This is a genomic window from Salmonella sp. SG203 (assembly GCF_013350575.1).
Lineage (GTDB): Bacteria > Pseudomonadota > Gammaproteobacteria > Enterobacterales > Enterobacteriaceae > Salmonella > Salmonella enterica.
In genome coordinates this window covers 115,343-229,256 of record NZ_SNMT01000006.1, presented here as the reverse complement: position 1 = coordinate 229,256, position 113,914 = coordinate 115,343, and the positions used below count along the sequence as shown (strand labels likewise).

The window sequence follows — 113,914 nt, the reverse complement described above, 5'->3', positions numbered from 1 at the left end:
TTGGTGCCCGGGGATCGCTATGCCCAGATGCGTAATGTCTATTTTATTCCTTCCGCGCCGGCATTAAAAAAATGGCTGGAAAAATGCGGCTTTATTGATGTGCGTATCGCTGACGTTTGCGTCACCACCACCGAAGAGCAGCGTCGCACCGAGTGGATGGTTACCGAGTCGCTGGCCGATTTTCTTGACCCGAACGATCGCAGCAAGACGGTGGAAGGCTACCCCGCCCCGCAGCGCGCGGTGCTGATTGCGCGTAAACCGTGATGGATTGCCGAATGACCGTTACGTATAGCACCGTTTCTCCAAAATAGTTCAAGTTGCAGCAAGGCGGCAACGCAGCAAATCCCCGGGAACGTAGGTAGCTACGTGACCGGGGTGCGCGAGGCGGCCAACGCTGCTGCGGCTTGAAATATGAAGGAGAAAAAAAGGCCCCTGTTGAATTGGCAGGGGCCTGGTACGAGCAAGCATCATATTGGGCGACATGATGCAACGGTAAAAATCATTTGGCCTGATGGCGAACAATGATTCCTTTCATTTCAGCGACCGCCGCACCCTCTACCCTATAGCGAGAATACTCGTCCGCCTGTATATCGGCAGACATCGATAACCCCTGATTGCGATAGCGCATCGGCGAAGGCAGTAAAACTCCGGCGGAACTGTGTACTTCCCGTACTCCGGCATCGAGGAAATTCTGCAGGTTATTTGCACGAACCCCCGCACCAGCCATAATGGTTGGAGCATCCCCCTGGGCAATAAGTTCCATAATTATTGATAAACCTTGCGCCGCATCGGCTTTTTGTCCGGAAGTCAGTACTCTTGCTACGCCTGCGTCAGCCAGATTCTTTAGCGCATTGAAGGGATTAGCGCACATATCGAAGGCGCGGTGGAATGTCACCGCCAGCGGTCCGGCCGCCGCCATTATTTTTTCCATTCGCGACATATCGACATCCCCATCAACGGTCAACACGCCAGTAACCAGCCCGGGAAACCCCAACTCTCTGACGAGGCGGATATCTTCCAGCATGGCGGCAAATTCGCCGTCAGTGTAGTAAAAATCCCCGCCGCGAGGACGAATAATCGGATGTACGGGAATCGTAATATGCTCGCGTACGCTGCGTAAGACGCCGAAAGAAGGCGTAAGCCCCCCTTCTTTCGGCGCGGCGCACAGTTCGATACGATCCGCGCCGTTTCGCTGCGCGGTGAGCGCGCATTCCATGCTGTAACAACAGATCTCAAGTAACGCCATATTCACTCCGCTCGGCAGGTTAATGGGCCGCCTGTTCGCTGGCGACAATCGCTTCAATCGACCATGGATGAAATTTTACCGTGACGCGGCCATCGGTCACAGCCAGCGTAGGGTTTGGCAAACGTTCATGCTCGCCCTGTGGCGAACTGGTTTTAACCAGGATCCCCGGCTGACTAAGCCCCTCATCCGACAACAATGCGAGAGCCCTCGCGTTCAAGGTCTCCGGCTCGCCGGGCAGCACGATTTCAATATGCTCCCACCCTTCGTGTGGATAGCGTTTTTCTCCCGGCCACGGTAATTCAATAACAGAAAACCGCCAGTGTTCCACACATACCGGTTCATGCAGTTTAAACAGACAAATCGGCCTGTCGTTGATGATATTTTCCGACAGTAGCTCACCGCATTGTTCAAAACCGCGACGCCAACGCTCCGCCGTCGTATTCTGGTGACAGCGCAATGAAATGTGATCGGCCTCAAGGGCGCTAATCTGCAGACCAAGGCGAGTGGAAAGTTCTCTGAACGCCAGAGTGAATCGCGGTAAATCTGCGGAAATATCATGCAGTTCATCAATGTGTTGCCAGTTCGCCATATCAGGACGCTCTTCTTGCTGTGAAAACCGCTAATTTACGCTGTTGCGCCCCGGCAACCAACCTTTGATTTGATTGGGCGTTTATTGAATGCTTATGCAGATTATTGTTGCGTATATTTCAGGCGACGCGCCGCGCGCGCAATGCTGACGCCAACGGGCATTTGCAGTATACTCCCGCCCTAATTCTTAAACTGGCGCGGGCAATACAGCCCGCTTCATAAACGTAAGGTATTCCGGTGAATATTCAGGCTCTTCTCTCAGAAAAAGTTAGTCAGGCCATGATTGCTGCAGGCGCGCCTGCAGATTGCGAGCCCCAGGTTCGTCAGTCAGCCAAAGTTCAGTTCGGCGACTATCAGGCCAACGGCATGATGGCAGTTGCGAAAAAACTGGGTATGGCCCCCCGACAACTTGCAGAGCAGGTGCTGACTCATCTGGATCTCAGCGGCATCGCCAGCAAGGTTGAAATCGCCGGCCCTGGCTTTATCAATATTTTCCTCGAACCGGCTTTTCTCGCTGAACAGGTGCAACAGGCGCTGACCTCCGATCGTCTGGGCGTTTCTCAGCCGACTCGTCAGACGATTGTCGTCGACTACTCCGCGCCCAACGTCGCGAAAGAGATGCACGTCGGTCATCTACGCTCCACGATTATCGGCGATGCGGCAGTGCGCACGCTGGAGTTTCTGGGCCATCATGTTATTCGCGCTAACCACGTCGGCGACTGGGGTACCCAGTTCGGTATGCTTATCGCCTGGCTGGAAAAACAGCAGCAGGAAAACGCGGGCGACATGGCGCTGGCGGATCTCGAAGGATTCTACCGCGATGCGAAAAAACATTATGACGAAGATGAAGCGTTTGCCGAGCGCGCGCGTAACTACGTCGTCAAATTGCAGAGCGGTGATACCTATTTCCGTGAGATGTGGCGTAAGCTGGTTGATATCACGATGACGCAAAACCAGATCACCTATGATCGCCTGAACGTCACTTTGACGCGTGACGATGTGATGGGCGAAAGTCTGTATAATCCGATGCTGCCGGGCATCGTCGCCGATCTGAAAGCCAAAGGCCTGGCGGTTGAAAGCGAAGGCGCAACGGTGGTTTTCCTTGATGAGTTTAAAAACAAGGAAGGCGATCCGATGGGCGTCATTATTCAGAAGAAAGATGGCGGTTATCTGTATACCACTACCGATATCGCCTGCGCCAAATACCGTTACGAAACGCTGCACGCCGACCGCGTGCTCTACTACATTGACTCCCGTCAGCACCAGCACCTGATGCAGGCCTGGACCATTGTGCGTAAAGCCGGTTATGTACCGGATTCCGTTCCGCTGGAACACCACATGTTCGGCATGATGTTGGGTAAAGACGGTAAACCGTTTAAAACTCGCGCGGGCGGTACGGTGAAACTGGCGGACCTGCTGGATGAGGCGCTGGAGCGCGCGCGTCGTCTGGTGGCGGAGAAGAACCCGGATATGCCGGCTGACGAGCTGGAAAAACTGGCTAACGCCGTCGGTATTGGCGCGGTGAAATACGCCGATCTGTCAAAAAACCGCACCACTGACTATATCTTCGACTGGGATAATATGTTGGCTTTCGAAGGCAATACCGCTCCTTATATGCAGTATGCCTATACGCGTGTGCTGTCTGTTTTCCGTAAAGCGGACATCGACGAGCAGGCGCTGGCGAGCGCGCCGGTTATCATTAGCGAAGATCGCGAAGCGCAGCTCGCTGCCCGTTTGCTGCAGTTTGAAGAAACCCTGACGGTGGTCGCGCGTGAAGGTACGCCGCACGTCATGTGCGCGTATCTGTATGACGTCGCCGGGCTGTTCTCCGGCTTCTACGAGCACTGCCCTATTCTCAGCGCCGAGAATGACGCGGTTCGCAATAGCCGCCTAAAACTGGCGCAACTGACGGCGAAGACGCTGAAACTGGGTCTGGATACGTTGGGTATCGAAACCGTAGAACGCATGTAAACGCGCCGTCGTTAACATCATCAGGCCTGACTCCGGGTAACGGACTCAGGCCTTTTTATTGCCACAGCGGTATATCTGTAACAAATCACAAGGAATGACACATTTCTATAGAGAGATGGAACATCTTTTACCTGTGCTGGCGCTGACCGCCCCGTATCATTAGGCGGCGGATTGTTCAGGTACAGGTAATGACTTTTAAAGACTTTGATGCGGAAGAGAAACTCTTCCTGAGACGTGTGATTGTGGCGTTTGGTGTAGTGGTTGTCTGCTTTGGTATCCTGATCTTCAACCTCTATAACTTGCAAATCCGCCAGCACCACTACTACACCACCCGTTCGAATGAGAACGATATCAAGATGCTACCCGTCGCGCCCACGCGCGGCATCATTTACGATCGCAACGGCATTCCGCTGGTGCGTAACGTAACCTGGTATGATATCGCGGTTACGCCCTATAAAATTGCCGATATGGATGCGCTGCTAAAACAGCTCACCCCTATTGTTGATCTCTCCCCCGATGATATCGCCGACTTTCGCCATGCGCTAAAATCCAGTAGCCGCTATCGTCCGGTGGTGCTCAAAAACGCGCTAACGGATGTTGAAATCGCACGCTTTGCGGTCAATCAGTTTCATTTCAACGGCGTCACGATCAATAGCTATCAGGATCGGCAGTATCCTTACGGCTCGGAGCTGGCGCATGTGCTCGGTTACGTGTCAAAGATAAACGATAACGACCTTAAAGCGCTGGATAAAAAAGGGCTGGCAGAGAATTACGCGGCGGACCATAACATCGGTAAACAGGGGATTGAGCGTTACTACGAAAACGATCTTCATGGTAAAACCGGTTATCAGGAGGTCGAGGTGGATAATCACGGGCGTATTGTCCGCCTGCTGAAAGACGTTCCTCCCATCGCGGGTAAGAACATTCACCTGACGCTGGATCTCCATTTACAAGAGTACATTGAAAGTTTGCTGGCCGGGCAGCGTGCTGCCGTACTGGTTGAAGATCCGCACGATGGTTCAGTGCTGGCGATGGTATCTATGCCCAGCTACGACCCGAACCCCTTTGTAAAAGGCATTAGCTATCAGGATTACGGCAAACTGCTGCACGATAAAAATCTGCCGCTGATCAACCGCGTGACGCAAGGGCTTTATCCTCCGGCGTCAACGGTTAAACCCTATATGGCAATGTCCGCGCTGTTATGCGGGATTATTACGCCGCAAACCACCTTCTTTGGCGCGCCAACCTGGACGCTTCCCGGCACGCAGCGGCATTACCGGGACTGGAAAAAAACCGGACACGGTATGCTGGATGTCACTAAAGCGATTGAGGAATCTGCGGATACCTTTTTCTATCAGGTCGCTTATATGATGGGTATTGACCGTATCGACACGATGTTGTCTCAGTTCGGCTATGGCAAACCGACGGGCATCGACCTTAATGAAGAGTATGACGGGCTGCTTCCCAGCCGCGCATGGAAACAGCGGGTCCATAAAAAAGCCTGGTATCAGGGCGATACCATTTCTGTCGGCATCGGCCAGGGTTACTGGATTGCCACCCCCATCCAGATGGTAAAAGCGATGGTGGCGCTCATCAACAACGGTAAGGTGATTGCCCCTCACCTGTTACTCAATGAAGAGAGCGGCAAAACGGTGGTTCCGTATCGCCCTTCAGGAACACCGGCACAGATAGCCGATCCGGCGTCGCCATACTGGGGACTGGTGCGTCAGGCGATGTATGGCATGGCGAATGCACCCAACGGAACGGGCTATAAGTTCTTTCACACAGCGCCCTACGGCATTGCGGCCAAAAGCGGCACGTCGCAGGTGTTTAGCCTGAAAGAAAATCAGACCTACAACGCGAAAATGATCCCCATTCGCCTGCGCGATCATGTGTTTTATACCGCTTTTGCACCGTATAAAAACCCTAAGGTCGCTATTGCCTTGATTCTGGAAAACGGCGGAAGCGACGGCGTTACCGCCGCGCCCATCATGCGAAAAATCCTTGACCACCTGTTTGATCCACAGGCTGATACCACACAGTCGGGTCAGGCGCCATAGTCAAATAAGCAAAGCGCCATCAGACAAGGATACGGCCGGAATATCTGCATACATCAGAAATAGTTACGCAGATATTCCGTCAAACACAGCATTGCCATCGCCTGCCCGTAAGGCATAGAGGTCAACGGAATATGACGGTAAAAATCGAGATCGTGGCCCATGCCAGTGCCAAATGACGTTTGCAGCAGTTCGCCTTCCGGCGAGATATGTTTCACTATCCCCCGAATGGCTTTTTCCGCCACCTGCGCATAGTGCCGCCCGACATAGCGTTTGCGCACCGCTTTAAGAATACCGTAGGCAAAACCCGCCGTCGCCGACGCCTCAAGATAAGAGTGCGGATCGTCAAGCAGCGTATGCCACAAACCACTTTCATCCTGACATTTCGCCAGCGCGGCGATCTGCGCATTCAGTACCTGGACCAGGTAACGGCGCACGGCATTATTTTCCGGCAAGTCCAGCAGTTCAAGAAAATCCGGGATCACAATGGTCAGCCAACTGTTGCCGCGCGCCCAGCGAGCGTTAGCGAAGTTATGATGACCGTCATAGCTCCAGCCGTGGAACCACAGCCCCGTCTCTTTATCCATCAAATTCTGCACGTGCAGCAGGAACTGATAGGTTGCCTCTTCCACATATTCCGGCCGGTTCAACAGTTTACCGATTTTCGCCAGCGGCAGCACCGTCATCATTAGCGTGTCGTCCCACATCTGCTGATGATTTTCCTCCGCCAGCGTGATGTGCTGCATTCCGCCGTGATCGGTACGGGGCATTTCATTCATCGCCCATTCGGCCCACGTTTCCAGCCACGGTAAATACGCTGGATTACGCGTCTCTTCATAGCGATACGCCAGCGTTAAAAATGGCGCCATCGTATTAACGTTTTTCGTCGTCGCGCCTTCCGCAAAACGATCGGCAAACCAGTCATCAATGATCTTACGCATCGTCTGGTCGCCGGTCTGTTGGTAATAGTGATACATTCCGTACAGGCCCACGCCGTGCGTCCACTCCCATCCGGCCCAGCCTTTAGTATCGATCACGCGTCCGTCGTCCAGTCGCAATAAAAATTCGCCTGTCTCATCTTTAATATTGACCAGGTTATGCGTCACCTTTTGCACCAGGGCTTTTAGTTCATCTCTGGCGATAAAATGCTCAGGCTGACGCAATAGCGGACTGTGTTTGACTGGATAAACCATCATTTGCTTAACCTCTGTGTAATGTCGAATTCAGTGCTGCGTGCAGTTTTACCGCCGACGCAGTCGATTCGCTACAGTAAAAGCTAAGCTGGGCGGAAACCTTTTTGTTTCTGCCATTGCCAGAGCGTAAATGGCAAAAACGCAAAGAGTCCGGCAACCTACCTCACCATTTTATAAAACAGCGTTTCTATTTATTCAAAAAGAGAGTCAGGTCTGCTACCTGGCAAAGAAAGGGGCGGTTAGCGGTAGTTCACAATCACCTGATTGCTCCGCACTTTTAACGCCGGGATAAGTCGGCCGCCGCCGGGGACTTCCCAGACAAAGCGGAGCGGCTCGACTGCGGGAACATGAGCAAAACCGTGGGTCGTGCCACTCTGACCATCAAGTTCTACGCAACGGGACTGGGAACATAAACGTACCCGTAAGCCCGCGGGAGTCGGGCCATTCAGTTCATAACGCCAGGCGACCAGCGTCATCACACCGGAAACCGGCTGGCGCGCCGACAATGGCGAAGACGATGCGGAAACACCACGGTAATTTAAGGTTACACCCATACCGCTATCCTGCCACGCGCCTTCGCCTGCGGCCTGAACCGTCAGGGGAAAGAGCAACAACGCCAGCCATTTACGCATTATTTTCCTCCAATGGTCGCCGTCATGCGGATATGACGGTTATCGGAAAGCTCAAGGTTCGACAACACCACCAGCTGCGGTAAACTGCGCCGCAAAAAGCGGGACAATAATGGACGTAGCGCATGGTTAACCAGTAATACCGGCGGCGCACCAAGCATTTCCTGGCGAGAAAGCGCTTCTTGCGTCTGCGCCAGCAGGCGATCCGCCAACCCCGGCTCAAGTCCACCGCCGCCCTGCAATGCCTGAAGCAGCAAACGCTCCAGCGCAGTATCCAGGCCAATCACCTGCACTTCTTCATTACCGGGGAACCACTGTTGCGTAATCGCTCGTCCTAATGCCACGCGTACCACGGCGGTTAATTCATGCGGATCGCTTTGTAACGGCGCATGTTCCGCCAGCGTTTCCAGAATGGTGCGCATATCGCGAATCGGGACTTTTTCCGCCAGTAAGTTTTGCAGGACTTTGTGTAAAGTCGTGAGGGTCACGACGCCGGGGACCAGATCTTCCGTGAGTTTAGGCATCTCCTGAGAGACACGATCCAACAGTTGCTGCGCTTCCTGGCGGCCAAACAGTTCGGCGGAGAATTGGCCAATCAAGTGGTTAAGGTGCGTCGCCACAACGGTACTGGCTTCCACGACGGTAAAGCCCTGAATTTGCGCCTGCTCTTTCAGGGCGCTTTCAATCCAGATGGCATCAAGGCCAAAAGCTGGATCGACGGTTTTCTCGCCCGGTAGCGTTCCCGCCGCCGTGCCGGGGTTAATAGCCAGCCAGCGTCCCGGATAGGCGTCCCCGCTGCCGATCTCTACCCCTTTCATCAAAATACGGTAACGCGCAGGCTGTAAATCCATATTGTCGCGAATATGGACCACCGGCGGCAGGAACCCCATATCCTGCGCGAATTTTTTACGAATGCTGCGAATACGTCCGAGCAATTCGCCATCCTGTTGAAAATCCACCATCGGGATCAGGCGGTAACCCACTTCCATTCCCAGTGAATCCTCAAGCTGTACGTCATTCCAGGTAGCTTCGACCACCGAGTTATTTTCCGGCATTTTTACCGGCTGCGGCTCCTCCGGCGTTTTTTCTTCGCGCCCACGCAGCCACCATGCCAGGCCGAGCAAAGCGGCGGTAAAGAGTAAAAATACCAGGTTAGGCATTCCTGGCACCATGCCAAGCAGCCCCAGCACCGCCGCCGCCAGCAGCATTACCCTTGGATTACTGAACAGTTGGCCAACCATCTGCTCGCCTACATCCTGATCGGTACTAACGCGGGTCACAATGACGCCCGCCGCCGTGGAGATAACCAGCGCCGGGATCTGGGCGACCAGGCCGTCGCCAATGGTCAGCAGGGTGTAGCTTTCCGCCGCGCTGCCCATGCTCATTCCGTGCTGTAATACGCCGACCAGCAGCCCGCCTACCACGTTAATGACCATGATGAGAATACCGGCGATGGCGTCGCCGCGCACAAATTTACTTGCCCCATCCATCGAGCCGTAGAAGTCGGCTTCCTGCGTGACTTCCGAACGCCGTTTTTTGGCCTCGTCTTCACCAATCAGACCGGCATTAAGATCGGCGTCAATCGCCATTTGCTTACCGGGCATACCGTCCAGCACAAAGCGCGCGCCGACTTCGGCAATACGTCCGGCGCCTTTGGTGATGACCATGAAGTTGATAATGACGAGGATAATAAAAACCACAATCCCGATCGCGAAGTTACCGCCGACCAGGAAATGACCGAACGCCTCTACCACCTTTCCCGCCGCCGCCGCGCCGGTATGCCCTTCCATCAAAATAATGCGCGTTGAGGCTACGTTAAGCGCCAGACGCAGTAGCGTGGTAAACAGCAGAATGGTCGGAAACGCGGCAAAATCCAGAGTGCGCTGGGTAAACATCGCCACCAGCAGCACCATGATCGATAGCGCAATATTAAAGGTAAACAATAAGTCGAGGATAAAAGCAGGCAGCGGCAGCACCATCATCGACAAAATCAGCAGAATGAGGATCGGCCCGGCAAGAATTTGCCATTGCGTCGATTTCAGGTTGCTGGGCAGGCGCAGCATCGCGACCAGATTAGCCATCAGTATTCTTCTCGTTCATAAAATCCAGCGCTTCTGGCACCGGAAGGTTCTCAGGTTGTGGAGGACGTTGCCCGCCCGCAAGCCGCCAGCGTTTAAGCTGCCAGACCCAGGCCAACACTTCCGCAACGGCAGCATATAACTGCCCGGGAATTTGCTGACCGATTTCGGCGTGGCGATATAATGCCCGCGCCAGCGGCGGCGCTTCTAAAGTGGGAACCCGATGTTCAGCGCCGATCTCGCGAATGCGCAGCGCTATTAATCCAGCCCCCTTCGCGACCACTTTCGGCGCGCTCATTTTGTTTTCGTCATACTGCAGCGCCACGGAATAGTGCGTCGGGTTAGTGACAATGACGTCCGCTTTCGGCACATCTTCCATCATGCGGCGCTGCGCGGCGGCGCGTTGCATCTGGCGAATTTTGCCCTTAACATGCGGATCGCCTTCGCTCTCTTTAAATTCGTCGCGAATGTCCTGCCGCGACATGCGTAATTTTTTCAGGTGGCTAAAGATCTGGAAAAACACGTCAAATCCCACCATCGGAATCACGCCCAGTACCACCAGTAACGCGCAGAGTCCAACCAGATCCAACGCATTCCCCATTGCGACGATCGGCGACTCCGCCATCAGGCGCATCATTTGTGGCCAGTGATACCAGAGATAAAAGCCGGTAACGCAGCCGACCAGCGTGGATTTCAACACCGCTTTTAGCAGTTCCGCGCCGGTCTGCGCCGAAAACATGCGCTTAATTCCCGGCAGCGGGTTTAATTTAGAAAATTTTGGCTGTAGCGACTTACCGCTAAAAATCAGGCCGCCAAGCATAACCGGCGAGATAAGCGCCACCAGCACCACGCCCGCGATGAGCGGTAGCAACGCCATCATCGCCGCTTTAATCAGCAAAATTATCTGCCCCAGGATCAGGTTAGGATCGTTCACCATACGGTGATCGAAGTGCAGGCCTGCTGAGAGCATTCCCGCCAGTTGCCGCGCTAACGACTCGCCGCCGAACCAAATAATACAAACGCCCACCAGCAATATCAGCAGTGAGGTCAGTTCTCTGGAACGGGGGATCTGCCCTTCTTCCCGCGCTTTTTCAAGTCGGTGGGGTGTGGGGGCTTCTGTTTTGTCGTCGTCGCTCTCTTCTGCCACGCAGCAAACCCTGGATAGATTGATAAGCGAGAATGATGCCAGAACCGCTTTACGCCAATGGGCAGAGTAAGCGGTAAAAAAGGCGGGGTTTATGGCGTTAATAGAGATAGCCGGATACGATAAGAAAGTCTCGTATCCGGCCGGGTTGACGGATTCGAACCCGATAAGCGCAGCGCCATCAGGTCAAAAAAGCTTAAAACCCAAGACTGTCCAGCAGGTCGTCCACCTGATCCTGACTGGCGACGACGCCAGCTTTCGAGGTATCCACCTGCGGGCCGTTGAGTAAGCTTTCGTTCTCGCGTTTTGGTCGTGCGCTCTGTTCCGGGATGTTTTCCAGCAGTACCATTAATAACTGGCGCTCAATCTCCTGAATCACGTCCATCATGCGTTTGATCACCTGACCCGTCAGATCCTGGAAATCCTGCGCCATCATGATGTCCAGCAGTTGCGCGTTAGTAAAGCTGGTATGGCCCGGGACATCCCTGAGAAACTGGCGCGTATCCGTCACCAGTTCACGGGCGTCGGCAAGCTCGATCGGATTGTCAAACCACTCGTCCCAACGTTGGGTTAGCGCTTTCGCCTCTTTCTCCATCGCATCCTGATGCGGCTGCGAGGCTTCGACACTGTTTAGCGCGCGTTCCGCCGCCTGCGCCGTCATCTGGACGACGTAATCCAGACGGTCGCGCGCATCAGGGATCGCCTCCGCCGCTTCGGCAATCGCCTGGTCCAGCCCCAGCTCACGCAGGCTGTCGCGCAGCATTCGGGTCAGACTACCGATGCGCGCAATGATGTCTCCTGCTGAACCTTCATCAGCAGGCTTGATAGATGGTTGCATCATCATCGCATCCTCACATGCCCAGTTTCTCAAAGATTTTGTTGAGCTTCTCTTCCAGAGTCGCTGCGGTGAACGGTTTTACGACATAACCGCTGGCGCCAGCCTGTGCGGCGGCGATAATATTCTCTTTTTTGGCTTCCGCCGTGACCATCAACACGGGTAACGCCGACATGGCGCTATCGGCGCGAATGGTTTTCAGCAGCTCCAGGCCATCCATGTTCGGCATGTTCCAGTCGGAGATAATAAAACCAAAGCCGCCCGCCTGGAGCTTGTTCAGCGCATCGACGCCGTCTTCGGCCTCTTCCACATTGTTAAATCCAAGCTCTTTTAAGAGGTTGCGCACGATACGACGCATGGTCGAAAAGTCATCCACAACCAAAAATTTAAGCTCTTTATCCGCCATAAAATACTACTCCTGGTTCAAATACGTATCGCCTGTCCGGCACTGATTTTCGCCAGCATCTGCTGGCTTACCTGGCTAAGATCGACCACTTCGCTTACGCCACCCATATTGATGGCCTCGCGCGGCATGCCGAACACCACACAACTTGCTTCGTTTTGCGCAATGGTCCAGGCGCCAGCCTGGTACATCGCTAACATTCCAGCGGCGCCATCGTTGCCCATCCCCGTAAGAATGACGCCTACGGCGTTGCGCCCCGCGTGTTTCGCCACCGAATGAAACAGCACATCCACGGAAGGCCGATGCCGGTTTACCGGCGGGCCATCATGAATTTTGATTTGATAATTCGCCCCGCTACGCGCCAGCTCCATATGCTTGTCGCCGGGCGCAATGTAGGCATGACCTGGCAATACGCGTTCGCCGTCCTCCGCCTCCTTCACGCTGATTTGACAGAGTTTATTCAGACGCTCGGCAAACGAGCGGGTAAAGCCAGGCGGCATATGCTGCGTAATAATCACTGCCGGACTGGAAAGCGGCAGCGGTTGCAGCACATGTCGGATAGCTTCAGTACCGCCCGTTGAAGCGCCGATAGCAATCAGTTTTTCCGAACTGAGCAGCGGACCGGCTTTTAAGGTTGCCGGGGCCGCCATCGGTTTATGTGCGGCGATGCGGGCCCGCGCGGCGGTACGCACTTTTTCGGCGATCATCTCGCTATACGCCAGCATACCTTCACGAATGCCAAGCTGCGGTTTGGTGACAAAATCGATGGCCCCCAACTCCAGCGCCCGTAGCGTCACTTCAGAACCTTTCCCGGTCAGCGAAGAGACCATCACCACCGGCATCGGTCGCAGGCGCATCAGTTTTTCCAGAAAATCGAGGCCGTCCATACGCGGCATCTCAACGTCCAGGGTCAATACGTCCGGATTAAATTTTTTGATGAGATCCCTGGCGACCAACGGGTCCGGCGCAGTCGCCACCATCTCCATATCGCTATGGCTATTAATAATTTCAGTCATGATTTGGCGCATTAGCGCGGAATCATCAACTGACAATACCCTGATTTTACTCATGCTTTATCCTTACTTAGCGCATACACCGTCTGTCCGCGCAGGCTAAACTCGCGCACGAGGTTGCTAAAGTTTTCTGAGTGACCGGCAAACAACAGTCCGTCAGGTTTAAGGAGTGGAACAAAACGGCGCAGAATGTCCTCCTGAGTCGTTTTATCAAAATAGATCATGACGTTACGGCAAAAAATCGCGTCAAAGGGACCGGGTACGTTGTACTGCTTTTCCAATAAATTAACGGAGGAAAATTCAACATAATTGGCCAGTTCCTGACGCACGCGCACCAGTCCTTCATGCGGCCCCGTACCGCGCATGAAGTAACGTTGTAGCTGCTGCGGCGATAACGTTTTCAGTTCGCTGAGGCGATAAATACCGCTTCTCGCTTTTTCCAGCACTTCAGTATCAATATCGCTGGCGAATACTTTCCAGCGACCGGGGGCCATCCCCAACGCATCCGCCAGCGTAATGGCGATACTGTAAGGTTCTTCTCCTGTCGATGCCGCCGCACTCCAGACGCGATACTCGCCGTGGCGGCGACGCGCATGTTCCGCAAGGATGGGAAAATGGTGCGCCTCACGAAAAAAAGCGGTCAGGTTGGTAGTCAGAGCGTTGATAAAAGCCTGCCACTCAGCGCTGTTTTGATTAGCCTCCAGCATACTGAGATAACGGCCAAAATCATCCAGTCCCAGGGTACGCAGCCGACGGACCAGGCGGTTATAAACCATATCCCGCTTATGGTCGGCCAGCACGATCCCTGCGCGCTGGTAGATTAATTGACATATCCGACGAAAATGCGCGTCGGACAGCGCGAGGCGCTGTGTCATCTGTAACAATACTGACGTTTGCCCGGAGGGCAGAGATGATGTCATAGCGCCTTCTTAATCACATTCAAAGTACAACGGGCGCGCCCTGCGGCAGCGCCATGCTTCCCGTATTACACATTTTTTGCTTTTATCTATGCGAACCAGACGAAAGGGATCGGCGGGTTCGCAAATTAATCGATAACCGACAGCACACAGCGCACGTCGATCAGAAGGTTTCCCAGTTCGCATCATCCCCGGCGGCTAATGGCCGCGGCGTATTGCCGGACTGAGCGTCCACTGACAAACGCATCTCAGGTTTATTTACCGCCAGCGGTCGCGATGCCAGGCGGAAAGCCGATACCGCCTGGGTCAGACGGCTGGCCTGCTCTTCCAGCGCGGCGGCGGCCGCTGCGGATTCCTGAACCAGCGAGGCGTTCTGTTGCGTTACGCGATCCATTTCGGAAACGGCCAAAGCGACCTGATCGATACCCCGGCTTTGCTCATCCGAGGCGGAGGCGATTTCGCCCATGATATCCGTGACGCGCGTAACGGCATTGACGATGTCAGTCATGGTTTCCCCGGCGCTTTCCACCAGCACAGAACCGGTATCGACACGCGAGACGGAATCTTCAATCAACGCTTTTATTTCTTTCGCCGCCTGGGCGCTGCGGCTGGCCAGATTACGCACCTCGCCTGCCACGACCGCAAAACCGCGCCCCTGCTCTCCCGCGCGCGCCGCTTCTACCGCCGCGTTCAGCGCCAGAATGTTAGTCTGGAAGGCAATACCGTCGATAACGCTGATAATGTCAGCGATTTTTTTCGAACTGTCGGCAATTTCGTGCATGGTGTTTACCACGCCGTCGACCACTTTGCCGCCATGACGCGCGGTCTCGGAGGCGCTTTGCGCCAGTTGCGAAGCCTGGCGGGCGTTATCGGCGTTTTGCTTCACGGTGGCCGTCAGTTGTTCCATGCTGGCCGCCGTCTCCTCCAGAGCGGAGGCCTGCTGTTCAGTACGGGAAGAGAGGTCGGTATTACCGGCGGCAATTTCACTGGTGCCGGAATAAATCGCATCCGAACCTTCACGAACCTGCGTCACGGTGTCAATCAGCGAGCGTTGCATATGTTCAACCGTTCCCGCCAGTTCGCCAATTTCATTACGTCCTGAGACAGTGAGCGTTTTCGTCAGATCGCCGCTGGCAATTTCACGGATATGAGTAATCACTCGCGCTAATGGGTTAAGCAGGGCATGACGAATGCCGAACCAAACCACCATCAAAATCAGCACCAGCACGACCGCAAGCCCCCCCAGTTGCCATTGCGCAAAACGGTAGTCATGAGCGCTTTGATCAAATGTCTGGCGGTACAGGTTTTCGCTCACCCGGGCGTAATTGCCCAGCGCCTCGCCCAACGCGTTTTGCATTCCCTGGGTTGGCTGGGCGAAGTAGGCATCCATATTGCCATTGTCCAGAAACTGAATAAGTTCGGCTAATGCGGCCTGATAGCGCTGATATTTTTCATCGACGTTCGCGCTGGCCTCCGCCATCGCTGGCAATGGCGTCATGTTTTTGAAATTGGCGTAGTGCGCCGCCGCCTGTGCGAGAGTCGTTTTTGCATTCTGGAGTAAATCCGTTTTGGCGCTGCTCTGCTGGTTAGAAGCGTCCATCATCATGCGTGCGGCGGAGCGGCTCAGGTTAATGCGCGTTTGCAGCATTAAGTCCCATGTCGACGTGAGTTCGCTTTGTTGCTGGCGTAATTCGTTAGAAATAACAAAACCTTGCTGGTTATGCTGTAATGAAGAAAACAGCAAACCACCGGAAACAAGCTGTAGCAGTGCGAAAACCCCCAGCACCATCATCAGCATTGTGACAACGCGGATACGGTTAAACATAAGGCACCTTCCTGATAACGAGTTATCAACGTTATCGGCACCTGCGGTGATAACTTTACTTTTGCAAAAAGGAAATACGTTGTTCCGGAAGACGATATTGACAATAACAGTGTCGCAGCGGCGATGTCGGCGCAAAATGCAGGGGCTGGGCGCGGGCGGTGAAGAGGCACTCTCACCGTTGGTGGAAGCATAACGGTGAATATTGCCGAATGGCGCGACGCCATCCGGCAACGTTATTACGCGACGTGTGATGCTGCGATATCCAGCAGCGCCATCTCTTCGCTGTTAAGCAGTTTTTCGATATTCACCAGAATCAGCATACGCTCGCCGAGCGCGCCCAATCCCGTCAAATATTCTGTTGACAAGGTCACGGCAAATTCTGGCGCCGGACGGATCTGTTCCGCCGTTAACGACAGTACGTCAGACACGCCGTCTACCACTATCCCGACGACACGTTGCCCCAGATTCAGTACGATCACTACCGTATTGTCATCATACTCAACGTCGCCTTCGCAGAATTTCACGCGCAGATCGACAATGGGGACAATCACGCCGCGCAGGTTAGTCACCCCTTTTATAAAGGCCGGTGTATTGGCGATGCGCGTCACCTGGTCATAGCCACGGATCTCCTGCACTTTCAGGATATCGATGCCGTACTCTTCATTTCCCAGTGTAAACACCAGGAATTCCTGACCTGACGGCTCGCCGGCCAGTTTGCTTACATTACTCATACCGGTCATATTATTCCCTTCTCACTCAATCAGGCGGCTGTGATCGCCATACGTTGTTCGCGGTTTAAACCCTGCAATGCGGAAACATCAACAATCAGCGCGACGCTGCCGTCGCCCAGGATCGTCGCGGCGGAAATCCCCGGTACCTTGCGATAATTGCTTTCCAGATTTTTGACCACCACCTGGTGCTGACCGATGAGCTGATCGACCAGCAGCGCGTAACGGCGTCCCGCGCTTTGCAGGATCACAACAATGCCCTGCGTGGCTTCGGTTTTCGCCCCGTCCACGTCAAACACTTTCCACAATTCGACCAGCGGCAAATACTCGCCGCGCACTTCCAGAACCCGTTCGCCGCCCGCCAGCGGATGAAGATCCTCTTCACGCGGTTGCAGCGACTCCATCACCGCATTCAACGGCAGGATAAAAACTTCCCCCGCCACGCGAACCGACATCCCATCGAGGATGGCCAGCGTCAGCGGCAGCAGAATACGAATCGTGGTGCCGGAGCCTTGTTTTGACTGGATCTCAACGTGACCGCCCATCTCCTGAATGTTACGTTTCACCACATCCATGCCAACGCCGCGACCGGAGACATCCGTGACCTGTTCCGCAGTTGAGAATCCCGGCGCGAAGATCAACATGCCTACTTCATCGTCGGTCATGTTTTCATTCACCGCCATCCCCTGCGACATGGCCTTCGCCAGGATACGCTCACGGTTAAGCCCCGCGCCGTCATCGGTCACTTCAATACAAATATTCCCGCCCTGATGTTCTGCGGAAAGAATCAGGTTGCCGACAGCATTTTTCCCCGCCTCAAGGCGTTTTTCCGGCATTTCAATCCCGTGGTCGAGACTGTTGCGCACCAGGTGCGTCAGCGGGTCGATAATGCGTTCGATCAGGCTTTTATCAAGTTCAGTGGAGCTCCCCACCAGCGTCAGCTCTACCTGCTTGCCCAGTTTGCCCGCTAAATCGCGTACCAGACGCGGGAAACGGCTGAAGACGTACTCCATAGGCATCATACGAATCGACATCACCGACTCTTGTAAGTCGCGGGCGTTACGTTGTAACTGCCCCATACTGGTAATGAGATCGCCGTGGTTTACCGGGTCCAGCTCGTTAGAACGCTGGGCCAACATTGACTGGGTAATCACTAACTCGCCGACCAGGTTTATGAGCTGATCCACTTTCTCTACCGCCACGCGAATGCTGGTGGACTCGCGTTCACGCGCAGGTTTTTCACGCCCCGCATGATGTTCATGGGCCGCGCTTTTGGCGGCTGGCGCAACGACTGCCGGAGGCGCTACCGGCGCTACCTCGGTTTTCTCTTGCGCTTTTTCCACGGGCGCGGCGACCACTTTTTCAAAAGCGATCTGATCGGCCTCGATGACAAAACAGAGCACCGCGACAATGTCATCTTCCGCGACGCTGCCATCCAGAGTTGCCGACAGTGAATCCGCTCCCTTAACGACATCCGTCAGAGTAGCCAGATTGCCCAACTCTTCTTCAAGCAGATCGACCTCATTGGCTTTCAACCGTGAAAGTACAATGCGCAGTTTACTCTCGTCACGAGGCGATTCAGTTTCGGCTACGCTCTCTTCCTGGATCGCCGCGCTTAGTGCCGCGGTTTCTACGACCGCCGGCGTGGTTTCGCCTTTCGCCTCCAGCGCCAACTGGCGTAGCGCATTGCAGATATATTCGAAGCTTGCGGCATCCGGCTCTTCGGAGTTTTTATAGGCGTCGAGCTGTTCCTGCATAATATCTTTCGTTTCCAAAAACAGGTTGATAATGTCGGTATTGAGCTGCATTTCACCGCGTCGGGCTTCATCCAGCAGGTTTTCCATTAAATGTGTGGTTTCCTGCAGAATAGTGAAGCCGAATGTGCCCGCGCCGCCTTTAATGGAGTGCGCCGCGCGAAAAATGGCGTTCAGTTGTTCAGCGTCCGGGGATTCCGGCACCAAATCCAGCAGATGCTGCTCCATATCAGCCAACAGCTCGTCAGCTTCATCAAAAAATGTCTGATAAAAATCGCTAATATCCATGCTCACGCTATCACCTCGGTTCCGCTTTTGGCGATGTGGGTACGCTTGCCGGCGGGGCTGCCGCAGGCTGTTGTAATACACTTACCGGCTCATTCTGGCTTTCAGCGTTTTCATGCAAAATGGCCTGTTCCGCCTGTTTGTTTAACACCAGCAGGCTTATACGGCGGTTGATGGCATCATCAGGACCGCGATCGCTCAGCCGCATCGTGGCGGCCATGCCAACCACCCGTAATACTTTTCCGTTATCCAGCCCGCCAGCGACCAGTTCGCGACGCGAGGCATTGGCGCGATCGGCGGATAACTCCCAGTTGCTATAGCCTTTTTCGCCGTTCGCGTAGGGAAAGTCATCGGTATGGCCGGCCAGGCTAATGCGATTAGGTATACCGTTTAACACTGGCGCAATCGCACGCAGGATATCGCGCATATACGGCTCAACTTCGGCGCTGCCGGTTTTAAACATCGGGCGGTTCTGGCTGTCGATAATCTGGATGCGCAACCCCTCCTGAACTAAATCAATTTTCAGATGCGGACGTAACGCGCGCAGTTTGGGATCGGATTCGATCAGTTGATCCAGATCGCCGCGCAGTTTGTTTAAGCGACTCTGCTCCATCCGTTTTTTCAGCTCGTCGATATTCGGCTGCTTTTCCACTTCACCCTGCTGTTGGGTGTAATCATCGCCGCCGCCTGGTATCGGGCTCTCGCTATTGGCAATCCGGTTCCCCCCCGTTACCGCGGTGGCCAACGGCGTACGAAAATATTCGGCAATCTGAATTAATTCTTTAGGGCTGGAGATGGAAATCAGCCACATCACCAGAAAAAAAGCCATCATCGCCGTCATAAAATCGGCGTAGGCAATTTTCCAGGAACCGTGCGCCCCGCCGCCGTGCGGTTTGTGCCTGCGGCGTTTTACGACGACAATGGGATGAGCCTGATTTTTCATGCTTCCTCAGTCGTCTGCTGCTGGTTTGGGTTTCTTACTGCACGAACGTGTTCTTCCAACTCAATAAACGATGGACGCTCACTGGAATAAAGCGTTTTACGACCAAATTCCACGGCAATCGGCGGCGCATAGCCGTTCAGATTAGACAGCAGTGTAATTTTTACGCACTGCATCATCTTGGTGGTTTCGGCGCTCTTCTGGCGCAAAACGGTCGCTAACGGTGAAATGAATCCATAAGCCAGTAAAATACCGAGGAACGTACCTACCATGGCATGGGCAATCAGCGCCCCCAACTCCGCTGCCGGACGATCGGCTGAAGCCAGAGCGTGAACCACCCCCATTACCGCCGCGACAATACCAAAGGCAGGCAGCGAATCCCCCACCATCGCCAGGCTGTTGGCCGGGACTTCCGCCTCGCTTTCATGGGTTTCAATCTCTTCATCCATCAACGCTTCAATTTCGAACGTATTCATGTTGCCGCTGATGATCAGGCGCAGATAATCGACAATAAAATCAAGCATTACCGCATCGGCCAGAATACGCGGATAACTGGCGAAGATTTCACTCTCTTTCGGATTTTCAATATCGCGTTCAAGGGAGAACATCCCCTGCTGGCGTGATTTGGCCATCAGGCGATAGAGCAACGCCAGCAAATCCATGTACATAGATTTCGTGTATTTCGAACGACGAAATAACAACGGGATCGCTTTCATCGTGCCTTTGATGGCCTTCCCGTTGTTGCCGACAATGAACGCCCCTATCCCCGCGCCGCCAATGATGACCAGTTCAGCAGGTTGATAGAGTGCCCCAAGGTGTCCGCCGGTCATGACATAACCGCCGAAAACTGTACCGATAACCACCAGGTAACCTAATAAGATAAGCACGACATCATCCTTCCGCTGTTGACTATGACAGGATGCGCAGTCGGGCGATTAACGCGAAGGCAAGGCAAAAAAAAGCAGCGGTAATGGCTTACCGCTGCTGGAGTGTTTGTCCACACCGTTTCGGTTAAACAGCCTGTTCGATCTGTTCATCCAGCAGTTGTGGAATAATATCGGCAGCATCTCGGGAAAGTTTACGTCTTTTTACTGCGCGGGATGGCGGCTGGCATAAACTACACGCAAAGCTGCCTACGGGCTGATGCGCATGGGTAATAAAGTTCCCACCGCAGCAGTTACAGCTCGACAATTCAAGCAACCCACTTTCAACAAAACGCACCAGCGTCCATGCGCGAGTCAGCGCCAACAACGGCCCTTCAGGCGGTTGCGGACACTGCTCAAGATAAAGCCGATAAGCTTTAATCACCGCATCCACACCGCTGCATAAGCCGGTCTTCAGTAAAAATTGCCAGGCGTTGCAGAACATGGAGGCATGAATATTTTGCTCCCAGGTCATAAACCAGTCTGTCGAAAATGGCAGCATCCCTTTAGGCGGCGGGCTACCGCGTAATTCTTTGTACAGCCTGATGAGGCGACCACGGCTGAGCTGTGTTTCGCTTTCCAGCATTTGTAGACGAGCGCCAAGATTAATCAACTCCATCGCCAACTGGATATCGCGAGCTTCCTGAACAATGCTTTTTTCACTCATTATCATGCCCTTTTCTTACGCGCCGTATCGTCCACTTCATTGAGCAGACGCGTTGAAAGCATGATACCTGTGTGAATCTGCTGTAAATCATCGACGCGCGAATCCTGAGTCAAACGGGTGATCGTCTGATGATCGTCAAACCGGAAATGACAAACTAACTGGTTCGTCTCCGCCAGTTTGACCATCTGCGGCAGGGTCAACGCGCCCAGTGTGTTTGCCATCTCTTCGTTGATACCGAGGCGGAACATCGCAGATGCTTTGTCCTGGACGATCAAACGCTGTGCAAGGAGTAAATATGACAAATTGATGTCATAAATGTGTTTTAGCAACTCGGATGTATGCATTGTTCCCATCCAGAATAACCAACTTTATTTTTGTGCGACGTAGCCGCACCCCGTGATGTCGCCGGGAAGGCCCGGTAAAAGAAGCAAAAAGGTCAAATGCATAGCAGCGCTCAGACATTGTGGACATTGTGACGTATAACGCAGCTTCCCACTGGGATTCGCCTTACACGTTTACATCAATTTTTACAAATGCCTAAGATTTTTCCTAATTCGACGCAACTCTACTCGTCAGCTTCGTGACATACAACGGAGCGGGACGGCGATTTTAGAAAATATGTGATGTAGATCACATAATTTAACAGAATACTTACGATAAAACCATCAGTATGGCTTTTACTTTGTTTAATTAATAACCTAATGTTCACTTTTTCTATTCCACACTGCTGAATAGGGGTACGTCAACACCAAATTCTTTTTTGTTTCTCTCTGTTAAAATAACGCCAGGATAATAGATAACAGGCTATTATTTCTATTTTAGAAACGATTTTATTTTACCTTTAGTAAACAGTGGCTTAAATATTAAACGTTATTAATTAATCTCGTCACAGCATACGCCCTCCTCTGTTAAAAATAAGCTCATTTGATTTAACTTTTAGCTTTCCTTGTTCACCCGTTTAAATAAAGCATCCTGGTGGTGTGTAAAAAGTGTCTTATGCCACGATTCTTTACATAAGAATAATTAATGATTAATTATGATGTCCTTCACATTAATGTGGCATTAGCGCATTGCAGAAATGCGCTAAACAGAGTAAAGCTAAAGCACAATCTCATATTCTTGCAATCAAGGAGCGAGTTATGAGCTACACCCATATTCTTGTCGCCGTTGCCGTCACCCCGGAAAGTCACCAGCTACTGGCTAAAGCGGTCTCTATCGCCCGCCCTGTTCAGGCGAAAGTAAGCCTGATTACTCTCGCTTCCGATCCCGAACTGTATAACCAGTTCGCCGCGCCCATGATGGAGGATTTACGCGCGGTTATGCATGAGGAAACTGAGAATTTTCTTAAGATGCTGGGGGAAAAGGCGGATTATCCGATTGAACAAACTTTCATCGCATCAGGTGAGTTAAGCCAGCATATTTTGGCTGTGTGCCGCAAACACCATGTTGATCTGGTCATTTGCGGCAACCATAACCACAGTTTCTTTTCGCGCGCGTCCTGCTCGGCAAAAAGTGTCGTCAGCGCCAGCCAGGTAGATGTGTTGCTGGTGCCGTTAGCGGGCGACTAGTCGCCGCTCGCGATATCTCAGGCCAGCTTAGGGAACGTCGCCACGTTGTTCTGCTGCTGACGCTCAGGGCTACGCGGCGTGACCTCCTTTAGGTCATGAATAAAACGCTCCTGCCAGCGGTTAATGTCATTTTTAACGATCACGTCCAGCATTTCCGCATGACGCGAAATACGCTCGGCAAGGGGCATCGTTAACGCACGATTGAGCGCCGCCGCCACGTCATCCCGATCGTAAGGATTGACGATTAACGCCGACGTCAGTTCATTCGCCGCGCCGGCAAACTGTGACAGTACCAGTACGCCAGGGTTAGCGGGGTCCTGCGCGGCGACAAACTCTTTCGCCACCAGGTTCATCCCGTCACGCAACGGGGTGACGAGCCCGACGTCTGAATAACGGAATATCTTCATTAACAGTTTACGGTCGAAATGCTGATTCAGATAATAGAGCGGCGTCCAGCCCAATTGTCCATATTTCCCATTAATCCGGCCTGCTTCCGTCTCAAGCTGGTGGCGAATATCCTGATATGCCTGTACTTCGCCGCGTGACGTAGGCGCAATTTGGGTATAACGAATTTTTCCCCGATGCTGCGGGTAGTTTTCCAGTAACGCTTCATACGCCAGAAAACGTTCCGGCAGCCCTTTCGAATAATCCAGCCGCTCAACGGAAAAAATATTCTTCACATTTTTCAGTTCCGCCTTGAGCTGCGCCAGTTTAGGCGGCAACGGCCCGGCAGCCTGCAGAGCAATCTCATCGGGCTCAATACCGATAGGATACACTTCTGTCTGGAAGTCTTTACCCCACGCGATATGCTGCTTGCCGCTGCGAGTCGTGACTCGCGTTTGACTCGAAAGGCTATCCAGAAAAGCCAGGCGATCATTTTCGGTCTGGAACCCTAGCAGATCAAAGTCACACAACTGCTCCAGCAGTTCATCATGCGGCGGTAAAGCGTTAAAAATCTCCGGGGTCGGGAATGGAATATGCAGGAAAAAACCAATTCGGTTGTTCACGCCGCGTTTACGCAGCTCGCTGGCGAACGGTAACAGGTGGTAGTCATGCACCCAAATGATGTCGTTCTCTTTAATGAGGGGCAATAACTTATCCGCTAATAACGCATTCACCCGCATATAGCCTTCCCATGCAGGACGCTGAAACTGTACCAGGTCCAGACGATAGTGGAACGCAGGCCAGAGAACCGCATTGGAAAATTGACAGTAATAATCTTCGTAATCTTGTTCGCTCAGGTTAAACGATGCCCAGGTAATATTACCTTTTATCACCTTTTTTAATGGCTCATCCTCGTTACCTGTCTCGCCACTCCAGCCGAACCACAACCCGCCAGCCGCTTTTAGCGCGCCAAGCACGCCAACGGCGAGGCCGCCGGCGCCGCCTTTATTATCCGGGGGGGCAATTCGATTAGATACTACGACTAAACGACTCATAGCCATCTCTCCTGTTATTCATTACTTGTTGTTCTTGTTGTGGATAATTGATTTGTTCCAGCCAGCGCCAGACATCGGGTACGCTTTCCAGCCGCCATGCCGCCTGGGTTGCCCCGACGCCCACTTTTACGGAAATTCCGCCAGCGTGATTCACCACGCCAAAGCCAGCCTCATCGGTCAAATCGTCGCCCACAAAAACGGGAATCCGTCCCGCAAAGGGCGCCTCCTGCATAAAGGCGGCAATCGCTTCGCCTTTATTGGTTCCCTTAGGTTTGATTTCCACAACACATTTACCAGGCTGCAACGCCAGTTGCGGCCAGTGCTGCGTAACGTGTTGCGCAAGTGCCAACAGCGCCGCTTCATGTTCCGGAGCCTGACGGTAGTGCAGCGCAAACGCCATCCCCTTCGTCTCCAGCTCCGTTCCGGGCAGCGCTACAAGCGTCGAACGTAATAACGCCTCCACCTCACGGACTACCGCTTCAGGAAGGCGCACGATATGGGTTTTACCATTGATGTCACGACGCTCTGCTCCGTGAACGCCAGCGAGCGGAAAGCGAAAAGGCTTCGCCAAAGCATCCAGCTCAGTCATTGAACGCCCTGAAATCAATGCCAGTGCCCCTGCGTTGTGCGCCGCGAGACGGTCTAACAACTGAAGGATTTTATGCGGTACCACTACCTGATCGGGATGAGGCTTTATCTCTGCCAATGTGCCATCAAGGTCAAAAAAATACGCATAGTTCGCAGTGAGTTCGGGGGATACGGTTAACGGTTCTGCCACCCTGGTCTCCTCCTTATCATCATATTGAGACTCACAAACGGTCTCATTAGTCATGTAAGTATAGACAGTGTGACGCTGCTCGCCATTTAGAAAGACCATCGCCAGCCGGGGTAGCGGCTGGCGATGACGTGAAGCTATACTGTTTAGTTGAGTGTTAATTCATCAAATCGTACGCTTCGCTTTTTGCTTATAATGGTCGAAGATAACTGTTGTCAGAAGGATTCAGCCGCGAACCATACACTGTGCAAAAGGTGAAATGTTGAGCAGGTTCATCGCGCTCTCCACCGCTCCTGATATCAGTACGCTCGCCACCACATATGAGACTTTTCCGAGGCCGCCTTTCAGGAATCCCCCCCTAAGACACACGCAGAAATAACGATTAACTCATAACCCAGGGAAGTCATTGACCTGCTTTAGCGTTTTTTATGTAGGGTAAAATCAAACGATTCTTGTTAGAGAAGACGTAAAACGGTGCACTGTCTTTCATTCATTAGATAAATGCTGATGGCAGGAATAGTTTTAGCGGAAAATGACATAACCCAGAGCGAATTCATCAGCCAAAAGGCAGGAAAGCCAGCACATTAATCCATAACATCAGCCAGCTAATCCTTACGGCCCTGGGTGAATAACGATTACCAGGGATAATAGATATGTTCAGCCTGTTCGCGAACCGGCGCATCGTCTCCCAGCAGTCTGGCGGAAAGGGTTAGCGCGAAATCAAAGACATGACCCAACCCTTTGCCGCTAATTAAATTACCATCTTCAACCACGGGCGCATCCACATAGACACCTTCCGGAACCGCTTTCCACAGATCGCCGGAACAGACATAACGACGCCCCTTCAGCAATCCGTGAGCACCCAGCACCCTTGCCGCCGCGGAACAGATAGGACAAATTAATTTGCCTGCCGCATCATGACGCGCAACGAAAGCGATCACCGCCGGATTAGCCGCCAGATTAGCGCTCCCCTGCGGACCGCCCGGTAGCACTACCGCATCGAAAAGCGCCTGCTGGCGTTCACTCAGCGTGCTGTCCGCAACCATAGGAATATCATGGTAACTCACCACCGCCCGTGATTCAGCACACGCCAGCGTTTCGACGTCGATATGCAAACGTCGCAGAATATCAAGAGTAACAATGGCCTCTGCTTCTTCAAATCCTGGTGCCAACAGCACCGCGACCTTTTTCATTGACTGCTCCTTGTTAACGAGTCACCCAGCAAAACTGCGCTCAACCGAATAACGTGCTCGTATGATTAATGATATTAAAAATGATCTACCGCAAAATCGGCTAGTTTATAAAAACAGGCATATTTGCTCTCAACCGTTTATGCGTGTGATATCCAGACTGGCTAATGTTTATTTTATTGAAATTACCATACTTAAAAGGCTCACCTCATGATCTGAAACAATGTTTCATAAAATAGAAAAAATAGAATATCTTTTATCTTTCAAATAGTTACAAGAATGACATACCAAAAATCATTACACCTGAAAAAATCACACCGCTGAAAATGTAAAAAAAGATAAACAATTGCATTTAAGGATTTTCTTATTTTTATTGACGCGCTATTCTCATTACCGATCGATAAACAGGAAATGAGATCGCATAAGGGACTGGCGGAACGGAGTTCTTCTGCTAAGAGTATTTATTGTGCATAGAGGTAAGAATGTGACAACGGCCCGTTGCATTCTCGTCTGTCATGCACATCAACACTTTCTGGAAATAAGGATATTGTTATGGCAGCTGTAGGAATGGTTCAAAAGCTCAACACGCCAATGAACCTTGAGTTTTACGCATCAAATCTTTACCTCCATCTAAGCGAATGGTGTTCTGAACACAGTTTAACAGGCACCGCCACCTTTCTTCGTACCCAGGCGCAAGGCAACGTGACGCAAATGATGCGCATGTTTAATTTTATGAAAAACGCCGGCGCCACCCCTATCGTTAAAGCCATTGACGTTCCGGGTGAAGAGCTCTGCTCTCTGGAAGAATTGTTCCAGAAAACCCTGGAGGATTATCAGCAACGCGCCAGCACGCTGTCGCGTCTGGCAGATGAAGCGAAAGCGCTGAATGATGCCTCAACGCTCGATTTTCTCCATACCCTGGAAAAAGAGCAGCAGCAGGATGGCGTACTTTTACAAACTATTCTCGAAGAAGTTCGCAGCGCTAAACGAGCAGGGTTATGTCTGGCGCAAACCGATCAGCATCTCCTTAACGTCGTGACCTATCAGCATCACTGATAGCGGCTCCCCGAGCGACAATATTGAGACGTTATTAGCCGGATAGCAACGCGAAGCAGCTTATCCGGCCTACACCGTTTCTGGTCTGTTTGCCAGAGGTGGCGCCTGTCGCTACTGGCGTATTATCGGCACATCATGCCAGCCGACAGGCGCGAAACGTCTCTGTCTTGTCCGGGCATTACCCCAGCATCTCACGTACAAACGCTTCTATTTCTTTATTCTGGCCGTTTTCAAACAAACATTGCTGGAAACGCGGCCCTGAAACCGCCGTTTTAACCAGTTCAGGATCGATAGCCCGCAGTGTATCCAGATAATTCTCTTTGACGACCGCGGCCTTAACCTGATTCAAAATGCCCGCATTGCGTACCTGCGGCGCTTTGCGCTCAGGCGGATACCCCTCACCTTTACGCCCGGTAAACGCTTTTTCAAAGATGAAACGCACGTTCAGCTCAGCGCCCCAGCCAAAGCCTTTCGCAAATGGCAGGGACAACGCATTGCCGTTGTTGATCTGCGCAAACAGAAAAGCATCTGCCGGATCGATGCAATAGCCACAAATGACACCTGGATGAATATTTAACGACATCAGCGCGCCCTGACCAGTGCCACAGCCAGTAACCACAAAATCAACCGCGTTTGCATTAAGCAGAATACTCGCCATGATGCCTAAATGAATGTACGTCAGGTGATGGTCATTTTCGTCGCACATGCCGACGTTAAAAACGGGAAATCCCTTTTCATTGGCGACGGCGCTAAGTTCGTTATAAATGATGGCATTTTTGCTGGCCTGGCTATTTTCCATCATCAGTGCAATTTTCATCGTGTTCCTCCTGAATGCAGACGGTCGCGCCTGCGTAAATCATGACGTTTTGCCCACATTACACATTTGCGAACACACATTCAAATTTAATGAAACGAAGTTTCATTAGATGAAAAGACGCTCACACATTTTCTGTTCCCGCTGTAAATCCCCTGCCGTTACCTTTAATCAAGGCGAATCCGTAAGTTATTCCAGCCATTGACGGTGCAAAACACGAGGTAGCATGGTCTGATACCGAACTGTCGGAGCGATTTTATGAAGCCTCTTATTTTTACTCTTTCACTGCTAGCCCTGACGGGATGCACCATTACTCGACAAGCGCAGGTCAGCGAAGCCAGCCCGATAAGCGGCATCGTGCGCCTGACGTATAACCAGCCGCTATTTTTTACTTCACGGACAGATGACTATGTATCTCACGGGACCGCAACACGCGAATGCCAGCAGATGGGCTATGCCGATGCCGTTTCGTTTGGTCAGCCGGTAGGAACCTGTAGCATTTATGCGGGCTCGTTGTGTCTGAACACCCGATTTACCCTCTCCTGGCAGTGCCGGGGCGTTGCCGTCCCGCAAATCATGCCGCTTTATTATTAAGGCGGCTGGCTTAACGCCGACACCATGTACAATGGAGGAGAGTGCAGGGTCGCTATTGCCAGCATGAAGGTGCTGGCTTTTCTTTATTTTTATACGCTATACACTGGCGTTAATGCGTTTTATTCCCATTCGTATTTTTAATAATTAATTTTAATATTTTACCTTTTGCAAATAATAAAATAACAAATTATAGTGGCGCCACATTACCGTATATCTTTTGCTATTTGTGGAGCGGAACCATGCTGAAAACAGAAATGATCGACAAACTGAATGAGCAAATGAATCTGGAGTTGTACTCCTCCCTGCTCTATCAACAAATGAGCGCGTGGTGTAGCTATCACAGTTTTGAAGGCGCGGCCGCATTTCTTCGTCGCCATGCGCAAGAAGAGATGACGCATATGCAGCGCCTGTTTGACTACCTTACCGATACCGGAAGCCTGCCGCGCATTCATACCGTTTCTTCGCCCTTCGCTGAGTACGCCTCGCTGGATGAGCTGTTCCGCGCGACCTATGAGCATGAGCAGCTTATTACGCAAAAAATTAATGAACTGGCTCATGCCGCAATGACCAGCCAGGATTATCCGACATTTAATTTCTTGCAGTGGTATGTGGCAGAACAGCATGAAGAAGAAAAACTGTTCAAATCTATTATTGATAAATTAACGCTGGCGGGAAAAAGCGGCGAAGGGCTTTATTTCATTGATAAAGAACTCTCCACCCTGGATACGCAAAATTAATCCAGCACGTCCTTACACGGTGAGACGCGCTCTCACCGTGGCGTATTAATGGCGGCAGATTTTACTCTCATGCGTTGAAAAACCGTCCTCCACCGCAATAAACTTTCCTTTCGCCGCCAGAAACGCGACCAGTTCCGCCGCCGTCATATCTGACGCTGAACAGGTGTGAAATCGTGCCCGCTCGCCAAAGCGCGCTTTTATTGCCGCCTCCAGCGAGGCATGCGTGTACTGCTCGCCAGACTCAATCATCATGTTGAGTACTTCGTGACCGTGAATGGAATCCATAACCCCTCCTGAATAAAACTCGTAGCCTAATGTGTCCGTGTGCGAGCGACTTTGCGCTAGCGCAGGTTTGCGGCGGTTGCCCGCGTCTCCTCCCATATTCGCTTTTATGCCCGGAACTGTAAATTTTACAGTACACCCATTGTAACGACCATTTGACGAAAATAGCGTAATGCCTTACCCTGCGCCGCGGATATCACCGTTCTTTGTTACCGGGGTAGTAGAAAGCGTGAAAAACAGAACTCTGGGCAGTATTTTTATCGTGGCAGGCACCACTATCGGCGCCGGGATGCTGGCAATGCCGCTGGCAGCGGCTGGCGTTGGTTTCAGCGTCACGCTGGGATTGTTGATTGGCCTGTGGGCGCTGATGTGTTATACCGCGCTACTATTACTGGAGGTATATCAACACGTTCCGGCGGATACCGGACTGGGCTCGTTGGCAAAACGCTATCTTGGACGTTACGGACAGTGGCTTACGGGATTCAGTATGATGTTCTTAATGTATGCGCTCACCGCCGCCTACATTTCCGGAGCCGGAGAATTACTGGCATCCAGTATTAATAACTGGCTTGGCGCCACGCTCTCGCCCGCTGCCGGGGTGCTGCTGTTCACCTTTGTTGCCGGTGGGGTGGTGTGTGTGGGCACCTCGCTGGTCGACCTTTTTAACCGCTTCCTGTTTAGCGCAAAGATCATTTTTCTGGTCATCATGCTTGCGTTGCTCACGCCACATATTCATAAAGTAAATCTTCTTACGCTTCCTTTACAGCAGGGGCTGGCGTTATCCGCCATACCGGTCATTTTCACCTCGTTTGGTTTTCACGGAAGCGTACCGAGTATTGTGAGTTATATGAACGGCAACATTCGCCGGCTGCGTTGGGTCTTTATGACGGGTAGCGCCATTCCGCTAGTGGCCTATATTTTTTGGCAGCTCGCCACGCTGGGAAGTATCGACTCGCCGACATTCAGAGGGCTACTGGCCAGCCATGCCGGGTTAAATGGCCTGCTGCAGGCGCTCAGAGAAGTGGTCGCTTCGCCACATGTCGAACTGGCGGTCCACCTGTTCGCCGATCTGGCGTTGGCGACCTCTTTTCTGGGCGTAGCGCTAGGATTATTTGATTACCTGGCCGATCTATTCCAGCGCCGCAGTACGGTGTCCGGACGTCTGCAAACCGGGCTGATTACCTTTCTGCCGCCGCTGGCGTTTGCACTTTTCTACCCACGTGGATTTGTGATGGCATTAGGCTATGCCGGCGTAGCGCTGGCAGTGCTGGCACTGCTCATCCCTGCTATGCTGGTCTGGCAGTGCCGTAAACAGAGCCCTCAGGCGGGATATCGTGTGGCAGGCGGCACGCCAGCGCTGGCGCTGGTGTTTATCTGCGGCATTGTCGTGATTGGCGTCCAGTTTTCGATCGCACTGGGGTTTCTGCCCGATCCAGGTTAATGCCAGGCAAAGATTACCGGGCCTGGACGCCGTCCAGGCTCGATAATCGTCACGCTATGGCCGTTTACGAGCCATTAATGCAGGCAGCACTGCTTAAATTTTTTGCCGCTCCCGCATGGACAAGGATCGTTACGCCCCACTTTCACCTCTGCTTTTATCGGCATCTGTAGCGGCGTCGTGTGCGGATGCGCCATCCACCAGGCATGAAGCTCAAGCGCCGCGATACGGATAGCGTCAACGCTTTTATCGAACGCTTCCGGGCTCATTTTATCCAACAGCGCAAAGTTTTCTTCAGTGCCGTGTAAGGCAATCGCTTCCAGCGCCGGTTTTAGCGTATCCGGCAAGTCAGACCAGTCGGACAGCGACACTCCGCGCATGTAACCAAAGCACCATTCTTCAACAATCGTTAATTCATGGCCATCAACTTCTCGCAGGCCAAACAGCGGCTCGAACTGTTCTGGATAATCTTCAAGCCGGGCGGCTGTGTCCGCCATGTGCTGGAACACCAGATCCATAAATCGCGTCATTTCTTTTTCAGATGTCCAGCGCGGTACGTACGCGGGTCCCCCCCATATCGCGACCAGCCACTGTTCCGGCTCGATGGGACGCGGAGAACTTAGTACCGCAGTAATCAGACCGTCCAGCTCCGCGACATCCAAAATGGCCTGATCGGTATTGTATTTCGTCAGCACATCATCCAGCCATTCCAGCTCGTTCTCGTTTAATGGTTCCATTTTCATAACGCTTTTCCTCAGTGATGACTTCCGCCTGTAGGCCTCTTACATTGCAGCGGATAAAAATAATTTTTTTGCAGGCAGTTTGGATGGCAACCATCAGGGGCCAGATTAACACGAAATGAGGAGGATTCCGGAAGTTAACGCACAAAAGGAGGATCAGGGCGCAGATTTTCCGCCAGGAAACGCTCGCCCCACACAAAAGCGAGAGATGGGTTTCTCGCTATATTATACTCATGCTAACTTATACCACCGCCGCGGACAGATAAAACCGCCCTCTCAAATAGAGCTTATTTTCAGTAAAAAAGTGTTTAATGAGTTCGTCTACCGCTTCTCTGTCAGCAGAAAAGGTTATTTCCATAAACAGCGTATCGTACCCTATTTTGATATTTTTTTTCTTACAGTAAACACGGATCTCATCCTGCACACTCAGCAACGGCAGGCTAAATGTGTATAGCGGTTGCGGTTCTTTTTTCGCCGCTTTCTCAAAAACTTTAGTGACCAGATCCCCAAGATCGCGCTCTGATCGGGCACCGTTATTAAAATGCAATAAATTACGTCTTTTTACCACCCAGCCTCCAGCCAGATACCACCAGCAATAACTCTCACTTCAATGTGTGAGGCACATAATCACATCCAGAATCAGCTCCAGATAGTATTTCAAATAAACAGCCCGCACTATAGCGCATACTTTTTTCAGACACAGTTTACAGGGATACTCTCTTTATATCCACGCGCACGGTTGCCTTAATCATATCTTCCGCGATAACACAGTTTGTCAACCTATTCTATATAACCAAGCTTAAACAGAACCTTACCAGCCAGCGATATCAGCTCAGGATTTTCAGGATAAAAACGCAGTAACGGCAAAAATACTGCCTCACCGATAATGCTCCGGCTATTAGCATGGTTTGGGCGCAATCCCCAGATATTCTGATAAGTCATCGGCACAACCTGCCCATTCATGGTTGTGTTACCGATATACAGCATAATATGCCCTGGAATATAGACCAGCGTAGTAAACGGCTTTCCGTATCTGGTGAGATAATCGATCCGCATTTGGGGATTTTTATGACTAAGATCGACCACCCGTCCAGCCGCCTCTACCTGCGCGGATGAATGTCTGGGCAGGAATATGCCAAACGGCATTAACAGGCTGCGGACTTCGGCTGAACAATCATTATAAAAGTTAAAATTTCCCCAACCGTAGGGGGCGCCGTGCATTGCTTTCATTAGCACGGCGATATTTTCCGGCGTCATTTTCCACGGCATAGCCGTAAACTCGTTACCGCTTAGCCAGACCCAATGGATAAACGCGCGACCGTTGCTGTCGCGAACTGGCGCCGCAATGAGGAACTGGCCCGCCCGTTGATGCCGGAACGGTAAAATAGTGCCCGGCCGCCCGGTGAAATAATAGACGCCTGCGGTATGGACAGAAACCGGCGCGTTGATAAATGCCCCCAGTTGCTTGTGAGCGAGCAAAACCCACTGTGTTATAAATTTCTGATCCGTACTGGCAATATCTTCACTATGAACCCAGCCAGTTACCGCTGGTGAAACGACATATTGCCAGCGTTGGTCTTTGCTCTTCGTCAGCGTATAGACCGGCGTACCGGGACGCAGCGAAGACATTTGTAAATTATCAAACGGATACCCCTCGCCCGCCTGACGGGGATCGTTAAAGAGCGGGTCGTCCGTTGGCAGCGCTCTGACTAAACTTTCTCTGACCATAATGCCTCGCCGGGAGGCATGATAGATATTGTCAATCTGCGTATCCGTATTCCCTCTAACCTCCTCTTTCCAGCGAGAGGTATAAAGTCTGAAGTTTTCCCCCCAATAAGCACTGCCGTCGCTAAGAAACTGCTTAATACTGGCATCCCGGGCCTGTGCTGCATTTTTTTTCAGCAATGCGGTAATATAAAAACCATTCCACGGCGAGTGCGCTTCACTGTCCATTCCGAAATAATGAGATTTTAGTGCGTTAAAGTAGCGTTGTTGGGTAGCACTATCAATAACCGGAATAGTGTAATCAGCCGAGTCCGGAGATATCCATTTATCAACCGACTGTGAATAATCCGCTAACGGAAAGCGTGTTTTGGTCGGGTCAATATAGCTCCCTGTGAGAATTTCATCTTTGGCTGTTGATCGGTAGGTCGTCTGGTGGCAAGCGGTGAGGCACAATGGTATCAATAAAACGGCCCAGGTTTTCTTTTGCATCATCATCTCCGTAAAGCGGGGAAAGCATAATATAGAGACTGACCAAAACCGCCATTCACGAAAACCCGAAATTATCTGTAGTTGACCTGTTATTAAGACAATATTGCAAAACGTGATTAAAGCATGATGCGGATCACATTACCTTATGATCAATATTAGTTCGCTATCTACCTTTAATTAAATTGTGCAGAAAACACCCCTGAACAGTTATATACTCGTTTAATTTGCATAAATACTCCACTGGCCCGCCCCTGTTTTTTTCAGACAATACATACTGTAGCGCGTCAGTTCTACTTTTTTTATATACTCTGCAAAGTCATTTTCATCGACGTTGCCAATAAAATTACGCGCATCACATGTTGAAGAGGAAGGCTCTCCTGGAAGAGAGTAGGTTACGATTGCACTCTCAGGCTCATACAAAATAAAAAAAAGTAAAAAAGCGCAACCTACAATCCCAATATTAATGAAGCTAATAAATAATTTTGCATTATCGGTATATTTCACTGGCAGACCTACTCTCTTTAATAAAGCAGGCATAAAACATATCAGCATTTTTTATAGAGATTAATGGATTTTATCGGCTGATTTACCCGACGTTTAGTATTTACCAGGCATAAGTTCTTGCGGGTCGGTAGCACATAACTGTTGTACTGGCAGAAATGCCGCTACCGGTGTTTTTTACTGTGTATCGCACTGGAGAGTTCACGCTCGCGGTCGGCATACAAATTGAAGGCACAAAAAAACCACCCGTAGGTGGTTTCACGACACTGCTTATTGCTTTGATTATTCTTGTCTTTCCCATGGTACCCGGAGCGGGACTTGAACCCGCACAGCGCGAACGCCGAGGGATTTTAAATCCCTTGTGTCTACCGATTCCACCATCCGGGCTCGGGAAAAATTGGAGGCGCGTTCCGGAGTCGAACCGGACTAGACGGATTTGCAATCCGCTACATAACCGCTTTGTTAACGCGCCAAATTTTTTTGACTTTTCAGCCAGCATTCGCTTTACGCCAATGCTTTTAAACTGGAGCGGGAAACGAGACTCGAACTCGCGACCCCGACCTTGGCAAGGTCGTGCTCTACCAACTGAGCTATTCCCGCAGTATCAAGCAACTTTGTTAATCACTTGATTTTGTTATCGTCTGGCAATCAGTGCTGCCGTTCGATGCGTTGCATTCTACTTACCTGACGCACTGAGTCAACGATATTTTTCGTCACTCACGATCGTTTGCTGAAATTTGCGGCGAAACGATCACTGATCAAGCAAATCTCCGCGTGCAGCGCTCAAATATTGCAACATGGACCACAACGTTAGCACCGCTGCGACAAAGAAAAGCGCGATCCCGGCATACTCTACCCAGATATTCGGACGCCACAAGAGCCACGCCAGCGCCACCATCTGCGCGGTAGTTTTGACTTTACCGATCCAGGAGACCGCTACACTACTGCGTTTGCCCAGCTCCGCCATCCATTCACGCAGAGCAGAGATAATAATTTCGCGGGCTATCATCGTCGCCGCAGGTAACGTCACCCACCAGCTATGATAATGCTCGGTGACCAGCACCATGGCGATCGCCACCAGCACCTTGTCGGCGACGGGGTCGAGGAAAGCGCCGAAACGCGTACTCTGGTTCCAGCGTCGCGCCAGAAAGCCGTCAAACCAGTCGGTAATCGCGGCAATACAGAAAATCAGCGCGCTGACCATCGGCGCCCAGGCGAACGGCAAATAAAACACCACGACAAAGAATGGAATCAGGATGACGCGAAACAGCGTGAGCAACGTAGGGATATTAAATTGCATAGTGACGGGTAACTATCTGTTGTCAGTGAAATTACCCCTATGTTGCTACAGTGGCCTCAATGTTTCAACGACCAGAAGATCTTTTCTGCCAGACCTTGCGAAATACCCGGCACTTTTGCAATTTCTTCTACGCTGGCGTTACGTAGTCCTTGCAAACCGCCCATATATTTCAGCAGCATCTGGCGACGTTTAGGCCCAACGCCTTCAATAGTTTCCAGCGTACTGGTATTTTTAACCTTCGCGCGTTTTTTACGGTGCCCGCCGATCGCGTGATCGTGCGACTCATCGCGAATATGCTGAATAACATGCAGCGCCGGCGAGTCCGGCGGCAGGCTAAACCCCTCGCCTTCCGGTTCAAAAAAGAGTGTTTCCAGACCGGCCTTTCTGTCCGCGCCTTTGGCGACGCCGAGCAGCAAAGGACGATGCTTATCCCAGGGGACATCCAGCTCAGCGAAAACGGCTTTCGCCTGGGCGAGCTGCCCTTTTCCGCCGTCGATCAGAATAACATCCGGAATCTTACTTTCTTCTATGGCCTTGCCATAACGCCGACGTAGCACCTGATTCATCGCCGCGTAGTCATCACCCGGCGTGATGCCCGCGATATTATAACGACGATACTCGGCGCGTAACGGCCCATTAGCGTCAAATACCACACAGGATGCGACCGTTTGCTCCCCCATGGTATGGCTGATGTCAAAACATTCCATCCGCTTGATCGCAGGAAGTTTTAATACCGTCGCCAGCGCGGTCAAACGCTGCGTGATGGTGGACTGCTGCGAGAGTTTAGTGATTAAGGCCGTTGCCGCGTTGGTCCGCGCCAGCTTGAGATAGCGGGCGCGATCGCCGCGCGGTTTTGTCTGGACATGAATACGCCGTCCGGCAAGTTCCGACAACGAATCGGCCAGCAGCGTTTTATCACTCAGATTAAAATCGAGCAGTATCTCGCCCGGTAGCGTGCGCATCTGGCTACCCTGCAGGTAAAACTGCCCGACAAAGGTTTCCACCACTTCGCCCAGTTCCGTACCGCCAGGTACTTTTGGAAAATAGCTGCGGCTGCCCAGCACCTTACCCTGGCGAATAAACAGCACATGCACACAGGCCATACCCGCATCAAAAGCCACGCCGATAACGTCGAGATCGTCGCCCGCATTGGAGACAAACTGTTTTTCCGTGACCCGGCGTACCGCCTGGATCTGATCGCGAATACGCGCCGCCTCTTCAAATGCCAGATCCTGGCTGGCCTTTTCCATCCGGGCAATCAGCTGTGTTAAGACCTGGTCGTCCTTACCGGACAAAAACAACCGGACATACTCCACCTGTTGCGCATACTCCTCCTCGCTGACCAGTCCTGCAACGCAGGGGCCTAAACAGCGGCCAATCTGATATTGCAGGCAAGGACGCGAGCGGTTGCGATATACGCTGTTTTCGCACTGGCGGATAGGGAAAATTTTCTGTAACAGCGCCAGCGTTTCCCGCACGGCATAGCCATTAGGAAATGGGCCGAAGTACTCGCCTTTCGCATGTTTGGCGCCACGGTGCATCGCCAGACGCGGATGGGTATCGCCGCTCAGAAAAATAAAAGGATAGGATTTATCATCACGCAACAACACGTTGTAACGCGGTTGATACAACTTGATGTAATTATGCTCAAGCAGCAGCGCTTCCGTTTCGGTATGCGTTACCGTGACATCAATGTGTTGAATTTGAGCAACTAGCGCTTCGGTTTTACGCGAAGCCAGGTTGCTGCGAAAGTAGCTGGAAAGACGCTTTTTCAGGTCTTTTGCTTTACCGACATAAATAACCGTACCGCCGGCGTCATACATACGATAGACACCGGGTTGGCTGGTAACGGTTTTCAAAAACGCCTTTGCGTCAAATATTTCACTCACTGGCTTGTTAACGTCTCCGCATTACACAGGCCATGGCGGATTGCCAGGTGAGTCAGCTCAACATCACCATGAATGTTTAATTTACTGAACATACGATAGCGATAGCTGTTCACCGTTTTAGGACTGAGATTCAGCTGTTCTGAAATCTCATTGACCTTCTGACCCTTGGTGATCATCAGCATAATCTGCAACTCGCGTTCAGACAAACTGGCGAACGGCGTTTCCGTTTTTGCAGGCTCAATCTGACTGAGCGCCATCTGCTGAGCGATATCGGAGGCGATATAACGTTGTCCGGAATACACCGAACGAATAGCGCTCACCACCTCCTGAGGCGCAGCGCCTTTGCTGAGATAGCCAGCTGCGCCAGCCTGCATCACTTTGGCGGGCAACGGGTTTTCCGTATGGACGGTCAGCATGATCACTTTGATATCCGCTGTCGATCGGGCAATTTTACGCGTCGCCTCAAGACCGCCAATACCGGGCATGTTCATATCCATCAGCACGACGTCAACGGCGTTAGTACGGCACCATTTTACCGCATCCTCTCCGCAGCACGCTTCACCGACAACTTTAATGCCCTTTATATCTTCAAGAATGCGTCGTATCCCTGCGCGCACCAGTTCGTGGTCATCAACAAGAAGAACGTTGATCAAAGGAATATCTCCAGAATAGGGATAACGCTACTGATAGTTAATCGCCCTTATATTAGCTGGTTTTATCTCAACTTTGAAACGTAAAAAAACACCGGGTATTCGATTTTGCTCTCGTTTTTGGAAATTATGTTGTACGTCATGTGGCAACTGCCAACGTTGTAGCCCCTTCTGACAGCGCTGTCCCGGGCTGCTATTTCATAATGGTGACAAAAATTTCACGTTCCGCTGTCTAAACACTAATTAGGGAATCAACTTTGTAACAATAATTAACGAGTAAAATACGCGTAATAAACAAAGAATGAAGAAAATATATGCATCACGCGGCAACGTTTATTTTGTGGGTAACCCCTCCGCTTTTTGATCAAAAAACAACCACTGCTATTTTTAGCGTAGCTTATGGTATACTCCGCCGCCTTAACATCTGCTATCGCACATTTTCACTGAAACATAACGAGGAAAATAAATGAGTACGCCTGATTTTTCCACCGCTGAGAATAATCAAGAACTGGCTACTGAAGTCAACTGCCTGAAAGCCATGTTAACGCTGATGCTGCAGGCGATGGGCCAGGCCGATGCAGGGCGCGTGATTCTTAAAATGGAAAAACAGATCGCGCAGATGGATGATGAAGCACAAGCGGCGGTATTTTCCAGTACGGTTAAGCAAATTAAACAGGCTTACCGCCAGTAGTAAAAAACCGGCTGTTAGCATCGCTTTCAGCCGGTTTCGCGTCTGGCGCGAAGCATCGTCAGCACGTCATATCAGACCTGTCGCCGCAGCGTAGCAGGCAATCTGTGTTTTATTTGGCGCATTGAATTTCTTCTGCATGTTTTTCTGATGGAAGTTAACGGTATTTTCAGAAATCGACAGAATAATGGCGATCTCCGATGAGGTCTTCCCTTCCGCCGTCCACTTCAGAATCTCTTTCTCACGTTTACTGAAACGCATCTCAGGCGCCATCACCATGTCGTCTTCAAATCTTGTCAGCGCCGAAAGACTCTCCCGCGCCAGCAGTTGCAACCTCAGCTCCACTTCATCGTAGGTAAACGAGGAGCAGCGTAAACTGCTACGGGAGAAAGATAAAAAGCCCAGCGCCCGGTTCGGCAACATCACACACTGGGTTACGCCTCTGCGTAATCCGAAACGCTGGGCGGCATCCCACATCGCCTGCGCTTCATGAAATAGCACGTCATCCCAATGTAAATGACCTTGCCTGAAATTTTCCGGCTTTAATACCGGATCGATCGCAAAATAGTTTTCGGACTGATAATGCGTTACCCACGCCTGAGGATAGGTGGTACGAAGCGATATTTTAGGCCGGGTAAAGGGGACGGGATGACGAACACACAGGGCATAATAATCAAATTCCAGCCGCTGTGTCTGATATTGCAATTCAGTATAAACATCCTCTGCTGCCGCCATCTCCTGAAAGCGTAACAACATTGCGCGTCGCCAGGTGAAGAAATCATTTTCCTGCATATTTTATGGTCACGCCTTTGATATTGATAATCATTATTATGAATGACTTAAATTAACACATAAATAGTGTTTATATATAAGAAATATCGGACGAAACGTAGAATACTTGAGCGGCATTACACTTTTTGGCTTCCGCCTGAGAGCGAGGTTAATAATCTGGCAGAATGACTTCATAATTATTCATTGCGCTCGCCCAAGGCGCGGCTAATTCGGGCGAGCGTTGAAAAGGCATTATTTCACTAAATATTTCTCAAGGAACTGGCGGGTACGCGGATGCTGAGGATCGGCGAACAAGGTTTTCGCCGGCCCCTGCTCAACGATTTGCCCCTGATCCATAAATATTGCCCGGTCAGCCACGTCACGCGCAAAGCCCATTTCGTGAGTAACGATCACCATCGTGCGCTTTTCCTGCGCCAGCTGGCGAATCGTATTAAGCACCTCGCCGACTAATTCAGGATCAAGCGCCGACGTCGGCTCATCAAACAGAATCACTTCCGGGCGCATCGCCAGCGCACGCGCAATCGCCACGCGCTGCTGTTGCCCGCCCGACAGGCGGCGCGGATAACGGGTCTCTTTACCGGCCAACCCGACTTTGGCTAACAGTTCCCGCGCCAGCGCCGTCGCCTCGGCTTTCGGCTCTCCCTTTACAATCACCGGACCTTCAATGATATTTTCCAGCACGGTACGATGCGGGAACAGGTTAAAACTCTGAAAGACAAAGCCGACATGCTGACGTAGCTGGCGAATCAACCCTTTTTGCTGGCTGAATGGGCGGGCGGTATCGATGATAATATCGCCTACTTTAATGGTGCCCGCTTCCGGTTGTTCCAGCAGGTTAATGCAGCGTAATAACGTTGTCTTCCCTGAGCCGCTCGGGCCGATAATGGCGACGACTTCTCCGGGCTTCACCTCAAGGTCGATACCGTGCAGCACCGTTTGACCATGAAATTTTTTGACCAGGTTGGTAACTTCGATCGCACTCATTTTGGCTCTCTCTCCTGGCGGTTAAGCTGGTTTTCAAAATAGTTTTGCAGTGCCGATAAGACGGTCGCCATTACCCAGTAGATTAACGACGCGGCCAGATACATGGTAAACACCTCCAGCGTTCGCGAGGTAATTAACTGCGCCTGGCGGAACAACTCCGGCACCTGAATCGTCGCGGCGAGCGACGTATCTTTCACCAGGCTGATAAAGCTGTTGCTCAACGGCGGAAGCGCGACGCGGGCCGCCTGCGGCAAAATAGCGCGGCGTAGCGTTTGCCACGGCGTCATGCCAATGCTCGCCGCCGCTTCCCATTGCCCCTTGTCGATAGCCGAGATCGCCGCGCGCAGCGTCTCGGACGTGTAAGCCGCAGTATTGAGCGATAAACCAATCATCGCCGCCGGGATAGGGTCCAGCTCAATCCCAAATTGCGGCAGGCCGTAATAGATCATAAATAACTGGGCGATAAGCGGCGTACCGCGAAAAATCGAGATATAAAAGCGCGCCAGCCAGCGAACCAGCCATAGCGGAGACATCCGCATCAGCGCCAGCACAAATCCCAGCAGCAGACCAAAAAACATACCGCCAATACTCAGTTGCAGGGTAAAGACGGCGCCTTTAAGCAAATACGGCAGCGATTCAATAACCAGTTGGATACTTTCTTGCATTCGCGTTGATTACCTGGAGGTTATACATGAGGATGGTAGGCAAACAGCGCAGGCGCCCCACCGGTGTGAATAAAGAGAATCGGCCCGTCATCGTTAAAGCGTTTCTGGCTGATGCCGTCTATCAGACCCGCCATCGCTTTGCCGGTATATACCGGATCCAGCAACACCCCCTCCAGGCTCGCCAGCAGTTTCACCGCCTCCATCCCCGCGTCATTTGGCACGCCGTAACCCGGGGCAAAATAGTCATCCCATAAATGAATATCCGCCGTCGCCGTCAGCGCCAGCTGACCGGCAATAGCCTGCTGCAAGGCAATTACTTTGGGTTTCTGCTCGGCGACAGAACGTGAAACGGTCACGCCAATCAGTTCGACATCCGGCATCAGATGTTCCAGCCCGACAGCTAACCCGGCGTGCGTTCCGGCGCTGCCGGAGGCCACCACCACCGAAGAGAGCCCGACGACCTCTTCACACTGCTGGGCGATTTCCAGGGCGCTCTCTACGTATCCCATTGCGCCCAGCGCGCTGGAGCCGCCGACCGGAATCACATAGGGCCTGAACCCTTGCGCTTCAATACGCGTCGCCAGCGTTTGCAGCTGCGCATCCGGATCGGTTAGCGCATCGCACATCTCAATTTGCGTATTAAATAAATCCAGTAACAGGCGATTACCATTCGTCAGGTAATTTTCCGCGGTGGTACCGATTGGATTTTCCAGCAAAGCGACGCAATGCAGCCCCAATTTGGCCGCGACCGCCGCCGTCTGACGGACATGGTTCGACTGAATCGCCCCTGCGGTTATCAGCGTATCCGCCCCTTCTCGCAGCGCGTCGGCCACCAGAAACTCCAGCTTGCGCAGTTTATTGCCGCCCATTGCAATGGGCGTAACGTCATCGCGCTTAATGTAAATCTCACGGCCAAGATAATCAGACAATCGCGGCAGGTATTCGAGCGGGGTCGGCGCGCCAATAAGCTCCAGGCGAGGGAAGCGCGTTAAGTGATGTAGTGGCATTGAGCCTCCGGTAACGTTGTGGTGTGTTCTTTTTATTATGCACGTTGATCCAACGGAAATAAAAAAGGCGCCGATTCACGCGCCTCCGTTTGCTGACATAGTATGAGGTTGATATTGCCCGGCGGCGATCTGCCTGCCGGGCAACGTAGAGCATTATTGGGTCACGTCAGCGCCAAACCATTTTTCAGAGAGCGCTTTTAAGGTGCCATCTTTTTGCATTTCCGCAATGGCGTTATCTACCGCCTTCAGCAAGTCTTCGTTGCCTTTACGTAACGCAACGCCGGACTCCTGACGCGAAAACGCATCACCGGTGACAGCCAGCGTACCTTTGGTTTTTTTCACCAGATCCAGCGCCGCCAGACGATCGACTAAAATCGCGTCAATACGGCCTACGCGCAGATCCTGGTATTTTGTAGGATCATCGTCATAAGTACGGATATCCACGCCCTGCACATGTTGACGTAGCCACTCTTCATAGTTAGTCCCCAGCCCAACGCCGACTTTTTTGCCCTGCAGATCGGCCGCCGTTTTGATCGTGCCTTCATTGCCTTTTTTCACCAGCGCCTGAACGCCGGAGACAGTATAAGGCGTAGAGAAATCATATTTTTTCTTGCGGACGTCTGAAATCGTGACCTGGTTTATCACTACATCAATGCGTTTAGCGTCCAGCGACGCCAGTATTCCGTCCCATTTGGTCGGCTTCAACGACGCTTTAACGCCCAGATGTTTTGCCAACGCCTCGGCGAAATCGACTTCAAAACCGGTTAATTTGCCGTCTTCGCCCTGAAAGCTAAACGGCGGATAGGTACCTTCCAGCCCTACCAGCAGCGTGCCACGTTCTTTAACTTTGTTCAGCAAACCCTCATCGGCAAAGCTCTTCGCGCTCATTCCCGCCACCAGCGCTACAGCCATTACTCCCATCAGTGCCTGACGTCCCAGCAGTGCTAATTTCATAGTAACCCCGAATATTGCCGTTAATGACCATAGACTGTGTCCCGCCATGGCGCATCGTCACGTCTCGCGAACCTTTGGGGGACTCAGCCTAATGTAGAAGGTTTGCCGCGATTCACCAACACGACTCTGCTACAACTTATGCTTTTTTAATATATATCAGAACTGGCGGTAAAGGGGGATTTCTGTCTGGGCGCAATCTGCTGATGCGCTTTATATTGCTGGTATTTACGCAGTGCGATACGGTAATTATTGGTGCTGGTTTCCGGCAACCATGGCGCCAGGCTTTCATCGAGAAAACCGTCCTGCAGCAGATCGTGGGAAATGTTTTGCTCGCTGAGGTAATTGCCAAGACGTCGTAAACGCACGACATATTCCCGCACAGTGCCATGGCTCATCTCGGTTTGTTCAAACAAATACTGCTTGAAACCGATAATATCGAAAAAATCACTCTGCTTTTTGCAGTGCAAATCGCCGCAAAAGCGACACAGCGCCACCCACTCCTTCTGCTCCCGCTGCCAGGCAGCGTCGTCAAGTAGCATATCCAGCTGTGAAATAGCGATTTTATTAACGATCTTGCCACGGCGAACCAGCGTAATGCGGTCGAGCAGTTTGTGACAATGCGCGCAATGCGTCTGGCTGTGTTTAAAGTCTTTAAGATAGCGGCTCAAGGGCCGCCTTTTAGGTTGCTGCACCGTCATGAGAACTCCTGGTAGTCTATACGTTGTGCGGCACTTTTCGGGTGCGATCATGCGCTACCTATAACTTACCCAGTTTGGTGCGTAATCGTTTGATGGCCTGACTATGCAACTGGCTGACCCGCGATTCGCCGACTTCCAGTACCGCGCCAATCTCTTTGAGGTTGAGCTCTTCCTGGTAATACAGCGTTAACACCAGTTGCTCGCGTTCCGGCAGCGATTCAATCGCATCCATTACCCGCTGTCGCAGGTCGCCCTCCAGCAGTTGATGTAACGGGTTTTCCTGTTGATGTTCTTCAGTCACCAGTTCGATGCTATCGCCATGCTCTTCCCGCCACTCATCGTAAGAGAAAAGTTGGCTGTTGTTGGTATCGAGCAACATCTGACGATACTCCGCAACAGGGATGCCAAGACGTTCCGCCACTTCGGTTTCCGTCGCATTACGCCCCAGTTCCTGCTCCAGTTGTCCCATCGCCTGCGCCACTTCGCGGGCATTACGCCGGACGCTACGCGGCACCCAATCGCGGCTGCGTAATTCATCCAGCATCGCCCCACGAATACGCTGCACTGCGTAAGTGGTAAATGCCGTTCCTTGCAAAGCGTCATATCGGTCGACCGCATTTAATAACCCGATGCCGCCCGCTTGTAGCAGATCGTCCAGTTCCACGCTCGCCGGCAATCGCACCTGCAGGCGCAATGCTTCGTGACGCACCAGCGGTACATAACGCTGCCACAGCGAGTGTTTATCCATTACACCTTCAGCGGTATACAGTGAATTCACGATAAACAGCCCTGCGTTAAATGAGTTATCGGCATGATTATCCGTTTCTACAGAGGGTTCTATCGAAGGAATAAGGCTATAAAAGAAGGGTTATTTCACTTATGTAACCTGTAGCGCCTTTTTAGCGGTTCAAAGAGCAGAATAAAATCAGCCAGATAGGATAAACGGGATGCGCAAAAGCCCACCCCGAACAAAACTATGTCAGAAGATGAATCATCGACAGATCGTCGCCAGTACGCACCGTTTCTATATGGCGATGAAAATTCGCCGCCACCTCGCTGTTATGCTGGCTGCGGGAGTGAAAGCTATACACAATATTGGTAACGTCATCCCACTCAAGCCGCCCGCGCTCATGCACACTGGCTGCCGTTAATAGCTTAATAAAGGCATATTCCGCCACGATAATATACAGCGCGCGTAACGGGTCGACATTCGGCTGGTTGGGGAAATTATTTTCCCAAATTTTATAGAGAATTAAATTTCTGAAGGCCCAGTTCTTCTGCTGCTCATCCGCCTGTAAACAGCGTGCTAATGAGGACTCAATATCGCTAACCTTCTGCTCCATTGAAACGCCCTCTTCCGCCGTCAGCACCCGCAGAAGGCACTGGATGTAGTGATCGAGGATAACACTGCCACGACTAAGCGGGAGCGAGCGGAAATAGTCCTGCATCTGCAATACCAGCGAGGTTTTTACCTTGCTGTCCGGCGCGATATTCATCAACTCCTGCGCCAGCACGCCTGTTTGTAACTGCTCAAGTAGCGCGGCATACACCTGTTCCAGTTCGCCCAGCGCGGCATCATCTATTTTGGCAAATTTCTGCGTATACATGACAAATTTAATCAACGCATAGAGCGCGGCTTCCGTACTGCTGTTGGCATGGTTGATCAGACTCAGGCAAAACAGATTGAGTAACTTTTGCTGCGGTGGGAATAACGGCGCAGTATTGAATGTCTGCTGAATGATTGTTTTTTCGCCGAGCGCCATCGCGTCAGGATCGTTTAAAATACGCGACGTTACCTCCGGGCAGGCAAGACTCAGGGAGTTACGTACCTCATTTTTGTAGGTATGATGCGCCCGCGGGAAAGAGGAACAGGTATGACTTAATGCCTTTGCGCCTAACGTTTTTTGTACCCGGCACAGACGTTCCTCATCCAGATAAGGGCAATTCCCCAGCGCCGAAGGCAGCTTAATTTCGCCCCAGTGGCTGTTGTTCTTTTTCAGCAGGATAATATGCTCTTGCGCGATGGTACGAATCGTCGCGTCTTTACTGGCGAGATACTTTTTAACCGTCGTCTTATCCAGCGTGATTTTCCAGCCCTTACAACAGTGGTCGCGGCAGGCCGAGCCAGAACAGGAAAAGCGGGTGACAAAGGCAGGTTCAGTGACGGTGATTTCTTTCATTACACAGGCTCCGGAATTAAAAAAGGCAGCTTTCGCTGCCTTGATTGTGTACCACGTGTCGGTGAATCAATCGCCGGATTAACGCAGTAAAGAGAGGACGTTTTGCGGAACCTGGTTCGCCTGCGCCAGAACGGAGGTACCGGCCTGCTGCAGAATCTGCGCGCGAGACATGTTGGAGACTTCGGTCGCATAGTCGGAATCTTCGATACGGCTACGGGCAGAAGACAGGTTATTTACGGTATTGCCCAGGTTGGTGATAGCGGAGTTGAAACGGTTCTGAACCGCACCCAGGTCAGAACGCAGCGCATCAACCTGCGCCAGCGCGGCATCAATTTTAGCCAGCGGGTTTTCAGTGGTTGCAGCAGCCGCTTCAGCCAGCTCTGGCTGTGCTTTAAAGTTGTGACCAGCGGCTTTGCTGGCATTGTAGGTTTTACCGTCGATAGAAACAACTTCAGTTTTACCGTCTGCGCCACCCAGTTGGTTTAGTGCAGTTTTAGTGTTGCCGTCTTTATCGGTATATTCAGTGGTGTTAATGCTGAACGATCCATCTTTATTTTTTGTTGCAGCATAAATATCAGCCCCAACTTTAACACCGAAACCGCCATCAATAGTCTTACCGTTTTTATCCGTATAAGACATCTTAACCATTTCAGCAGTATCAGCGCCGGTCACATGGGCAGCAGTCAACTGAGCCTGGATAGCAGCTGGAGCAGCCACAGGTTTTTGGACTTGAGTAACTTCAGTAATACCTGTAGGAGTTGTAGCCTCTTTGGTGGTAGCCGCAGTCATTGTGACTGCACCATCATCAGCAACATTAACTTTATAGAATCCGCCTTTGTTGGTTTGATCGGTCGCATCGGTAAATTCTACTTCAACATAATAATTTTTAGAGGTGCTGTTATAGTAAACCTTACCATCCTTAATTGAACCAGTATCAGTTGTAGAACCGGTTCCGGTTTTGAGGCCAGCACCATCAAGTGCAGTAGTGCTTAATGTAGCCGAAGGCGTGACTGCTTCGCTCTTCACATCATATTTTTTCTGCACATTCAGCGTATCCAGACCCAGGGTCTGAGAGTTGATCTGCTTCAGATCGATATCGATGGTTTCACCGTCGTTGGCACCAACCTGGATGGTCAGAGTGTTGTCCTGCGCCAGGACTTTCACGCCGTTGAACTGAGTCTGACCGGATACACGGTCGATTTCGTTCAGACGCTGGGTGATTTCAGCCTGGATGGAGTCGAGGTCAGACTGGGAGTTGGTGCTGTTAGCAGACTGAACCGCCAGTTCACGCACACGCTGCAGGTTGTTGTTGATTTCGTTCAGCGCGCCTTCAGTGGTCTGCGCAATGGAGATACCGTCGTTAGCGTTACGGGAAGCCTGAGTCAGACCTTTGATGTTCGCGGTGAAACGGTTAGCAATCGCCTGACCTGCCGCATCGTCTTTCGCGCTGTTGATACGCAGACCGGAAGACAGACGCTCGATAGCGGTACCCAGAGCAGACTGGGATTTGTTCAGGTTATTCTGGGTCAACAGCGACAGGCTGTTTGTATTAATGACTTGTGCCATGATCTTTTCCTTATCAATTACAACTTGATGTTATTGGGCTGTTGCCCACGGTTTCTCACCGTAACCCTTGTATCGGCACCTGAATTTCGAACTTTAGAAAATTTTTCACTTCCCCCGATCTTTTTCTTAGGCGGCGAAATAGCCGCTTTATGCATCATTATTCCGCGCATTATTTTTGCAAAATTATCATTAAACTTTGCCTCCAGATTGCCGATAACGCGCTTAACTACTGTTTGCAATCAAAAAGGAAGAAGGCATGGCTTCAATTTCATCATTAGGTGTGGGATCAAACTTACCGTTAGACCAGTTGTTGACAGACCTGACAAAGAACGAAAAAGGACGCTTAACGCCAATTACCAAACAGCAGAGCGCGAATTCGGCAAAGCTAACCGCCTATGGCACATTGAAAAGCGCATTAGAAAAATTCCAGACGGCAAATACCGCGTTAAATAAAGCGGATTTATTTAAGTCTACCGTGGCGTCCAGCACGACAGAGGACCTCAAAGTCAGTACTACCGCAGGCGCTGCCGCAGGGACTTATAAGATTAGCGTAACCCAGCTTGCCGCCGCGCAGTCGCTGGCGACAAAAACCACCTTCGCAACCACCAAAGAGCAGTTGGGCGATACGTCGGTCACGTCCCGGACAATTAAAATTGAACAGCCGGGACGTAAAGAGCCGCTGGAAATTAAGCTGGATAAAGGCGACACCTCCATGGAGGCGATCCGTGACGCCATCAATGACGCCGACAGCGGTATCGCCGCCAGCATCGTTAAGGTCAAAGAGAACGAATTCCAGTTGGTGCTTACCGCCAATAGCGGTACCGACAATACGATGAAGATCACGGTGGAAGGCGATACAAAACTTAACGATTTACTCGCTTATGACAGCACCACCAATACCGGCAATATGCAAGAGCTGGTGAAAGCAGAAAACGCGAAGCTGAACGTAAACGGCATCGACATTGAGCGTCAGAGCAATACCGTAACCGACGCCCCTCAGGGAATTACGCTCACCCTGACCAAGAAAGTGACCGACGCGACCGTGACGGTAACGAAAGATGATACCAAGGCGAAAGAGGCGATTAAATCCTGGGTGGATGCCTATAACTCGCTGGTGGATACCTTTAGCTCGTTAACCAAATATACCGCCGTTGAGCCGGGCGAAGAAGCCAGCGATAAAAACGGCGCGCTGTTAGGCGATAGTGTGGTTCGTACTATCCAGACCGGGATTCGGGCACAATTTGCCAATAGCGGCAGTAATTCTGCGTTCAAAACAATGGCGGAAATTGGCATCACCCAGGATGGGACTTCCGGCAAACTGAAGATTGATGATGATAAGCTGACCAAAGTACTGAAAGATAACACAGCCGCAGCGCGTGAGCTGCTGGTGGGCGATGGTAAAGAAACGGGGATCACCACCAAAATTGCCACCGAAGTGAAAAGTTATCTGGCGGATGACGGCATTATTGATAATGCGCAGGACAACGTTAACGCCACGCTGAAAAGCCTGACAAAACAGTACCTGTCCGTTAGCAACAGCATCGATGAAACCGTTGCCCGTTACAAGGCCCAGTTTACCCAACTGGATACCATGATGAGTAAGCTGAATAACACCAGTAGTTATTTGACCCAGCAATTTACAGCTATGAACAAGTCCTGATAACAGAGGTCACCATGTACACCGCGAGCGGTATCAAAGCTTATGCGCAAGTCAGCGTGGAAAGCGCCGTGATGAGCGCCAGCCCGCATCAGTTGATTGAAATGTTGTTTGATGGCGCGAATAGCGCTCTGGTGCGCGCTCGCCTGTTTTTAGAACAAGGCGATGTTGTCGCGAAAGGTGAAGCGTTAAGCAAAGCCATCAATATTATCGATAACGGGCTGAAAGCCGGCCTCGATCAGGAAAAAGGCGGTGAGATTGCGACGAATCTTTCCGAGCTATACGACTATATGATTCGCCGTTTACTGCAGGCTAATTTGCGTAACGACGCTCAGGCCATCGAAGAAGTGGAAGGGTTACTCAGCAATATTGCAGAAGCCTGGAAACAGATTTCACCGAAAGCATCTTTCCAGGAGTCTCGTTAATGACCTCAACCGTGGAGTTTATCAACCGTTGGCAGCGTATTGCGCTGCTCAGTCAATCGCTGCTTGAACTTGCGCAGCGAGGTGAATGGGATCTCTTACTGCAACAAGAGGTCTCCTATCTGCAAAGTATTGAAACGGTGATGGAAAAGCAAACTCCACCGGGCATTACGCGAAGTATTCAGGATATGGTCGCCGGATACATCAAACAAACGCTGGATAATGAGCAGCTCCTGAAAGGGCTGCTGCAACAGCGACTGGATGAACTGAGTAGTTTGATCGGACAATCCACCCGCCAAAAATCACTCAACAACGCTTATGGCCGTCTTTCCGGTATGTTACTCGTGCCAGACGCGCCTGGCGCCTCATAATATTTTCCCGTCTCGTATGAAAATTCTTCCATACTCCAGAGGTCGGCTAAACGACTTCTGGAGCACGGAAGATGAAAAACCCCACGTTATTGCAGTACTTCCACTGGTATTATCCCGACGGCGGTAAACTCTGGTCTGAGTTGGCGGAACGTGCTGATGGGCTGAATGATATCGGTATCAATATGGTCTGGCTACCGCCCGCCTGTAAAGGCGCCTCCGGCGGCTATTCCGTAGGCTATGATACCTACGACCTGTTTGACCTCGGCGAATTTGACCAAAAAGGAACTATCGCGACAAAGTACGGCGATAAACGCCAGTTACTGACGGCGATAGACGCGCTCAAAAAAAATAATATTGCGGTGCTGCTCGACGTCGTCGTGAACCACAAAATGGGCGCAGACGAAAAAGAACGTATTCGCGTTCAGCGCGTGAATCAGGATGACCGCACGCAAATCGATGACAACATCATTGAATGCGAAGGCTGGACACGCTACACCTTCCCTGCCCGCGCGGGCCAGTATTCCAACTTTATTTGGGACTATCACTGTTTCAGCGGCATTGATCACATCGAGAATCCCGACGAAGACGGCATTTTTAAGATCGTCAATGACTATACCGGCGATGGCTGGAACGATCAGGTTGATGATGAGCTGGGTAATTTCGACTATCTGATGGGGGAAAATATCGATTTTCGCAATCACGCGGTTACGGAAGAGATTAAATATTGGGCTCGTTGGGTCATGGAACAAACCCACTGTGACGGCTTTCGCCTGGACGCGGTAAAACATATACCCGCCTGGTTTTATAAAGAATGGATTGAGCATGTACAGGCGGTTGCGCCAAAACCGCTGTTTATTGTCGCAGAATACTGGTCGCATGAAGTGGATAAACTGAAAACGTACATCGATCAGGTCGACGGGAAAACCATGCTGTTCGACGCGCCGTTGCAGATGAAATTTCATGAAGCCTCGCGCCAGGGCGCGGAGTATGACATGCGCCACATTTTCACCGGCACGCTGGTAGAAGCCGACCCTTTTCATGCGGTGACGCTGGTCGCTAACCACGATACACAACCGTTACAGGCGCTGGAAGCGCCGGTAGAACCCTGGTTCAAACCGTTGGCCTATGCGCTGATCCTGCTTCGTGAAAACGGCGTGCCGTCAGTGTTTTATCCCGATTTATACGGCGCCAGCTATGAGGATAGCGGCGAAAATGGCGAGACCTGTCGGGTCGACATGCCGGTGATTAACCAACTGGATCGGCTGATCCTCGCTCGTCAGCGTTTTGCGCACGGTATACAAACACTCTTTTTCGATCATCCTAACTGTATCGCCTTTAGTCGCAGCGGTACTGAAGAGAATCCAGGCTGTGTGGTCGTACTTTCCAATGGCGACGACGGTGAAAAAACCCTCCTGCTCGGCGACAATTACGCTAACAAGACCTGGCGTGATTTTCTGGGAAACCGGGATGAGTATGTTGTAACTAATGATCAAGGCGAAGCGACGTTCTTCTGCAACGCAGGCAGCGTCAGCGTGTGGGTCATTGAGGACGTGTGATGAGCGTTCCCGGCGGCAGAGCGCTGCCGGGAAGCGAAATTACGGCAGCGGCGTCGGCAGCGGCGTTTTTTCTAACGCGGCGGCGCACTCCGGCGTCGGACGAGCGACCCGTTGCAGCGTCATGCCATCATATTCCAGAGTATTCCCGTCGCGCTCAATTTCATAGAGCTCACGCTTAACCGTAACATTGGTTAAGTCATCGGAGAGCATGGTCAGCTTGCCCGGCAGAGCAATAACGCGCTGCCACTGGCGGCAGTCCAGCGTATCGCCTTCTTTAGTCACCACCAGGCTGGCGATAGCTTCAGGGCTCACCAGCTTACGTTGCGGGCCTTTTGACTGCCAGTACCCTTCCAGACCGGCCGGCGCGGGCGTTTTCACCACATCATTATAGTTTTCCACCTCGGCGCATCCGGCCAGAACCAGCAATGCGCCAACGATCGCTACTTTTTTCATCATTCATCCTGCATCAGAAGAAAGAAGAATTGTGGCATTAAAGCCCTGACGCCGCCAGCCTTTCCAGGCGCTGGCCGCAATTTGATCCAGTCGGTATTACCGCTTATTAGGTGTAGGCAAATTCTGTGATCGGTGTAGTATGCGCACTTCTTGTTTCACACCTTCTGAGTTCAGAGGCTAAACACATGTCATGGCAACACTTCAAGCAAACCTGGTTAATTAAATTCTGGGCGCCGGCCCCTGCGGTGATCGCAGCCGGTATTCTCTCTACCTACTATTTTGGCATCACCGGCACGTTTTGGGCCGTGACGGGCGAATTTACCCGCTGGGGCGGGCAAATTTTGCAGCTTTTTGGCGTTCATGCCGAACAGTGGGGCTACTACAAGCTGATTCATCTGGAAGGTACGCCGCTGACGCGTATCGACGGCATGATGATCCTCGGCATGTTCGGCGGCTGTTTCGCCGCGGCGCTGTGGGCCAACAACGTAAAACTGCGTATGCCGCGCAGCCGAATCCGTATCGTACAGGCGGTGGTCGGAGGCATGATCGCTGGCTTCGGCGCGCGTCTGGCGATGGGGTGTAACCTGGCCGCCTTTTTTACCGGAATCCCGCAGTTCTCCCTACACGCGTGGTTCTTTGCGCTGGCGACCGCTATCGGCTCCTGGTTCGGCGCCCGCTTTACGTTGCTGCCGATGTTTCGCATACCGGTGAAAATGCAAAAGGTCTCCGCGGCTTCGCCACTAACGCAGAAACCGGATCAGGCAAGACGGCGTTTCAGGCTCGGTATGCTGGTCTTTATCGGCATGATTGGCTGGGCGTTATTAACGGCAATGCATCAGCCGAAACTGGGGCTGGCGATGCTGTTCGGCGTCGGGTTTGGGCTGCTGATCGAGCGCGCGCAAATCTGCTTTACCTCGGCCTTTCGCGATCTGTGGATCTCCGGACGCGCCCATATGGCGAAAGCGATTATTTTCGGCATGGCGGTCAGCGCCATTGGTATTTTCAGCTACGTGCAGTTGGGCGTTGCACCTAAAATTATGTGGGCTGGCCCGAATGCGGTCATTGGCGGACTGCTGTTCGGTTTTGGCATCGTGCTGGCGGGCGGCTGCGAAACCGGCTGGATGTACCGCGCCGTAGAAGGCCAGGTGCATTACTGGTGGGTGGGCCTCGGCAATGTCATCGGTTCGACCATCCTGGCTTACTACTGGGATGATTTCGCGCCCGCTCTGGCGACCAGTTGGGATAAAGTTAACCTGCTGAATACCTTTGGTCCGCTGGGCGGTCTGCTGGTCACCTACCTGTTGTTATTTACCGCGCTGATGTTAATTATCGGCTGGGAAAAACGTTTTTTCCGCCGTGCGGGGCTGACGCCTGCTAAGGAATCTGTATGAAAAATATCGTCCCTGATTACCGTCTGGATATGGTTGGCGAACCTTGCCCGTACCCGGCGGTCGCCACTCTGGAAGCGATGCCGCAGCTAAAAAAAGGTGAGATCCTGGAAGTGGTGAGCGACTGTCCGCAGTCCATTAATAATATTCCACTGGATGCGCGCAATCATGGCTATACGGTGCTGGATATCCAACAGGATGGCCCGACAATTCGTTATCTGATTCAAAAATAAGCGCATACTCCCGCTGTACGTTACGGCGGGAGACCTTTTACGGCATAACCGGCAAAAATCTACAACGCATAAAAGAAATCAGACAAGGTCGTCTTGTGCGCCGTGGCATAAATCTATTATATAACGTATACCGTTTTAATTTTGTCTGAGTCGATGAAAAACCCATGACTATTTTAAGCAAAACATAAAATAATCATTATTTTCCCTCTACGTCATAAAAGACTATCAGGTATTTATATTTTTACTCACTGACATTATCAGGTGATCATTTATTTATGCACAGCAGAAGCCCAAAAAATGATAAAAATTATTTTCATCTCCATTATTGGAGTCGTCTGTCTTGCCGCTGCCCGTTACTCACCCGTTACAGTGGTCAATGCACATCCGAGCGCCATTGCCCGCTGTCTCGCTGATAATCTGTCCCCGTATGGGTATATACTGGATCTCCATGAAACAGATATTCCAGGCATTAATAAAGAATTTACCGTGTATTATCGCAACGGCGCATATATTGCAGGAACATTCTGGATTGCAAACTCAATGACAATAGCCTCAGAACGAATAGTAGGAATGAATGGCGTCAGTAAACAGGCGTACCCTATTTTTAATAAGTCCCTGCAACAATGTGCAACCCGCTTATCAATAAAATGAGCGCGCCTCGCAAAAAACAAGCCCACATAATCACGCACTGGTTGCATGGGCGTCGCGTCCCCGTCGCTGACTTAGGTAAGCGCCCGGGAGTTCGCTGCGGATGTGTTGTCAGCCCTGGCTTAAACCTGCATGGACATGACTTCCTGATACGCGGCGACCAGCTTATTGCGCACCTGAATCCCCATTTGCATAGAGACGGACGCTTTTTGCATATCAGCCATCACGTCATTAAGCGCAATGCCCGGCTCACCCAGAGTGAATTTTTCCGCCTGAACGCGCGCCGCCGTTTGTCTGTCGCTAATACGATCCAGCGCAGCATGTAGCTGGCCGGCAAAACTCACCGTCGACTGCGAGTGTGTTTCTTGCCCGCTTGCGGCCATCGCCGTCGCCTGTAACTGGCTAATAACCCCTTCAATCCCCTGTATTGCTGCCATGTTATTCCCCTGGATGATTTTTTACGCAGCAGAGATTACCAGTTTGTCAATAAGATAAAGGCGTTAAATAACGATAAAAAACCTCGGTTTTTAGCGCATAGAAAAATTCGAAACCACAAATAATGAGACCGTCAATTTTTCGAGTTTGCTGACCCGGGAGTGAGTCTTGTTCCACTTTGCAAAAAACGCCGTCCACGATCAGTCACGAGGTGCGAGATGAGTGCGACTGCATCGACTGCAACCCAACCTAAACCTCTCGAGTGGCTTAATCGCCTACGCGCGAATCCCCGAATTCCGTTAATTGTGGCGGGTTCCGCTGCCGTGGCGATCGTCGTTGCGATGGTGCTGTGGGCCAAAACGCCCGATTACCGCACGCTATTTAGCAACCTTTCCGATCAGGACGGCGGCGCGATCGTCGCGCAGTTGACCCAGATGAATATCCCCTATCGCTTTGCCAATGGCAGCGGCGCGATTGAAGTGCCCGCCGACAAAGTGCATGAACTGCGTCTGCGTCTGGCGCAGCAGGGGCTGCCTAAAGGCGGCGCGGTAGGCTTTGAACTGCTTGATCAGGAAAAATTCGGTATCAGCCAGTTCAGCGAGCAGGTGAATTATCAGCGCGCGCTGGAAGGTGAACTGGCCCGGACGATCGAGACGCTGGGGCCGGTAAAAAGCGCCCGCGTTCACCTGGCGATGCCAAAGCCGTCGCTATTTGTGCGGGAACAAAAATCCCCTTCCGCCTCCGTCACCGTCACACTGGAACCGGGACGGGCGCTGGATGAAGGACAAATTAGCGCCGTGGTACATCTGGTTTCCAGCGCTGTCGCCGGTTTGCCGCCAGGAAACGTCACTCTGGTCGATCAATCCGGTCATCTGCTCACGCAATCCAATACCAGCGGTCGCGACCTTAATGACGCGCAATTAAAATTTGCTAATGATGTGGAAAGCCGCATCCAACGCCGTATCGAAGCCATTCTGTCGCCTATCGTCGGGAACGGTAATGTTCACGCTCAGGTAACCGCCCAGTTGGATTTTGCCAATAAAGAGCAGACGGAAGAGCACTACAGCCCGAACGGCGATGCGTCGAAGGCCACCCTGCGTTCACGTCAGTTGAATATTAGCGAACAGGTAGGCGCGGGCTATCCCGGCGGCGTGCCTGGCGCGCTGTCGAACCAACCAGCGCCGCCTAACGAGGCGCCGATCGCCACGCCGCCGACCAATCAACAAAACGCGCAGAATACGCCACAAACCAGCACCAGTACCAACAGTAACAGTGCTGGCCCGCGCAGTACACAGCGTAATGAAACCAGTAACTACGAAGTGGACCGCACCATTCGTCACACCAAAATGAATGTGGGCGATATTGAGCGTCTCTCCGTGGCCGTCGTGGTGAATTACAAAACGCTGGCGGATGGCAAACCGCTGCCATTGACCGCCGATCAGATGAAACAGATCGAGGATTTAACCCGTGAAGCGATGGGTTTTTCTGATAAACGCGGCGATACGCTAAATGTGGTGAATTCACCGTTTAGCGCAGTGGATAACACCGGCGGCGAACTGCCCTTCTGGCAACAGCAGTCCTTTATCGATCAGTTGCTCGCGGCAGGTCGCTGGTTACTGGTGCTGGTGGTGGCCTGGATTCTGTGGCGCAAAGCGGTACGTCCGCAGTTGACGCGCCGCGTTGAAGAAGCGAAAGCGGCGCAGGAACAGGCGCAGGTTCGCCAGGAAACCGAAGAAGCCGTGGAAGTACGCCTTAGCAAAGACGAGCAGCTCCAGCAACGCCGGGCTAACCAGCGTCTGGGCGCTGAGGTGATGAGCCAGCGTATTCGCGAAATGTCAGACAACGATCCGCGCGTGGTGGCGCTGGTCATTCGCCAGTGGATGAGTAACGATCATGAGTAATCTTAGCGGTACCGATAAAAGCGTCATTTTGTTGATGACCATTGGCGAAGACCGGGCGGCAGAGGTGTTTAAACACCTCTCAACCCGCGAAGTACAGGCGTTAAGTACGGCGATGGCTAACGTGCGTCAGATCTCCAACAAACAACTGACGGACGTACTATCAGAGTTTGAGCAAGAAGCGGAGCAGTTCGCCGCGCTGAATATCAACGCCAACGAATACCTGCGCTCCGTACTGGTTAAAGCGCTGGGCGAAGAACGCGCCTCCAGCCTGCTGGAAGATATTCTGGAAACGCGCGATACCACCAGCGGTATCGAAACGCTCAACTTTATGGAACCGCAGAGCGCCGCCGACCTGATTCGCGACGAACACCCGCAGATTATCGCCACCATTCTGGTCCACCTTAAACGCAGTCAGGCCGCCGATATTCTGGCGCTGTTTGACGAACGACTGCGTCATGATGTGATGCTGCGTATCGCGACATTTGGCGGCGTACAGCCGGCGGCGCTGGCGGAATTGACCGAAGTGCTGAATGGCCTGCTCGACGGTCAGAACCTGAAACGCAGTAAAATGGGCGGCGTAAGAACCGCGGCGGAAATTATCAACCTGATGAAAACGCAGCAGGAAGAAGCGGTTATTACCGCTGTGCGCGAATTCGACGGCGAACTGGCGCAGAAAATCATCGACGAGATGTTCCTGTTCGAAAATCTGGTGGATGTGGACGATCGCAGTATCCAGCGTCTGTTGCAGGAAGTGGATTCCGAATCGCTGCTGATCGCTCTGAAAGGCGCCGAACCGCCATTACGCGAGAAGTTCCTGCGCAATATGTCCCAGCGCGCCGCCGATATCCTGCGCGACGACCTTGCCAACCGTGGCCCGGTTCGTCTGTCTCAGGTGGAAAACGAGCAGAAAGCGATTCTGCTTATTGTGCGTCGTCTTGCGGAAACCGGCGAAATGGTGATTGGCAGCGGCGAGGATACCTATGTCTAATGAACTGCCGTGGCAAGTCTGGACCCCCGACGATCTCGCCCCGCCGCCGGAGACGTTTGTGCCGGTTGAGGCTGATAACGTGACCTTGACAGACGATACGCCGGAGCCCGAACTCACTGCCGAACAGCAGCTGGAGCAGGAGCTGGCGCAGCTAAAAATACAGGCCCATGAACAAGGTTATAACGCCGGGCTGGCGGAGGGACGGCAAAAAGGACACGCGCAGGGATACCAGGAAGGGTTAGCACAGGGGCTGGAGCAAGGACAAGCCCAGGCGCAGACGCAGCAGGCGCCGATTCATGCCCGTATGCAGCAGTTAGTGAGCGAGTTTCAGAACACGCTTGACGCGCTCGATAGCGTTATCGCCTCACGGCTGATGCAAATGGCCCTGGAGGCTGCGCGTCAGGTCATCGGCCAAACGCCGGCGGTGGACAACTCGGCGCTGATTAAACAGATCCAACAACTGTTGCAGCAAGAGCCGCTCTTTAGCGGCAAGCCGCAGTTGCGCGTGCATCCGGACGACTTACAGCGGGTGGAAGAGATGCTGGGCGCCACGCTCAGTCTTCACGGATGGCGGTTGCGCGGCGATCCAACGTTGCATCACGGCGGGTGTAAAGTCTCTGCCGATGAGGGCGATCTGGACGCCAGCGTCGCCACTCGCTGGCAAGAGTTGTGTCGCCTGGCGGCGCCGGGAGTGCTCTGATGACCACGCGCCTGACCCGCTGGCTTACTGCGCTCGACAACTTTGAAGCAAAAATGGCGTTATTGCCGGCGGTGCGTCGTTATGGACGTTTAACCCGCGCCACTGGCCTGGTACTGGAGGCCACCGGTCTCCAGCTTCCGCTGGGCGCCACCTGCATTATTGAGCGCCAGGACGGCCCTGAAACCAAAGAGGTGGAATCAGAAGTCGTCGGTTTTAACGGCCAGCGTCTGTTTTTAATGCCGCTGGAAGAGGTCGAAGGCATTCTGCCCGGTGCCCGCGTTTACGCCCGTAACGGGCATGGCGACGGTCTGCAAAGCGGCAAACAGCTACCGCTAGGCCCGGCCCTGCTTGGTCGGGTGCTGGATGGCGGCGGTAAACCGCTCGACGGACTGCCTGCGCCGGATACGCTGGAAACCGGCGCGTTAATCACGCCGCCGTTTAACCCGCTACAGCGAACGCCAATCGAACATGTGCTGGATACCGGCGTACGCGCTATCAACGCGTTGTTAACCGTAGGGCGCGGTCAGCGTATGGGACTCTTTGCCGGTTCCGGCGTCGGTAAGTCGGTTCTGCTTGGCATGATGGCGCGCTACACGCGGGCGGACGTGATTGTCGTGGGACTTATCGGCGAACGTGGCCGCGAAGTTAAAGATTTTATCGAAAATATTCTCGGCCCCGACGGTCGCGCGCGTTCGGTGGTGATTGCCGCCCCGGCTGATGTTTCGCCGCTGCTGCGAATGCAGGGCGCCGCCTATGCCACCCGCATCGCCGAAGACTTTCGCGATCGCGGACAGCATGTGTTGCTGATTATGGATTCGCTGACGCGCTATGCGATGGCACAGCGTGAAATTGCGCTGGCAATCGGCGAACCGCCAGCCACCAAAGGTTATCCGCCCTCGGTGTTCGCAAAGCTACCGGCGCTGGTCGAGCGTGCCGGTAATGGCATCCATGGCGGCGGCTCTATCACCGCGTTTTATACCGTGTTGACCGAGGGGGACGACCAACAAGATCCCATTGCCGACTCGGCACGCGCAATCCTCGACGGGCACATTGTCTTGTCCCGCCGTCTGGCGGAGGCCGGGCACTATCCGGCCATTGATATCGAGGCGTCAATCAGCCGGGCGATGACCGCGCTCATTACCGAGCAGCACTATGCGCGGGTACGGCTATTTAAACAGTTGCTTTCCAGTTTCCAGCGTAACCGCGATCTGGTCAGCGTCGGCGCTTATGCCAAAGGCAGCGATCCGATGCTTGATAAAGCCATTACCTTATGGCCGCAACTGGAAGCGTTTTTACAGCAAGGCATTTTTGAACGGGCCGACTGGGAGGACTCTCTGCAGGCGCTCGATTTAATTTTCCCGACGGTGTGATAAAGCAGGAGGGCGACGATCATGGCACAACATGGCGCTCTGGAAACACTCAAAGATCTGGCCGAAAAAGAGGTAGATGACGCGGCGCGTTTACTGGGCGAAATGCGTCGCGGCTGCCAACAGGCGGAAGAACAGCTCAAAATGCTGATCGATTATCAGAATGAGTATCGCAGTAATTTGAACACCGATATGGGCAACGGCATCGCCAGTAATCGCTGGATCAACTATCAGCAGTTTATTCAGACACTGGAAAAGGCGATAGAGCAGCATCGCCTCCAGCTTACGCAGTGGACGCAAAAAGTCGACCTGGCGCTGAAGAGCTGGCGTGAGAAAAAGCAGCGACTTCAGGCCTGGCAAACCTTACAGGACCGACAAACCGCGGCAGCGCTGTTAGCTGAAAACCGCATGGATCAGAAAAAGATGGATGAATTTGCTCAGCGTGCAGCAATGAGGAAACCCGAATGATCACCCTGCCCCAACTGATCACCACCGATACCGACATGACCGCGGGTCTGACGTCAGGAAAAACCACCGGTTCAGCCGAGGACTTTCTGGCGCTCCTGGCGGGCGCGTTAGGCGCAGACGGCGCACAGGGCAAAGACGCCCGCATCACGCTGGCCGATTTACAGGCGGCAGGCGGCAAGTTATCGAAAGAGCTACTGACCCAACATGGCGAGCCGGGCCAGGCGGTGAAGCTTGCCGACCTGCTGGCGCAAAAAGCGAATGCGACGGATGAAACGCTTACCGATCTGACACAAGCGCAGCATCTACTGTCTACGCTAACGCCATCGTTGAAAACCAGCGCTCTGGCCGCACTGAGTAAGACGGCGCAGCATGATGAGAAAACGCCCGCGCTGAGCGATGAGGATCTTGCCAGTCTGAGCGCCTTATTCGCCATGCTGCCCGGACAACCTGTCGCGACGCCTGTCGCCGGAGAAACGCCGGCTGAAAATCACATCGCCTTGCCGTCACTGTTGCGCGGCGACATGCCATCGGCGCCGCAGGAAGAGACACATACGCTCTCTTTTAGCGAGCATGAAAAAGGGAAAACCGAGGCGTCGCTTGCGCGCGCCAGCGACGATCGCGCCACGGGGCCATCACTGACGCCGCTGGTGGTCGCTGCCGCCGCGACCAGCGCGAAAGTGGAGGTGGATAGCCCGCCCGCGCCAGTAACGCATGGCGCGGCAATGCCGACGCTCAGCAGCGCCACGGCGCAACCGCAACCGCTACCTGTCGCCTCAGCCCCGGTACTCAGCGCGCCGTTAGGCAGCCATGAATGGCAGCAAACGTTCAGTCAGCAGGTCATGTTATTTACGCGTCAGGGACAGCAAAGCGCGCAGCTTCGATTGCATCCGGAAGAGTTAGGTCAGGTGCATATTTCGCTCAAGCTGGATGACAATCAGGCGCAACTCCAGATGGTATCGCCGCACAGCCATGTCCGCGCCGCGCTGGAAGCCGCTCTACCCATGTTGCGCACTCAGTTGGCGGAAAGCGGCATTCAGTTGGGACAAAGCAGTATCAGTAGCGAAAGCTTTGCCGGACAGCAGCAGTCTTCGTCGCAACAACAGTCTTCCCGCGCCCAACACACGGACGCGTTTGGCGCTGAAGATGACATAGCGTTAGCGGCGCCGGCCTCGCTTCAGGCCGCCGCGCGCGGCAATGGCGCAGTGGATATCTTCGCCTAACGCCAGAGGTAGCATGATTATCCGCGTCTTTTCCACGCTTTGTCGTGGACAGGACACGGGATAATCAGCCAATAAGCAGTACCGAAACAGGAAGCCCGTATCAGATGACTGACTCCGCGATTAACAAAAAGAGCAAACGCTCGATTTGGATACCTTTGCTGGTGTTGATTACCCTCGCCGCCTGCGCGACCGCCGGTTATAGCTACTGGCGTATGCAGCAGCAACCGACCACGAACGCTAAAGCGGAACCGGCTCCGCCGCCCGCGCCGGTATTTTTTGCGCTGGATACGTTTACCGTCAATCTGGGCGATGCGGATCGCGTGTTGTATATCGGCGTGACCCTGCGTCTGAAAGACGAAGCGACGCGCGCGCGATTAAATGAATATCTGCCGGAAGTGCGCAGCCGTCTGCTGTTGTTGTTTTCCCGTCAGAATGCCGCCGAGCTCTCAACAGAAGCTGGCAAACAAAAACTGATTGCCGCCATTAAAGAGACGCTGGCCGCGCCGCTCGTTGCCGGACAACCAAAACAGGTCGTCACTGACGTGCTTTATACAGCTTTTATTCTGCGGTAACGATATGGGCGATAGTATTCTTTCTCAGGCTGAAATCGACGCGCTGTTGAACGGCGACAGCGACACCAAAGACGAACCCACTCCCGGTATCGCAAGCGATAGCGATATTCGCCCTTACGATCCCAATACCCAGCGTCGCGTCGTGCGTGAACGCTTGCAGGCGCTGGAGATTATTAACGAGCGTTTCGCACGCCAGTTCCGGATGGGATTATTTAACCTGCTGCGCCGCAGCCCGGATATTACCGTGGGTGCCATACGTATTCAGCCGTATCACGAATTTGCGCGTAACCTGCCGGTACCGACCAACCTGAACCTGATCCACCTGAAGCCGCTACGCGGCACCGGGCTGGTGGTGTTCTCGCCGAGTCTGGTGTTTATTGCCGTCGATAACCTGTTCGGCGGCGACGGCCGTTTTCCGACCAAAGTCGAGGGCCGCGAGTTTACCCATACGGAACAGCGTGTCATCAACCGTATGCTGAAACTGGCGCTGGAAGGCTATAGCGACGCATGGAAAGCCATTAATCCGCTGGAAGTGGAGTATGTGCGTTCCGAAATGCAGGTGAAATTTACCAATATCACCACCTCGCCGAACGATATCGTCGTCAATACGCCGTTTCATGTGGAGATCGGCAATCTGACCGGTGAATTTAACATCTGTCTGCCATTTAGCATGATCGAGCCGCTGCGTGAGCTGTTGGTGAATCCGCCGCTGGAAAACTCGCGCCATGAAGATCAGAACTGGCGTGATAACCTGGTACGCCAGGTTCAGCACTCTGAACTGGAGCTGGTGGCCAATTTTGCCGATATTCCGTTACGTCTTTCCCAGATTTTGAAGCTGAAACCCGGCGATGTACTGCCGATTGAAAAACCCGACCGCATTATTGCTCATGTGGACGGCGTTCCGGTACTCACCAGCCAATATGGCACCGTAAACGGACAGTATGCGCTACGCGTAGAACATTTGATCAACCCAATTTTGAATTCGCTGAATGAGGAACAGCCCAAATGAGTGACATGAATAATCCGTCCGATGAGAATACTGGCGCATTGGATGATCTGTGGGCTGACGCGTTAAACGAGCAAAAAGCGACCACCACTAAAAGCGCCGCCGACGCGGTTTTCCAACAGCTTGGCGGCGGCGATGTCAGCGGTGCTATGCAGGATATCGATCTGATTATGGATATCCCGGTCAAACTGACCGTAGAGCTGGGCCGCACGCGAATGACCATTAAAGAACTGCTGCGTCTGACGCAGGGGTCGGTCGTCGCGCTGGACGGGCTGGCGGGCGAGCCGCTGGATATCCTGATTAATGGCTACCTGATTGCCCAGGGTGAAGTGGTCGTCGTGGCGGATAAATACGGCGTACGTATCACCGATATTATTACGCCATCCGAGCGTATGCGTCGTTTGAGTCGTTAATGATGAAGACAGAAGCCACGGTTTCTCAGCCCACCGCGCCAGCCGGATCGCCGCTCATGCAGGTGAGCGGCGCATTAATTGGCATTATTGCGCTCATTCTGGCGGCGGCCTGGGTGATTAAGCGTATGGGATTCGCGCCAAAAGGAAATAGCGTCCGGGGACTGAAGGTGTCAGCCAGCGCCTCGCTTGGCCCGCGCGAACGCGTGGTGATTGTCGAGGTCGAAAATGCGCGCCTGGTACTGGGCGTGACCGCCTCGCAGATCAACCTGCTGCACACCCTGCCGCCCGCGGAGAATGACACGGAAGCACCCGTTGCCCCACCGGCGGATTTCCAGAACATGATGAAGAGCTTACTCAAGCGTTCCGGGAGATCCTGATGCGCCGTTTGTTATTCCTTTCTCTGGCGGGTCTGTGGCTTTTTAGTCCCGCCGCTGCTGCGCAACTGCCGGGGCTTATCAGCCAACCATTAGCGGGCGGAGGCCAAAGCTGGTCATTATCCGTCCAGACGCTGGTTTTCATCACCTCGCTGACGTTTCTGCCGGCGATTTTACTGATGATGACGAGCTTCACGCGTATCATCATTGTTTTTGGCCTGTTGCGTAACGCGCTGGGCACGCCCTCGGCACCGCCAAATCAGGTGTTACTCGGGCTGGCGTTGTTTTTGACCTTTTTTATTATGTCGCCCGTCATTGACAAGATTTACGTGGATGCTTACCAGCCGTTTAGCGAGCAGAAAATTTCTATGCAGGAAGCGCTGGATAAAGGCGCGCAACCGTTACGCGCGTTCATGCTGCGCCAAACCCGCGAAGCCGATCTGGCGCTGTTTGCCCGTCTGGCCAATAGCGGTCCGTTACAGGGACCGGAAGCAGTACCGATGCGTATCCTCCTGCCCGCTTATGTCACCAGCGAATTAAAGACGGCATTTCAGATCGGTTTTACGATTTTCATCCCTTTTTTGATTATCGACCTGGTGATCGCCAGCGTATTGATGGCGTTAGGGATGATGATGGTGCCGCCAGCGACAATCGCCCTGCCGTTTAAGCTGATGCTGTTTGTGCTGGTCGATGGTTGGCAATTGCTTGTGGGGTCGCTGGCCCAAAGCTTTTACAGTTAGAGGCGCAAAATGACTCCTGAATCCGTCATGATGATGGGGACCGAGGCGATGAAAGTTGCTCTCGCCCTGGCTGCGCCGCTGTTACTCGTCGCGCTGATTACCGGCCTCATTATCAGCATCTTGCAGGCCGCGACTCAGATTAATGAAATGACGCTGTCGTTTATCCCTAAAATCGTCGCGGTATTCATCGCAATTATCGTTGCCGGCCCGTGGATGCTCAACCTGCTGCTGGACTACGTACGCACTCTGTTCAGCAATTTACCTTATATCATCGGATAAACAGAACGATGATACAGGTTACAAGCGAGCAATGGCTATACTGGCTGCATCTCTATTTCTGGCCTTTGCTGCGCGTACTGGCGCTGATTTCAACGGCGCCCATTCTCAGCGAGCGCGCTATTCCCAAGCGGGTAAAACTGGGGTTGGGAATAATGATTACCCTCGTTATCGCGCCGTCGCTACCGGCAAACGATACGCCGCTTTTTTCTATTGCCGCCTTATGGCTGGCGATGCAACAAATTCTGATCGGTATTGCGCTGGGATTTACCATGCAATTCGCCTTTGCGGCGGTGCGTACCGCAGGCGAGTTTATCGGTCTGCAAATGGGGCTTTCCTTTGCCACCTTCGTCGACCCGGGCAGCCACCTGAATATGCCGGTTCTGGCGCGTATTATGGATATGCTCGCCATGCTACTGTTTCTCACCTTTAATGGCCATTTGTGGCTTATTTCGCTGCTGGTCGATACCTTCCATACTCTGCCCATCGGTAGTAACCCGGTGAACAGTAATGCATTTATGGCGCTCGCCAGGGCCGGTGGGCTCATTTTCTTAAACGGACTGATGCTGGCATTGCCGGTCATTACCCTCCTGCTTACGCTCAACCTGGCGCTGGGGCTATTAAACCGCATGGCGCCACAGCTCTCGATATTTGTTATCGGTTTTCCGCTTACCCTCACCGTCGGCATTATGCTGATGGCCGCGCTAATGCCATTAATTGCGCCGTTTTGCGAACATTTATTCAGCGAAATTTTCAATTTGCTTGCTGATATTGTTAGCGAGATGCCGATAAATAATAATCCATAATTTTTATCCTGTTTTACTAAGGTTTATCCGAAAATAAATTTTAAAAAACATTCACCAGGATATATCCGCTGCCCCTTATTTGTTTTTACTTCACTCACATAACGCAACATTCACTTTACTTTAAGATGATTCCTGGCAAATTATATGTAACTTTACGGGATAGTAAGTTCGCCTGAAAAACCGCGTAAGCGTTGTCTAAGGTGACTATTCGTGTTCCGTCTGATTATGGTGAGTTATTCAGGTAAGGGGAATTATCGTTACGCATTGAGTGAGGGTATGCCATGTCAACGATTATTATGGATTTATGCAGTTACACCCGGCTAGGGTTAAGCGGGTATCTGGTCAGCAGAGGGGTGAAAAAAAGGGAAATCAACGACATCGAAACCGTTGACGAACTCGCTATCGCTTGTGGCGCGCATCAGCCTTCGGTGGTGTTTATTAATGAGGACTGTTTTATTCATACGCCTTCAGACAGTCAACAAATAAAGCAAATCATTAATCAACATCCTGACACGTTATTTATTGTTTTTATGGCAATTGCTAATGTGCATTTTGATGAATATTTATTAGTAAGAAAAAACTTATTGATTAGCTCGAAATCGATTAAACCTGACTCGCTGGATACCATTCTTGGCGATATTCTGAAAAAAGAGTCGGGTATTTCAGGAACCATAAATTTACCAACATTGTCGTTAAGTCGAACTGAATCCAGCATGTTGCGAATGTGGATGGAAGGTCAGGGAACCATTCAGATTTCTGACAGAATGAATATTAAAGCAAAAACAGTATCCTCCCATAAGGGGAATATAAAAAGAAAGATAAAAACGCATAATAAACAAGTGATCTATCACGTAGTGCGGCTGACAGATAACGTCACTAACGGCATTTTTGTTAACATGCGCTGAGACATCCGGACTGGCAATGTACCTCCAGTCCGGCTCAATTAGTCCTGCTCCGCCTTCTCGACAAAAATACCATCCTGGTGACCTGACTCATTGAAGAACCAGATGCCGAGCGGGTAATCCTCCAGCGAAACCAGGTACATTGTGCCTTCACTAAATTCTTCCACTGCCAGTACCACGCCCGGTCGGCGGGGACCGCCGTCCGTTTTAACGGTTACCCGATCATTCACCTTCATCATTTTCCTCCTGTCGCTTTGTGCCAGTGTAGAACAATTTTCTGCGTCTGACAGCGCCTTGCCGGCGTGTTTGCTGGTTTTCTCAACGGTCTATACTTAGGCTGTCATGAACCCGTGAGGTAGTGAAGATGAAAACGGCAAAAGAGTACAGTGATACGGCCAAGCGAGAAGTGAGCGTCGATGTAGATGCGCTACTGGCGGCCATCAATGAAATCAGCGAAAGCGAGGTTCACCGTAGCCAGGAAGATCCTGAGCGGGTGAGCGTAGACGGACGGGAATATCATACATGGCATGAATTAGCTGAAGCATTCGAGCTGGATATTCATGATTTTAGTGTAACAGAAGTAAACCGTTAAAAATGGCCGAAAAAAATCCCGGCCCTACGGGTCGGGATCAAACTTGCTTATGCAAGAAGCACTTGAAAATTCGTTACACCAGGAAATCTGATGTGAGATTTACCTTATCTGCAATTTTTTTGCATGACAAGTAAATATTTTTTACATGAATGATTAAGCGCGCTAATAGTTCGGTAGCAAAAGTGTGACAACGCATGTGCTGCCTGGAAGCGACGGGATCGGTTCCAGTTAGCGTTCGACTTCTTTCGGGTGTGCTTTAGGACTTTTCCTGGAAATAAGCCCGCCGTTGCAACGGAAAATGAGGAAAAAATGCTCTCAATCCATGACCCCTTGCTGATTTTTACCGATCTGGACGGCACATTGCTGAACAGCCACACGTTTGAGTGGCAGCCCGCGGCCCCCTGGCTTACACGCCTGCATGAAAGCGGCGTGCCCGTGATCCTCTGTAGCAGTAAAACCGCGGCTGAAATGCTCCAGCTCCAGACGACGTTAAATCTACAGGGACTGCCGCTGATTGCGGAAAACGGCGCAGTGATCCAACTGGACGTTCATTGGGAAGACCATCCCAACTATCCCCGTCTGATAGCCGGTATTTCTCACAACGAAATCCGCCTCGTCCTGCATAAGTTGCGTGAAAAGGAACAGTTTAAGTTCACCACGTTTGATGACGTTGACGATCAGGTGATAAGCGAATGGACGGGCCTAAACCGGGCACAGTCTGCCCTAACCCGTCTGCATGAAGCGTCGGTGTCGCTGATCTGGCGCGATAGCGATGAACGCATGGCGCAGTTTGTCGCCCGTTTAAATGACCTGGGACTGCAATTTGTCCATGGCGCCCGTTTCTGGCATGTGCTGGACGCCTCCGCCGGTAAAGATCAGGCTGCCAACTGGCTGATTGAAGCATATCGTCGGCAGTGGCGCGCGCGTCCTCTGACGTTGGGACTGGGAGACGGCCCCAATGATGCGCCCTTACTGGATGTAATGGATTATGCGGTTGTCGTTAAAGGGCTAAACCGGGAGGGCGTACATTTGCGTAACGACGATCCTCAGCGCGTCTACCGTAGCCAGAACGAAGGGCCGGATGGCTGGCGCGAAGGAATGGACTATTTCTTTTCCCGCTCCTGAGTCGCGTCGCTGGCGCAAATACGGTTACGTCCGGACTGTTTGGCGTAATAAAGCCGTTTGTCGGCCAGCGACTGCAACTGCTCAAAATCATAGTCGCCGTATTCCTCCGCGCTACTGATCCCCATTGACGCGCTGATACGAAGCGTCGTGCTTTTCGTCACCAGAATTTCTTTGTCATTAATGCGCTGGCGTATGCGTTCGGCAATCTGCAGCGCCTGCGCTTTCGTCGCGCCGGGCAGCACGATACAAAACTCTTCGCCCCCTACCCGTCCGGCGATGTCGTGCGCTCGAATGGTGCTGCCAATGAGCCCAGCGGCATGGGACAACACGCGATCGCCTGCCTGATGACCAAAGCGATCGTTAACGCTTTTAAAATAATCTAAATCCAGCTGTATCACAGAAAATGGCTGGCGGGCTTCCCGGTAGCGCTTTGCCAGCCTGGACGCTTTTTCAAACAGCGCGCCACGGTTATATAGCCGGGTCAGCGGATCGTGCCATGCCTGCCATTGCAGCGAATTTTGCAGAACAAACATGTTTTTGACCATATGTCGAATAACGCCCCAGGAGATCAACAGCATCGCCGTAAAAAGCACCCATAACAGCGTCAGCGCGATACTAATACTGCCAAAATTCCCTTGTATGCCTTCACGTAATGTATGCACGCGCAGCAGGACGCCATCAAAATGATCCAGCCGCTCCCAGCTTACATAATGCGTTCCTAAACGCAGCCCGCCCAGGGTATCTTTTTCTATTTCACGCGCCAGTAAGGCGCGCTCACGGTCATTTAACGTATTCGCGGTTTGTTGTTCCGGCGCGGAGTCCGTCAACAAACGGAGATGGTTATCGTATAGCTGATATTCCCCTTCAATATCCTTTTCGGCCGCATCGCGCAGGAACCGCTGTAATGACGCGACGGGAATATCCATTGCCAGTACGCCATACCAGTAATTATCGTGATCCAGCGGTAGACTGGCTGTCACTTTTTTCTGCTCGTCAGCAACATAGGGCTGTGCGGAGGTAAACCACCGCACGCCGCGCTGTGGGTTACGCCGTTGGCTTTGCTCGATAAACCAGGGCTGGGTCACGTACTGATAGTAACGGGAGACAATATCGCTACCGTACGCCGTAGGGAGAGTTGAGAGGTAAAACCCTGAGCGAGAAACATACATCGTCTCCAGCGTCAGCATGGCGGATGAGCGAGCCAGACGCGCCAGATACCCTAACTCCAGAGTGGCGGTTAATTCATTTGCCAGGTCACGACTCTCCCGCGAAAGAAGCGTCGTCCGGGCGACAAATTGATCGGAAACGCCATATAACGGCAATGTCCGCCGCTTATCCAGCTCCAGTTGCCAGAAATGTCTGACGCGTCGTTGCTCAAACTGCGTCACCGCGCTTTGCAATGCGGAAAAAGCCAGCGGCGCCACCAGTGCTTCATGCATACCGTTGCGTAAAAAGATCAACCTGTCCATGTTGAATTGCAGTTGGCGGTCAAGGACATTCGCGACGCTCCCCAGATGATTGCGCTGACTGGCGACATACGCGTCTTTCAGTATCATCACTTCCCGCCAGGTAAGTAGCGTCGAGAACAGCATCACGATCAGAAAACAGGTGTTGACGACATGACCGGGACCAAAACGCCGCGCCAGCTTTTTAAACCAGCCTTGATTGTCTAACAGTGTTTCGTGCGGCACCCTGGTAACTCCTGGTTATTGATACAACTCCCCCTGATGGCTTACGGTAGCCAGACCTCATCAAGGGATACCACTCAATCCTGGCATAACCAGGTAGCAGCATGTCGCAGCGCGACGACTCTTTTTCTCCACAGCAAAACGCCCGGCATTAACCGGGCGTTTTGTCATCGGGCTTCGTCCCGCACGCGCCTTTCCTTGCCTGGCACGAGCTCATTCTCATGGAATGCCTCCCGCTTTACGCCAAAACCATCATACCAGCGACACTCTACCATTCCGCTGGAATAACCGGTGACGATCATCCGGGGCCCACCCTCTTTCACGGTAACTTCCTCACTGACAGAAAAGACCATACCTGCCTCCTGTATCAGATGAAACGCTTTCACCTTAGACGAGGATGGACAATTTTGCATAATTCATTGTAGAAAATCAGTGCGAAACACCGCGAATTTTCGCCACACCTTTCACCAGCGCCACCACAATGGCGCCGATAATAAAGCCGAGCACCAGATTCAGCCCCGCAGGGATCGTATGCGCCATGAAAGCCCCCTGCTGCTGCGCAAAATGTTCAATGGCATGGTGTAGCGGCGCAATACCGTGTACGACAATTCCGCCGCCAACCAGAAACATCGCCAGCGTACCGACAATGGATAATGCTTTCATTAACCAGGGCGCGATAATCAGTAATCCTTTACCGACGCCCTGCGCCAGCACGCTACGCTTTTCCGCCAGCCAGTACCCCATATCATCCAGTTTGACAATAATACCCACCAGGCCATACACGCCAATGGTCACAACCAACGCAATCCCCGCCAGTACCAACACCTGATTAAGCAGCGGCGCCTGCGCGACAATCCCCAGGGTAATGGCCACAATTTCAGCGGACAGAATGAAATCGGTACGGACCGCCCCTTTTACTTTATCTTTTTCAAAGGCCAAAGGGTTTTGCGCAGCCAGCGCCTCAAGACGTTTTTGCCGCTCCGCCGGGTCTTCTTTGTGTTTTCGCGCCTCAAAGGTATGCAGGACTTTTTCTACCCCTTCAAAGCAGAGAAACGCGCCGCCTAACATTAATAAAGGCGTAATGGCCCACGGGATAAATGCGCTTATCAACAGCGCCAACGGCACCAGAATAACCTTGTTGATTAATGATCCTTTCGCCACGCTCCATACCACCGGCAGCTCGCGATTAGCGCGAACGCCGGTCACCTGCTGCGCATTGAGCGACAGGTCATCCCCCAGTACGCCCGCGGTTTTTTTCGCGGCCAATTTGCCCATTACCGAAATATCGTCCAGCAGCGTGGCGATATCGTCGAGTAATGTCAGTAAGCTACTTCCTGCCAAAATGATTTCCTCGGTCTTTTCTTCTAAGACGTTAAGTATGTAGCAAAATGCGCAATGCCGAAACCGGCGGCGCGGGTCAACGCCTTTTTATTCCAAAAGGACAATTATAATGCTCGCCAGCATAATAATTTTGACGTTTACTATATTCACCCTTTTTATTTCACCGTGAGTGATTATGCGTTTCCGGCAGTTATTACCTCTTTTTGGCGCGCTTTTTGCCTTGTACATCATTTGGGGGTCTACCTATTTTGTTATCCGCATAGGCGTTGAAAGCTGGCCGCCGCTAATGATGGCAGGCGTACGTTTTCTCTCGGCGGGGATGTTGCTCATGGCGTTTTTGCTGTTGCGCGGCGAAAAACTTCCGCCGCTGCGCCAGACCATCAACGCCGCGCTGATTGGCCTACTGCTGCTGGCGGTGGGTAACGGTCTGGTGACGGTGGCGGAGCATCAAAACGTGCCATCGGGCATTGCTGCCGTCGTGGTCGCCACTGTCCCGCTATTTACGCTGTGCTTTAGCTACTTTTTTGGTATTAAAACGCGCAAATTAGAATGGGTGGGGATTGCCATTGGACTTGCCGGGATTATTCTGCTGAACAGCGGCGGCAACTTAAGCGGCAATCCGTGGGGCGCGATTTTGATCCTGATAGGTTCGATGAGCTGGGCATTTGGTTCCGTTTACGGCTCGCGCATCGCCCTCCCTGTGGGCATGATGGCGGGCGCGATTGAAATGCTGGCGGCGGGCGTGGTATTGCTTTGCGCGGCGTTTCTTTCCGGCGAAAAGCTCGCCACGCTGCCTGGTTTATCGGGGTTTATGGCCGTCGGCTACCTGGCGTTGTTCGGTTCTATTATCGCCATTAATGCCTATATGTACCTGATTCGCAACGTCAGTCCGGCACTGGCGACCAGCTACGCCTATGTGAATCCGGTTGTCGCCGTGTTGCTTGGCACTGGCCTGGGCGGTGAGAGGTTATCGCCCGTTGAATGGGCCGCGCTGGGTGTGATTGTGTTTGCCGTAGTGCTGGTGACTCTGGGTAAGTACCTGTTTCCTGTCAAGGCGGTGGTCACGCCGTGTAAAACGGAAGATTCACGCCAGTAGATGAATCCCCTGGGTGTCGATCTGCGCGCTGGCGCCGCCGCCGCAGATCCACTCTTCCAGGCGCTCCGCCAACGCCGCGTCGCTCAATTTCGCTCGCCCGCGCAAGGCGCACTCCCAGACGATCAGTACCCGCCAGCCAAGCGCCTGTAAACGCTGAATATCGCGCTCATCGCGCTCAACGTTCTTACCGATTTTTTCCAGCCAGAAAGCCGTTCGCGTGGCCGGCACTTTGAACAGATAACAGTGGTGATGATGCCAAAAGCAGCCGTGAGTAAAAATCACACAATCATAATCATTCACCACAAAGTCCGGCTTGCCCGGTAATGTCGCGTCCTGAGTATGAAACGTAATCCCCTGCGCGCTTAACAGGCCAGCAAGACGTTTTTCAATCGCCGTATCGCGGGTCGCTATCGCGCGCATATTTTTACTGCGCGTGGCTTTATCGTGAACGTCCGCCATCTACCGTCTCTCTCTGACGCAACGTCACCGCCTGGTGAATTTTGGGTTCCAACAGCTTTGCTACCGCAGCAAATACCGGCACCACCACGGAGTTGCCAAACTGGCGATAGGCCTGCGTATCCGAGACAGGTATCCTGAACTGGTACGTTTGCGGCGCCTCAAATCCCATTAAACGCGCGCACTCTCTCGGCGTGAGTCGGCGGGGACGATGTTGTTGGTTGCCAGCATCGTCGAAATTCACTTCGCCTTTCGCCATATCCCAACCACGATCGATCAGAATTTCGGCACCATCTTTGTAGTAGCGAGCAGATAACGTGCGCGCCACACTTTCCGGATTGTCAGGATAAACCATGCCATAGCCAAAACCGTTTCCCCGCGCCTGGTGCTTTTTCGCGTAGCGATATAAATATTTCCACAGCACCGGCGTCAGGATATATTTGGCTTCGACGACGGGCTCCAGCAGTTCTGCCAGCGTCGGACGGCGCGGTGGATAACAGCGGGCGATATTGCGTAACGTAAAATCGGTTTTCAGGTTTAAATCGCGACGGAATCCCACTAACACAATACGTTCCCGATGCTGAGGAAGAAAGTGCTGCCCGTCGATAATTTTCGGATCGTCCGGGCCATTGTCAGCGGCATCCGCCACGTCATATCCCAGTTCATCGAGCGTTTGCATAATAATGCGGAAGGTGTTGCCCTGGTCGTGACTTTTAAGGTTTTTCACGTTTTCCAGCACAAACAGCGCGGGGCGGCGAGCGTCGATAATTCTTACGACATCAAAAAATAATGTCCCCTGAGTCTCGCAGGCAAAGCCGTGGGCGCGGCCCAGCGCATTTTTCTTGGAAACGCCCGCCAGAGAAAATGGCTGGCAGGGAAAGCCCGCCAGCAGGACATCATGTTGCGGAATATGCTGGCGAATGTGTTCCGCCGCCTCATCATCGCTGACCCCTTCCCGGTGGCTCAATGTGATATCGCGGATATCTTCATTAAAGCGATGTTGCAGCGGATCGCAAAAATAGTTCGCTTTATATGTCCGTACCGCGTGCTTATTCCATTCGCTGGTAAACACGCACTGTCCGCCTATCGCTTCAAATCCGCGGCGAATACCGCCGATGCCCGCGAAAAGATCGATAAAACGAAAGGCGTAATGCGGATGATGCGCTGGCGGCGTCGGCAACTCTGTTTTAAGACAGGTGAGTTCATTGTCGCTCAAACGATGCCATGCCGCGTTCATCATTACGCGCTTTAAGATGGCCGGGCTCCAGTGCTGTTCGCCCAGGCCGTTAAGGTGCGCCACCAGCGTTTTAACATCATAGATTTCCAGCAATTGACTCAGCATCGCCTGGATCTCGCTTCCGGCGTCGTCGGCGATGAGGTTCCGGGCGTGTGTTACTGAAATATTTTCCTGCATACATTTAACCGGCCAAAAATAATTGCCGACAGACTAACATAAAATGACGCGGTTTACGTTTCAGCGACAGGGGTTACTGATGCGTAGCAAACATCTGGATGACCGCCTCATCCCGTGTTTCATAGTCGCCTTTCAGCTCAGCGCTCAGTTTCGCCATGTACGACACCAGAAAATCCGCATTACGCTGCGCCAGGTACTTGCCCCGTTCGGTCTGCATCGTCAGCGGCAGTTTCAGCAGTTTGGTTTGAAAATGGTCGAGCGCGAATTGCTTATCGTTAAGAGGCCGTCTGTCGGCAAAGGGATCGTCGGCATCAAACAGCGCGACGCCCAGCGCGCCGGAGACCGCGAAGACCCGCGCCAGACCAATGGCGCCCAACGCCTCCAGCCTGTCTGCATCCTGCACGATTTTTGCCTCTGGCGTGGTAGGCGCAATTTTTGCGCTGAAGCTATGCGCTTCGATAGCATGACAAATGCCCGCCAGTTTTTCTGCCGGAAAGTCAGGAAAATCCCGCAGAAAAATACGTCGGGTTTCTGCCGCCGCCAGAATGGAAGAACGATGCCGCTGCGGATGATTTTTCGCCAGGCTGACGATGTCATGGAAATAACATGCCGATAGCACCACCAGCCAGTCGACAGGAACGTTTTCCCCCAGCGTTTGCGCGGTTGCCCAAACACGACGAAAATGGAAGATGTCATGGGCGGCATCCTGTTCCTGGTGGTGGTGACGTAGCCAGTCTTCAAACTGCGATTGCCAGTATCCTGAGTCCATACGCCCTCTCTTTATAGCAGACCATTTTTATTACATGCCTGAGCACAGGGTTCGCTATCCTGACATATCCGCCACCACTTTACATCCCTGCGTGCTTGCGCGTTTCTGGCTTGGTGTCGGCGGGATAAGCCCTGTTTTTGCGAGGCCGGGTGTACCAGGCAATACACCCCAGAATAAGCCAGACGACGCCCAGCGAAAGCGCGTTAAGCCATTTTTCCGTTGCGCTGCCAGGAGTGCTGATTGGGCCGAGAACCGGCTCGGTTTGTATGGCGGACATCAGCCACACGCAACGCGCCATCGCCCAGATGAAGTAGCCACAAAAGGTATAAAAAACCCATAACGCTAATTTACCGCCCATGCTACGGGTGGCGTTGTCCTCCCTGGTACTCAAACTTTACTCCGCTTTTGTGATGTAAGTCATATGACATTAATTACATTATAATGTGATATTAGTCACATTTCGACCATGGAATACCTTATCCACCTGTTCTGGTTATTCATTCCACAAATAGTTTATTCTCAGTTAATGTTGCGTCTGGCGCTGAACCTGCTGTTAAATAAGGGAATGGTGATTGAATCGCACTCTGATGCAGAATAACCCATAACCAGAACAACTTATTTTTACGCACCGCGATAGCGTTTTATTTTATTAGCATTAAGTGTCAGAATGATTCGGTTATTAGCCTTTTATCATTTATTTTATCATTACCCACATTACCGGCATTTATGCCGGTTTTTTTTTATGCTTTTTCATAATCAAAGCATCAAATACATATAAAAAACAAATTATATTCACGCCAACAGCCATCAAACCAAAACACATAACCCATTGATAAAAAATGATAATTATAGAATATATATTCTTAATTACTTATATAGCATGTATTATAAAAAATCAAACAGAAACAAATTGAAATATTTTAAATACCTTTGTTACATGTTATTTTTTAAATTCCATGAACTTCATAGAATAGTATCAATTTGTAGTTTTGTTGAAGTGGCTACATATTCATATAAATTATTATCATAAGGGAATACATAATGAACAGAAAAGTTCTGGCACTGCTTGTCCCGGCGTTATTAGTGGCAGGCGCAGCAAATGCGGCTGAAGTTTATAATAAAAATGGCAACAAACTCGACCTGTACGGCAAAGTTGATGGTCTGCGTTACTTCTCTGACGACGCAGGCAGCGACGGCGATCAGACCTACGCGCGTTTTGGTTTTAAAGGCGAAACGCAGATTAACGATATGCTGACCGGCTATGGTCAGTGGGAATACAACATTCAGGCGGACACCTCTGAAGGCGAAGGTGCAAACTCCTGGACTCGTCTGGGCTTTGCCGGTCTGAAATTCGGCGAGTACGGCTCTTTCGATTATGGCCGTAACTATGGCGTTATCTACGACGTTGAAGCCTGGACCGATGTGCTGCCGGAATTCGGCGGCGACTCTTACACCCAGACCGATGTCTATATGCTGGGCAGAACCAACGGCGTTGCCACCTACCGTAATACCGACTTCTTCGGTCTGGTGGACGGTCTGAACTTCGCGTTGCAGTACCAGGGTAATAACGAAGATCCTGGCGCAGGCGAAGGAACAGCCAACGGCAGCGATGCAGAGAATGGTTCTCGCAAACTGGCCCGTGAAAACGGCGACGGTTTCGGTATGTCTGCCTCCTACGACTTTGACTTCGGGTTAAGCTTGGGTGCGGCCTACTCTTCCTCTGACCGTACGGACAATCAGGTTGCTCGTGGTTATGGCGACGGCATGAACGAGCGCAACAACTATGCCGGCGGTGAAACCGCTGAAGCCTGGACCGTAGGTGCCAAATATGACGCCTACAATGTTTACCTGGCGGCCATGTACTCTGAAACCCGCAACATGACCTATTATGGCGGCGGCAATGGCGAAGGTAATGGCGGTATCGCTAACAAAACCCAGAACTTTGAAGTGGTTGCGCAGTACCAGTTCGATTTCGGTCTGCGTCCGTCCATCGCCTACTTGCAGTCTAAGGGCAAAGATTTAGGCGGTCAGGAAGTCCATCGTGGCAACTGGCGTTACACCGACAAAGATCTGGTTAAATATGTTGACGTCGGTATGACTTACTACTTCAACAAAAATATGTCCACCTACGTTGATTATAAAATCAACCTGCTGGACGAGGATGATGACTTCTACACAAACAACGGTATTGCAACCGATGATATCGTAGGTGTTGGTCTGGTCTACCAGTTCTAAGACGCTTTATGTTATTCAAGCCCGTGCTTAGCGCGGGCTTGTTATTATAGGGCAAGAATTAAATAACGGATAACGGCACAAAGACAGGTTGACCTGGTTTCATCGGATAGATGAAGACAACATCGCTTTTTTCAGGCGCTGTCTGCAAGAGAAATAACACCTTTGGGGAAAGGTAAGCCACTATAGATGATGGATGTCAGCGTCTATAGATGATAATCATCCGGGCATAAAAAAGCTCCTGTACGGAGCTAATATGAATTATTTTCTAAAATCTGGCGGAACCTGTCCTGAGCGAATGTATAATCCAACATTATCAAAAGTGATCATGGTTGACTTACAAAAAATACATTTCGCGCCAAACGGGTTTTGCTCAGTAACATCGAATGTCGATGTTCTGTATTGTGAACCATGGCAACATGGACACCGGAAGTGAATTTTATTAGTAATATCAGTTGCCTTAAAGCGCCACAACGTTGACCGCTGATGGACCTTTTGGTCCCTGCTCTACTGAAAACTCCACTTCCTGATTTTCATTCAGAGTGCGGAATTCATTACTTTGAATGGCGGAAAAATGCACAAACACATCTTTGCTGCCATCTTTAGGCGTAATAAAACCAAAGCCCTTTTCAGGGTTAAACCATTTTACTAAGCCAGTGATTTTCGTCGTCATAATATTGTTACCTTTTGAATGAGCCCTTGGGCGAAATGGCCTGAAGAAAATTATCAGAGAGAAAAAAACCTAAAGGAGATCTCAAGAGGAACAAATGATGAGAAATATTACAATCACTACTTCAGATAAGTTTGTATCAAACCGCACAACCATTAACGCATGGTTAACTGAACATAGCAAGCTTTAGTTTTGTTAAAAAAATATTAATTGTTTTTTAGCATTATCACGCTGATTGCCATACTCTTTTTATCCATGCCCGGCGCTACGGCTGAAACCAGGCGTAAATAAGTGACGTCTCACAACGCCTACCTGGCAATAAACGCGCCACATTTTCTGATGTCGTAAACCAGGATACATGCGCCTCATCGTGAGAGGTTCCTGTGATCTTGTGTGACCAAAACCGGTTAGAGAACGGGGATGATTTGGCAACTATCTCATGCATTGATCGCACAAGTTACTTAACACGCAGTAGATCAGAGTATCTTGTGGTGTACCGAGGCGAAAGCATTTCTCGCTTCATAGCCCACTGTTGCGACATCCCCTGCCCGGCGAAGTACAGCGTCCCCTTCCCGTCTTTTGCGTTAAGATGGTCCAGTACTTCCATCAACTTCGCACTACCGGCGCGCGGCGCGTTATCGTCGAAAAGGTTGAGTTGCGCTACGCCCTGACTGAAGAAGTCACCCAGCATCACCCCCGCTTTCTGGTAGCGATGGTCGTCGCGCCAGATTTTATCCAGGCATTTCACAGCCGCATTGATAATGTCGCGTGAATCCTGCGTGGGGGTGAGAAGCGTCACCGCGGCGCTGTTACCGTAGTAGGGCTCGTTCAGGGCAAAGGGTGATGTTTTGACGAATGTTGAAATGAAACGGCAGTACTGGTGCTCGCCGCGGAGTTTTTCTGCCGCGCGCGCAGCGTAGCTGTAAACAGCCTGGCGCATTTCCTCATAGTCTGTGACCCGTTCGCCGAAAGAGCGACTACAAACGATTTCCTGCTTTGCCGGCGCAAACTCTTCGAGCTCCAGACATGGCTCTCCGCGAAGCTCTCTCACGGTACGCTCCAGCACGACATTGAAGTGTTTCCTGATGATCCAGGTACTTTGTTCAGAGAGATCGAGAGCAGTCTTGATGCCCAGGGCATTGAGCTTCTTACTGATGCGCCTGCCGACACCCCAGACATCCTCCACGGGTATCAGGGCCAGCAGCCGACGCTGGCGCTCGATGTTCGACAAGTCAACCACCCCGTCGGTCTGGCGCTGCCACTTTTTCGCAGCATGGTTAGCCAGCTTGGCAAGGGTTTTCGTCTGGGCAATGCCTACACCGACAGTCAGGTGCGTGCGCTTCAGGACCGTCGCTCTTATCTCGCGCCCGAAATCTGTCAGATCCCGGCAGTTTCGTACCCCCGTCAGATCACAAAAGGCCTCATCAATGCTGTAAATTTCTACCCGCGGCACCATCTCCTCGAGTGTGGTCATTACCCGGTTCGACATATCAGCGTAAAGCTCGTAATTACTGCTGAAGCAAACAACACCGGATCGCCGGAAGCGTTCTTTCTGTTTGAAGTATGGCTCACCTGGTGCGATACCGAGCTGTTTCGCCTCGACGCTACACGCGATAACGCAGCCATCATTGTTTGATAACACCACCACTGGTCGGCCACATAAATCAGGACGAAAGACCGTTTCGCAGGAGGCGTAAAAGCTATTAACATCGCAGAGCGCGAACATAGTCAACTGACCGCTTTAATGATAAAGGTCACCACCCCGAATATGTCGAGCGTGTCTTCACTGCCGACAGGTATAGGTCGATAGGCGCCGTTCATGGGGATTAACTGCACTGTCGGGCGCAACTGCAACCGTTTTACGGTGAACTCTCCTTCAATTGCCGCAATTACAATGTCACCGTGGTCAGCGTTCCGTGAGCTATCCACCACCAGCAGGTCGCCGTCGCTGATGCCTGCTTCAATCATTGAATCACCCGTGGCTTTGACAAAATATGTTGAGCTGGGATGAGAAACGAGCAACTCATTAAGATCGATACGCTGCTCAATGTAGTCCGCTGCGGGGCTGGGGAATCCACACGGCACTAAGTAACTGAAAAATGGGAGAGGAATAATTTCGCGCAACTCTGTAGGTCTGAAAAATTCCATAATCCATACCTCGAATACTGTTTTTATATACAGTAGTATTATTTAAACATGCGCGCAAGATACTGGAGTCGCTGCGGCTGTTGAAATCTTCGTCGCTTCGTTTGTAAGTTTCTCTCTCAGTTCAAATTATGGGTTTTGTAAATTTTCCGGTTGTATTGTCATGTGCGCATATTTAAGCCAGCCTGGAGGCCAGATTTTCTGTACAGCGTCGACAGTCCCGCAGCGTAAGTTATCGCCACGCGCCAGCGCGTTTCCCTGACAGCAATTAATCTTTCGCCCTGCGCCCATGTCTACAGGGGAACATGTCGGGCAACAGGCCGGGTGCGACGATTACCGAGGACGACGGCGTTAAATCGCCGCTAGTGACATCAATATTAATCCAGATGGGGTACGGCGAAAGAGCGGGGCAGAAAACCAGGAGTTGACTTATGATCGAAAAGTAAAAATAACACTATCCCTGGCCCCTTCTTCTGGCAGAAAAAGCATAAGATGGCGATACGTTTTTCACGTAATATTCTAACAGAATATTCTAAGTGTATTCTAAGTGTGAGACTGATCGCTGAAAGAAGATGAGCTAAGTGTTTGAATTGTGGCGGAGAGAGGGGGATTTGAACCCCCGGTAGAGTTGCCCCTACTCCGGTTTTCGAGACCGGTCCGTTCAGCCGCTCCGGCATCTCTCCGTATATTGCAATGATGCCAGGTAATTTGGCATTTTAACAGACCCTATTCGGGTAATTTTGTTCAAGTGACGAGTTTACGAGCAAAACGATGATTAAGTGGCCCTGGAAAGCACAAGAAATACCCCAGAACGAAGACTGGCCGTGGGATGATGCGCTGGCTATACCTCTTCTGGTAAACCTCACCGCGCAAGAACAGGCTCGGCTTATTGCGCTAGCCGAACGTTTTTTGCAGCAGAAAAGACTGGTAGCGCTACAGGGATTTGAGCTCGACTCGTTAAAAAGTGCACGTATTGCGTTAATTTTTTGCTTACCGATCTTGGAGCTCGGTATTGAGTGGCTTGATGGTTTTCATGAAGTGCTCATTTATCCCGCGCCCTTTGTGGTAGATGATGAATGGGAAGATGACATAGGTCTGGTGCATAGCCAGCGTGTCGTACAGTCGGGGCAAAGCTGGCAACAAGGGCCCATCATTCTGAACTGGCTGGATATCCAGGACTCGTTCGATGCTTCGGGTTTTAATCTCATTATTCATGAAGTCGCGCACAAACTGGATATGCGTAATGGCGATCGCGCCAGCGGCATCCCTTTCATCCCGTTACGCGATGTGGCTGGCTGGGAACACGATCTCCACGCGGCAATGAATAATATTCAGGATGAAATCGATCTTGTTGGCGAAAGCGCTGCCAGTATAGATGCCTATGCCGCCACCGACCCTGCAGAATGTTTTGCCGTGTTGTCAGAGTATTTTTTCAGCGCGCCAGAACTGTTTGCTCCACGTTTCCCGGCGCTATGGCAGCGTTTTTGCCAGTTCTATCGCCAGGATCCTTCTCAGCGCTTACGGGTAAGCGCTGCCGAAGGCGACTACGGCGAGGAATCCGAACATTAATTCCTCACTTTGTGGGTTAATTAACCAATTGAATTGGCGCGTTAATTTTACTGTTGACACGTTATAGCCGGCCCAGTATTATGCGCCTCGTTGAAACAATTCCTCTGTAGTTCAGTCGGTAGAACGGCGGACTGTTAATCCGTATGTCACTGGTTCGAGTCCAGTCAGAGGAGCCAAATTTAGGGAAGCAGACGTTCACTGACGTCTGCTTTCTGCATTTATATCAACTGATTAACCCCTTCTTCAGGTTCACTCTCGTTTACTAAAAACCACTCGAAGCTATACCCTTTTGCTGGTAAAGCTGGTTCGATTTGCGTTTTACCAGCACGCGGAGGGAACCGTCATGTCACTGACTGATACTAAAGTAAAAAATGCCAGACCAACGGAAAAGGCCGTCAAGCTCACTGACGGGTTTGGCCTCTATCGATTCAAAATACTGGCAGACAGGCTATCGCTTCGATGGCAAACAGAAGGTGTTTTCTATTGGGGTTTACCTTGCTGTATCGCTTGCTGATGCCAGACAACGCCGTGACGAGGCCAAAAGGCTGCTGGCTCAGGGGATTGACCCGAACGCAAAAAACAGGCTGATGAAAAAATCCTTCAGGAAAAGCGCGATAAAACCCGCTCGTCCCGTGTCGTCGCCAAAAGCTGATGCGCCATAATTCTGCCTATGATATTGACGGAAATCTTTTCGCCTGCACCAGAAATTTATCTGCCATTTCCGCTACCGGCGTCAGACTGCCTGTATCAACCATTTTCACAAAATATTTCACGTCTAAAGTTCATTCTACTCCCTGCCCTTAATCTCTACGGCGTTATGTCTCAGAATTATTTGCCAAGTGCCTGCCAGTTTTTCACGTTTCATCAGACGCTGGTACATAGCCATTGCGGTAAGGTCACAGCATTTGACTTGTGCAATTACAGACAAAGTTGCGCCATGCCGGAGCAAAGTAGGAATTAGATCAAAACTTCAACGCTTTGTTGTTTTTGTCAGCAAACAAACGCGCAACCTTATTTCCCCCTTTGACAAGCCGATCGCACATCGTTACTATGCGCCCCGTTCACACGATTCCTCTGTAGTTCAGTCGGTAGAACGGCGGACTGTTAATCCGTATGTCACTGGTTCGAGTCCAGTCAGAGGAGCCAGATTTTAGTTTCGGGACATCCTGGCGAGTCCGGAGACGTTTAAAAAACAAGAAATTATCTTTACCCGGTTGATCTGATAAGGTTTGCCGGTTTTTTTGACATCCATAGTTTTTGGGGCTTAATCGGGGCCTCACGGTTCGTTGAGTAAATGGAGCCCCCTCCTATGGCATTAACCGATACCGCTGGCGGCACGCAGACCGATCCGGGTACAGGAAAACCGTCAGAAAATCCACCCGCCGCTCCCAATAAGCCCACTCCACCGAAAGAAGAAACGCCGCCCGGCGCGCCGGAGAAATACGCGTTCACCGCCCCTGAAGGTCAGGAACTCGATACCAGCGCGCTGGCGCAGTTCGAACCAGTGGCGCGTGAACTGAACCTGACGCAGGAGCAGGCGCAGAAGCTGGTGGACGTCTATCCGAAAGTGCTGGCGGGAGTGCAACAACAGCAAGCGGAGTCATGGCAGAAGCAAACAGAAGACTGGGCTGCGGCAGTTAAAGCCGATAAAGACATTGGCGGTGACAAGCTGGCGTCTAATCTTGGCGCAGCTCAGCGGGCTATCGACACGTTCGGTACCAAAGAACTGAAAGAGTATCTCGATGGTACCTGCGCCAGATCTCTGGTCAATGCTGCACCGTGACGGAAGCGATTCCACCCGGCACCTGTTACCACATCAGCGCCTTTTACTTTACGGGCTGCGGCCTGCAAAGACGTCCGGCTTTGCTGCCGCGTGACCGTCAATCTGCGCCAGAATCCGCGATCTTTCGCGCCCGGCACTCAACCGGTGCGTCACTTTCGTCGCGCAAAGCGACAAAGTGACGCACAACCACTACACCGCGCCATGCCCCTGTTTTCGGGGTTCCGGCGTTCATTCCCGAATCTGACACGCCTTTTTGGGGCCGCTGTCAGCAAGAAAGAAGAGAAAAAGATCGATACCGAGGGGGGGCTGATGCCCCGGAGAATTTCTGCTCACGCAGGCAGCCTGTACCGCGTACAGTCTGAAACTCCCTGTACCTCAACAAACTGCCACTCCGGCGTAAAGGTATCGTTCTGGCGCAGCCAAAGAGCATACGCCGGAGACTGTTCGTGTTCTCAAAATCACAGGAGAAGTGTATGGGCAAGTTAGGTGGTGAAATGAAGGCACTGGCAAAGCACTGTGGCGGTAGCCATAAAACGGTGAACGATTGCATTCATATCGTGCAGCGTTTCGATCACCACTTACGGGCTTTGAACGTCCATATCCAGCGGGTTGCGCAGATTAAGGTGCGCCACATTGAAAGCTATATTCATGAAAGGTTGGCGCAGGGGATCGGCAAACGCACGCTGCAAAATGAAATAGCCTCGCTGCGCGCTGTTCTGCAACAGGCCGGGCGTAAACAGGTGGCAGAGCATGAGTGGCTGCCTAATAAATCGCTGGGTCTGGCTGGTGCATCGCGCAGCGGGACGCGACAGGCGATCACGCCGGAACATTATCATCATGTGCTGGAGACGGCCCGCATGAAAGATCCGGGACTGGCGGCGGCGCTGGAACTGGCGAGGCTGATGGGCTTACGTTCACAGGAAGCGGTGCAGAGCGTGCAATGGATCTGGGGCATGGGGACGGGCGTGGGCGGTATGTGGCGCAGGTGTATGGGCAAATTTGACAGCTGGCTAAGAGCGAGCAGCGGATGGAGCAGGTTACCACCGTTCACAGTTAGTGAAAGACTGGGCGGAGGTGGTAAATATCAGGCTGCATTACCTTCCCCCTTACAGTCCAAACCTGAATCCGATAGAACGAATGTGGAAATTAATGAACGAACATGCCCGGAATAATCGCTACTTCAGCAGTACGCGAGAGTTCAGGGACGCAATATCTGTCTTTTTTAACCAGACACTGCCGGATATAGCGGACTCACTGACATCCCGAATTAAAGATCACTTTCAGGTGCTCACTCCCGCATCTTGAGGTTTATTGGGTATATAATCGTTAATAATCATCAGCGCGTTATTATCAAATTAAAAACAACGCGCTCGTGATACTTAAATTATTCTTACTGGTAACTGAAGAAAACTCTCTCCTGCCAGAATATGCTCCTCGCATCCTTTACATTAACTCTTTGTTTCTATAGCATGAAATAAGTTTCAGGGAGTTATTATTCATACAAGGAGAACATCTTGAAGAAAATATTCATAACAATTATAGTTTCATTATATTGCGCGAATATATGTGCAAAACAATCCCCCAGTACAGAATCCAAACCCGTTAATTTTATCGCCCAAATTGAAAATATCGATTTTAATAAAACCGCCATTAGCAGTGACCTGAAACTTTTACTCGCCGACCGTTATTATTTTAAAGATAAAACACCCTGTAATACTAATACCCTTTCTGCGCGCGCAGAATCAATGGGACTGACGACAGAAGAATATATTAATAAAATACGCAGTTTAAGACCGGCTATTCTCGATGACCGTTATTTTTACCTGACGGTCGATCAGTGCGATGCTGGCGGCACGCCCATGCTGACTGGAATCGAGCTATGTACCGAAGCGCTGTGCGGTGCCGAATACATGAAAAGATCGTCTGACTTGTGGCTGGATGATGAACTGCAACCGACGGTTAAACGTCAGGCAACAACAGTAGTCCATATGCCCCTCCCCTATGACAAAGAGAAAAAATTATGGAAAGTCACCGGCTGGTATCTGGAATCCTCAGAAGAAACAGGGGAGGTGATGCAGAGTAAACAGATAGCCTTTGAAGGCTATACCAACGAAGAAAACTTCGCTAACCGACAACGTGTTTCTGTATTTAAATCTTTCTATGAAAGCGGCAATCTCAAAAATATTTATCATTATAATGCGCAAAATAAGCGTGACGGAAAAGCTGAAACTTACTTTGATGAAAAAGACAAAATAGCGGAAACGCTGACGTTTAAAGATGGTCAACCCGAAGGGGAATACATCGTATACCATGAAAACGGAGCCGTTGAAAGTAAACGTTACTTTGCCCAAGGTAAAATTAAAGATGGCGAATGCCCACATTTTTATGATAACGGCGTTTTAAAACAAAAACACAGCTATTTAAATCAGAAACTGGAAGGCCCGGCATTTGAATATTTCCCTGATGGGAAAATAAAGGGGAAATATTCATACAGAAAAGGCGCCATTGTCGGCACCAGTACGGAATATTATTCTACCGGTAAAATTCGTGGTGTTTACCACAGAAATAACCAAGGTGAAAACGACGGAACGTTCGAACAATACAGTGAAGAGGGCAAACTCCTTTCTAAAGCGACTTATAAAAATGGCAAACAGCTTTCTGCTCAGAGCTGGTATGGAAATGGGCATCCCAAAGAAGAATCCTCTTTTGATAGTGAAGGCCGTAAACATGGTGCGGTCAAAGAATGGTTCAGCAACGGAAAGCCTGCCTCATCCAAAATGTATAAACATGATGTGTTAGACGGGGATTCCGAAAAGTGGTACGAAAATGGTCACCGCGAATCAGTCTATCCCTATAAAAACGGTATGCTAAATGGGGACGCTAAGCACTGGAATGAACAGGGCAAACTCACCTATACCACCGAATATAAAGACGATAAAAAGCAGGGAGCCGATCGCCGCTGGAGCGAACGTACCGGTAAACTTGTTGAAGAGGTTATGTTTGCTAATGATGAAAGAAACGGCCTGAAAAGAGAGTTTAACGATCGTACGGGTAAGGTCTTAAGTGCGCTGCCCTATGTCGATGGCGACAAGGAAGGTACAGAAGAAGCCTATGATGAAGACGGCATAAAATACATCCGTTGTTACCACAACGATGAAGAGCTTTCAGAGCTATATGCGCCGACTGACGTCACCAATAAGGCAAAGCAGGGTGACAGCACTGCGCAATATCATTTAGGTAAGTATGAGTTTGAATGCACAAACTACGATGCGGCGATGAAATGGTTAACTCAGTCCGCAGAGCAAAATCATCCCGGCGCGCTTCTCTTTTTGGCCTATGCGTACAACGACGGTGATGGCGTAACGCAAGACAGCAAAAAATATCTCTCCTATTTATTCAAAGCGGCAGAGCTTGGCGAAAGTGATGCGCAGTTAGAAGTGGGATATTTAAATCTTATCGGCGAAGGAATGCCGAAAAACCTGCCGGAAGCCTATAAGTGGATTAAAAAATCCGCTGACCAGGGAAATGCTCAGGCGCACTATAACCTTGGACTCATGTACAGGAATGGTGATGGCGTTGAGAAAGACCTCAACAAAGCCAAACTTCATCTTACAGCGGCGGTAAAAGGCGGCGTCAAACCTGCACTGGCAGCCTTAAAGGAATTAACGCCTCAAACTAAGTAAATATGACTTTGCTGTAAAGAGGCTATTCAAACGGAACTGAAAGGATACACGTTGCTATGAAATTTAAATTCGCCACATTACTCACAGCCGCCACGGTTTTTTACTCTTATCAGAGCGTTGCACAAAGTCAGCAATCGCCTGATGTCTGGTCAGTTGTCGAACAGAAACTGCAAAATGCCGTCCCTTTAAATGAAAACACCACTTTTAAATCGCAGGCAGCCTGGTTTGAATTACACAGGGAATTGTTTATGTACGGCCCGATGAGCCGTGCGGATGCATTACTGAAAAAGCTGGACACACAATCGAATGATGCGAAGTTTTCGCTAAACCATGAGGCCTCGTGGATCGCTGAAAATAATAGCCCGGATGCCGCGATGGTTTTCCTGTCCAAAATTGGTCTCGATAAACCGTCGAGCATTACCGCCTACGAGAGCTACGTTGATGGCTGGGTTAATCGCAAACAGCCTGAAAAAGCCTTAGCCCTTCTTAGCAAAAATGCCGACGCGAGGAATTTTTATTTAGCCACGGTTTTAAAATCCTGGCACTCAGATCCTGATAAAACCGCCGCTATTTATAATGAAAATTACGCTGATAAAATTGTTGTTCCTTATACTCAGCTAAAAATGCTGCTTATTATTGCGAAGCAGTACCATGCCAAGGGCGACACCGCAAAGGCGTTGGTTTACGCAGATAGCGCGCTGAAAATGTTTGATACGGCTATTGCTCAACAACCGAGTGCTGAAGCCTACCGTTATCAGGAGTATCTCGACCTGATGGAGATCTATTACGCCACGGGTAATAAAGAGAAGGCGATGGCGTTGTCTGCGAGATTGCGCAAAGCAACCGGCAATAAAGGAAGCTATTTCCAGTATTCATTACCGGGATTGCTCTCTTTTTATAAGAAAAACGAGCTGACACAGAATTATCAGGAGACGCTTTCAACCTATGTGACGCAGGTCGATAAAATATTCAATTTTGCCCCTTCGCCGCGCATTGAAATGGAGCTGATTGATTTATTAAGCAAGCTTGATGATGTTGCGCTGATGAATAAGCGTATCGATTTGCTGATGAGCGCGCCGGAATATACCTGCTACGACGACAGGTATTGCTACGAGTACAAAATCAAAGCGCTGAAGAATCTCTTTCAGCATAAGCAGAATGCTGTGGCGGAAAAGCATATCGCAACCCTCTCCGCCGAGGCGCAAACCCTGACGTTCGCCGAATGGGAAGATGCAACAAATGAAATAGGTGAAGTACTCAAAGAAATTGGCCATCCTGAGGCAGCGCAAAAATTAGCCGTCAGCGCCGAGGCGATTTACCTCAGCCAAGCAAAAGCCTGGCCTGATGAAGATATGTCGCGTTCCTTTCAAAGACTTGCGGAGCTTTACAGCTATGGCAACGACACGGTGAATGCCAAACGGGTGTTACACCAGCACGTTCCCTCTCTCGAAGAGGAGGCGATGATCGACCACTACATGAATGCAAAACAGTGGAGTCAGGCAAGGGAATTGATGATTAACGCAGATAGGGTCGATAATAAAAACCTGATGCTGTTACGCCAGATTTGTTCTGAAAACACGCCCGAGTGTCAGGAACATATTACCTTTACGCTGAAAAAATTAACCACGCAGGCGTCGATTACCCGCCAGGACGACACCGGTAATCAGCAGCTTTATCAGATTGGGAATATTTTTCACAGATTGGGTATCATACCGGGAGCGGAACAGCAGGCGCTGATTCAGGCGTTGTATAACAAGGCCGCAGAGACTAAAAAAGCCACGCCTTAATCGATTTACCCGCCCGGCCACCTTTCTCACATGCGGGAAGGCGGCGGGCGGGAAAAATCAATCGCGGAAGTTTTTGAACTGGAACGGCTGGCCCAGATTGCCGCCGCGCATCAGCACCATCGCTGCCTGCAGATCGTCGCGGGATTTACCGGTCACACGCACTAACGTAAATTCGAATCCAAACCCACAGAGATTACCGCAAGATATTAATGTTGACCCAACACCGCCTGCCGGAAGACCCGCGCTGGAACGCCCTGCACGAGGAGTTCAGCTTTGACGACGACGACAACCTGCTGGGCATGAACATGCCGCCCGAAGGTGGCGAGCATCAGGCGAAAGTCAAAGGCGACCGCCTGCTACTACAGGGCAGACCACCACTATGAGTACGACGAGTTCGGCAATCCCATCGCTGACCGCTGGGGCAAGGCGCAGTGCCGGAAGCACCGATTTGAATGGAACGGCGAGCACCGGCTGGTGCGCTTTACCGACGTGCGCCACTATGATGATGAAGGCTTTCCGCGCCACTCGTGGCGCTATGAGTTCGATAATGGCGTGACCACCCTATATCCCTGTCCGACGTGAAAATCCTCAGTATCAAGCCTTCTGATAATCCCTTTAAGCTGATCGATTCTCACGGTCGGTATCTGCTTGTTAATCCGGGCTTGTGGGTCCAGGCGCTCAAGGAGCGTGAAGTGCGGCGCAATGTTTTCGCCTTCCGGCGCGTTTCCTGACGTAGACGCGATTATCGGCGACAGGTCTCCGGCGATGGTGATGAAGCCGCGGCACAATAAGGCCTTAACGGGATACAGAACCGCCTCCCGCTAAGGCTTCATTCAGCCACTTTCCATATCACATAAATACGCCTCTTCCGCTCCTGTCCAGCAGCAGGCGACAGCTCATTTCGTTAGCGAAACGGTGGCTCATTAAACGTGCGTAATTTACGTGAGTGCAAACGATCACCTTCTGCGCGTAGTAAATCAATAGCACGAATACCAATTTGCAAATGTTCTGAAATAGCCCCCTCATAAAACCGGTTTGCCTGCCCGGGCAGTTTAATTTCACCGTGTAAAGGTTTGTCAGAAACACAAAGCAGCGTGCCGTAAGGCACGCGGAAGCGATAGCCCTGGGCTGCAATCGTCGCGCTCTCCATATCAATCGCGACCGCGCGGCTAAGGTTGAATCGCAGCGCCGATGCGGAATAACGAAGCTCCCAGTTACGATCATCCGTGGTGACGACCGTTCCCGTGCGCAGTCGCTGTTTCACCTCTTCACCGGGCATTCCGCTAACCGCTTTGGTAGCGTCGTACAGCGCACGCTGTACTTCCGCAATGCTTGGAATAGGAATATCAGGCGGCAGAACGGCATCCAGCACATGATCATCGCGTAAGTAGGCATGGGCCAGCACATAATCACCAATCGCCTGACTTTCTCGTAACCCTCCACAGTGCCCAATCATAAGCCAGACGTCAGGCCGCAACACGGCCAAATGGTCGCAAATCGTTTTAGCATTTGAAGGGCCGACACCGATATTTACCAGCGTAATCCCCTGCCCATCTGCCGTTACCAGGTGCCAGGCGGGCATCTGATGCTTCTTCCAGGCCAGATCGGAAATAGCCTCTTCCGGCGCTTCCGTTTCTGCCGTGATCCAAATTCCGCCGGCACAGGAAAGCGCGATATAGGGACTGTCAGGATCAAGAATTTGGCTGCATCCCCAGCGCACAAACTCATCGACATAGCGGGTGTAGTTGGTAAACAAAACGAAGGGCTGAAAATGTTCAACCGGCGTACCGGTATAGTGCCGTAACCGGGCCAACGAGAAGTCAACACGACGCGCGTCGAAGTGCGATAACGGATAGAATTCGCCGGGGTGGAACAGACCGTCTGCTGTCTCATCGCCAATCTGCGCCAGTTCTGTGGTAGGAAAATGGCGCGTTAGCCCGGCGCTCATAGAACGATCCAGCGTCAGAGCTGAGCCGTCGATCACGTAAGGATACGGGATCTCATGGTGCGAGGCCTCTACCGCAATATGCGCGCCATAATCATGGTAAACGAGGTTAAGCTGTTCCAGAAGATAAGCGCGAAATAGCGCAGGCCGCGTAACGGTAGTGGTATAACAGCCGGGATGAGTAAAGCGTCCAAAAGCGCGTGTTTTAGGCGGGTTCGGTGTCGCGCCATCCCAGCTTACAGACAGCGAAGGATAAACAAACAGTCCGTTAAGCCTGGCGTGGGGATCGGGCAGCGTACCGTTATCAACATAGTCAGCGATGGCTTCACGGAGCGCGTTAACCGACTGCTCGTATAGCTCCTCCAGGCGATCCAGCGCCTGCTCGGGCGTTAGGTTTGTGCCTTTATTTTCCATATTATTCTCCTTAGCGTTCACAGGTGAGGCACGTCATTCGATAGTATGACAGCAAAGGAGGAAACTAAAGGGGTTAGCGTAAGGGCGGCGGCACAGGTAACCGCCAGATCACCTGCCACATCCGCCTCTTCGTCAGCGGCGGCGGTGAAAGCGTCGCTGAAGATTTCCCATTTTGGCGCGGTATCGGAGGAGGCATTAACGCCCATATGATTAAAATGGCATTCCCCAAGGCGGAGCCATCGGCAGCGATAATCGTCAGTTTACTATCAAAGACGCCGTTGGAAATTTCACTGGTTTTAATATTGGTTTTTTAAGCTAGCGTAAACAGGATCAAGATAATTATAAGTAAGGGGCTGTCAGGCACCATGTATCAGGCAGCAGTTTTCGCACTCCCTGCATGGTTTTAGGACGCTGGATGCAATCTGTTATTTTCTGATGCAGAAATTTTTATCGGTGGGTTTGAGCCTACGGATAGCAGTATCAGTGAGTGCCATCGTGAAAGGCTATTTGTTTAACGAACCTGGAGGCACTCGGACGCCAAAATAACAGATATCAAAAAACCCGGTAAACCTTCTCAGGTCAACCGGGTAAAGATAATTTATTGTTTTTTAAACGTCTCCGGACTCACCAGGATATCCCGAAACTAAAATCTGGCTCCTCTGACTGGACTCGAACCAGTGACATACGGATTAACAGTCCGCCGTTCTACCGACTGAACTACAGAGGAATCGTGTGAACGGGGCGAATATTAACGAGGTGCCCCTGGCTTGTCAAAGCCTGTTTTCACAAAAAAAGTTCGTTTGCTGCTTTATTCCACACTTCGGTTAAAATTCACCGTTTCCTGATGATTTTCACAGCAAAAAGCGCTTACTCCCTCTTTACGCGCGGGTATCTCCACAGCCAGCGCCCGCTTATCAGACGCCAGTAAAACAGTGCGCCACGCACGGCCCAGTCAAGAAACATCCCCAGCCAAACCCCTACAACCCCCATACCCAGCACAATACCAAGCGTATACCCTGCCACAACGCGACAGCCCCACATCCCCAGCATCGATACCCACATCGCAAATCGCACATCGCGCGCGCCTTTAAAACCCGACGGCAGCACCCACGCGGCCGCCCAAATTGGCATAAAGGCAGCATTAAGCCAGAGCAGAACTTTCACTACCTCTTTTACGTCCTGCTCCTGGGTATAAAATGAGGCAAACAGACCCGCGAACGGCGCCGTCCCCCAGGCGATTGCCGTAAGTACGATAGTCGACATCCAGAATACATGGCGCAATTGACGCTCTGCCTGACCAATTTGTCCGGTACCAAGACGCTTACCGGTGATAATAGTCGACGCCGAACCAAGGGCGTTACCCGGCAGGTTGATAAGCGCCGCCACGGAAAAGGCAATAAAGTTACCCGCAATAACGTTAGTGCCCATTCCGGCGACAAACATTTGCGTCAGTAGCTTGCCACCGTTGAACAGCACTGATTCAATGCTCGCCGGAATACCGATACCCATCACTTCCCAGATAATGCCGAAATTCAGCGGCTTCAGATAGCTTTTCAGCGGAATGCGCAGCGCCGGATTAAAACCAATCATCAGCACCCAAATAATCGCTACCGCGCCGATGTAGCGCGAAATGGTTAATCCCAGCCCCGCGCCGGCAAAACCCAGCCCTTGCCAGGAGAAAGCCCCGTAAATCAGGATGCTGCTGATAATAATATTGAGAATGTTCATCCCGCCGTTAATCATCAACGGGATTTTCGTATTCCCTGCCCCACGCAGCGCGCCGCTACCGATTAGCGCAATTGCCGCAGCCGGATAACTCAGCACCGTCAGTTCAAGGTACGTTAACGCCAGCCCCTTTACTTCTGGCGTCGCCTCGCCTGCGACAATATTAATAATTTCACTGCCGAAATAATGAATGACCACTGCCAGCACAACGGCAAATAGCGTCATAATCACCAGCGACTGGCGCGCCGCCGCCCTTGCGCGTCGCCTGTCGCGCTTGCCGAGGCTAAAGGCGACCACCACCGTAGTACCAAGATCGATAGCCGCAAAAAAAGCCATAATTACCATATTAAAACTGTCGGCAAGCCCCACGCCCGCCATTGCTTCCTTGCCCAGCCAACTGACGAGAAAAGTACTGAGCACGCCCATTAGCAAAACACAGGTATTTTCCAGAAAAATAGGGATAGCAAGTGGGGTGATTTCACGCCAGAACAACACTTTGTAGCTCTTGCGTTTGGCATACCAGGGCGTACGGACGACAGCCTGGCGTAAGGCAGTGGAGACGTTCAAAATGGACCTTAAAGAAGAGAGTTGAAACCACATTTCAATAATGAGCGAGAAATCGTAAGGCTGCAAAGCTTTTTGCAGAAAAAATGTCTGCAAATGCAACAAAGTGATGAGATAACCCGCAATCGAATCTGTAAGAGGTTAAATGGGGTTTGACAAAAATTTTTCCGCCGCTAATATACGACCCCACACGATTCCTCTGTAGTTCAGTCGGTAGAACGGCGGACTGTTAATCCGTATGTCACTGGTTCGAGTCCAGTCAGAGGAGCCAGATTTTAGTTTCGGGACATCCTGGTGAGTCCGGAGACGTTTAAAAAATAAGAACTTATCTTTACCCGGTTAACCTGATAAGGTTTGCCGGGTTTTTTGACACCCATATTTTTGGGGACTTAATCGGGGGCCTCACGGTTCGCTGAGAAAATGAAGCCCCTGCCATGACACTCACTACTAATACAGATACTCCAGCCCATGAAAACCAGCAATGCGGCAGGATATTTAAAGGCCAGACCTGCCCGCGCTAATGTTGACCGGCATTCCGGAACGGCGCTCCAGCACCTCATTAACCCGCGAAGTATCAACGTCATCCCCTTTGATAAACGTGCGCAGCACTGGCGTAACGGGCAATGGAACTTTTTTGTCTGACTCAAATTCAGCACGGTTGCGAGAAAGCGGTTCGTGCACCTCCAGCCAACGACTGCCATCCGGCTCTACCGAAAATTTAACGGGCCTGTCGATAATCTGAACGCGGGTTCCTACAGGAACATGGTCGAATAAATATTTAATATCGTCATTGCGTAAACGGATACAGCCCTGACTGACGCGAAGGCCAATGCCAAAGTTAGCATTAGTGCCATGGATGGCATATAACCTGCCGATATATATTGCGTATAGCCCCATAGGGTTATCCGGCCCCGCAGGCACCATCGCGGGCAGCGTTTTTCCCTCTTTAGCATATTCCCGACGCGTATTAGCCGTTGGCACCCAAACCGGGCCATCTTGTTTGCGTTCAACCGCAGTTACCCAGTTGCGCGGCGTTTCACGGCCAGCCTGACCAATACCAATGGGTAGCACCTCAACCGTATTCGTGCCTGCGGGATAATAATAAAGGCGCATCTCGGCGACGTTTACCACAATACCTTCACGAACGGTGTCAGGCAGAATCAACTGCTGCGGCACTACCAGTGTGGAACCAGACTGAGGTAAAAACACATCCACGCCGGGATTCGCTTCAAGCATATTACTCAGCCCCTGACCATAGCGGGCGGCAAATGACTCTAAGGGCTGAGTATTGTTCTGCGGTACGGCGATTGTGACAGGCTGTCCTACCAGACGACTGCCTTCGGGCGGCAACGGATAGCTTATAGCCAGCGAGAAATGGCTTACCAACAAGACGAAAAACGGAAAAAAAGGTGTGATACGACGCATTATATCCCTTCCTTTGTCGCGGCAGGTGTGCGTTAAGTATAGCTTTTTTCTCACATGGCTGGTGTTGTGCGCCCGGGTTATGTTGCGTTTGCGTTCCCCTCCGGCAGGACAATATTACTGGCCGCTAACTCCCCCATATTGTGGAACATGGCGCACGCGGCTTCCACGATCGGCATCGCCAGCGCCGCGCCGCTTCCTTCACCTAACCGCATCGCCATATGCAAATAGGGTTCCATAGACAAATGCGCGAGCGCGATGCGGGCGCCCTTTTCCGCCGAAAAGTGCGACGGGATCAGATAAGGTCTCACCGCAGGCGCAATCTGACAGGCCGCCAGCGCTGCCGAGTAGGAAAGAAAGCCATCCAGCAATACGGGTAAGCCACACCTTGCCGCGCCAAGCATCACGCCGGTCATCCCGACCAGATCAAAACCACCCACCTTCGACAACACATCAATGCCGTCGCGCGGATTGGGCTGATTAATCGCAATCGCCCGCCGCACGACGTCCACTTTATTATCGATGCGGGAAGGCGGAAGATTCGCGCCAATCCCCACCACCTCTTTTGCATCACTTCCTGTAAAAACGCTGACCATCGCGGCGGCTGGCGTAGTGTTCGCCATTCCCAGCTCCCCTACGCCAAATAAGGTCACGCCGCGTTGCGCCAGGTCGCAGGTGTAGCGGGAAACCTCCAGCAAAAGCGCCTCAGCCTGCAAGCGACTCATCGCCGGGCCAACGGCAATATTTCCGCAGCCGCGCGCGACGCGCATATCAACTACGCCAGGAATAGGTTCGGCATCAATACCGACATCAATGACATGCACCTTCGCACCGGCCTGAGCGGCAAGCACACATACGCCGGTTGTTCCCCGCGTCATATTCGTCGCCTGAATCGCCGTCACGATTTTGGGCGAAACCGCTACGCCTTCATCCCAGACGCCATGGTCGGCGCACATCACCAGCACCGCCTTTTCACCTACCTGCGGCGTACCGTTAAGACCCGGCATTCCCGCGAGCTGAACGGCTAAGGTTTCCAGTCTGCCCAGGCTGCCCGGCGGTTTGAGCAGGCCGTCAATATGTTGCTGCGCACGCGCCATCGCCTCGGCGTCCGGCGCAGGAATGTCACGGAGTAAAGCGTGTAGTGTCTGCATAAGATGTCTCGTCCGTAATAATCGGCTCATAACAGAGCCAGCAGAAAGATCAGTTCGCCAAGTTCGATCGCCGCGCCCAGCGTATCGCCGGTTTGACCGCCAAGCGTACGTTTAAGCAACTGGCCAAGGATGAAAATCGCCGCGCATGTGACCACCATTGCGGCCAACCCTTGCATACCAGGCAGTAATACCGTGGCGACGATTACCGCCAATCCCAGAGTAATGCAGGTTTGCCGTCCGCTGACTTTACCGATAAATACATTGCCAAGCCCCTCTTCACGGGCGTAGCGATGACGGTACATCAATAAAACGGCGCTGCCGCGTCCGGCCGCACAGGCCGCCGCCAACGCCGCCAACATTGGCGTTCCACGTAACGCCAGTTCGCTGACCACCAGAATTTTTGCCAGTAGCACAAAAATAAGCGCCAGCCCGCCATGGGTTCCCAGACGACTATCACGCATAATCTCCAGCATTCGCTCACGGCGGCGCGCGGAAAAAATACCATCGCAGGTATCGGCCAACCCATCCAGGTGAAAACCACCGGTCAGCAACGCCAGCGCCAGAATACAGAACAACGCCGCTAGCGGAATACCGCACCAGGGTTGCAGGAGGATGAAAATCAGGCCGCTTACCCCTCCCAGAATCAACCCGATAAAGGGAAACATCACGATCCCACGCGAATACTGCTCGAAATCCAGTCCCTGCGACCAGCGTGACGGCACGGGCAAGCGGCTAATAAAAGCGAGCATGGCCCAAAACAGCTTACTCATTTAATTTTGACTCCAATACCTGAGACCACCAGCCAGACCTCATCCGCCGCTGCCGCCAGTCGTTGGTTGACCCGACCGGCAATATCACGAAAATGGCGCGCCAGACGGTTTTCCGGGACGATCCCCATTCCCACCTCATTTGTCACCAGTACCACTTTCGCCGGGCAGCGCTGGCAGGCTGCAATTAAAATCTGAATTTCATCGTCAATGGCGCGCTCCATCGCCGCATAATCCCACTGTTCGGGATCGTTTTCGCCTCCCAGCGCAAACAGCAGATTCGTCACCATGGTGGTAATACATTCCAGCAAAATCGCGTCGTCAGGGGCAAGATCCGCGGTAATCAACGTATCAAGATGCCGCCAGCATTCTGCGGTCCGCCAGTGTGCCGGCCTGCCATCTTTATGATGCTGAATTCTCGCCGCCATCTCGTCATCAAGAATCTGCGAGGTGGCGATATACAGTACCTGCGGCGCATCGCCAATTAAGGTTTCAGCATGACGGCTTTTACCACTACGCGCCCCGCCCGTCACCAGAATCATCATACCGGCTCCTGATGTTGTTGCATGATGTTATAAATTTTATCAATATCAATATGTTGCCGCATCGCTTCCGCCAGCAGATCAAATTGCCGCGCTTTATGATCCGCATAACAAAAAGTCGTTTCCCACGGCGCAAGCCCTTTTCGCGCCCGTAACCCATTGACCACCGCACGGGTAAAGGCATCGCTGTCAAACAGGCCGTGAAGGTAAGTGCCAAACGCCAGTCCGTCGGCGGTGACCGCGCCATCCGCCACAGAGCATCCATTTTTCTGTAACGTCATGGCCGTACAGCATCCTTCCTGCAGCACCGTTTCCCCCATGTGAATTTCATAACCGCGTACCGGTAGCCCCGCCGCGGCAGCCAGCCAGCCGGGCAGCTCGCCTGACATTGTCGCGTTAACCTGCGTCGTGGTTTTATCCTGTGCAAAGCGAGTGATCGTATTAAGCAGCCCCAGGCTTGGCTGCGTACCCAGCCCCGACTCCACCTCATCCACAATGGTGTCGCCCAGCATCTGGTAGCCGCCGCAAATCCCCATCACCGGCACGCCCTGCCGATGTGTCTGCAATACCGCATCCGCCATCCCGCTTTCACGCAGCCAGGCGAGGTCGCTCAGCGTATTCTTACTGCCCGGCAGGATCACCAGATCAGCGTCAGTCAACGCTTCCGGGCGGCGAATATAGCGTATGCGCACATCCGGCTGCGCCGCCAGAGCGTTAAAATCCGTAAAGTTAGAAATATGTGGCAGTTGCACAATGGCAATAGTGATATCACGGGGGGCGTTACCGCGATATTTATCGTTTTGCAGCGCGACGCCATCTTCATCTTCCAGATCCACATCCAGCCATGGCATCACTCCCAGGACCGGGACGCCAGTAAGCGATTCGATTTGTTCGATACCGGAATAGAGTAGCGCCACGTCGCCGCGGAATTTGTTGATAATGACGCCCTTTACTCTGTCACGCTCCTGTTTATGCAGCAGCGCCAGCGTGCCATAAATAGCGGCGAATACGCCGCCCCGGTCGATATCCGCCACCAGAATAACCGGACACTGGGCCATTTCCGCCATTCCCATATTGACGATATCGCGATCGCGCAGATTGATTTCCGCCGGGCTTCCGGCGCCTTCCAGCACAATAACGTCATATTCCTGCGCCAGGCTGTTATAGACCGCAAGGATTTGCTCACGCAAACGCGGTTTATAGTCATGGTAACTCACCGCATCCATATTGGTCGCCACTTTCCCCATCAGCACGACCTGCGCCTGACGATCGCTGGTCGGTTTGAGCAGCACCGGGTTCATACGCACATCTGGCGTGATCCCCGCGGCTTCCGCCTGAAAAATTTGCGCCCGCCCCATCTCTTTACCATCCGGCGTAATACCAGAATTAAGCGCCATATTTTGCGATTTAAACGGCGCGGTACGCAGACCATCCTGATAAAAAATGCGGCATAAACCCGCCGCCAGCACACTTTTGCCGACGTCGGATGCCGTCCCCTGCAACATAACTGCCTGCGTCATGACGCCTCCCTGAATGCGCACTTTTGCATTCGATGAAAAAACTCCGTTTCTGTTTTACACAGCGGCAGTCCCAGTTGAGTATGAAGTTTGACCAGCCAGGGCTGGGTTAGCCCCGCTTGTTCCATCGCTTCCGTACACGCGAAAACCTCGCCAGGCGCGCCATGCGTCAGGATCTGGCCCTGGCGTAATACGTATACGGCATCGCTAATTTCATAAATAAGATCGATATCATGGCTGGAGATAATGACATGATTGCCCTGCGCCACAATCCGCCTGATGATAGCAAGCATCTGAGTGCGCCCTGCGGGATCGAGACCAGCAGTGGGTTCATCCAGCAATAGATAGCGCGCCTGTAGCACCAGCGCTCCGGCGATAGCCACACGTTTTTTTTGCCCATGACTCAAACACTGAATGGGCTGATGGCGAAAATGTTGGGCGTCAACCAGCGTTAGCGCCTCGTCGACGCGGCGCGTGATTTCCGCCTCCGGCACCCCCAAATTACGTAAACTAAACGCAATGTCGCTATCGATATCAGTATAAAAAATCTGCTGTTCAGGGTCCTGAAAAACCGTCGCAACTTGCTGGCGCAGCGCCAGTAGTCCGCGCTTGCTGTAATCCAGCGGTTTTCCCTGCCACAACACGGCCCCTTTTTGCGGACGCAACAGGCCGCTCAGGTTCATAAAAAGCGTAGACTTCCCACAGCCGTTCGCGCCCACCAAACCGGTAACAGGCGAAAGCGAAAAATCCAGATTTAACCCTTTAAGTACCGGCTCATCCTGATAACGAAACCACAGGTCTGAAGTGGCAAGCATAATAGTCCTTACAGGTGAAAATCACCCTGATACAGTTTGATATCCAGCGTGGTAGTCATTTGCTGATAACGCATTAACATCCGCGTAAACAGGAGTCCAGTCAGCATTGCCAGAGATCGATAGCCGTTCGGCAGGCTGCAATAACCAAAACGCAGCGTTTGCGCGCGGCGAATTGCCGCCGCCTCATCCAGAAGAATAAAGAGAAAGCGCCACGTTAACAGGATTTGCTCGGTAAGCAGGCGTGGAATATGCGCGCGCTTAAGCAAGTTAATTAACTGCGGAAACGGTAGGTTCATCACCAGCCACAACGTCGCGGACAGCGCCGTCAGGCTACGCCAGAACGTTTCATTCGCCGTAACCACGCCCGCACGGGTAATCCCGATCCAGTACGGCCCAACAGATATGCCAGCCAGCAGCATTTGCGGCTCGCGGCTGATGCTGAAGATAATCGTTATCACGCCGACCAACAAAAATCCAAAAGGTATCGCCATCCATCGACACCAGCGCCAGAGGGATATGCGCAATAGCCAACAGCTCAATCCGGCAATGATCAGCAGCTCAATGCCCTGCCCTACAGGCGGCAGAACAAACGCCAGTATCATCATCGCCAGCCACAGCAAAAACTTGCGCTGCGGCGCAACGTGTGCCCAGCGGCTTTGATAGCTGAGTCGATCAAGCCCGGTCATCACGGCGTTGTTTACCTTTGCAATACCCCAGGATATAAAAAATCACCGCCGCGCCAAGAGAGCCCTGAAGGGTAAACAGCAGGCTTTCAATTTCACCGCTGGCAGGTTCATATAACGGCTGAAACCAGGGTTTATACTGCGGCGCAATAGCCTGAATCTGGCTTTCCGCTTCGCCGTCTGAACCGCCATATTCACCGCCATGGTTAATAAAAAACGGCAGAATCACCAGCGCCACCACCATCGCTAACAACATCAACGTTTTTTTCATTTTAATGTCCTTGTACGGTAATCACTTGCCGTTTGGTTAACTGGTCATAAATCATGACGGTTAATAAACCTTCGGCAATGGCGACAGGAATCTGTGTGAGGCAGAAAATCCCCATAAACTTCACAACAGACTCTGTCGCTCCGGCATGGGGATCGGGAAACGCAACGCCAAGCTGGACTGAAGTCACAAAATAGGTCGCCAAATCCGCCAGCATCGCGCACAGAAAAACGGCGACATCGCGGCGCAGTCCGGCACGGCAGGCCATTTTCCACACCAGATAACCGACAACCGGGCCAATCACCGCCATCGACATTCCGTTTGCGCCAAGCGTCGTCAGGCCGCCGTGCGCCAGCAATAGCGCCTGAAACAACAGCACAACCGCGCCGAGAATCGCCACCACCCCAGGCCCGAACAAGATAACCGCCAGACCAACGCCGGTCGGATGTGAACAACTCCCCGTTACCGACGGAATTTTGAGCGCGGACAGGACAAAAATAAACGCGCCGCACAGCGCCAGCAGTACCTTCTGATGATTATCCTCCTGCACAATACGCCGTAAGCGTACCAGCCCATACCACAAGCAGGGTAAAAACAGTAACCACCAGGCCAGCGCCCACACTGGCGGTAAAAAGCCCTCCATGATATGCATCGCAAACGCCTGTTGCGGGACAACCATCAGCAATAGCGCTGCAGCCAGTCCACTGAAAGACAACTGTCTAAGCTGCTGTTCAAGTTTCATTCTGCATACTCCCACTGTTTATTGACCAGAATGGTCGAAAAATAGGGCAACGCTCGATCATCGTTGACCTCGTGGAGATGGCGCCAGCACTGCTCGCCGGGCAGTGTGGCCTCGGACATCATTAAGGCGCATTCCAGCAGGCCAGCCTGCGCCAGCAACGCTTTAATACGGGCGAACCGGCCATACACTTTCATCAACACCAGGCTATCATGCTGTTGTAGCGCCTGGGCTATTTCCGCTTCCGGCGCGGTACAAGAAATAACCGCCAGCGATTGCCGTTCTATGGCGAGCGGCATTTTCGCGCGGGCGGCTATCGCGGCGAAGGACGTGACGCCGGGGACAATCTCCAGCCACTCCGGGCAGCCGATACGCTGGAGTAAAAAAATCCAGGTACTGAATAGCATCGCATCGCCCAGGGTAATAAAACCGACCTGTTTACCCGCTTTCACCTCTGCGGTAAGCGCGGCGGCAACCTCGTTCCAGACCGCTTCTTTCTCGGCGCCGTCAGCGCTCATAGGGAAATGGCAACAACGTACTTCCGTCTGCTCGCCGAGATAGTCGCGCACAATCGACAGCGCCAGACTATCGCCCCCCTTACGACCGGCGGGCGCATACAGAATGTCCAGCGAGCCAAGAATCCGCGCTGCGCGGACGGTTATCAGGTCGGGCGCGCCTGGCCCGGTACTTAATGCGTATAATTTACCGTTCATGCCGCCTCCTCTACCGCCATGTTCAGCGCCTGGTGCAAATGCGCGACAAACATCGCCCGGATAGCCGGGTTTTCTCCCAGCCCGCTCAGCCACGGCGTCGCCGGAATGCCCGCCGCGTTAAAGCGCATTTTCCATGAGTCGCCGTCGTCTGAAGCCATATCATTAATGGCGTGATCGCCCGCCACCAGCATTAATGGCATCAAATGTACGCCGGTGACGCCTTCGTCACGCAGGCTGTCGATCAGGATGTCGACCTCCGGGTAGCTTTCTACGGCGCCGACGCGCGCCGGAAAGCGCTGCGCGGTCATCATATGATCGAGACAGGCATAAGCTGCGAATGCGTGATGGCTGGCGCCGTGGCCCATAAAAACGACTTTCTCCGTTTGTCTGAGCGATGGCATCTGTTGTCGCAACGCCTGCATTAGCTGCACATAATCGTTATGGCTGCTCAGCAGCGGCACGCCCAGCGTCAGGCGAGTGAATAACGGACGCAAGAGTTGTACCTCACGGACAATTTTTTCATATTCGTCGCCGTTAATAATGTGCAACGACTGAATCGCCACGTCCTGATATCCCTGTGCGGCAAGCTTTTGCAAAGCCTGTAATGGCGTATCGATGTCGATACCGTCACGCTGGCGAAGCTTGCGAATAATCATTCCGGAAGTGAAGGCGCGAAACAGGTCGCGATCGGGACAGGACGCCGCCAGATCACGTTCGCACGCCACAATGTTTTTTTCACAGGTGTCGTGATAGCTGGTGCCAAAACTGACCACCAGAAGCGCTTTTTTCATTTTTACTCCTTAGCTGCGGCCAGCCAGCGCGATAAACGCTGCGCAAAGGCGGCCTGGCTTTCCAGTAACTCATCACCCGTCACAAGCGGCGTCGGGCGCGCAATAACGATGCAGGGAATGCCCGCATCCAGACAGGGCTGAACTTTTTCCTGATATCCCCCCTCCGCGCCGGACGCTTTGGTAATGACCACGTCGGCCCGGCACTGGTGGTAAAACGCGGCGTTAAAATCAGCGCTGAACGGCCCACACAGAGCGAAAATTTCTCCAACGCCGAACCCCAGTTCGCTGCAGCGTTGAATCACCTCCGCCACGGGCAGTACGCGCGCCAGCAACGTTTTTTCCGCCAGCCCGGCACGCCAGACGGCCAGATCTTTACTGCCGGTCGTCAGTAACACGCGCGGACCAAAACGCCTCGCTATCTCGCAGGCATCGGCAATACTGCGCGCCGTATAGAGAAGCGGATGCGTCAGATTGCTAAGCTGCTCCGGACGCTGATAACGACTTAACAACACGCCTGCCGTTTCACAGGCGCGAAGGAGGTTATGGCTGACCATTTCTGCATAAGGATGCGATGCATCTATTACCCAGCGAGTACGGTTTTCTTTTAGCCAGGCGACCATCTGCCCGTACTCCAGACGACCACAGCGCACCTGCCCTTTAATGTCGCCCGCCAGCGCTTTTCCGGCTGGCGTCGCCACAGATAAGGTGTACGCGACGTTCGCCGCATCCAGTTGTCGGCATAACGCGCGCGCATCGCTGGTGCCGCCCACCACCAGCACATCCCCCTCATTCACAGCGTGTAACCTCGCGGCGTTATCATCAGCCCATCCTGAACATAGGTCGTTTTATTACCGACGATGACCAGACTGGTCATATCTACCGGTTCAAAATCCATATCGCCGAGCGTAGTCAGCCATTTTTCCTCTTTTTTACGTCCGGCGGATTTCACCACGCCAACCGGCGTCTGCGCGCTTTTACTGGCGGCAAGCAGGTCAAACGCGCGCGCCAGATGCCCTTCGCGCCCGCGGCTGCGCGGGTTGTAAAAACAGATAACAAAGTCTGCCTCTCCGGCGGCAACAATACGTTTTTCAATTACCGGCCACGGGGTCAGCAGGTCGCTGAGGCTGATATGACAGAAGTCGTGCATCAGCGGCGCACCCAGCAGCGAGGCGGCTGCGATACTGGCGGTCATCCCCGGAATAAGGCGAACCTCTACATCCAGCTTCTGCTTGCTCACCAGCTCCAGCACCAGTCCCGCCATGCCGTAAATACCGGCGTCGCCGCTGCTAATCAGCGCCACGTTATGCCCGGCCTGCGCCAGCTCAATCGCCGCCTGGCAGCGTTCAATTTCCTTACACATGCCGGTCTTGATCACCTGTTTGTCGCCAGTGAATGCTTTAACCAGATGGGTATAGGTTTTGTAACCCACGACGATTTCCGCCGCCTGAAGCGCCTCAATCGCCTCCATCGTCATCATTGCCTGCGAACCGGGGCCAATACCAATTACGCTCAACATCAGTGTGCAACTCCTAAAGTAATAGTGACGCCCTGTTCTCGCAGGGTCTCGCCTAACAATTGTCCCTGGCTTAATAACCACGCTGCCGGGCCGGATACGCTGCCAACGCCCACCGTTTTTCTGACGAAGCCAGAACCGGGAAAATGGTGTTCGAATTCGCGCAACGCTTCGGCGGTAAAGGTTTTAAAAGGCACGCGGCAGCAGGAGGCGAGCTGAATAAGCCCCGGCTCCCCTTTTTTGAGCGTGACGCTGCCAATCGCTTTTAACGCCAGCGGATCGAGTTTCTGCGCTTCAAGCTGGCGCGCCAGTAATGTCGCTAACAGGGGAAATGGCGTATCGCGGCGACAGCCAATTCCCGCCACCACGCGCTGGGGCACCAGTTTCCAGTGCGGTACGGGAAGCTCAGGGAGGTCATTACGCAAAGAGACGCAGATAAGCGCATCCAGTTCAGGCAACCGCTGCAAATCATCAACAGGGATAAAACCACGAATATCGCACTGGCCGATCTCTTCCGTTAGTTCGGCATCCCACCATAACCCCACCCGTTGATGACTGACCAACATCTGATTAACGGTTTTTACCGCCGTTCGAAGATCGGTCATGCGGGCGTTAAGCTGGAAAGCTAAGGTGTCCAACGCGGACATCTCATTGACATCCGTTGCCGTGGTAATCACTGGATCGGCGCCTAACATTCCTGCCAGGTAGCGCGTCAAGGCATTGGCCCCGCCCGCATGACCGGAAAGCAGGCTAATGACATGCTGACCACGTTCATCAATGACGACCACCGCCGGATCGCTGAACTTGTCGTTCACTAACGGCGCCAGGACACGAACGGCAATGCCGGTCGCGCCGATAAAAATAAGCGCGGTATAAGTGGTAAAAGCCTGCCGGGCGGTATTAGCGAATCCGCCATCGAAGGGAATAAATCCCTCTTCCCGCAGTTTTTCACTGGTAAAGCAGGTTAACGGCAGCATCGCGGCGAGTCTCTTTGCCAGCGCCACGCCGCCGGGCGTCAGGCAAAACAACGCAATGGATTCAGGCTTTACGGTATTCATGGCTAAAGTCCGCTGCATAAAGTCTTGAGTAGTGATACTCCTTACCCAGAAAATTCCCGACCAGGATTAGCGCCGTCTTACGGATGCCAGCATCACGTACTTTGTCGCTAATATCCGCTAACGTGCCGCGAACGGTCTGACTTCCCGGCCAGGTAGCCTTATAGATGACCGCGACAGGCGTAGCTGCCGGATAACCGCCGGCAATGAGACGTTCCGCCACTCGGTGAATACGCTGAACGGAGAGATAAATCGCCATCGACGTCTGGTGACTGGCGAACGCCTCCAGTTGTTCGCGCGCCGGTACTGGCGTGCGCCCTTCCAGACGGGTAATAATGAGACTCTGCGATACCTCCGGTACGGTATATTCCACACCCAGATCTGCCGCAGCGCCGAGAAACGCGCTGACGCCAGGCACTACCTGCCAGTCGATACCACGGCGAGTTAACTCTTCGCCTTGCTCACGCACGGAGCCGTACAGCGAAACATCGCCCGTTTGCAAACGCACCACCGTTTTTCCCGCTTTCACGCCCGCGGCCATCAGCTCGATAATCTGCTCAAGATGCAGTTCGGCGCTGTCGTAGCGTTCTGCCTGCGCGGGGCAGTAATCCAGCAGTTCGGTATTGATCAGCGAACCGGCATAGATAACTACCTGCGCCTGTTGCAGCAGGCGGTAGCCTTTAAGCGTGATCAGCTCGCGATCGCCCGGCCCGGCGCCGACGAACCATACACAGCGTGGATCAAATGTCTCTGACATGGTTTTCTTCCTTCTGACAGGCGATAACAAAAACAGGATTGTTCGGTTTGAAATAGTGCCCCGCCCCCAGCGGCGTTAACGATGAAAGCTGAAGCTGTACACAGTCCATTCGACATGCGCCGATGTGCGCAAGATGCGCCAGCGCGCTATGAAGGTTTTCCTGCAAGATAAAGGTCATCACCAGACGGCCACCGGGATGCAGATGGCCCATCGCCCAGTCAATCAGCGCCGTCAGATGTCCGCCGCTGCCGCCCATAAACACCGCATCGGCTTTCCCGGTTATGGTCATTGGCGCTTCGCCGGGGAGAATATCGATATTGCCGCAGGCAAAGCGCTGACGATTCTCATCAAGCAGCCGTAGTGCGGCAGGATTACGCTCGATAGCCGTCACCTGCAACGAAGGAAATTGCAGCGCCGCTTCAATTGAGACGCTTCCCGTTCCCGCCCCGACGTCAATCAGGTGACTGGCGCGGTGGAGCTCAAGTTTCGACAGTGCCAGCGCCCGTACCGCCTCTTTGGTCATTGGCACGTTCTCGCCGCGCAGAAAAAGCTCATCTTTCATCAAGGATCACCACTGCATTCATTTCATAGTCGGCGTTGACCGCACTGACGGGTAGCCAGTGGATCCGCTCATTTTCCATCGCCAGATTTTCACCAATCACCATTAAGCGATGCCCTTTGCCCCGCGCGACCAGTTCCCGCGCGATTTCTCGCGGCCCGCAGCGGGCATCCGTGACCATCGCCACTTTGCGATGGCTCGCCAACTGATCGAAGCTGACGCAACGACCGTGGCTACTGGTCAACCACATGTCATTCATATCAATTCCAGCCTGTGCGCACAGATACTGTACGGCGCTGATGCCAGGGATAATGCGAACCTGTTCGATACCAAAATGCGCCACCAGGCGTGTACCGATGCCATAAAACAGCGGATCGCCGGAGGCCAGCACCACGATCCCTTTATCCCAGCGGGCGGCAATCCAGGACAACAACGCGCCAATATCCGCGCCCAGCGTAAATCGTTCGCCGCCAAACGCCGGAAACTGCGCCAAATGCCGTTTACCGCCTGCCAGCGCATCGGCGTGGTCTATCGCTTCCAGCGCCGCAGGGGTCATCAAATGCCGTCCGGCGGGCCCCATTCCCACGACCGTTAGCATTGCAGCTCCTTAGCAATCTCGTCGACGGGACGATTACTGCCGAGAATATGGTTATCAAAAGAAAACAGGATGGCGTCGCAGACAGGCGGCGTTTTGGTAAAACGCAGCATCTGCATGACTCGCAAACAAATGCGCCTGGCAAGATGGTTATAGATATGCCCGAAGCCATATGCTTCAATGTGCTCCATTGCCGCTTCAGTGGTATCGCAATCGCCGACCAGGGTGAGTAACTCCAGCGGCGCGCCCAGTAAAGCTAAATGCGCGACCAGCGTTTCCATGCGCGCATCGGCAATATGGCTATGGGTATGAAAGATCCCGGCGGCGATTTTGATCAGTTTTCCAGGATGCCCCACCAGCACTATCTGGCAAAATCCCAGCCGTACCGCCTCTTCAATCATGTAGCCGACAAAATTGCTCATGGTGACGACTGCCTGTGTGTCGACGCCCATTTGTTCGCGAACAAACCGTTCGCCGTGGTTGCCCGGCACGAGTATCACCCGCGTTAATCCTGACGCCCGTTTGATCTCCAGTTCCAGCGATAGTGAGCGTTTCCAGCTTTCTTCCGACATCGGCGTCACAATGCCGGTAGTGCCAATAATGGAAATGCCGCCAAGAATGCCAAGCCGCGAGTTATATGTTTTTTGCGCCCGCGCTTCGCCTTCCGGGGCAAAAATCTCCACATCGGCCCCACGCGCCGGGCCTATCGCTTCGCGCACCGCTGACTCAATGGTATGGCGCGGCGTACGATTGATGGCGGCGCTCCCGAGCGGCAGTCCAATCCCTTTACGCGTTACCGTACCAATACCTTCGCCGCCAGTGAGCGTAATCTCACCGCTGTCGTTGAGCGTAACGCGGGCAAAAATCAGCATTCCGTGCGTGGCATCCACGTCATCGCCGCCATCTTTACGAATTGCGGCTATCGCCTGCTGGCCTTCAATGTGCGGCGACTCCACGTTCAGGCATAGCGTGACGCCCGACGGCGTGACGATGGAGACCTGATGAATCAGATGTTGACGTAATACCATCAGCGCGGCGACTTTTGCCGCCGCCGTCGCGCAGGAACCGGTGGTATATCCTTTACGTAACGCTTTACCGTGGCGCCAGACCGGCGCGTCAAAAGAAAGCTCGCTCATCAGGCCTCCCGGAGATGATAGAGCAGCGCATTGACGATAGCGGCAGCCACGTTACTGCCGCCTTTACGCCCTAACGCGGCAACCGCGGGGAAATGGCTATGGGTGAGCGCCTCTTTGGACTCCGCCGCGCCGACAAAGCCTACCGGTACGCCCACCACGCCGCTCACCGTCACGTTATGTTCAAGCAAACGGAACAGGGCCGTCGGCGCATTACCGAAAACAAAGAGCTTGTTTTTCTCCTCCTCGGCGATAGCGATATCGACGGCGGCCATTGAGCGGGTAATCCCCTGCGTTTTTGCGGCGCGCACCACGCGCGGATCGCTGATATAACAGCGACACTCGCCGCCAAACGTCGCCAGTAATCTTTTATTAATGCCGGACAGCGCCATCGTGGTATCGGTATAAATAATGCCAGGTTGACGTAGCGCATCACAAAGCTGTTCCAGCGCATCGGCAGAGAACCACAAAATGTCCAGCCAGTCGAAATCGGCGGTGGTATGAATAACCCGCTTGATAATGGCCTCATGGAGCGGACTGGCGAAACGGTAATCAGGACGCGTTTCGCGAATAATGTCGCTAATAATGGTGAAACTATTGGCCTCAATGGTTTGGGGCTGCTGGATATAATGCATACTGTCGTCCTCAGGCCACGCCAGATAACCCGCACCGCGCCGCAATAAACAGCGCCAGCGCCAGGGTTGAAGCGACCCACATCAATCGAATCGTTCGGGAAATATCGTCCACGGAAATATCGCGCTGCGCGTCGCCGATCCAGGGCTTGTCCACACGCTCGCCAAAGTAGTTATTTGGGCCACCGAGCTGGATACCTAAGGCGCCGGCCACACACGCTTCCGACCAGGCGCAATTTGGGCTACTGTGGTTATAACGGTCACGCCAGCCAATACGCAGCGCCCGCCAACCACTCAGGCGACACAGTCCTGCCGCAATGCCCAGCAACAGCCAGCTCAGTCGGGCAGGAAGATAGTTCGCTACGTCGTCCATACGGGCGCTGACCATACCAATCGCCCGGTATTTTTCATGTTTGTAGCCCACCATTGAATCCAGGGTATTGACGGCTTTGTAGGCCATCGCCAGCGGCGCGCCGCCGAGAAAGAGGAAAAAGAGCGGCGCGATAATGCCGTCAACGGTGTTTTCTGCAACCGTTTCCACCACGGCGCGATTGATCTGCGCTGGCTGAAGTTGCGACGTATCGCGCCCGACGATCCAGGAGAGTTTTATTCGGCTTTCCGCAAGGTCGTTCTCCCGTAACGGTCGTTCAACCTCCTGTGCGGCGCGGGCCAGAGAGCGTCCGGCCAGCGTGGTAAAGATCATCCAGACTTCGACGCTCCAGCCAAACCAGGGGTGAATCCGCTGCGCCAGCGCCAGTACGCCCCATGCCACGCCCCAGGTCGCCCCGACAACCACAACCCACATTACGCCGCCGCCAATCCGCAGCGCTTTATCGCCGGGACAATAGCGACGCACAATACGCTGCACAAACGTGATTAAACGACCTATCCAGCGTACCGGATGGGGCCAGTGTTGAGGGTCGCCGATGATAAAATCCAGCACCCAGGCGATACACCAGGCAAGGATCGTCATAATACGCGCCTCGCCGCCGCCAGCCAGTGCTGCAACATTTCCGGACGCTGGGCGAAATGGACGTGCAGATAGCTGGCAAACGTGTTGCCTGTCTGCCAGCCGCCAGTCCATTCCTGTAACACGCGGCCATCGCGAACCTTACGACAGGCCATAACGGCGGGTGTTTCGGGGATAAAATCTGAGTAGTGAAATTCATGGCCGCGCACTATCTCGCCAGGCGCCGCCAATAGCGTTGGCTGCATAGCCTGCGCCTCACAGTAGCCAAAGCGGGTAAGTCGCTTACCCATTTTGCTGTGACCGGGGATAATATTCGCCATCTGATGAATTTCCCCACCGCTATCCTCCAGAGTGCTCCCCAGATACATCAGACCGCCACACTCCGCGTAAATCGCCACGCCGCGCTGATGCGCCGCCCGCAAATGTTTTAACATCACCGTATTTGCCGCCAGATCCGCGGCGTATAATTCAGGATATCCACCGCCCAGCCAGATCATCTGACAATCAGGCAATGCGCGGTCATGCAGTGGGCTAAAACGCACAATGTTAACGCCGGCACGCTCCAGCAAATCGATGTTATCGGGATAATAAAAGTTAAAGGCCTCATCATCCGCCAGAGCAAGCGTCAGCCCTGCCCCCGCTGTGTTATCGGGGCGCTCAGGCCACATTCCCGTCGGAAGCGCTGATAACACGCTCAGCGAGAGTAGCGCATCCACATCCACTGTTTGTTCCAGCGAGGCGGCAAAATCATGCCATGATTGCTGATTGACGAGGGATTCTCTGGCGGTAATCAACCCCAGGTGGCGTTCAGGTAATGCGACGCCGTCGCAAGGAGGGACATACCCCAGTACCGGCAGTGAGCAATAATGTTCAATGGCATTTTTGAGGAGCTGATAGTGGGCGTCGCTAGTGACGCGATTCACAATCACGCCCGCGAGGTTGAGGGTCGGGTCGAAGTGCTGAAATCCCATAACGGTAGCCGCAAGCGACGTTGAAACAGCCTTGCCGTCCACCAGTAGGATGACCGGGCAACCAAGCTGTTTGGCCATCGCGGCTGTGCTGCAGTAATTGGGGTCGACGCCATAGCCGTCATACAGCCCCATGACCCCTTCAATGACAGCGATATCCGCCTGCCGCATTTGTTCGCAAAATAAGGCGTTGAGAACAGGAGGAGGAAGCATGAAACTGTCAAGATTACGGGACGCCACGCCACAGATAGCGGTATGCCAGCCGGTATCAAGGTAATCTGGCCCAACTTTAAACGGCTGTACGCGCAGCGCGCGTTTTTGCAGCAGCCTCAACAAACCAAGCGTCACCGTGGTTTTGCCGCAACCGCTTCCTGTGCCTGCAAGAATAAATGCGTGATGCCTTGCCGCCATTACCCTGATCCTGTTCAGGGTGGTAGGGGTATACAGGTACGCGCATGTTCAGTCTTTCGACTGTACGCGTCTTCGCAACCCACTTCCCACCGAAGTTGTTGGTTATCACCGACAGGCAGGTCTTCTGGCTTAGCGTCCTCCTCGCCCGTCCTTCCCAATCTTGCGATCAGTGGTCTTTACGGGGTCGTCAGCATCACAGCAGCGGGGGCTGCGGGGGATTTTCACCCCCTTCCCTACCACAAATGTGGCAAACCTGTTGGTTTACGTTATGGCTGTACGGCACACCCATAACGGCAATTAATAATGTGCTACGTTTTACATTTCTGTGAGCAATAGCCTGAGCGGTTGCTCATCTGACGTTAATCTACTCATCCTTATCGGTATATTGACGATAAAACGTATCGACAAAGCGTAATAAAACTTATCTTTCCTGACACTGTACTTCATCACAAAAATAAAAACTGGTGCAGTTTATGCCCTAAATTTTATTATTTTGTTGCGCTATGACAATTTATTGTTACACCAGATAAATTTTCTTTCTGAAATGATTAAGATACAAAAGACTATCAAAAATCGGCAATAGCAAAATATTGCTATTCATAACGATGGAGGATGAGAATTCTCATTTATCTGCTGGCGATAAGCCTGCGGCGTAACCTGATAGGTCTGGCGGAAGACTTTGCAAAAATAGCTGGTTTGCGAAAAGCCTAAATTACGCGCAATACTGGCAATACTCCAGTCACTATGGCAAAGCAATTCTCTGGCGCTAACCATTCTCTGGCGGTTTACCCACGCATTAAATCCGATTCCCTGATATTTCTTGAATAGTTTACTGAAGTAATAGGGGCTGAGATAGACATGTGAGGCGACATCCTCAAGACGAAGATCGTCGGACAAATGCGCATCAATATAGCGAAGCGCTTTTTTCATTTTACTGTCATGCGGAGTGGGACCACGAGTGGTTTTATTTGCCTCCGATTGCTGCGGATTGTCTTTGATAACCACGAAATTGAGCTGTTTTTTCAGGCAATTCTCAACTATCAGTTTAAGAAGATCGGCGGAAGCGATAACGCGTGAATAGTCCATCTCTGGCACATTCCGAAATTCATTCAAGAGCTCAGGGTCAGCCTGCCAGCGATCGTCAACATTAAGAATGTTTACCAGCTCCACGTCATTACTTAAACGAACCTGCCCGCATAAAACAAAGCCAACTAAATGCCCTGCGATTACCAGCGGAATAGAAAAATCCGTTAGACCGGCATGACAACGATAAATACAGGGTTGATCGGACTTCGATGCCTCCAGTCCCCCGCAGCGATCGCTCATACGACAACGTGTACTATGCTGGGGATGCTGCCGCATCAACTGACAAAACGGCGTGAAATTGAATAGCTCAGATATTTCATCACCATGAATATTGACAACCACAACCGCCAGACCGGTGGCTTGTGCAAAATCCTGTGCGATTTTATTAATGAGTTCTGAGTTCAGAGCGCTCGCAGAAATCATGATAAAACCCCTCAGTTAATTTATTGTTATAAACAAAACACATTATTTACATTCACTTTTTATTAGCATTATCCTGGCCCTGATAAAAAGTACAATGACAATATCAAAAGTCTCCCATTGCTGGGAGACGTTTTGATCAGTTCGTGAAAGCAGATCACGAAATTATCTCACCTGTTTTTACGATACATCATTGCTGTGAATCTGGTTCGCATTTTCTTACAGTTCACAGCGGTTACAAGGTAAATTCTTACCAATAAAATAGCGATATATGGCTGCTCCGGCACAGGCGCCGATAACAGGCGCGACAATCGGCACGATAAAATAAGGGATCTCTCGCCCACCGCTCATCGCCATGTTCCCCCACCCCGCTAACCATGTGAACAGTTTGGGACCGAAATCACGCGCCGGGTTCATTGCAAAACCGGTAAGGGGTCCAGTAGACGCGCCGATAACGGCAACCAATATCCCAATAAGCAAAGGCGCAAGCGGCCCTTTAGGAATGCCATTGCCATCATCCGTCAATGCCATGATCATGCCCATCAGAATCGACGTAATGACCACTTCCACCAACGCAGCCTGCCATACATTTAGCG

Annotated in this window: 119 protein-coding genes, 8 tRNA genes, 5 pseudogenes and 1 riboswitch (2 of these 133 cut by a window edge); of the genes and pseudogenes, 47 read left to right on the top strand and 85 right to left on the bottom strand. The window is 52.2% G+C overall.

What is annotated here, in order from left to right:
- Positions 1-264 carry the end of a tRNA 5-methoxyuridine(34)/uridine 5-oxyacetic acid(34) synthase CmoB gene (gene cmoB, locus HV477_RS11790; protein ID WP_079899044.1) on the top strand. The gene continues 705 nt to the left of window position 1, outside the view, so only the last 264 of its 969 coding nucleotides appear in the window; the start codon falls outside the window, past its left edge; it ends in the stop codon at positions 262-264.
- A gap of 235 nt (positions 265-499) precedes the next feature.
- Here the strand turns inward: cmoB and cutC are convergent, their stop codons facing one another.
- A complete protein-coding gene (gene cutC, locus HV477_RS11785) occupies positions 500-1,246 on the bottom strand; it encodes a copper homeostasis protein CutC (RefSeq protein WP_001185770.1) in 747 nt (248 codons plus the stop codon).
- Positions 1,247-1,265: 19 nt separating this feature from the next.
- A complete protein-coding gene (locus HV477_RS11780; protein ID WP_079899043.1) occupies positions 1,266-1,835 on the bottom strand; it encodes a VOC family protein in 570 nt (189 codons plus the stop codon).
- 236 nt (positions 1,836-2,071) lie between these two features.
- Between HV477_RS11780 and argS the strand changes: the two genes are divergently transcribed.
- A complete protein-coding gene (gene argS / locus HV477_RS11775) occupies positions 2,072-3,805 on the top strand; it encodes an arginine--tRNA ligase (RefSeq protein ID WP_020839273.1) in 1,734 nt (577 codons plus the stop codon).
- A 188-nt stretch (positions 3,806-3,993) separates the two neighbouring features.
- Positions 3,994-5,865 carry a penicillin-binding protein 2 gene (gene mrdA / locus HV477_RS11770; RefSeq protein WP_079899042.1) on the top strand — a complete coding sequence of 624 codons (1,872 nt, stop codon included), beginning with the start codon at positions 3,994-3,996 and terminating at the stop codon, positions 5,863-5,865.
- A gap of 53 nt (positions 5,866-5,918) precedes the next feature.
- Here the strand turns inward: mrdA and HV477_RS11765 are convergent, their stop codons facing one another.
- The 15 genes from HV477_RS11765 to flhD all read right to left on the bottom strand — a co-directional run bounded on the left by HV477_RS11765 (position 5,919) and on the right by flhD (position 21,540).
- Complete coding sequence (locus HV477_RS11765; protein WP_000989909.1) at positions 5,919-7,058, bottom strand: glycoside hydrolase family 105 protein; 1,140 nt, start codon at positions 7,056-7,058, stop codon at positions 5,919-5,921.
- 236 nt (positions 7,059-7,294) lie between these two features.
- Positions 7,295-7,687: a flagellar protein FlhE gene (gene flhe / locus HV477_RS11760; protein WP_001233619.1), complete on the bottom strand. Its 393-nt coding sequence runs from the start codon at positions 7,685-7,687 to the stop codon at positions 7,295-7,297.
- Positions 7,687-9,765, bottom strand: a complete 2,079-nt coding sequence (gene flhA, locus HV477_RS11755) for a flagellar biosynthesis protein FlhA (RefSeq protein WP_048590929.1) — start codon at positions 9,763-9,765, stop codon at positions 7,687-7,689. The genes flhe and flhA overlap by 1 nt, the downstream gene beginning before the upstream one ends.
- Positions 9,758-10,909 (bottom strand): flagellar biosynthesis protein FlhB, encoded by a 1,152-nt coding sequence (flhB, locus tag HV477_RS11750; protein WP_000797089.1) that lies wholly within the window; start codon positions 10,907-10,909, stop codon positions 9,758-9,760. The genes flhA and flhB overlap by 8 nt, the downstream gene beginning before the upstream one ends.
- A 193-nt stretch (positions 10,910-11,102) precedes the next feature.
- On the bottom strand, positions 11,103-11,747 hold the full coding sequence (gene cheZ, locus HV477_RS11745; RefSeq protein ID WP_000983585.1) for a protein phosphatase CheZ: 645 nt from the start codon (positions 11,745-11,747) through the stop codon (positions 11,103-11,105).
- Positions 11,748-11,757: 10 nt separating this feature from the next.
- Complete coding sequence (gene cheY / locus HV477_RS11740) at positions 11,758-12,147, bottom strand: chemotaxis response regulator CheY (RefSeq protein WP_000763861.1); 390 nt, start codon at positions 12,145-12,147, stop codon at positions 11,758-11,760.
- 17 nt (positions 12,148-12,164) lie between these two features.
- A complete protein-coding gene (gene cheB, locus HV477_RS11735) occupies positions 12,165-13,214 on the bottom strand; it encodes a protein-glutamate methylesterase/protein glutamine deamidase (protein ID WP_000036389.1) in 1,050 nt (349 codons plus the stop codon).
- A complete protein-coding gene (gene cheR / locus HV477_RS11730) occupies positions 13,211-14,077 on the bottom strand; it encodes a protein-glutamate O-methyltransferase CheR (protein WP_000204370.1) in 867 nt (288 codons plus the stop codon). Before cheR ends, cheB begins: the two co-directional genes overlap by 4 nt.
- Before the next feature lie 160 nt (positions 14,078-14,237).
- Positions 14,238-15,899 carry a methyl-accepting chemotaxis protein II gene (tar, locus tag HV477_RS11725; RefSeq protein ID WP_000483265.1) on the bottom strand — a complete coding sequence of 554 codons (1,662 nt, stop codon included), beginning with the start codon at positions 15,897-15,899 and terminating at the stop codon, positions 14,238-14,240.
- A 236-nt stretch (positions 15,900-16,135) separates the two neighbouring features.
- On the bottom strand, positions 16,136-16,639 hold the full coding sequence (cheW, locus tag HV477_RS11720) for a chemotaxis protein CheW (RefSeq protein ID WP_000147295.1): 504 nt from the start codon (positions 16,637-16,639) through the stop codon (positions 16,136-16,138).
- Between the two features lie 20 nt (positions 16,640-16,659).
- Entirely contained in the window at positions 16,660-18,675 is a 2,016-nt protein-coding gene (gene cheA, locus HV477_RS11715; RefSeq protein WP_000061301.1) for a chemotaxis protein CheA, read from the bottom strand.
- A 4-nt stretch (positions 18,676-18,679) separates the two neighbouring features.
- Complete coding sequence (gene motB, locus HV477_RS11710; RefSeq protein ID WP_000795653.1) at positions 18,680-19,609, bottom strand: flagellar motor protein MotB; 930 nt, start codon at positions 19,607-19,609, stop codon at positions 18,680-18,682.
- A complete protein-coding gene (motA, locus tag HV477_RS11705) occupies positions 19,606-20,493 on the bottom strand; it encodes a flagellar motor stator protein MotA (protein WP_000906312.1) in 888 nt (295 codons plus the stop codon). Before motA ends, motB begins: the two co-directional genes overlap by 4 nt.
- A gap of 124 nt (positions 20,494-20,617) precedes the next feature.
- Positions 20,618-21,202: a flagellar transcriptional regulator FlhC gene (gene flhC / locus HV477_RS11700; protein WP_000605987.1), complete on the bottom strand. Its 585-nt coding sequence runs from the start codon at positions 21,200-21,202 to the stop codon at positions 20,618-20,620.
- A complete protein-coding gene (gene flhD / locus HV477_RS11695) occupies positions 21,199-21,540 on the bottom strand; it encodes a flagellar transcriptional regulator FlhD (RefSeq protein ID WP_001518146.1) in 342 nt (113 codons plus the stop codon). The genes flhC and flhD overlap by 4 nt, the downstream gene beginning before the upstream one ends.
- A gap of 682 nt (positions 21,541-22,222) precedes the next feature.
- On the opposite strand from flhD, the gene HV477_RS11690 reads away from it, so the two are divergent.
- Both HV477_RS11690 and uspC read left to right on the top strand, forming a co-directional pair.
- The gene (locus tag HV477_RS11690) at positions 22,223-22,339 is read left to right on the top strand and encodes a hypothetical protein (RefSeq protein WP_001604673.1); all 117 of its coding nucleotides are present in this window, start codon (positions 22,223-22,225) and stop codon (positions 22,337-22,339) included.
- Positions 22,336-22,764 (top strand): universal stress protein UspC, encoded by a 429-nt coding sequence (uspC, locus tag HV477_RS11685; RefSeq protein WP_000122606.1) that lies wholly within the window; start codon positions 22,336-22,338, stop codon positions 22,762-22,764. The genes HV477_RS11690 and uspC overlap by 4 nt, the downstream gene beginning before the upstream one ends.
- A 17-nt stretch (positions 22,765-22,781) precedes the next feature.
- On the opposite strand, the gene otsA is transcribed toward uspC, so the two are convergent.
- From otsA to HV477_RS11665, 4 genes and pseudogenes are all read right to left on the bottom strand, one after another.
- Entirely contained in the window at positions 22,782-24,203 is a 1,422-nt protein-coding gene (otsA, locus tag HV477_RS11680; protein WP_020839268.1) for an alpha,alpha-trehalose-phosphate synthase, read from the bottom strand.
- Positions 24,178-24,981, bottom strand: a complete 804-nt coding sequence (gene otsB, locus HV477_RS11675; RefSeq protein WP_000840114.1) for a trehalose-phosphatase — start codon at positions 24,979-24,981, stop codon at positions 24,178-24,180. Before otsB ends, otsA begins: the two co-directional genes overlap by 26 nt.
- Before the next feature lie 222 nt (positions 24,982-25,203).
- Positions 25,204-25,385: pseudogene (gene araH, locus HV477_RS11670) on the bottom strand (L-arabinose ABC transporter permease AraH); the annotation flags it as partial.
- Positions 25,386-25,613: 228 nt separating this feature from the next.
- Positions 25,614-26,171: a DJ-1/PfpI family protein gene (locus HV477_RS11665; protein ID WP_000754800.1), complete on the bottom strand. Its 558-nt coding sequence runs from the start codon at positions 26,169-26,171 to the stop codon at positions 25,614-25,616.
- A gap of 549 nt (positions 26,172-26,720) precedes the next feature.
- Between HV477_RS11665 and HV477_RS11660 the strand changes: the two genes are divergently transcribed.
- A complete protein-coding gene (locus HV477_RS11660; RefSeq protein ID WP_000741707.1) occupies positions 26,721-27,224 on the top strand; it encodes a non-heme ferritin-like protein in 504 nt (167 codons plus the stop codon).
- Between the two features lie 178 nt (positions 27,225-27,402).
- Here HV477_RS11660 and HV477_RS11655 read toward each other — a convergent pair whose 3' ends face one another.
- Complete coding sequence (locus HV477_RS11655) at positions 27,403-28,041, bottom strand: RpiB/LacA/LacB family sugar-phosphate isomerase (RefSeq protein ID WP_000684804.1); 639 nt, start codon at positions 28,039-28,041, stop codon at positions 27,403-27,405.
- A gap of 255 nt (positions 28,042-28,296) precedes the next feature.
- Here HV477_RS11655 and HV477_RS11650 point away from each other — a divergent pair, with 255 nt between their 5' ends.
- Positions 28,297-28,632 (top strand): YecR-like lipofamily protein, encoded by a 336-nt coding sequence (locus tag HV477_RS11650; RefSeq protein WP_000803229.1) that lies wholly within the window; start codon positions 28,297-28,299, stop codon positions 28,630-28,632.
- Between the two features lie 239 nt (positions 28,633-28,871).
- Positions 28,872-29,369 carry a non-heme ferritin gene (gene ftnA, locus HV477_RS11645; RefSeq protein WP_000920611.1) on the top strand — a complete coding sequence of 166 codons (498 nt, stop codon included), beginning with the start codon at positions 28,872-28,874 and terminating at the stop codon, positions 29,367-29,369.
- Between the two features lie 45 nt (positions 29,370-29,414).
- On the opposite strand, the gene HV477_RS11640 is transcribed toward ftnA, so the two are convergent.
- Positions 29,415-29,654, bottom strand: a complete 240-nt coding sequence (locus tag HV477_RS11640) for a YecH family metal-binding protein (protein ID WP_000377232.1) — start codon at positions 29,652-29,654, stop codon at positions 29,415-29,417.
- 226 nt (positions 29,655-29,880) lie between these two features.
- On the opposite strand from HV477_RS11640, the gene tyrP reads away from it, so the two are divergent.
- Positions 29,881-31,092, top strand: a complete 1,212-nt coding sequence (gene tyrP / locus HV477_RS11635; protein ID WP_001562965.1) for a tyrosine transporter TyrP — start codon at positions 29,881-29,883, stop codon at positions 31,090-31,092.
- Between the two features lie 74 nt (positions 31,093-31,166).
- Here tyrP and HV477_RS11630 read toward each other — a convergent pair whose 3' ends face one another.
- The 10 genes from HV477_RS11630 to uvrY all read right to left on the bottom strand — a co-directional run bounded on the left by HV477_RS11630 (position 31,167) and on the right by uvrY (position 38,386).
- Positions 31,167-31,832 (bottom strand): YecA family protein, encoded by a 666-nt coding sequence (locus HV477_RS11630; RefSeq protein WP_000781521.1) that lies wholly within the window; start codon positions 31,830-31,832, stop codon positions 31,167-31,169.
- 238 nt (positions 31,833-32,070) lie between these two features.
- Positions 32,071-32,397 (bottom strand): glucose-6-phosphate dehydrogenase, encoded by a 327-nt coding sequence (locus HV477_RS11625; RefSeq protein WP_000240837.1) that lies wholly within the window; start codon positions 32,395-32,397, stop codon positions 32,071-32,073.
- Positions 32,398-32,609: 212 nt separating this feature from the next.
- On the bottom strand, positions 32,610-34,049 hold the full coding sequence (locus tag HV477_RS11620) for an SH3 domain-containing C40 family peptidase (RefSeq protein WP_077906467.1): 1,440 nt from the start codon (positions 34,047-34,049) through the stop codon (positions 32,610-32,612).
- Between the two features lie 213 nt (positions 34,050-34,262).
- The gene (locus HV477_RS11615; RefSeq protein ID WP_001748518.1) at positions 34,263-34,595 is read right to left on the bottom strand and encodes a hypothetical protein; all 333 of its coding nucleotides are present in this window, start codon (positions 34,593-34,595) and stop codon (positions 34,263-34,265) included.
- A gap of 249 nt (positions 34,596-34,844) precedes the next feature.
- Positions 34,845-34,931: transfer RNA gene (locus HV477_RS11610), tRNA-Leu, on the bottom strand.
- An 11-nt stretch (positions 34,932-34,942) separates the two neighbouring features.
- A tRNA-Cys gene (locus HV477_RS11605) sits at positions 34,943-35,016 on the bottom strand.
- Between the two features lie 52 nt (positions 35,017-35,068).
- Positions 35,069-35,144, bottom strand: a tRNA-Gly gene (locus HV477_RS11600).
- Positions 35,145-35,295: 151 nt separating this feature from the next.
- Positions 35,296-35,844 carry a CDP-diacylglycerol--glycerol-3-phosphate 3-phosphatidyltransferase gene (pgsA, locus tag HV477_RS11595; RefSeq protein ID WP_001160192.1) on the bottom strand — a complete coding sequence of 183 codons (549 nt, stop codon included), beginning with the start codon at positions 35,842-35,844 and terminating at the stop codon, positions 35,296-35,298.
- A gap of 56 nt (positions 35,845-35,900) precedes the next feature.
- Positions 35,901-37,733: an excinuclease ABC subunit UvrC gene (uvrC, locus tag HV477_RS11590; RefSeq protein ID WP_023193967.1), complete on the bottom strand. Its 1,833-nt coding sequence runs from the start codon at positions 37,731-37,733 to the stop codon at positions 35,901-35,903.
- Positions 37,730-38,386 (bottom strand): UvrY/SirA/GacA family response regulator transcription factor, encoded by a 657-nt coding sequence (gene uvrY / locus HV477_RS11585; RefSeq protein ID WP_000611323.1) that lies wholly within the window; start codon positions 38,384-38,386, stop codon positions 37,730-37,732. The genes uvrC and uvrY overlap by 4 nt, the downstream gene beginning before the upstream one ends.
- A gap of 311 nt (positions 38,387-38,697) precedes the next feature.
- Between uvrY and HV477_RS11580 the strand changes: the two genes are divergently transcribed.
- Positions 38,698-38,853: a hypothetical protein gene (locus HV477_RS11580; RefSeq protein WP_000546186.1), complete on the top strand. Its 156-nt coding sequence runs from the start codon at positions 38,698-38,700 to the stop codon at positions 38,851-38,853.
- Positions 38,850-39,074 carry a DUF2594 family protein gene (locus HV477_RS11575; RefSeq protein ID WP_000106483.1) on the top strand — a complete coding sequence of 75 codons (225 nt, stop codon included), beginning with the start codon at positions 38,850-38,852 and terminating at the stop codon, positions 39,072-39,074. The genes HV477_RS11580 and HV477_RS11575 overlap by 4 nt, the downstream gene beginning before the upstream one ends.
- Positions 39,075-39,140: 66 nt before the next feature.
- Here the strand turns inward: HV477_RS11575 and sdiA are convergent, their stop codons facing one another.
- From sdiA to HV477_RS11530, 9 genes are all read right to left on the bottom strand, one after another.
- Entirely contained in the window at positions 39,141-39,863 is a 723-nt protein-coding gene (gene sdiA / locus HV477_RS11570) for a transcriptional regulator SdiA (protein ID WP_001157172.1), read from the bottom strand.
- A gap of 231 nt (positions 39,864-40,094) precedes the next feature.
- The gene (gene tcyN, locus HV477_RS11565) at positions 40,095-40,847 is read right to left on the bottom strand and encodes an L-cystine ABC transporter ATP-binding protein TcyN (protein ID WP_079899041.1); all 753 of its coding nucleotides are present in this window, start codon (positions 40,845-40,847) and stop codon (positions 40,095-40,097) included.
- Positions 40,844-41,512 carry a cystine ABC transporter permease gene (gene tcyL, locus HV477_RS11560; RefSeq protein ID WP_001158234.1) on the bottom strand — a complete coding sequence of 223 codons (669 nt, stop codon included), beginning with the start codon at positions 41,510-41,512 and terminating at the stop codon, positions 40,844-40,846. Before tcyL ends, tcyN begins: the two co-directional genes overlap by 4 nt.
- 20 nt (positions 41,513-41,532) lie before the next feature.
- Positions 41,533-42,519: a D-cysteine desulfhydrase gene (dcyD, locus tag HV477_RS11555; RefSeq protein WP_001128188.1), complete on the bottom strand. Its 987-nt coding sequence runs from the start codon at positions 42,517-42,519 to the stop codon at positions 41,533-41,535.
- Between the two features lie 153 nt (positions 42,520-42,672).
- Positions 42,673-43,473, bottom strand: a complete 801-nt coding sequence (tcyJ, locus tag HV477_RS11550; RefSeq protein WP_000761634.1) for a cystine ABC transporter substrate-binding protein — start codon at positions 43,471-43,473, stop codon at positions 42,673-42,675.
- A gap of 146 nt (positions 43,474-43,619) precedes the next feature.
- Entirely contained in the window at positions 43,620-44,171 is a 552-nt protein-coding gene (gene fliZ / locus HV477_RS11545) for a flagella biosynthesis regulatory protein FliZ (RefSeq protein WP_000218080.1), read from the bottom strand.
- Between the two features lie 58 nt (positions 44,172-44,229).
- Positions 44,230-44,949: an RNA polymerase sigma factor FliA gene (locus HV477_RS11540; RefSeq protein WP_001087453.1), complete on the bottom strand. Its 720-nt coding sequence runs from the start codon at positions 44,947-44,949 to the stop codon at positions 44,230-44,232.
- A gap of 196 nt (positions 44,950-45,145) precedes the next feature.
- Positions 45,146-46,351: a flagellin lysine-N-methylase gene (gene fliB / locus HV477_RS11535; protein ID WP_023261256.1), complete on the bottom strand. Its 1,206-nt coding sequence runs from the start codon at positions 46,349-46,351 to the stop codon at positions 45,146-45,148.
- A 78-nt stretch (positions 46,352-46,429) separates the two neighbouring features.
- Positions 46,430-47,917, bottom strand: a complete 1,488-nt coding sequence (locus tag HV477_RS11530) for a FliC/FljB family flagellin (protein ID WP_039756166.1) — start codon at positions 47,915-47,917, stop codon at positions 46,430-46,432.
- Positions 47,918-48,173: 256 nt separating this feature from the next.
- Here HV477_RS11530 and fliD point away from each other — a divergent pair, with 256 nt between their 5' ends.
- The 4 genes from fliD (at position 48,174) to amyA (ending at position 51,923) form a co-directional block, all read left to right on the top strand.
- Complete coding sequence (fliD, locus tag HV477_RS11525; RefSeq protein WP_000146806.1) at positions 48,174-49,577, top strand: flagellar filament capping protein FliD; 1,404 nt, start codon at positions 48,174-48,176, stop codon at positions 49,575-49,577.
- Between the two features lie 14 nt (positions 49,578-49,591).
- A complete protein-coding gene (fliS, locus tag HV477_RS11520) occupies positions 49,592-49,999 on the top strand; it encodes a flagellar export chaperone FliS (RefSeq protein WP_000287764.1) in 408 nt (135 codons plus the stop codon).
- A complete protein-coding gene (gene fliT / locus HV477_RS11515; RefSeq protein WP_000204899.1) occupies positions 49,999-50,367 on the top strand; it encodes a flagella biosynthesis regulatory protein FliT in 369 nt (122 codons plus the stop codon). The genes fliS and fliT overlap by 1 nt, the downstream gene beginning before the upstream one ends.
- 71 nt (positions 50,368-50,438) lie before the next feature.
- Entirely contained in the window at positions 50,439-51,923 is a 1,485-nt protein-coding gene (gene amyA / locus HV477_RS11510; RefSeq protein WP_001524569.1) for an alpha-amylase, read from the top strand.
- A gap of 39 nt (positions 51,924-51,962) precedes the next feature.
- Here the strand turns inward: amyA and yedD are convergent, their stop codons facing one another.
- Complete coding sequence (gene yedD, locus HV477_RS11505; RefSeq protein WP_000754694.1) at positions 51,963-52,376, bottom strand: lipoprotein YedD; 414 nt, start codon at positions 52,374-52,376, stop codon at positions 51,963-51,965.
- A 185-nt stretch (positions 52,377-52,561) separates the two neighbouring features.
- Here yedD and yedE point away from each other — a divergent pair, with 185 nt between their 5' ends.
- The 3 genes from yedE to HV477_RS11490 all read left to right on the top strand — a co-directional run bounded on the left by yedE (position 52,562) and on the right by HV477_RS11490 (position 54,648).
- Positions 52,562-53,767 carry a selenium metabolism membrane protein YedE/FdhT gene (yedE, locus tag HV477_RS11500; protein ID WP_001669248.1) on the top strand — a complete coding sequence of 402 codons (1,206 nt, stop codon included), beginning with the start codon at positions 52,562-52,564 and terminating at the stop codon, positions 53,765-53,767.
- Positions 53,764-53,997: a sulfurtransferase-like selenium metabolism protein YedF gene (yedF, locus tag HV477_RS11495; RefSeq protein WP_000790504.1), complete on the top strand. Its 234-nt coding sequence runs from the start codon at positions 53,764-53,766 to the stop codon at positions 53,995-53,997. Before yedE ends, yedF begins: the two co-directional genes overlap by 4 nt.
- Before the next feature lie 264 nt (positions 53,998-54,261).
- Positions 54,262-54,648, top strand: coding sequence for a hypothetical protein (locus HV477_RS11490; RefSeq protein WP_077905134.1), 387 nt, complete (start codon positions 54,262-54,264; stop codon positions 54,646-54,648).
- Between the two features lie 119 nt (positions 54,649-54,767).
- On the opposite strand, the gene fliE is transcribed toward HV477_RS11490, so the two are convergent.
- Positions 54,768-55,082: a flagellar hook-basal body complex protein FliE gene (gene fliE, locus HV477_RS11485; RefSeq protein WP_000719042.1), complete on the bottom strand. Its 315-nt coding sequence runs from the start codon at positions 55,080-55,082 to the stop codon at positions 54,768-54,770.
- A 216-nt stretch (positions 55,083-55,298) separates the two neighbouring features.
- On the opposite strand from fliE, the gene fliF reads away from it, so the two are divergent.
- The 14 genes from fliF (at position 55,299) to rcsA (ending at position 66,816) form a co-directional block, all read left to right on the top strand.
- The gene (fliF, locus tag HV477_RS11480; protein WP_001276834.1) at positions 55,299-56,981 is read left to right on the top strand and encodes a flagellar basal-body MS-ring/collar protein FliF; all 1,683 of its coding nucleotides are present in this window, start codon (positions 55,299-55,301) and stop codon (positions 56,979-56,981) included.
- Positions 56,974-57,969 (top strand): flagellar motor switch protein FliG, encoded by a 996-nt coding sequence (gene fliG, locus HV477_RS11475; protein ID WP_000067735.1) that lies wholly within the window; start codon positions 56,974-56,976, stop codon positions 57,967-57,969. The genes fliF and fliG overlap by 8 nt, the downstream gene beginning before the upstream one ends.
- A complete protein-coding gene (gene fliH, locus HV477_RS11470; RefSeq protein WP_000064158.1) occupies positions 57,962-58,669 on the top strand; it encodes a flagellar assembly protein FliH in 708 nt (235 codons plus the stop codon). The genes fliG and fliH overlap by 8 nt, the downstream gene beginning before the upstream one ends.
- A complete protein-coding gene (gene fliI / locus HV477_RS11465; RefSeq protein WP_000213257.1) occupies positions 58,669-60,039 on the top strand; it encodes a flagellar protein export ATPase FliI in 1,371 nt (456 codons plus the stop codon). The genes fliH and fliI overlap by 1 nt, the downstream gene beginning before the upstream one ends.
- 21 nt (positions 60,040-60,060) lie before the next feature.
- Entirely contained in the window at positions 60,061-60,504 is a 444-nt protein-coding gene (gene fliJ, locus HV477_RS11460) for a flagellar export protein FliJ (protein WP_000046981.1), read from the top strand.
- Positions 60,501-61,724 carry a flagellar hook length control protein FliK gene (fliK, locus tag HV477_RS11455; protein ID WP_000631673.1) on the top strand — a complete coding sequence of 408 codons (1,224 nt, stop codon included), beginning with the start codon at positions 60,501-60,503 and terminating at the stop codon, positions 61,722-61,724. Before fliJ ends, fliK begins: the two co-directional genes overlap by 4 nt.
- A gap of 104 nt (positions 61,725-61,828) precedes the next feature.
- On the top strand, positions 61,829-62,296 hold the full coding sequence (fliL, locus tag HV477_RS11450) for a flagellar basal body-associated protein FliL (protein ID WP_000132169.1): 468 nt from the start codon (positions 61,829-61,831) through the stop codon (positions 62,294-62,296).
- A gap of 4 nt (positions 62,297-62,300) precedes the next feature.
- The gene (gene fliM, locus HV477_RS11445) at positions 62,301-63,305 is read left to right on the top strand and encodes a flagellar motor switch protein FliM (RefSeq protein WP_000502811.1); all 1,005 of its coding nucleotides are present in this window, start codon (positions 62,301-62,303) and stop codon (positions 63,303-63,305) included.
- Complete coding sequence (gene fliN / locus HV477_RS11440; protein ID WP_001282115.1) at positions 63,302-63,715, top strand: flagellar motor switch protein FliN; 414 nt, start codon at positions 63,302-63,304, stop codon at positions 63,713-63,715. Before fliM ends, fliN begins: the two co-directional genes overlap by 4 nt.
- Positions 63,715-64,092, top strand: a complete 378-nt coding sequence (fliO, locus tag HV477_RS11435) for a flagellar biosynthetic protein FliO (RefSeq protein WP_000978276.1) — start codon at positions 63,715-63,717, stop codon at positions 64,090-64,092. Before fliN ends, fliO begins: the two co-directional genes overlap by 1 nt.
- Positions 64,092-64,829 (top strand): flagellar type III secretion system pore protein FliP, encoded by a 738-nt coding sequence (fliP, locus tag HV477_RS11430; protein WP_001253411.1) that lies wholly within the window; start codon positions 64,092-64,094, stop codon positions 64,827-64,829. The genes fliO and fliP overlap by 1 nt, the downstream gene beginning before the upstream one ends.
- Positions 64,830-64,838: 9 nt before the next feature.
- A complete protein-coding gene (fliQ, locus tag HV477_RS11425) occupies positions 64,839-65,108 on the top strand; it encodes a flagellar biosynthesis protein FliQ (protein WP_000187355.1) in 270 nt (89 codons plus the stop codon).
- 8 nt (positions 65,109-65,116) lie between these two features.
- Positions 65,117-65,911 carry a flagellar biosynthetic protein FliR gene (gene fliR, locus HV477_RS11420; RefSeq protein WP_000616953.1) on the top strand — a complete coding sequence of 265 codons (795 nt, stop codon included), beginning with the start codon at positions 65,117-65,119 and terminating at the stop codon, positions 65,909-65,911.
- A 281-nt stretch (positions 65,912-66,192) separates the two neighbouring features.
- A complete protein-coding gene (gene rcsA, locus HV477_RS11415; protein WP_000103971.1) occupies positions 66,193-66,816 on the top strand; it encodes a transcriptional regulator RcsA in 624 nt (207 codons plus the stop codon).
- Between the two features lie 38 nt (positions 66,817-66,854).
- Here rcsA and dsrB read toward each other — a convergent pair whose 3' ends face one another.
- Positions 66,855-67,049, bottom strand: a complete 195-nt coding sequence (gene dsrB / locus HV477_RS11410; protein WP_000867218.1) for a protein DsrB — start codon at positions 67,047-67,049, stop codon at positions 66,855-66,857.
- Between the two features lie 128 nt (positions 67,050-67,177).
- Between dsrB and yodD the strand changes: the two genes are divergently transcribed.
- The gene (yodD, locus tag HV477_RS11405; protein WP_000844798.1) at positions 67,178-67,405 is read left to right on the top strand and encodes a YodD family peroxide/acid resistance protein; all 228 of its coding nucleotides are present in this window, start codon (positions 67,178-67,180) and stop codon (positions 67,403-67,405) included.
- A 309-nt stretch (positions 67,406-67,714) separates the two neighbouring features.
- Positions 67,715-68,530, top strand: coding sequence for a mannosyl-3-phosphoglycerate phosphatase-related protein (locus HV477_RS11400; protein WP_000948794.1), 816 nt, complete (start codon positions 67,715-67,717; stop codon positions 68,528-68,530).
- Here the strand turns inward: HV477_RS11400 and dgcQ are convergent.
- The 3 genes from dgcQ to HV477_RS11385 all read right to left on the bottom strand — a co-directional run bounded on the left by dgcQ (position 68,509) and on the right by HV477_RS11385 (position 71,565).
- Positions 68,509-70,221: a cellulose biosynthesis regulator diguanylate cyclase DgcQ gene (gene dgcQ, locus HV477_RS11395; protein WP_001119828.1), complete on the bottom strand. Its 1,713-nt coding sequence runs from the start codon at positions 70,219-70,221 to the stop codon at positions 68,509-68,511. The genes HV477_RS11400 and dgcQ overlap by 22 nt on opposite strands.
- A gap of 164 nt (positions 70,222-70,385) precedes the next feature.
- Positions 70,386-70,571, bottom strand: a complete 186-nt coding sequence (locus HV477_RS11390) for a YodC family protein (protein ID WP_000232161.1) — start codon at positions 70,569-70,571, stop codon at positions 70,386-70,388.
- 76 nt (positions 70,572-70,647) lie between these two features.
- Positions 70,648-71,565, bottom strand: coding sequence for a DUF808 domain-containing protein (locus HV477_RS11385; RefSeq protein ID WP_085983315.1), 918 nt, complete (start codon positions 71,563-71,565; stop codon positions 70,648-70,650).
- 169 nt (positions 71,566-71,734) lie between these two features.
- Between HV477_RS11385 and yedA the strand changes: the two genes are divergently transcribed.
- Positions 71,735-72,655 (top strand): drug/metabolite exporter YedA, encoded by a 921-nt coding sequence (yedA, locus tag HV477_RS11380; RefSeq protein WP_001212264.1) that lies wholly within the window; start codon positions 71,735-71,737, stop codon positions 72,653-72,655.
- Here yedA and HV477_RS11375 read toward each other — a convergent pair.
- The 4 genes from HV477_RS11375 to drpB all read right to left on the bottom strand — a co-directional run bounded on the left by HV477_RS11375 (position 72,644) and on the right by drpB (position 75,685).
- Positions 72,644-73,114 (bottom strand): very short patch repair endonuclease, encoded by a 471-nt coding sequence (locus HV477_RS11375; RefSeq protein ID WP_000785978.1) that lies wholly within the window; start codon positions 73,112-73,114, stop codon positions 72,644-72,646. The two genes, yedA and HV477_RS11375, sit on opposite strands and share 12 nt — an antisense overlap.
- Complete coding sequence (locus HV477_RS11370) at positions 73,095-74,525, bottom strand: DNA cytosine methyltransferase (RefSeq protein WP_001157308.1); 1,431 nt, start codon at positions 74,523-74,525, stop codon at positions 73,095-73,097. The genes HV477_RS11375 and HV477_RS11370 overlap by 20 nt, the downstream gene beginning before the upstream one ends.
- A gap of 73 nt (positions 74,526-74,598) precedes the next feature.
- Positions 74,599-75,294: a phosphohydrolase gene (locus HV477_RS11365; RefSeq protein WP_023243859.1), complete on the bottom strand. Its 696-nt coding sequence runs from the start codon at positions 75,292-75,294 to the stop codon at positions 74,599-74,601.
- Positions 75,295-75,373: 79 nt separating this feature from the next.
- A complete protein-coding gene (drpB, locus tag HV477_RS11360; protein ID WP_023227458.1) occupies positions 75,374-75,685 on the bottom strand; it encodes a cell division protein DrpB in 312 nt (103 codons plus the stop codon).
- 650 nt (positions 75,686-76,335) lie between these two features.
- On the opposite strand from drpB, the gene ompS1 reads away from it, so the two are divergent.
- A complete protein-coding gene (ompS1, locus tag HV477_RS11355; RefSeq protein ID WP_079899367.1) occupies positions 76,336-77,529 on the top strand; it encodes a porin OmpS1 in 1,194 nt (397 codons plus the stop codon).
- A 258-nt stretch (positions 77,530-77,787) separates the two neighbouring features.
- Here ompS1 and HV477_RS11350 read toward each other — a convergent pair whose 3' ends face one another.
- The 5 genes from HV477_RS11350 to HV477_RS11325 all read right to left on the bottom strand — a co-directional run bounded on the left by HV477_RS11350 (position 77,788) and on the right by HV477_RS11325 (position 81,024).
- Positions 77,788-77,976 carry a hypothetical protein gene (locus tag HV477_RS11350; RefSeq protein WP_024131109.1) on the bottom strand — a complete coding sequence of 63 codons (189 nt, stop codon included), beginning with the start codon at positions 77,974-77,976 and terminating at the stop codon, positions 77,788-77,790.
- 10 nt (positions 77,977-77,986) lie between these two features.
- A complete protein-coding gene (locus tag HV477_RS11345; protein WP_000208509.1) occupies positions 77,987-78,199 on the bottom strand; it encodes a cold shock domain-containing protein in 213 nt (70 codons plus the stop codon).
- A gap of 454 nt (positions 78,200-78,653) precedes the next feature.
- The gene (locus HV477_RS11340; RefSeq protein ID WP_079899366.1) at positions 78,654-79,922 is read right to left on the bottom strand and encodes a Y-family DNA polymerase; all 1,269 of its coding nucleotides are present in this window, start codon (positions 79,920-79,922) and stop codon (positions 78,654-78,656) included.
- 2 nt (positions 79,923-79,924) lie between these two features.
- Positions 79,925-80,344: a translesion error-prone DNA polymerase V autoproteolytic subunit gene (locus HV477_RS11335; RefSeq protein ID WP_000394197.1), complete on the bottom strand. Its 420-nt coding sequence runs from the start codon at positions 80,342-80,344 to the stop codon at positions 79,925-79,927.
- A gap of 590 nt (positions 80,345-80,934) precedes the next feature.
- A tRNA-Ser gene (locus HV477_RS11325) sits at positions 80,935-81,024 on the bottom strand.
- An 88-nt stretch (positions 81,025-81,112) separates the two neighbouring features.
- On the opposite strand from HV477_RS11325, the gene mtfA reads away from it, so the two are divergent.
- From mtfA to HV477_RS11300, 5 genes and pseudogenes are all read left to right on the top strand, one after another.
- The gene (gene mtfA / locus HV477_RS11320) at positions 81,113-81,910 is read left to right on the top strand and encodes a DgsA anti-repressor MtfA (protein WP_079899365.1); all 798 of its coding nucleotides are present in this window, start codon (positions 81,113-81,115) and stop codon (positions 81,908-81,910) included.
- Between the two features lie 100 nt (positions 81,911-82,010).
- Positions 82,011-82,086, top strand: a tRNA-Asn gene (locus tag HV477_RS11315).
- A gap of 167 nt (positions 82,087-82,253) precedes the next feature.
- A pseudogene (locus HV477_RS11310) lies at positions 82,254-82,559 on the top strand (Arm DNA-binding domain-containing protein); the annotation flags it as partial.
- Positions 82,560-82,980: 421 nt separating this feature from the next.
- Positions 82,981-83,056 (top strand) — tRNA-Asn (locus HV477_RS11305).
- Positions 83,057-83,219: 163 nt separating this feature from the next.
- Entirely contained in the window at positions 83,220-83,693 is a 474-nt protein-coding gene (locus tag HV477_RS11300) for a peptidase (protein WP_001219015.1), read from the top strand.
- Positions 83,694-83,790: 97 nt separating this feature from the next.
- On the opposite strand, the gene HV477_RS28780 is transcribed toward HV477_RS11300, so the two are convergent.
- Positions 83,791-83,925 carry a hypothetical protein gene (locus tag HV477_RS28780; RefSeq protein ID WP_001524547.1) on the bottom strand — a complete coding sequence of 45 codons (135 nt, stop codon included), beginning with the start codon at positions 83,923-83,925 and terminating at the stop codon, positions 83,791-83,793.
- A gap of 241 nt (positions 83,926-84,166) precedes the next feature.
- Here HV477_RS28780 and HV477_RS11295 point away from each other — a divergent pair.
- The 4 genes and pseudogenes from HV477_RS11295 to HV477_RS11280 all read left to right on the top strand — a co-directional run.
- A pseudogene (locus tag HV477_RS11295) lies at positions 84,167-84,634 on the top strand (phage integrase N-terminal domain-containing protein); the annotation flags it as partial.
- Positions 84,635-84,719: 85 nt separating this feature from the next.
- Positions 84,720-84,998 (top strand): annotated as a pseudogene (locus tag HV477_RS11290) (transposase); the annotation flags it as partial.
- A 683-nt stretch (positions 84,999-85,681) separates the two neighbouring features.
- The gene (locus HV477_RS11285; RefSeq protein ID WP_079899384.1) at positions 85,682-87,376 is read left to right on the top strand and encodes an SEL1-like repeat protein; all 1,695 of its coding nucleotides are present in this window, start codon (positions 85,682-85,684) and stop codon (positions 87,374-87,376) included.
- Positions 87,377-87,432: 56 nt separating this feature from the next.
- Complete coding sequence (locus tag HV477_RS11280) at positions 87,433-89,163, top strand: hypothetical protein (RefSeq protein WP_020437392.1); 1,731 nt, start codon at positions 87,433-87,435, stop codon at positions 89,161-89,163.
- Between the two features lie 57 nt (positions 89,164-89,220).
- Here HV477_RS11280 and HV477_RS11275 read toward each other — a convergent pair.
- Positions 89,221-89,325: pseudogene (locus HV477_RS11275) on the bottom strand (DUF520 family protein); the annotation flags it as partial.
- Positions 89,326-89,372: 47 nt separating this feature from the next.
- Between HV477_RS11275 and HV477_RS11270 the strand changes: the two are divergent.
- A complete protein-coding gene (locus HV477_RS11270) occupies positions 89,373-89,546 on the top strand; it encodes a hypothetical protein (protein WP_000957535.1) in 174 nt (57 codons plus the stop codon).
- Positions 89,547-90,067: 521 nt separating this feature from the next.
- Here the strand turns inward: HV477_RS11270 and HV477_RS11265 are convergent.
- The 3 genes from HV477_RS11265 to HV477_RS11255 form a co-directional block, all read right to left on the bottom strand.
- The gene (locus tag HV477_RS11265; RefSeq protein WP_000428191.1) at positions 90,068-91,522 is read right to left on the bottom strand and encodes an AMP nucleosidase; all 1,455 of its coding nucleotides are present in this window, start codon (positions 91,520-91,522) and stop codon (positions 90,068-90,070) included.
- Positions 91,523-92,173: 651 nt separating this feature from the next.
- Positions 92,174-92,249 (bottom strand) — tRNA-Asn (locus HV477_RS11260).
- A gap of 140 nt (positions 92,250-92,389) precedes the next feature.
- Positions 92,390-93,847: an EmmdR/YeeO family multidrug/toxin efflux MATE transporter gene (locus tag HV477_RS11255; protein ID WP_001669456.1), complete on the bottom strand. Its 1,458-nt coding sequence runs from the start codon at positions 93,845-93,847 to the stop codon at positions 92,390-92,392.
- 159 nt (positions 93,848-94,006) lie between these two features.
- Between HV477_RS11255 and HV477_RS11250 the strand changes: the two genes are divergently transcribed.
- Positions 94,007-94,082, top strand: a tRNA-Asn gene (locus HV477_RS11250).
- Between the two features lie 224 nt (positions 94,083-94,306).
- On the opposite strand, the gene ldtA is transcribed toward HV477_RS11250, so the two are convergent.
- The 23 genes from ldtA to pduF all read right to left on the bottom strand — a co-directional run.
- Positions 94,307-95,236: a L,D-transpeptidase gene (ldtA, locus tag HV477_RS11245; RefSeq protein ID WP_001252817.1), complete on the bottom strand. Its 930-nt coding sequence runs from the start codon at positions 95,234-95,236 to the stop codon at positions 94,307-94,309.
- A 77-nt stretch (positions 95,237-95,313) separates the two neighbouring features.
- Positions 95,314-96,384 carry a nicotinate-nucleotide--dimethylbenzimidazole phosphoribosyltransferase gene (cobT, locus tag HV477_RS11240; RefSeq protein ID WP_045901206.1) on the bottom strand — a complete coding sequence of 357 codons (1,071 nt, stop codon included), beginning with the start codon at positions 96,382-96,384 and terminating at the stop codon, positions 95,314-95,316.
- 26 nt (positions 96,385-96,410) lie between these two features.
- Entirely contained in the window at positions 96,411-97,154 is a 744-nt protein-coding gene (gene cobS / locus HV477_RS11235) for an adenosylcobinamide-GDP ribazoletransferase (protein WP_000039997.1), read from the bottom strand.
- Positions 97,151-97,696, bottom strand: a complete 546-nt coding sequence (gene cobU / locus HV477_RS11230) for a bifunctional adenosylcobinamide kinase/adenosylcobinamide-phosphate guanylyltransferase (protein ID WP_000973193.1) — start codon at positions 97,694-97,696, stop codon at positions 97,151-97,153. Before cobU ends, cobS begins: the two co-directional genes overlap by 4 nt.
- Complete coding sequence (locus tag HV477_RS11225; protein ID WP_079899083.1) at positions 97,693-99,213, bottom strand: cobyric acid synthase; 1,521 nt, start codon at positions 99,211-99,213, stop codon at positions 97,693-97,695. Before HV477_RS11225 ends, cobU begins: the two co-directional genes overlap by 4 nt.
- On the bottom strand, positions 99,210-100,025 hold the full coding sequence (locus HV477_RS11220; protein WP_000881542.1) for an energy-coupling factor ABC transporter ATP-binding protein: 816 nt from the start codon (positions 100,023-100,025) through the stop codon (positions 99,210-99,212). The genes HV477_RS11225 and HV477_RS11220 overlap by 4 nt, the downstream gene beginning before the upstream one ends.
- A gap of 8 nt (positions 100,026-100,033) precedes the next feature.
- A complete protein-coding gene (locus tag HV477_RS11215) occupies positions 100,034-100,711 on the bottom strand; it encodes an energy-coupling factor ABC transporter transmembrane protein (protein ID WP_079899082.1) in 678 nt (225 codons plus the stop codon).
- Positions 100,698-100,979, bottom strand: a complete 282-nt coding sequence (locus HV477_RS11210) for an energy-coupling factor ABC transporter substrate-binding protein (protein ID WP_000753212.1) — start codon at positions 100,977-100,979, stop codon at positions 100,698-100,700. Before HV477_RS11210 ends, HV477_RS11215 begins: the two co-directional genes overlap by 14 nt.
- A 1-nt stretch (position 100,980) precedes the next feature.
- A complete protein-coding gene (gene cbiM, locus HV477_RS11205; RefSeq protein WP_001808092.1) occupies positions 100,981-101,718 on the bottom strand; it encodes a cobalt ECF transporter S component CbiM in 738 nt (245 codons plus the stop codon).
- Positions 101,715-102,428, bottom strand: coding sequence for a cobalt-factor II C(20)-methyltransferase (locus tag HV477_RS11200; RefSeq protein WP_017465527.1), 714 nt, complete (start codon positions 102,426-102,428; stop codon positions 101,715-101,717). The genes cbiM and HV477_RS11200 overlap by 4 nt, the downstream gene beginning before the upstream one ends.
- On the bottom strand, positions 102,425-103,219 hold the full coding sequence (locus HV477_RS11195) for a sirohydrochlorin cobaltochelatase (RefSeq protein ID WP_000709784.1): 795 nt from the start codon (positions 103,217-103,219) through the stop codon (positions 102,425-102,427). The genes HV477_RS11200 and HV477_RS11195 overlap by 4 nt, the downstream gene beginning before the upstream one ends.
- Positions 103,220-103,221: 2 nt before the next feature.
- The gene (locus HV477_RS11190) at positions 103,222-104,013 is read right to left on the bottom strand and encodes a cobalt-precorrin-6A reductase (RefSeq protein ID WP_001001975.1); all 792 of its coding nucleotides are present in this window, start codon (positions 104,011-104,013) and stop codon (positions 103,222-103,224) included.
- The gene (locus HV477_RS11185) at positions 104,010-104,735 is read right to left on the bottom strand and encodes a precorrin-3B C(17)-methyltransferase (protein ID WP_000953643.1); all 726 of its coding nucleotides are present in this window, start codon (positions 104,733-104,735) and stop codon (positions 104,010-104,012) included. The genes HV477_RS11190 and HV477_RS11185 overlap by 4 nt, the downstream gene beginning before the upstream one ends.
- Entirely contained in the window at positions 104,735-105,790 is a 1,056-nt protein-coding gene (gene cbiG / locus HV477_RS11180; RefSeq protein ID WP_001098923.1) for a cobalt-precorrin 5A hydrolase, read from the bottom strand. Before cbiG ends, HV477_RS11185 begins: the two co-directional genes overlap by 1 nt.
- The gene (locus HV477_RS11175) at positions 105,771-106,544 is read right to left on the bottom strand and encodes a cobalt-precorrin-4 methyltransferase (protein WP_000004864.1); all 774 of its coding nucleotides are present in this window, start codon (positions 106,542-106,544) and stop codon (positions 105,771-105,773) included. Before HV477_RS11175 ends, cbiG begins: the two co-directional genes overlap by 20 nt.
- Positions 106,528-107,106, bottom strand: a complete 579-nt coding sequence (locus HV477_RS11170) for a decarboxylating cobalt-precorrin-6B (C(15))-methyltransferase (RefSeq protein WP_000650985.1) — start codon at positions 107,104-107,106, stop codon at positions 106,528-106,530. Before HV477_RS11170 ends, HV477_RS11175 begins: the two co-directional genes overlap by 17 nt.
- Positions 107,096-107,701 (bottom strand): cobalt-precorrin-7 (C(5))-methyltransferase, encoded by a 606-nt coding sequence (locus HV477_RS11165; RefSeq protein ID WP_000958839.1) that lies wholly within the window; start codon positions 107,699-107,701, stop codon positions 107,096-107,098. The genes HV477_RS11170 and HV477_RS11165 overlap by 11 nt, the downstream gene beginning before the upstream one ends.
- The gene (cbiD, locus tag HV477_RS11160) at positions 107,695-108,834 is read right to left on the bottom strand and encodes a cobalt-precorrin-5B (C(1))-methyltransferase CbiD (RefSeq protein ID WP_023224776.1); all 1,140 of its coding nucleotides are present in this window, start codon (positions 108,832-108,834) and stop codon (positions 107,695-107,697) included. The genes HV477_RS11165 and cbiD overlap by 7 nt, the downstream gene beginning before the upstream one ends.
- Positions 108,834-109,466: a cobalt-precorrin-8 methylmutase gene (locus HV477_RS11155; protein WP_000558995.1), complete on the bottom strand. Its 633-nt coding sequence runs from the start codon at positions 109,464-109,466 to the stop codon at positions 108,834-108,836. Before HV477_RS11155 ends, cbiD begins: the two co-directional genes overlap by 1 nt.
- Before the next feature lie 10 nt (positions 109,467-109,476).
- Positions 109,477-110,436, bottom strand: a complete 960-nt coding sequence (cbiB, locus tag HV477_RS11150) for an adenosylcobinamide-phosphate synthase CbiB (RefSeq protein ID WP_000153654.1) — start codon at positions 110,434-110,436, stop codon at positions 109,477-109,479.
- A complete protein-coding gene (locus HV477_RS11145; RefSeq protein WP_023202812.1) occupies positions 110,433-111,812 on the bottom strand; it encodes a cobyrinate a,c-diamide synthase in 1,380 nt (459 codons plus the stop codon). Before HV477_RS11145 ends, cbiB begins: the two co-directional genes overlap by 4 nt.
- Positions 111,813-111,908: 96 nt before the next feature.
- Positions 111,909-112,084: riboswitch (cobalamin riboswitch) on the bottom strand.
- Positions 112,085-112,409: 325 nt separating this feature from the next.
- Entirely contained in the window at positions 112,410-113,321 is a 912-nt protein-coding gene (gene pocR / locus HV477_RS11140) for a regulatory protein PocR (protein ID WP_000622326.1), read from the bottom strand.
- Positions 113,322-113,537: 216 nt separating this feature from the next.
- On the bottom strand, positions 113,538-113,914 hold the end of the coding sequence (gene pduF, locus HV477_RS11135) for a propanediol diffusion facilitator PduF (RefSeq protein ID WP_001000023.1). The gene runs 418 nt beyond the window's last position; 377 of the gene's 795 nt are visible here — the last part of the coding sequence; its start codon lies off the right edge, out of view; the stop codon is at positions 113,538-113,540.

Coding starts and splice junctions, on each gene's coding strand:
- cutC (WP_001185770.1), bottom strand. CDS start 1,246: ATGGCGTTACTTGAGATCTGTTGTTACAGCATGGAATGCGCGCTCACC.
- HV477_RS11780 (WP_079899043.1), bottom strand. CDS start 1,835: ATGGCGAACTGGCAACACATTGATGAACTGCATGATATTTCCGCAGAT.
- mrdA (WP_079899042.1), top strand. CDS start 3,994: ATGACTTTTAAAGACTTTGATGCGGAAGAGAAACTCTTCCTGAGACGT.
- HV477_RS11765 (WP_000989909.1), bottom strand. CDS start 7,058: ATGATGGTTTATCCAGTCAAACACAGTCCGCTATTGCGTCAGCCTGAG.
- flhe (WP_001233619.1), bottom strand. CDS start 7,687: ATGCGTAAATGGCTGGCGTTGTTGCTCTTTCCCCTGACGGTTCAGGCC.
- flhA (WP_048590929.1), bottom strand. CDS start 9,765: ATGGCTAATCTGGTCGCGATGCTGCGCCTGCCCAGCAACCTGAAATCG.
- cheZ (WP_000983585.1), bottom strand. CDS start 11,747: ATGATGCAACCATCTATCAAGCCTGCTGATGAAGGTTCAGCAGGAGAC.
- cheY (WP_000763861.1), bottom strand. CDS start 12,147: ATGGCGGATAAAGAGCTTAAATTTTTGGTTGTGGATGACTTTTCGACC.
- cheB (WP_000036389.1), bottom strand. CDS start 13,214: ATGAGTAAAATCAGGGTATTGTCAGTTGATGATTCCGCGCTAATGCGC.
- cheR (WP_000204370.1), bottom strand. CDS start 14,077: ATGACATCATCTCTGCCCTCCGGGCAAACGTCAGTATTGTTACAGATG.
- tar (WP_000483265.1), bottom strand. CDS start 15,899: ATGTTTAACCGTATCCGCGTTGTCACAATGCTGATGATGGTGCTGGGG.
- cheW (WP_000147295.1), bottom strand. CDS start 16,639: ATGACCGGTATGAGTAATGTAAGCAAACTGGCCGGCGAGCCGTCAGGT.
- motB (WP_000795653.1), bottom strand. CDS start 19,609: ATGAAAAATCAGGCTCATCCCATTGTCGTCGTAAAACGCCGCAGGCAC.
- flhC (WP_000605987.1), bottom strand. CDS start 21,202: ATGATAATGAGTGAAAAAAGCATTGTTCAGGAAGCTCGCGATATCCAG.
- flhD (WP_001518146.1), bottom strand. CDS start 21,540: ATGCATACATCCGAGTTGCTAAAACACATTTATGACATCAATTTGTCA.
- HV477_RS11690 (WP_001604673.1), top strand. CDS start 22,223: ATGATTAATTATGATGTCCTTCACATTAATGTGGCATTAGCGCATTGC.
- uspC (WP_000122606.1), top strand. CDS start 22,336: ATGAGCTACACCCATATTCTTGTCGCCGTTGCCGTCACCCCGGAAAGT.
- otsA (WP_020839268.1), bottom strand. CDS start 24,203: ATGAGTCGTTTAGTCGTAGTATCTAATCGAATTGCCCCCCCGGATAAT.
- HV477_RS11665 (WP_000754800.1), bottom strand. CDS start 26,171: ATGAAAAAGGTCGCGGTGCTGTTGGCACCAGGATTTGAAGAAGCAGAG.
- HV477_RS11660 (WP_000741707.1), top strand. CDS start 26,721: ATGGCAGCTGTAGGAATGGTTCAAAAGCTCAACACGCCAATGAACCTT.
- HV477_RS11655 (WP_000684804.1), bottom strand. CDS start 28,041: ATGAAAATTGCACTGATGATGGAAAATAGCCAGGCCAGCAAAAATGCC.
- HV477_RS11650 (WP_000803229.1), top strand. CDS start 28,297: ATGAAGCCTCTTATTTTTACTCTTTCACTGCTAGCCCTGACGGGATGC.
- ftnA (WP_000920611.1), top strand. CDS start 28,872: ATGCTGAAAACAGAAATGATCGACAAACTGAATGAGCAAATGAATCTG.
- HV477_RS11640 (WP_000377232.1), bottom strand. CDS start 29,654: ATGGATTCCATTCACGGTCACGAAGTACTCAACATGATGATTGAGTCT.
- HV477_RS11630 (WP_000781521.1), bottom strand. CDS start 31,832: ATGAAAATGGAACCATTAAACGAGAACGAGCTGGAATGGCTGGATGAT.
- HV477_RS11620 (WP_077906467.1), bottom strand. CDS start 34,049: ATGATGATGCAAAAGAAAACCTGGGCCGTTTTATTGATACCATTGTGC.
- HV477_RS11615 (WP_001748518.1), bottom strand. CDS start 34,595: ATGCTGATATGTTTTATGCCTGCTTTATTAAAGAGAGTAGGTCTGCCA.
- pgsA (WP_001160192.1), bottom strand. CDS start 35,844: ATGCAATTTAATATCCCTACGTTGCTCACGCTGTTTCGCGTCATCCTG.
- HV477_RS11580 (WP_000546186.1), top strand. CDS start 38,698: ATGCATCACGCGGCAACGTTTATTTTGTGGGTAACCCCTCCGCTTTTT.
- HV477_RS11575 (WP_000106483.1), top strand. CDS start 38,850: ATGAGTACGCCTGATTTTTCCACCGCTGAGAATAATCAAGAACTGGCT.
- sdiA (WP_001157172.1), bottom strand. CDS start 39,863: ATGCAGGAAAATGATTTCTTCACCTGGCGACGCGCAATGTTGTTACGC.
- tcyN (WP_079899041.1), bottom strand. CDS start 40,847: ATGAGTGCGATCGAAGTTACCAACCTGGTCAAAAAATTTCATGGTCAA.
- tcyL (WP_001158234.1), bottom strand. CDS start 41,512: ATGCAAGAAAGTATCCAACTGGTTATTGAATCGCTGCCGTATTTGCTT.
- dcyD (WP_001128188.1), bottom strand. CDS start 42,519: ATGCCACTACATCACTTAACGCGCTTCCCTCGCCTGGAGCTTATTGGC.
- tcyJ (WP_000761634.1), bottom strand. CDS start 43,473: ATGAAATTAGCACTGCTGGGACGTCAGGCACTGATGGGAGTAATGGCT.
- fliZ (WP_000218080.1), bottom strand. CDS start 44,171: ATGACGGTGCAGCAACCTAAAAGGCGGCCCTTGAGCCGCTATCTTAAA.
- fliB (WP_023261256.1), bottom strand. CDS start 46,351: ATGAAAGAAATCACCGTCACTGAACCTGCCTTTGTCACCCGCTTTTCC.
- HV477_RS11530 (WP_039756166.1), bottom strand. CDS start 47,917: ATGGCACAAGTCATTAATACAAACAGCCTGTCGCTGTTGACCCAGAAT.
- fliD (WP_000146806.1), top strand. CDS start 48,174: ATGGCTTCAATTTCATCATTAGGTGTGGGATCAAACTTACCGTTAGAC.
- fliS (WP_000287764.1), top strand. CDS start 49,592: ATGTACACCGCGAGCGGTATCAAAGCTTATGCGCAAGTCAGCGTGGAA.
- fliT (WP_000204899.1), top strand. CDS start 49,999: ATGACCTCAACCGTGGAGTTTATCAACCGTTGGCAGCGTATTGCGCTG.
- amyA (WP_001524569.1), top strand. CDS start 50,439: ATGAAAAACCCCACGTTATTGCAGTACTTCCACTGGTATTATCCCGAC.
- yedD (WP_000754694.1), bottom strand. CDS start 52,376: ATGAAAAAAGTAGCGATCGTTGGCGCATTGCTGGTTCTGGCCGGATGC.
- yedE (WP_001669248.1), top strand. CDS start 52,562: ATGTCATGGCAACACTTCAAGCAAACCTGGTTAATTAAATTCTGGGCG.
- yedF (WP_000790504.1), top strand. CDS start 53,764: ATGAAAAATATCGTCCCTGATTACCGTCTGGATATGGTTGGCGAACCT.
- fliE (WP_000719042.1), bottom strand. CDS start 55,082: ATGGCAGCAATACAGGGGATTGAAGGGGTTATTAGCCAGTTACAGGCG.
- fliF (WP_001276834.1), top strand. CDS start 55,299: ATGAGTGCGACTGCATCGACTGCAACCCAACCTAAACCTCTCGAGTGG.
- fliG (WP_000067735.1), top strand. CDS start 56,974: ATGAGTAATCTTAGCGGTACCGATAAAAGCGTCATTTTGTTGATGACC.
- fliH (WP_000064158.1), top strand. CDS start 57,962: ATGTCTAATGAACTGCCGTGGCAAGTCTGGACCCCCGACGATCTCGCC.
- fliI (WP_000213257.1), top strand. CDS start 58,669: ATGACCACGCGCCTGACCCGCTGGCTTACTGCGCTCGACAACTTTGAA.
- fliJ (WP_000046981.1), top strand. CDS start 60,061: ATGGCACAACATGGCGCTCTGGAAACACTCAAAGATCTGGCCGAAAAA.
- fliK (WP_000631673.1), top strand. CDS start 60,501: ATGATCACCCTGCCCCAACTGATCACCACCGATACCGACATGACCGCG.
- fliL (WP_000132169.1), top strand. CDS start 61,829: ATGACTGACTCCGCGATTAACAAAAAGAGCAAACGCTCGATTTGGATA.
- fliM (WP_000502811.1), top strand. CDS start 62,301: ATGGGCGATAGTATTCTTTCTCAGGCTGAAATCGACGCGCTGTTGAAC.
- fliN (WP_001282115.1), top strand. CDS start 63,302: ATGAGTGACATGAATAATCCGTCCGATGAGAATACTGGCGCATTGGAT.
- fliO (WP_000978276.1), top strand. CDS start 63,715: ATGATGAAGACAGAAGCCACGGTTTCTCAGCCCACCGCGCCAGCCGGA.
- fliP (WP_001253411.1), top strand. CDS start 64,092: ATGCGCCGTTTGTTATTCCTTTCTCTGGCGGGTCTGTGGCTTTTTAGT.
- fliQ (WP_000187355.1), top strand. CDS start 64,839: ATGACTCCTGAATCCGTCATGATGATGGGGACCGAGGCGATGAAAGTT.
- fliR (WP_000616953.1), top strand. CDS start 65,117: ATGATACAGGTTACAAGCGAGCAATGGCTATACTGGCTGCATCTCTAT.
- rcsA (WP_000103971.1), top strand. CDS start 66,193: ATGTCAACGATTATTATGGATTTATGCAGTTACACCCGGCTAGGGTTA.
- dsrB (WP_000867218.1), bottom strand. CDS start 67,049: ATGAAGGTGAATGATCGGGTAACCGTTAAAACGGACGGCGGTCCCCGC.
- yodD (WP_000844798.1), top strand. CDS start 67,178: ATGAAAACGGCAAAAGAGTACAGTGATACGGCCAAGCGAGAAGTGAGC.
- HV477_RS11400 (WP_000948794.1), top strand. CDS start 67,715: ATGCTCTCAATCCATGACCCCTTGCTGATTTTTACCGATCTGGACGGC.
- HV477_RS11390 (WP_000232161.1), bottom strand. CDS start 70,571: ATGGTCTTTTCTGTCAGTGAGGAAGTTACCGTGAAAGAGGGTGGGCCC.
- yedA (WP_001212264.1), top strand. CDS start 71,735: ATGCGTTTCCGGCAGTTATTACCTCTTTTTGGCGCGCTTTTTGCCTTG.
- HV477_RS11375 (WP_000785978.1), bottom strand. CDS start 73,114: ATGGCGGACGTTCACGATAAAGCCACGCGCAGTAAAAATATGCGCGCG.
- HV477_RS11370 (WP_001157308.1), bottom strand. CDS start 74,525: ATGCAGGAAAATATTTCAGTAACACACGCCCGGAACCTCATCGCCGAC.
- HV477_RS11365 (WP_023243859.1), bottom strand. CDS start 75,294: ATGGACTCAGGATACTGGCAATCGCAGTTTGAAGACTGGCTACGTCAC.
- ompS1 (WP_079899367.1), top strand. CDS start 76,336: ATGAACAGAAAAGTTCTGGCACTGCTTGTCCCGGCGTTATTAGTGGCA.
- HV477_RS11345 (WP_000208509.1), bottom strand. CDS start 78,199: ATGACGACGAAAATCACTGGCTTAGTAAAATGGTTTAACCCTGAAAAG.
- HV477_RS11340 (WP_079899366.1), bottom strand. CDS start 79,922: ATGTTCGCGCTCTGCGATGTTAATAGCTTTTACGCCTCCTGCGAAACG.
- HV477_RS11335 (WP_000394197.1), bottom strand. CDS start 80,344: ATGGAATTTTTCAGACCTACAGAGTTGCGCGAAATTATTCCTCTCCCA.
- mtfA (WP_079899365.1), top strand. CDS start 81,113: ATGATTAAGTGGCCCTGGAAAGCACAAGAAATACCCCAGAACGAAGAC.
- HV477_RS11300 (WP_001219015.1), top strand. CDS start 83,220: ATGGCATTAACCGATACCGCTGGCGGCACGCAGACCGATCCGGGTACA.
- HV477_RS28780 (WP_001524547.1), bottom strand. CDS start 83,925: ATGAACGCCGGAACCCCGAAAACAGGGGCATGGCGCGGTGTAGTGGTT.
- HV477_RS11285 (WP_079899384.1), top strand. CDS start 85,682: ATGCCCCTCCCCTATGACAAAGAGAAAAAATTATGGAAAGTCACCGGC.
- HV477_RS11280 (WP_020437392.1), top strand. CDS start 87,433: ATGAAATTTAAATTCGCCACATTACTCACAGCCGCCACGGTTTTTTAC.
- HV477_RS11270 (WP_000957535.1), top strand. CDS start 89,373: ATGTTGACCCAACACCGCCTGCCGGAAGACCCGCGCTGGAACGCCCTG.
- HV477_RS11265 (WP_000428191.1), bottom strand. CDS start 91,522: ATGGAAAATAAAGGCACAAACCTAACGCCCGAGCAGGCGCTGGATCGC.
- HV477_RS11255 (WP_001669456.1), bottom strand. CDS start 93,847: ATGTGGTTTCAACTCTCTTCTTTAAGGTCCATTTTGAACGTCTCCACT.
- ldtA (WP_001252817.1), bottom strand. CDS start 95,236: ATGCGTCGTATCACACCTTTTTTTCCGTTTTTCGTCTTGTTGGTAAGC.
- cobT (WP_045901206.1), bottom strand. CDS start 96,384: ATGCAGACACTACACGCTTTACTCCGTGACATTCCTGCGCCGGACGCC.
- cobS (WP_000039997.1), bottom strand. CDS start 97,154: ATGAGTAAGCTGTTTTGGGCCATGCTCGCTTTTATTAGCCGCTTGCCC.
- cobU (WP_000973193.1), bottom strand. CDS start 97,696: ATGATGATTCTGGTGACGGGCGGGGCGCGTAGTGGTAAAAGCCGTCAT.
- HV477_RS11225 (WP_079899083.1), bottom strand. CDS start 99,213: ATGACGCAGGCAGTTATGTTGCAGGGGACGGCATCCGACGTCGGCAAA.
- HV477_RS11220 (WP_000881542.1), bottom strand. CDS start 100,025: ATGCTTGCCACTTCAGACCTGTGGTTTCGTTATCAGGATGAGCCGGTA.
- HV477_RS11215 (WP_079899082.1), bottom strand. CDS start 100,711: ATGACCGGGCTTGATCGACTCAGCTATCAAAGCCGCTGGGCACACGTT.
- HV477_RS11210 (WP_000753212.1), bottom strand. CDS start 100,979: ATGAAAAAAACGTTGATGTTGTTAGCGATGGTGGTGGCGCTGGTGATT.
- cbiM (WP_001808092.1), bottom strand. CDS start 101,718: ATGAAACTTGAACAGCAGCTTAGACAGTTGTCTTTCAGTGGACTGGCT.
- HV477_RS11200 (WP_017465527.1), bottom strand. CDS start 102,428: ATGAACGGTAAATTATACGCATTAAGTACCGGGCCAGGCGCGCCCGAC.
- HV477_RS11195 (WP_000709784.1), bottom strand. CDS start 103,219: ATGAAAAAAGCGCTTCTGGTGGTCAGTTTTGGCACCAGCTATCACGAC.
- HV477_RS11185 (WP_000953643.1), bottom strand. CDS start 104,735: ATGTTGAGCGTAATTGGTATTGGCCCCGGTTCGCAGGCAATGATGACG.
- cbiG (WP_001098923.1), bottom strand. CDS start 105,790: ATGAATACCGTAAAGCCTGAATCCATTGCGTTGTTTTGCCTGACGCCC.
- HV477_RS11175 (WP_000004864.1), bottom strand. CDS start 106,544: ATGTCAGAGACATTTGATCCACGCTGTGTATGGTTCGTCGGCGCCGGG.
- HV477_RS11170 (WP_000650985.1), bottom strand. CDS start 107,106: ATGAAAGATGAGCTTTTTCTGCGCGGCGAGAACGTGCCAATGACCAAA.
- HV477_RS11165 (WP_000958839.1), bottom strand. CDS start 107,701: ATGCTAACGGTCGTGGGAATGGGGCCCGCCGGACGGCATTTGATGACC.
- cbiD (WP_023224776.1), bottom strand. CDS start 108,834: ATGAGCGAGCTTTCTTTTGACGCGCCGGTCTGGCGCCACGGTAAAGCG.
- HV477_RS11155 (WP_000558995.1), bottom strand. CDS start 109,466: ATGCATTATATCCAGCAGCCCCAAACCATTGAGGCCAATAGTTTCACC.
- cbiB (WP_000153654.1), bottom strand. CDS start 110,436: ATGACGATCCTTGCCTGGTGTATCGCCTGGGTGCTGGATTTTATCATC.
- HV477_RS11145 (WP_023202812.1), bottom strand. CDS start 111,812: ATGGCGGCAAGGCATCACGCATTTATTCTTGCAGGCACAGGAAGCGGT.
- pocR (WP_000622326.1), bottom strand. CDS start 113,321: ATGATTTCTGCGAGCGCTCTGAACTCAGAACTCATTAATAAAATCGCA.